The 115,343-nt window shown below is 63.4% G+C and carries 97 protein-coding genes, 1 pseudogene and 1 riboswitch (2 of these 99 cut by a window edge); of the genes and pseudogenes, 41 read left to right on the top strand and 57 right to left on the bottom strand.

Annotated elements, in window-relative coordinates:
• Window positions 1-1,474 carry the 3' portion of a S9 family peptidase gene (locus tag B0G83_RS17125; RefSeq protein ID WP_105508577.1) on the top strand. Its footprint begins 431 nt before the window's first position, so only the last 1,474 of its 1,905 coding nucleotides appear in the window; the start codon falls outside the window, past its left edge; it ends in the stop codon at window positions 1,472-1,474.
• A 40-nt stretch (window positions 1,475-1,514) separates the two neighbouring features.
• Window positions 1,515-2,546, top strand: a complete 1,032-nt coding sequence (locus B0G83_RS17130; protein WP_258167925.1) for a serine hydrolase — start codon at window positions 1,515-1,517, stop codon at window positions 2,544-2,546.
• 185 nt (window positions 2,547-2,731) lie between these two features.
• Here B0G83_RS17130 and B0G83_RS39165 read toward each other — a convergent pair.
• The 3 genes and pseudogenes from B0G83_RS39165 to B0G83_RS17145 form a co-directional block, all read right to left on the bottom strand.
• Window positions 2,732-2,881: pseudogene (locus tag B0G83_RS39165) on the bottom strand (PhzF family phenazine biosynthesis protein); the annotation flags it as partial.
• 51 nt (window positions 2,882-2,932) lie between these two features.
• Window positions 2,933-4,600, bottom strand: coding sequence for a cyclic nucleotide-binding domain-containing thioredoxin-disulfide reductase (locus B0G83_RS17140; RefSeq protein WP_105508578.1), 1,668 nt, complete (start codon window positions 4,598-4,600; stop codon window positions 2,933-2,935).
• 200 nt (window positions 4,601-4,800) lie between these two features.
• The gene (locus B0G83_RS17145) at window positions 4,801-5,667 is read right to left on the bottom strand and encodes an NmrA family NAD(P)-binding protein (protein ID WP_105508579.1); all 867 of its coding nucleotides are present in this window, start codon (window positions 5,665-5,667) and stop codon (window positions 4,801-4,803) included.
• Between the two features lie 208 nt (window positions 5,668-5,875).
• Between B0G83_RS17145 and B0G83_RS17150 the strand changes: the two genes are divergently transcribed.
• The gene (locus B0G83_RS17150) at window positions 5,876-6,790 is read left to right on the top strand and encodes a LysR family transcriptional regulator (RefSeq protein ID WP_105508580.1); all 915 of its coding nucleotides are present in this window, start codon (window positions 5,876-5,878) and stop codon (window positions 6,788-6,790) included.
• A gap of 30 nt (window positions 6,791-6,820) precedes the next feature.
• On the opposite strand, the gene B0G83_RS17155 is transcribed toward B0G83_RS17150, so the two are convergent.
• Together B0G83_RS17155 and B0G83_RS17160 are read right to left on the bottom strand one after the other, a co-directional pair.
• Window positions 6,821-7,354, bottom strand: a complete 534-nt coding sequence (locus tag B0G83_RS17155) for a cytochrome b (protein ID WP_105508581.1) — start codon at window positions 7,352-7,354, stop codon at window positions 6,821-6,823.
• Window positions 7,351-8,412, bottom strand: coding sequence for a catalase family peroxidase (locus B0G83_RS17160; RefSeq protein WP_105508582.1), 1,062 nt, complete (start codon window positions 8,410-8,412; stop codon window positions 7,351-7,353). Before B0G83_RS17160 ends, B0G83_RS17155 begins: the two co-directional genes overlap by 4 nt.
• Window positions 8,413-8,657: 245 nt before the next feature.
• Between B0G83_RS17160 and B0G83_RS17165 the strand changes: the two genes are divergently transcribed.
• Window positions 8,658-9,113 carry a lipoprotein gene (locus B0G83_RS17165; RefSeq protein WP_105508583.1) on the top strand — a complete coding sequence of 152 codons (456 nt, stop codon included), beginning with the start codon at window positions 8,658-8,660 and terminating at the stop codon, window positions 9,111-9,113.
• Window positions 9,114-9,146: 33 nt separating this feature from the next.
• On the opposite strand, the gene B0G83_RS17170 is transcribed toward B0G83_RS17165, so the two are convergent.
• The gene (locus B0G83_RS17170) at window positions 9,147-9,449 is read right to left on the bottom strand and encodes a putative quinol monooxygenase (protein ID WP_105508584.1); all 303 of its coding nucleotides are present in this window, start codon (window positions 9,447-9,449) and stop codon (window positions 9,147-9,149) included.
• A gap of 233 nt (window positions 9,450-9,682) precedes the next feature.
• Here B0G83_RS17170 and B0G83_RS17175 point away from each other — a divergent pair, with 233 nt between their 5' ends.
• Both B0G83_RS17175 and B0G83_RS17180 read left to right on the top strand, forming a co-directional pair.
• Window positions 9,683-9,868 carry a hypothetical protein gene (locus B0G83_RS17175; RefSeq protein ID WP_105508585.1) on the top strand — a complete coding sequence of 62 codons (186 nt, stop codon included), beginning with the start codon at window positions 9,683-9,685 and terminating at the stop codon, window positions 9,866-9,868.
• A 27-nt stretch (window positions 9,869-9,895) separates the two neighbouring features.
• A complete protein-coding gene (locus tag B0G83_RS17180) occupies window positions 9,896-12,010 on the top strand; it encodes a phosphocholine-specific phospholipase C (RefSeq protein WP_105508586.1) in 2,115 nt (704 codons plus the stop codon).
• 115 nt (window positions 12,011-12,125) lie between these two features.
• On the opposite strand, the gene B0G83_RS17185 is transcribed toward B0G83_RS17180, so the two are convergent.
• Together B0G83_RS17185 and metE are read right to left on the bottom strand one after the other, a co-directional pair.
• Entirely contained in the window at window positions 12,126-14,066 is a 1,941-nt protein-coding gene (locus B0G83_RS17185) for a TonB-dependent receptor domain-containing protein (protein WP_105508587.1), read from the bottom strand.
• Between the two features lie 166 nt (window positions 14,067-14,232).
• A riboswitch (cobalamin riboswitch) is annotated at window positions 14,233-14,431 on the bottom strand.
• Window positions 14,432-14,450: 19 nt separating this feature from the next.
• A complete protein-coding gene (gene metE / locus B0G83_RS17190; RefSeq protein WP_105508588.1) occupies window positions 14,451-16,739 on the bottom strand; it encodes a 5-methyltetrahydropteroyltriglutamate--homocysteine S-methyltransferase in 2,289 nt (762 codons plus the stop codon).
• A gap of 122 nt (window positions 16,740-16,861) precedes the next feature.
• Between metE and B0G83_RS17195 the strand changes: the two genes are divergently transcribed.
• From B0G83_RS17195 to B0G83_RS17205, 3 genes are all read left to right on the top strand, one after another.
• Entirely contained in the window at window positions 16,862-17,788 is a 927-nt protein-coding gene (locus B0G83_RS17195; protein WP_105508589.1) for a LysR family transcriptional regulator, read from the top strand.
• A gap of 15 nt (window positions 17,789-17,803) precedes the next feature.
• Window positions 17,804-18,580 (top strand): precorrin-6A synthase (deacetylating), encoded by a 777-nt coding sequence (gene cobF / locus B0G83_RS17200; RefSeq protein ID WP_105508590.1) that lies wholly within the window; start codon window positions 17,804-17,806, stop codon window positions 18,578-18,580.
• A gap of 330 nt (window positions 18,581-18,910) precedes the next feature.
• Entirely contained in the window at window positions 18,911-19,177 is a 267-nt protein-coding gene (locus B0G83_RS17205; RefSeq protein ID WP_105508591.1) for a hypothetical protein, read from the top strand.
• On the opposite strand, the gene B0G83_RS17210 is transcribed toward B0G83_RS17205, so the two are convergent.
• The 6 genes from B0G83_RS17210 to B0G83_RS17235 form a co-directional block, all read right to left on the bottom strand.
• Window positions 19,122-20,453 (bottom strand): ATP-binding protein, encoded by a 1,332-nt coding sequence (locus B0G83_RS17210; RefSeq protein ID WP_374954924.1) that lies wholly within the window; start codon window positions 20,451-20,453, stop codon window positions 19,122-19,124. The genes B0G83_RS17205 and B0G83_RS17210 overlap by 56 nt on opposite strands.
• A gap of 134 nt (window positions 20,454-20,587) precedes the next feature.
• Complete coding sequence (locus B0G83_RS17215) at window positions 20,588-21,301, bottom strand: response regulator (RefSeq protein ID WP_105508592.1); 714 nt, start codon at window positions 21,299-21,301, stop codon at window positions 20,588-20,590.
• 16 nt (window positions 21,302-21,317) lie between these two features.
• The gene (locus B0G83_RS17220) at window positions 21,318-24,449 is read right to left on the bottom strand and encodes an efflux RND transporter permease subunit (protein WP_105508593.1); all 3,132 of its coding nucleotides are present in this window, start codon (window positions 24,447-24,449) and stop codon (window positions 21,318-21,320) included.
• Window positions 24,446-25,564, bottom strand: coding sequence for an efflux RND transporter periplasmic adaptor subunit (locus B0G83_RS17225; protein WP_105508594.1), 1,119 nt, complete (start codon window positions 25,562-25,564; stop codon window positions 24,446-24,448). The genes B0G83_RS17220 and B0G83_RS17225 overlap by 4 nt, the downstream gene beginning before the upstream one ends.
• Window positions 25,565-25,616: 52 nt before the next feature.
• Window positions 25,617-27,188 carry an efflux transporter outer membrane subunit gene (locus tag B0G83_RS17230; protein WP_105508595.1) on the bottom strand — a complete coding sequence of 524 codons (1,572 nt, stop codon included), beginning with the start codon at window positions 27,186-27,188 and terminating at the stop codon, window positions 25,617-25,619.
• 98 nt (window positions 27,189-27,286) lie between these two features.
• Window positions 27,287-27,580 (bottom strand): hypothetical protein, encoded by a 294-nt coding sequence (locus tag B0G83_RS17235; RefSeq protein WP_105508596.1) that lies wholly within the window; start codon window positions 27,578-27,580, stop codon window positions 27,287-27,289.
• Between the two features lie 346 nt (window positions 27,581-27,926).
• On the opposite strand from B0G83_RS17235, the gene B0G83_RS17240 reads away from it, so the two are divergent.
• Window positions 27,927-28,199 carry a hypothetical protein gene (locus B0G83_RS17240; RefSeq protein ID WP_105508597.1) on the top strand — a complete coding sequence of 91 codons (273 nt, stop codon included), beginning with the start codon at window positions 27,927-27,929 and terminating at the stop codon, window positions 28,197-28,199.
• Window positions 28,200-28,297: 98 nt separating this feature from the next.
• Here B0G83_RS17240 and B0G83_RS17245 read toward each other — a convergent pair whose 3' ends face one another.
• Both B0G83_RS17245 and B0G83_RS17250 read right to left on the bottom strand, forming a co-directional pair.
• A complete protein-coding gene (locus B0G83_RS17245; protein ID WP_105508598.1) occupies window positions 28,298-29,548 on the bottom strand; it encodes an arsenic transporter in 1,251 nt (416 codons plus the stop codon).
• A 143-nt stretch (window positions 29,549-29,691) separates the two neighbouring features.
• Complete coding sequence (locus tag B0G83_RS17250; RefSeq protein WP_105508599.1) at window positions 29,692-30,708, bottom strand: sensor domain-containing diguanylate cyclase; 1,017 nt, start codon at window positions 30,706-30,708, stop codon at window positions 29,692-29,694.
• A 209-nt stretch (window positions 30,709-30,917) separates the two neighbouring features.
• Here B0G83_RS17250 and B0G83_RS17255 point away from each other — a divergent pair, with 209 nt between their 5' ends.
• From B0G83_RS17255 to B0G83_RS17270, 4 genes are all read left to right on the top strand, one after another.
• Window positions 30,918-31,472, top strand: coding sequence for a cytochrome b (locus B0G83_RS17255; protein WP_105508600.1), 555 nt, complete (start codon window positions 30,918-30,920; stop codon window positions 31,470-31,472).
• A 115-nt stretch (window positions 31,473-31,587) separates the two neighbouring features.
• Window positions 31,588-32,187, top strand: coding sequence for a YceI family protein (locus B0G83_RS17260; protein WP_258167926.1), 600 nt, complete (start codon window positions 31,588-31,590; stop codon window positions 32,185-32,187).
• 61 nt (window positions 32,188-32,248) lie between these two features.
• On the top strand, window positions 32,249-32,827 hold the full coding sequence (locus B0G83_RS17265; protein ID WP_105508601.1) for a YceI family protein: 579 nt from the start codon (window positions 32,249-32,251) through the stop codon (window positions 32,825-32,827).
• Window positions 32,828-33,163: 336 nt separating this feature from the next.
• Window positions 33,164-33,817, top strand: coding sequence for a hypothetical protein (locus B0G83_RS17270; protein ID WP_105508602.1), 654 nt, complete (start codon window positions 33,164-33,166; stop codon window positions 33,815-33,817).
• Here the strand turns inward: B0G83_RS17270 and B0G83_RS38665 are convergent.
• Window positions 33,814-33,969, bottom strand: coding sequence for a hypothetical protein (locus B0G83_RS38665; RefSeq protein WP_181156931.1), 156 nt, complete (start codon window positions 33,967-33,969; stop codon window positions 33,814-33,816). The two genes, B0G83_RS17270 and B0G83_RS38665, sit on opposite strands and share 4 nt — an antisense overlap.
• Before the next feature lie 144 nt (window positions 33,970-34,113).
• Here B0G83_RS38665 and dinB point away from each other — a divergent pair, with 144 nt between their 5' ends.
• Window positions 34,114-35,280: a DNA polymerase IV gene (dinB, locus tag B0G83_RS17275; RefSeq protein WP_105508603.1), complete on the top strand. Its 1,167-nt coding sequence runs from the start codon at window positions 34,114-34,116 to the stop codon at window positions 35,278-35,280.
• Here dinB and B0G83_RS17280 read toward each other — a convergent pair.
• The 6 genes from B0G83_RS17280 to B0G83_RS17305 all read right to left on the bottom strand — a co-directional run bounded on the left by B0G83_RS17280 (window position 35,247) and on the right by B0G83_RS17305 (window position 44,225).
• On the bottom strand, window positions 35,247-36,713 hold the full coding sequence (locus tag B0G83_RS17280; RefSeq protein WP_105508604.1) for a heavy metal sensor histidine kinase: 1,467 nt from the start codon (window positions 36,711-36,713) through the stop codon (window positions 35,247-35,249). The two genes, dinB and B0G83_RS17280, sit on opposite strands and share 34 nt — an antisense overlap.
• The gene (locus B0G83_RS17285; protein ID WP_091802526.1) at window positions 36,710-37,396 is read right to left on the bottom strand and encodes a heavy metal response regulator transcription factor; all 687 of its coding nucleotides are present in this window, start codon (window positions 37,394-37,396) and stop codon (window positions 36,710-36,712) included. The genes B0G83_RS17280 and B0G83_RS17285 overlap by 4 nt, the downstream gene beginning before the upstream one ends.
• A gap of 88 nt (window positions 37,397-37,484) precedes the next feature.
• Window positions 37,485-38,981, bottom strand: coding sequence for an efflux transporter outer membrane subunit (locus B0G83_RS17290; protein WP_105508605.1), 1,497 nt, complete (start codon window positions 38,979-38,981; stop codon window positions 37,485-37,487).
• Complete coding sequence (locus B0G83_RS17295; RefSeq protein WP_105508606.1) at window positions 38,978-40,201, bottom strand: efflux RND transporter periplasmic adaptor subunit; 1,224 nt, start codon at window positions 40,199-40,201, stop codon at window positions 38,978-38,980. Before B0G83_RS17295 ends, B0G83_RS17290 begins: the two co-directional genes overlap by 4 nt.
• A gap of 22 nt (window positions 40,202-40,223) precedes the next feature.
• Window positions 40,224-43,466 carry an efflux RND transporter permease subunit gene (locus tag B0G83_RS17300; protein WP_105508607.1) on the bottom strand — a complete coding sequence of 1,081 codons (3,243 nt, stop codon included), beginning with the start codon at window positions 43,464-43,466 and terminating at the stop codon, window positions 40,224-40,226.
• Between the two features lie 324 nt (window positions 43,467-43,790).
• Window positions 43,791-44,225: a VOC family protein gene (locus B0G83_RS17305; protein WP_105508608.1), complete on the bottom strand. Its 435-nt coding sequence runs from the start codon at window positions 44,223-44,225 to the stop codon at window positions 43,791-43,793.
• A gap of 108 nt (window positions 44,226-44,333) precedes the next feature.
• Here B0G83_RS17305 and B0G83_RS17310 point away from each other — a divergent pair, with 108 nt between their 5' ends.
• The 3 genes from B0G83_RS17310 (at window position 44,334) to B0G83_RS17320 (ending at window position 46,476) form a co-directional block, all read left to right on the top strand.
• Window positions 44,334-45,209, top strand: a complete 876-nt coding sequence (locus B0G83_RS17310; RefSeq protein WP_105508609.1) for a LysR family transcriptional regulator — start codon at window positions 44,334-44,336, stop codon at window positions 45,207-45,209.
• 190 nt (window positions 45,210-45,399) lie between these two features.
• Entirely contained in the window at window positions 45,400-46,038 is a 639-nt protein-coding gene (locus tag B0G83_RS17315; protein ID WP_105508610.1) for a LysE family translocator, read from the top strand.
• Window positions 46,039-46,116: 78 nt separating this feature from the next.
• The gene (locus tag B0G83_RS17320) at window positions 46,117-46,476 is read left to right on the top strand and encodes a hypothetical protein (RefSeq protein ID WP_105508611.1); all 360 of its coding nucleotides are present in this window, start codon (window positions 46,117-46,119) and stop codon (window positions 46,474-46,476) included.
• A gap of 8 nt (window positions 46,477-46,484) precedes the next feature.
• Here the strand turns inward: B0G83_RS17320 and B0G83_RS17325 are convergent, their stop codons facing one another.
• From B0G83_RS17325 to B0G83_RS17340, 4 genes are all read right to left on the bottom strand, one after another.
• On the bottom strand, window positions 46,485-48,197 hold the full coding sequence (locus tag B0G83_RS17325; RefSeq protein WP_181156933.1) for a SulP family inorganic anion transporter: 1,713 nt from the start codon (window positions 48,195-48,197) through the stop codon (window positions 46,485-46,487).
• A 439-nt stretch (window positions 48,198-48,636) separates the two neighbouring features.
• Window positions 48,637-49,959 (bottom strand): MFS transporter, encoded by a 1,323-nt coding sequence (locus B0G83_RS17330; protein WP_105508613.1) that lies wholly within the window; start codon window positions 49,957-49,959, stop codon window positions 48,637-48,639.
• A gap of 14 nt (window positions 49,960-49,973) precedes the next feature.
• Window positions 49,974-51,143, bottom strand: a complete 1,170-nt coding sequence (locus B0G83_RS17335; RefSeq protein ID WP_105508614.1) for a porin — start codon at window positions 51,141-51,143, stop codon at window positions 49,974-49,976.
• 98 nt (window positions 51,144-51,241) lie between these two features.
• A complete protein-coding gene (locus B0G83_RS17340) occupies window positions 51,242-52,432 on the bottom strand; it encodes a M20 aminoacylase family protein (protein WP_105508615.1) in 1,191 nt (396 codons plus the stop codon).
• Between B0G83_RS17340 and B0G83_RS17345 the strand changes: the two genes are divergently transcribed.
• The 4 genes from B0G83_RS17345 (at window position 52,382) to B0G83_RS17360 (ending at window position 56,315) form a co-directional block, all read left to right on the top strand.
• Complete coding sequence (locus B0G83_RS17345; RefSeq protein ID WP_258167927.1) at window positions 52,382-53,509, top strand: LysR family transcriptional regulator; 1,128 nt, start codon at window positions 52,382-52,384, stop codon at window positions 53,507-53,509. The genes B0G83_RS17340 and B0G83_RS17345 overlap by 51 nt on opposite strands.
• Window positions 53,510-53,661: 152 nt before the next feature.
• Entirely contained in the window at window positions 53,662-54,045 is a 384-nt protein-coding gene (locus B0G83_RS17350; RefSeq protein WP_105508617.1) for a helix-turn-helix domain-containing protein, read from the top strand.
• Window positions 54,032-55,288 carry a type II toxin-antitoxin system HipA family toxin gene (locus B0G83_RS17355; RefSeq protein ID WP_105508618.1) on the top strand — a complete coding sequence of 419 codons (1,257 nt, stop codon included), beginning with the start codon at window positions 54,032-54,034 and terminating at the stop codon, window positions 55,286-55,288. The genes B0G83_RS17350 and B0G83_RS17355 overlap by 14 nt, the downstream gene beginning before the upstream one ends.
• 169 nt (window positions 55,289-55,457) lie before the next feature.
• A complete protein-coding gene (locus B0G83_RS17360; RefSeq protein WP_105508619.1) occupies window positions 55,458-56,315 on the top strand; it encodes a PA4780 family RIO1-like protein kinase in 858 nt (285 codons plus the stop codon).
• Here B0G83_RS17360 and B0G83_RS17365 read toward each other — a convergent pair.
• The 9 genes from B0G83_RS17365 to B0G83_RS17405 all read right to left on the bottom strand — a co-directional run bounded on the left by B0G83_RS17365 (window position 56,279) and on the right by B0G83_RS17405 (window position 66,592).
• Entirely contained in the window at window positions 56,279-57,328 is a 1,050-nt protein-coding gene (locus B0G83_RS17365) for a substrate-binding domain-containing protein (RefSeq protein ID WP_105508925.1), read from the bottom strand. The genes B0G83_RS17360 and B0G83_RS17365 overlap by 37 nt on opposite strands.
• A 57-nt stretch (window positions 57,329-57,385) precedes the next feature.
• Window positions 57,386-58,549 (bottom strand): ABC transporter ATP-binding protein, encoded by a 1,164-nt coding sequence (locus B0G83_RS17370; RefSeq protein WP_105508620.1) that lies wholly within the window; start codon window positions 58,547-58,549, stop codon window positions 57,386-57,388.
• Between the two features lie 6 nt (window positions 58,550-58,555).
• Entirely contained in the window at window positions 58,556-59,485 is a 930-nt protein-coding gene (locus B0G83_RS17375; RefSeq protein ID WP_105508621.1) for a carbohydrate ABC transporter permease, read from the bottom strand.
• Complete coding sequence (locus B0G83_RS17380; RefSeq protein ID WP_105508622.1) at window positions 59,485-60,450, bottom strand: carbohydrate ABC transporter permease; 966 nt, start codon at window positions 60,448-60,450, stop codon at window positions 59,485-59,487. Before B0G83_RS17380 ends, B0G83_RS17375 begins: the two co-directional genes overlap by 1 nt.
• 8 nt (window positions 60,451-60,458) lie before the next feature.
• Complete coding sequence (locus tag B0G83_RS17385; RefSeq protein ID WP_105508623.1) at window positions 60,459-61,697, bottom strand: ABC transporter substrate-binding protein; 1,239 nt, start codon at window positions 61,695-61,697, stop codon at window positions 60,459-60,461.
• Window positions 61,698-61,828: 131 nt separating this feature from the next.
• A complete protein-coding gene (locus tag B0G83_RS17390; protein WP_105508624.1) occupies window positions 61,829-63,232 on the bottom strand; it encodes a GH1 family beta-glucosidase in 1,404 nt (467 codons plus the stop codon).
• A 195-nt stretch (window positions 63,233-63,427) separates the two neighbouring features.
• Window positions 63,428-64,642, bottom strand: coding sequence for a DUF2252 domain-containing protein (locus B0G83_RS17395; protein ID WP_105508926.1), 1,215 nt, complete (start codon window positions 64,640-64,642; stop codon window positions 63,428-63,430).
• Window positions 64,643-64,718: 76 nt separating this feature from the next.
• Window positions 64,719-65,486: a hypothetical protein gene (locus B0G83_RS17400; protein WP_105508625.1), complete on the bottom strand. Its 768-nt coding sequence runs from the start codon at window positions 65,484-65,486 to the stop codon at window positions 64,719-64,721.
• A gap of 149 nt (window positions 65,487-65,635) precedes the next feature.
• Window positions 65,636-66,592 (bottom strand): M48 family metallopeptidase, encoded by a 957-nt coding sequence (locus B0G83_RS17405; protein WP_146120252.1) that lies wholly within the window; start codon window positions 66,590-66,592, stop codon window positions 65,636-65,638.
• Window positions 66,593-66,914: 322 nt separating this feature from the next.
• Here B0G83_RS17405 and B0G83_RS17410 point away from each other — a divergent pair, with 322 nt between their 5' ends.
• From B0G83_RS17410 to B0G83_RS17430, 5 genes are all read left to right on the top strand, one after another.
• A complete protein-coding gene (locus B0G83_RS17410) occupies window positions 66,915-67,652 on the top strand; it encodes an SDR family NAD(P)-dependent oxidoreductase (protein ID WP_105508627.1) in 738 nt (245 codons plus the stop codon).
• A gap of 4 nt (window positions 67,653-67,656) precedes the next feature.
• Window positions 67,657-68,736 carry a nitronate monooxygenase family protein gene (locus B0G83_RS17415; protein WP_105508628.1) on the top strand — a complete coding sequence of 360 codons (1,080 nt, stop codon included), beginning with the start codon at window positions 67,657-67,659 and terminating at the stop codon, window positions 68,734-68,736.
• A gap of 172 nt (window positions 68,737-68,908) precedes the next feature.
• Complete coding sequence (locus tag B0G83_RS17420) at window positions 68,909-69,403, top strand: DUF305 domain-containing protein (RefSeq protein ID WP_374954918.1); 495 nt, start codon at window positions 68,909-68,911, stop codon at window positions 69,401-69,403.
• A 36-nt stretch (window positions 69,404-69,439) separates the two neighbouring features.
• The gene (locus B0G83_RS17425; RefSeq protein WP_181156935.1) at window positions 69,440-70,906 is read left to right on the top strand and encodes a YncE family protein; all 1,467 of its coding nucleotides are present in this window, start codon (window positions 69,440-69,442) and stop codon (window positions 70,904-70,906) included.
• Window positions 70,907-71,321: 415 nt separating this feature from the next.
• Window positions 71,322-76,436: an AAA family ATPase gene (locus tag B0G83_RS17430; protein ID WP_105508630.1), complete on the top strand. Its 5,115-nt coding sequence runs from the start codon at window positions 71,322-71,324 to the stop codon at window positions 76,434-76,436.
• Here the strand turns inward: B0G83_RS17430 and B0G83_RS17435 are convergent.
• The 4 genes from B0G83_RS17435 to B0G83_RS17450 all read right to left on the bottom strand — a co-directional run bounded on the left by B0G83_RS17435 (window position 76,433) and on the right by B0G83_RS17450 (window position 80,705).
• A complete protein-coding gene (locus B0G83_RS17435; protein ID WP_258167928.1) occupies window positions 76,433-77,686 on the bottom strand; it encodes an ABC transporter substrate-binding protein in 1,254 nt (417 codons plus the stop codon). The genes B0G83_RS17430 and B0G83_RS17435 overlap by 4 nt on opposite strands.
• Window positions 77,687-77,759: 73 nt before the next feature.
• On the bottom strand, window positions 77,760-78,746 hold the full coding sequence (locus B0G83_RS17440) for a zinc-dependent alcohol dehydrogenase family protein (RefSeq protein ID WP_105508631.1): 987 nt from the start codon (window positions 78,744-78,746) through the stop codon (window positions 77,760-77,762).
• 204 nt (window positions 78,747-78,950) lie between these two features.
• Window positions 78,951-80,174: a cytochrome P450 gene (locus tag B0G83_RS17445; protein ID WP_105508632.1), complete on the bottom strand. Its 1,224-nt coding sequence runs from the start codon at window positions 80,172-80,174 to the stop codon at window positions 78,951-78,953.
• 153 nt (window positions 80,175-80,327) lie between these two features.
• Window positions 80,328-80,705, bottom strand: a complete 378-nt coding sequence (locus B0G83_RS17450; protein ID WP_105508633.1) for a response regulator — start codon at window positions 80,703-80,705, stop codon at window positions 80,328-80,330.
• Between the two features lie 458 nt (window positions 80,706-81,163).
• On the opposite strand from B0G83_RS17450, the gene B0G83_RS17455 reads away from it, so the two are divergent.
• Complete coding sequence (locus B0G83_RS17455) at window positions 81,164-81,856, top strand: response regulator transcription factor (protein WP_105508634.1); 693 nt, start codon at window positions 81,164-81,166, stop codon at window positions 81,854-81,856.
• Between the two features lie 144 nt (window positions 81,857-82,000).
• Here the strand turns inward: B0G83_RS17455 and B0G83_RS17460 are convergent, their stop codons facing one another.
• From B0G83_RS17460 to B0G83_RS17470, 3 genes are all read right to left on the bottom strand, one after another.
• Entirely contained in the window at window positions 82,001-82,810 is an 810-nt protein-coding gene (locus B0G83_RS17460) for a transcriptional initiation protein Tat (RefSeq protein WP_146120253.1), read from the bottom strand.
• Between the two features lie 85 nt (window positions 82,811-82,895).
• Entirely contained in the window at window positions 82,896-84,485 is a 1,590-nt protein-coding gene (locus B0G83_RS17465; protein WP_219849028.1) for a serine hydrolase, read from the bottom strand.
• Between the two features lie 265 nt (window positions 84,486-84,750).
• Complete coding sequence (locus tag B0G83_RS17470) at window positions 84,751-85,623, bottom strand: LysR family transcriptional regulator (protein ID WP_105508636.1); 873 nt, start codon at window positions 85,621-85,623, stop codon at window positions 84,751-84,753.
• Window positions 85,624-85,779: 156 nt separating this feature from the next.
• Between B0G83_RS17470 and B0G83_RS17475 the strand changes: the two genes are divergently transcribed.
• From B0G83_RS17475 to B0G83_RS17490, 4 genes are all read left to right on the top strand, one after another.
• Window positions 85,780-86,754: an HPP family protein gene (locus tag B0G83_RS17475; RefSeq protein ID WP_146120254.1), complete on the top strand. Its 975-nt coding sequence runs from the start codon at window positions 85,780-85,782 to the stop codon at window positions 86,752-86,754.
• Window positions 86,755-87,165: 411 nt separating this feature from the next.
• Window positions 87,166-87,507 (top strand): DUF4148 domain-containing protein, encoded by a 342-nt coding sequence (locus B0G83_RS17480; RefSeq protein ID WP_105508638.1) that lies wholly within the window; start codon window positions 87,166-87,168, stop codon window positions 87,505-87,507.
• Window positions 87,508-87,706: 199 nt separating this feature from the next.
• The gene (locus tag B0G83_RS17485; RefSeq protein WP_105508639.1) at window positions 87,707-89,776 is read left to right on the top strand and encodes a bifunctional diguanylate cyclase/phosphodiesterase; all 2,070 of its coding nucleotides are present in this window, start codon (window positions 87,707-87,709) and stop codon (window positions 89,774-89,776) included.
• Window positions 89,777-89,872: 96 nt separating this feature from the next.
• Entirely contained in the window at window positions 89,873-90,679 is an 807-nt protein-coding gene (locus tag B0G83_RS17490; RefSeq protein WP_105508640.1) for a hypothetical protein, read from the top strand.
• Here the strand turns inward: B0G83_RS17490 and dapA are convergent.
• A complete protein-coding gene (gene dapA, locus B0G83_RS17495) occupies window positions 90,676-91,584 on the bottom strand; it encodes a 4-hydroxy-tetrahydrodipicolinate synthase (RefSeq protein WP_105508641.1) in 909 nt (302 codons plus the stop codon). The two genes, B0G83_RS17490 and dapA, sit on opposite strands and share 4 nt — an antisense overlap.
• Window positions 91,585-92,016: 432 nt before the next feature.
• Here dapA and B0G83_RS17500 point away from each other — a divergent pair, with 432 nt between their 5' ends.
• A complete protein-coding gene (locus tag B0G83_RS17500; RefSeq protein ID WP_105508642.1) occupies window positions 92,017-93,309 on the top strand; it encodes an aspartate carbamoyltransferase in 1,293 nt (430 codons plus the stop codon).
• Between the two features lie 48 nt (window positions 93,310-93,357).
• Here the strand turns inward: B0G83_RS17500 and B0G83_RS17505 are convergent, their stop codons facing one another.
• The gene (locus B0G83_RS17505; protein WP_105508643.1) at window positions 93,358-94,209 is read right to left on the bottom strand and encodes an alpha/beta hydrolase family protein; all 852 of its coding nucleotides are present in this window, start codon (window positions 94,207-94,209) and stop codon (window positions 93,358-93,360) included.
• A gap of 202 nt (window positions 94,210-94,411) precedes the next feature.
• Window positions 94,412-95,188 carry an NAD(P)H-dependent oxidoreductase gene (locus B0G83_RS17510; RefSeq protein WP_105508644.1) on the bottom strand — a complete coding sequence of 259 codons (777 nt, stop codon included), beginning with the start codon at window positions 95,186-95,188 and terminating at the stop codon, window positions 94,412-94,414.
• Between the two features lie 70 nt (window positions 95,189-95,258).
• Between B0G83_RS17510 and B0G83_RS17515 the strand changes: the two genes are divergently transcribed.
• Window positions 95,259-96,167 carry a LysR family transcriptional regulator gene (locus B0G83_RS17515; RefSeq protein ID WP_105508645.1) on the top strand — a complete coding sequence of 303 codons (909 nt, stop codon included), beginning with the start codon at window positions 95,259-95,261 and terminating at the stop codon, window positions 96,165-96,167.
• A 43-nt stretch (window positions 96,168-96,210) separates the two neighbouring features.
• On the opposite strand, the gene B0G83_RS17520 is transcribed toward B0G83_RS17515, so the two are convergent.
• A complete protein-coding gene (locus tag B0G83_RS17520; protein WP_105508646.1) occupies window positions 96,211-97,215 on the bottom strand; it encodes an aldo/keto reductase in 1,005 nt (334 codons plus the stop codon).
• 84 nt (window positions 97,216-97,299) lie between these two features.
• On the bottom strand, window positions 97,300-97,626 hold the full coding sequence (locus B0G83_RS17525; protein ID WP_105508647.1) for a carboxymuconolactone decarboxylase family protein: 327 nt from the start codon (window positions 97,624-97,626) through the stop codon (window positions 97,300-97,302).
• Window positions 97,627-97,786: 160 nt separating this feature from the next.
• On the opposite strand from B0G83_RS17525, the gene B0G83_RS17530 reads away from it, so the two are divergent.
• Window positions 97,787-98,680 (top strand): LysR family transcriptional regulator, encoded by an 894-nt coding sequence (locus B0G83_RS17530; protein WP_105508648.1) that lies wholly within the window; start codon window positions 97,787-97,789, stop codon window positions 98,678-98,680.
• Between the two features lie 46 nt (window positions 98,681-98,726).
• Here the strand turns inward: B0G83_RS17530 and B0G83_RS17535 are convergent, their stop codons facing one another.
• Both B0G83_RS17535 and B0G83_RS17540 read right to left on the bottom strand, forming a co-directional pair.
• Window positions 98,727-99,884: an acyltransferase gene (locus B0G83_RS17535; protein WP_105508649.1), complete on the bottom strand. Its 1,158-nt coding sequence runs from the start codon at window positions 99,882-99,884 to the stop codon at window positions 98,727-98,729.
• A 235-nt stretch (window positions 99,885-100,119) separates the two neighbouring features.
• Window positions 100,120-101,001 carry an aldo/keto reductase family oxidoreductase gene (locus B0G83_RS17540; protein ID WP_105508650.1) on the bottom strand — a complete coding sequence of 294 codons (882 nt, stop codon included), beginning with the start codon at window positions 100,999-101,001 and terminating at the stop codon, window positions 100,120-100,122.
• Between the two features lie 106 nt (window positions 101,002-101,107).
• On the opposite strand from B0G83_RS17540, the gene B0G83_RS17545 reads away from it, so the two are divergent.
• Entirely contained in the window at window positions 101,108-102,007 is a 900-nt protein-coding gene (locus B0G83_RS17545) for a LysR family transcriptional regulator (protein ID WP_105508651.1), read from the top strand.
• 59 nt (window positions 102,008-102,066) lie between these two features.
• Here B0G83_RS17545 and B0G83_RS17550 read toward each other — a convergent pair whose 3' ends face one another.
• Window positions 102,067-102,438, bottom strand: coding sequence for a response regulator (locus B0G83_RS17550; RefSeq protein ID WP_258167929.1), 372 nt, complete (start codon window positions 102,436-102,438; stop codon window positions 102,067-102,069).
• A 275-nt stretch (window positions 102,439-102,713) separates the two neighbouring features.
• On the opposite strand from B0G83_RS17550, the gene B0G83_RS17555 reads away from it, so the two are divergent.
• The 3 genes from B0G83_RS17555 (at window position 102,714) to B0G83_RS17565 (ending at window position 106,789) form a co-directional block, all read left to right on the top strand.
• Window positions 102,714-103,931 (top strand): sensor histidine kinase, encoded by a 1,218-nt coding sequence (locus B0G83_RS17555; protein ID WP_105508653.1) that lies wholly within the window; start codon window positions 102,714-102,716, stop codon window positions 103,929-103,931.
• Between the two features lie 559 nt (window positions 103,932-104,490).
• Entirely contained in the window at window positions 104,491-106,338 is a 1,848-nt protein-coding gene (locus B0G83_RS17560) for a peptidase S10 (protein WP_105508654.1), read from the top strand.
• 58 nt (window positions 106,339-106,396) lie between these two features.
• A complete protein-coding gene (locus tag B0G83_RS17565) occupies window positions 106,397-106,789 on the top strand; it encodes a 2-oxoglutarate dehydrogenase (protein WP_105508655.1) in 393 nt (130 codons plus the stop codon).
• 45 nt (window positions 106,790-106,834) lie between these two features.
• On the opposite strand, the gene B0G83_RS17570 is transcribed toward B0G83_RS17565, so the two are convergent.
• Both B0G83_RS17570 and B0G83_RS17575 read right to left on the bottom strand, forming a co-directional pair.
• Window positions 106,835-107,149 (bottom strand): hypothetical protein, encoded by a 315-nt coding sequence (locus B0G83_RS17570; RefSeq protein ID WP_258167930.1) that lies wholly within the window; start codon window positions 107,147-107,149, stop codon window positions 106,835-106,837.
• 11 nt (window positions 107,150-107,160) lie between these two features.
• Complete coding sequence (locus tag B0G83_RS17575; RefSeq protein ID WP_105508656.1) at window positions 107,161-108,189, bottom strand: hypothetical protein; 1,029 nt, start codon at window positions 108,187-108,189, stop codon at window positions 107,161-107,163.
• A 441-nt stretch (window positions 108,190-108,630) separates the two neighbouring features.
• Between B0G83_RS17575 and B0G83_RS17580 the strand changes: the two genes are divergently transcribed.
• Complete coding sequence (locus tag B0G83_RS17580; RefSeq protein ID WP_105508657.1) at window positions 108,631-110,970, top strand: patatin-like phospholipase family protein; 2,340 nt, start codon at window positions 108,631-108,633, stop codon at window positions 110,968-110,970.
• An 82-nt stretch (window positions 110,971-111,052) separates the two neighbouring features.
• Here the strand turns inward: B0G83_RS17580 and B0G83_RS17585 are convergent, their stop codons facing one another.
• From B0G83_RS17585 to B0G83_RS17595, 3 genes are all read right to left on the bottom strand, one after another.
• A complete protein-coding gene (locus B0G83_RS17585) occupies window positions 111,053-112,180 on the bottom strand; it encodes an ATP-binding protein (protein WP_105508658.1) in 1,128 nt (375 codons plus the stop codon).
• 13 nt (window positions 112,181-112,193) lie between these two features.
• A complete protein-coding gene (locus B0G83_RS17590) occupies window positions 112,194-112,994 on the bottom strand; it encodes a carboxylesterase (RefSeq protein ID WP_105508659.1) in 801 nt (266 codons plus the stop codon).
• Window positions 112,995-113,132: 138 nt separating this feature from the next.
• Window positions 113,133-113,837 (bottom strand): response regulator, encoded by a 705-nt coding sequence (locus B0G83_RS17595; RefSeq protein WP_105508660.1) that lies wholly within the window; start codon window positions 113,835-113,837, stop codon window positions 113,133-113,135.
• Between the two features lie 190 nt (window positions 113,838-114,027).
• Here B0G83_RS17595 and B0G83_RS17600 point away from each other — a divergent pair, with 190 nt between their 5' ends.
• Window positions 114,028-114,999 carry a DUF535 family protein gene (locus tag B0G83_RS17600; protein ID WP_105508661.1) on the top strand — a complete coding sequence of 324 codons (972 nt, stop codon included), beginning with the start codon at window positions 114,028-114,030 and terminating at the stop codon, window positions 114,997-114,999.
• A 57-nt stretch (window positions 115,000-115,056) separates the two neighbouring features.
• Here the strand turns inward: B0G83_RS17600 and B0G83_RS17605 are convergent, their stop codons facing one another.
• Window positions 115,057-115,343, bottom strand: partial view of a hypothetical protein gene (locus B0G83_RS17605; protein ID WP_105508662.1) — the end only. It continues 298 nt past the right edge of the window; only the last 287 of its 585 coding nucleotides appear in the window; the start codon falls outside the window, past its right edge; its stop codon occupies window positions 115,057-115,059.

Consider the following 115,343-nt stretch of genomic DNA (forward strand, 5'->3'; position numbering starts at 1 on the left):
CCAGCGCGATCCGCAGGTGTTCGACGTGTTTCGCGCCGATATCCGCACCGGCGAGCTGACGCAGATCGCCGAAAATCCCGGCAACATCATGGGCTGGATGACGGATCACGACGGGCGCCTGCGCGTCGCGGTCGCGTCGGACGGTGTCAACCAGACCCTGCTTTACCGCGACGTCGAGACAGAGCCTTTCCGGGCCATCGTTACGACCGACTTCCGTGAAACCCTCGCGCCGGTGTTCTTCACTTTCGACAATCAGGCGCTCTACGTCATGTCGAATCGTGGCCGCGACAAGGTCGCCGTTTTCGAGTTCGATCCGCAAACGGGCCAGGAAGGCACGTTGCTGTTCGAGACCGAACATGTCGATGTGACCAGTTTCACGTATTCCGAACATCGCCGCGTGCTGATCGCGGCGTCCTACGTGGACGACCGCACTCATCGTCATTTCTTCGACGACTGGGCGCGCAACGTGATCGCCGATCTCGAGCGCCAGTTGCCGGGCCAGGAAGTCGGTATCGCCAATTTGACGCGCGACGAGTCGCGCGCGATCGTGTCTGCCTCGAGCGACCGCTCGGCCGGCTCGACCTGGCTCTATGACGTCGAACGCCGGCATCTCGTCAAGCTGGCGGACCTGAAACCCTGGCTCGACCCGGCCGATATGGTGCCGATGTCGCCGATTCATTTCACCTCGCGCGACGGCTTGCAGATCAACGGCTATCTGACCTTGCCGGCGGGATACGAGCTGGGCCAACCCGTCGCGAAGCCGTTGCCGCTGATCGTCAATCCGCATGGCGGCCCGTGGGCAAGAGACACCTGGGGCTTCAACGTTGAAGCGCAGTTGCTGGCGAATCGCGGCTATGCGGTTGTGCAATTGAATTTCCGCGGCTCGGTCGGCTATGGCCGCGCGTTCTGGGAAGCGAGCTTCGGGCAATGGGGCCGCACGATGCAGAACGATATCGACGACGGCGTCGATTGGCTCGTGGCCCAAGGCATGGTCGACCCGGCGCGCGTGGGCATTTACGGGGCGAGTTACGGTGGGTACGCGACGCTGGCGGGCGTGGCGTTCACGCCGGATCGCTACGCGGCGGCCGTCGATTACGTCGGCGTGTCGAACCTCTTCACGTTGCTCGAATCGCTGCCGCCGTACTGGAAGCCGATGATTGACATGATGTACGAGATGATCGGCGATCCGCGCACCGAAGCAGGCAAGAAGGCCTTGCACGATGCGTCGCCGCTGTTCTTCGCCGACCGGATCGTGACGCCGCTGCTGGTCGCGCAAGGGGCGAACGACCCGCGCGTCAAACAGGCCGAGAGCGATCAGATCGTCGACGCTTTGCGGGCGCGCGGTGTGGACGTCAAGTACATGCTCAAGGAAAACGAAGGGCACGGCTTCCACAACGAAGAGAACCAGTACGAGTTCTATGAAGTCATGGAGGCGTTTCTGGCCGAGCATCTCGGTGGCGCGTCGAAGCGTTGAGGCGATGGTTGCCCGTCATGCCTTCACCACGGAGACGCATTTGAAATCAGAAAAGATTGTGGCGGACTTGAGCGCAGCGAGCGCGCCCATGGCGTTGTTCGTCACAGGCAACGGCTTGCCGGCACCGTTTGGCGCAGCAGCCGGCATGGCCGACGCATCGATCAACCGGCCGTTGACCGTCGATACGCCGCTGCGAATTGCCAGCAACACGAAAACGTTTGTCGCGGCGACCCTGCTGAAGCTGTGGGAGCAAGGCGAGATCGATCTCGATGCATCGATTGCCTCCGTCGCAACACCGAGACTGATCTCGCTGCTGCACGCCGGCGGCTATCGCACCGAGCGGATCACGGTGCGTCATCTCATGGAACATAGCGCCGGACTTTACGATCACGGCGACGATCCGCGTTTCATGCGGACCGTGCTCGCCGAGCCGCGGCATCGGTGGACGCGCGAAGAACAGGTCCGTTTGTCGACTCAATACGCCGGACCGCAAAGCGAACCCGGCACCCGGTTTCAGTACTCCGACACCGGCTATATCCTGCTGGGCGATATCGTTGAGCGCACAACGGGCGAAACGCTCGCGGCGGCAGTTCGAAAAGCATTGCGCTTTGAACAACGGGGACTACGCTCGACATGGTGGGAAGTACTCGAACAGCCGCCATCCGACATTGAGCCTCGCGCGCGGCAATTCCTCGACGACATAGACGTTACCGACATCGACGCCACCATGGATCTGTACGGTGGTGGAGGGCTGGTCACATCCGCGCGCGATCTCGCCACGTTGACGAAGGATCTGTTTGAAGGCCGCGTGTTCGACAAGCCGAAAACGCTGGTCGAGATGCTTCGGCAAGGCGAGCATGAAGGCGCCGAGACCTATCGGCTAGGCATCGCCGCCAGCGAGGTCGCCGGCACGGTATGTTATTCACACGCTGGATTCTGGGGAACAGTGGTCTATTACGTGCCTGAGCTGGCGTTTGCCGTATCGGGATTCACCACGGTTCGCAGCGCCCGACCCGAACTCGTGTCGATCATCGAGCGTGCAATCGGTGGCGCGGTGAAGAGCGATTGCTGACGCAAAATCAGCCTTCGCTCGCGAGTTCAAACGATCCTTCCATGGCGATGACGCACTTCCCGCCCACACGAATCTGTGACGCTCCGCCCCGCGAATCGATACTGGCGAAGAGCGTGCTGGGGCGCCCCATGTCCACGCCCTGAGCGACGCATAGCGACAGCGTCGCCCCCCTTCTCTCCGTCTTTCAACTGAGTGGCGAGCACGAAGGCCGTGCCGATGTTCGGATGCCCCGCGAAGGGAATCTCGCGAGTCGGTGTGAATAGTCGCACCCACGCGGTATTCGCGGCATCGCGCGGCGGCAACACGAAGGTCGTTTCGCTATATTTCGCGTTACGCCAAGCCAGCGCGTCGACACGCCGACGGCTGACCACCGCCCGCCACCGCCCTCAGCTGGCGAGATATTGATGAACGGCCTGAATCGCGGCCGCGCCCTCGCCCACCGCCGCCGCCACCCGCTTGACGGAGCCGCTGCGCACGTCGCCGGCCGCAAAGACGCCCGGCGTGCTGGTCTCCAGATCGTGCGGCGGCCGCTCCGCCTTCCATTCGCCGCCGGTCGCCGCGCCCGTCAGCACGAAACCCGCCTTGTCCAGCGCGACGCAACTGCCGAGCCACTTGGTACTGGGCTGAGCGCCCAGAAACAGAAACACATGCCGCACGGACTGGTGTTCGATTTGTCCCTGCCGGTCCCACTTGATCGCCTCGAGTTGCGACTCGCCGCACAACTCGACGATCGTTGTCTTCGCATGAATCGTGATGTTGGACGCGACGTTGATGCGTCGGATCAGGTAATCCGACATGCTTGCACTGAGTCCTTCGCCGCGAATCACCACATGCACGTGCTTTGCGAACTTCGCGAGAAATACGGCAGCCTGTCCGGCCGAATTCCCGCCACCCACCACGATCACCTCGTGGTTGGTGCAGAGCGCTGCCTCCATGAAGGTTGCGCTGTAGTAAATGCCTCGCCCTTCGAATTCCTCCAACCGGTTGATGTCCGGCTTCCGATAACGTGCGCCGGTCGCGATCACGACAGCACGCGCGTGAACCACCTCGTCATAGTTGAGCCCGATGTGAAAGGCCCGGCCGTCGTCGCAGTCGATCGTCAACGCCTCGATCGGCACGCCCACTTCGGCGCCGAACTTGCGGCATTGCGACAAGCCTCGGCCGGCCAACGCCTGGCCCGAGATGCCGGTCGGAAAGCCGAAATAATTTTCGATCTTCGAACTGGTGCCGGCCTGCCCGCCCGGCGCCTTGACATCCAGCACCGCGACCTTCAGTCCTTCCGATGCGGCATATACCGCGGCCGCGAGTCCGGCCGGCCCCGCGCCCACCACGACGAGGTCGAAGGACTCGCCGTTCAGGCGGTCAGGACTCAGACCGATTGCATCGGCGACAGCCCGGTTGCTGGGTTGTTTGAGCACCGTGCCTTGCGACGTGACCACAATGGGGATGTCGGCTGCCGTTACCTCATAACGCGCGAGCAGATCTTTCGTCTCGGCATGCTCGACGATATCGAAGTACGCCGACGGCTGACCATTGCGGCTCAGAAAGTGCCGCACATGATGCGTCGCGGCGGACGCCGTGCTGCCGATCACCATCACACCGGCATGCGTGCCCTGAATGAAAGCGACCCGGCGAAGGATATACGCGCGCATGATGGTTTCGCTCAGTTCGGCTTCGGCCACCACGAGCGTGCGCAGCGATTCCTCGTCGATCACCACGACCTCGCAATCGGTGATGGCGCGCGCATTGGCCGCGGCGGCGCGGCCGGCGAGCGTGCCGACCTCGCCCGTGAAATTGCCGGGACCATGCGTGCCCAGCACCTGAGTGCCCCGAACGGAGGTTCGACTTGCCTCGATCGTGCCGGACAGGATCACGAACATGGCCGTGTGCCGTTCGCCTTCGGCATAGAGAATGTCGTTCGCTTTCAGCTTGCGCCGCTCACCGTATCGCTCCAGGATCGCCAGTTGTCTGTCGCCGAGCGTGGGGTACACCTGGTGGTGTCGGCTACCGCCCAACGAAAAATCCCCCGGAGGGGCTGAAGAATCTTTGCTCATGCTCGGCTCCGTCAAGTCGGGTCACGGCAGGACGCGATCCCTGCCGTGGAAATGCTGCATCCAGTGACGGATAGGTTACCTCGGCTTGCGGCCTACGATAGAGCCGATATCGCTGATTTTCCGTAGGAACCGACCTCCTTGATCAAAAACGCATGCGGGGGCTGGAATCCCAGCCCCCGCATCGGGCGAAGCGCGCCGCCTTAGCCGGCTTGCGACACCAGTTCCCGCAATACCGTCTCCATCGTCACCCGGCCTTTAATCACGCTGGCTTCGTCGCCTTCGAAATCGATCCAGCCTTCGTTAAAACCGTCGAGCATGCGGATGCGCGGCATCGGCTCTTTCATACCCTGCCCTCTGAACAACGGCTCCCACGTGTCGCGTGCAACGGCCTCGGCATGAACCGGGCGTCCGAGAATCGCGGCGAACGCCGCGGCAAGATCGTTCGGACTCACGCGATGCGGTCCCTCCAGTTCCACCACGCGCTTGCCGCTCCACGTCTCTTGCAGCAGCTGCGCGGCGACGCGCCCCACGTCCGCCGTGGCGACCATGGGAACCGCTTTGTCGAGCGGTTGCAGAAAACTGTGCAGCACGCCTTCATCGCGCGCCGGAGCGACGTCCCAGGCGGCGTTTTCCAGGAACCAGCCGGGACGTAGAAACGTCACTGGCATCGGCAGTGTTTCGAGCGCCTGTTCCATCATCGTGCGCTGGGTCAGCAGATTCGATTGAAAGGCTTGTGCGCCGATCGTCGATAGACATACCACCTTGCCAGGACGCGCCGCGATAAGTGCCGTCTTCACGGCGTCGATAAAAACGCGCGCCTCGGGAAAGCCGGGCGACGGATCGAATTCCGAAGGCGGCAGGATGAACACGCCGGTAGCCCCTTCGAACGCTGCGGTGAGCGACTCGGCGTCGTCCAGATTGGCGACCGCCAGCTCGCACCCGCGCTCGGCCCATGCCTGGGCGCGCGCCGGATCACGCACGACGGCGCGCACGGGAAGATTGGCCGAAAGCAGCGTGTGTGCCAACGCGCCGCCGACTTTGCCGGTAATGCCAGTGATTGCGTACATGATGGGTTTCCTTGTCCGATTGAATGCCGGCGCAGGGGTGGTCCGCTCAGAAGGTCCGTCCGACTGACGCGCCCCGCGCTGCGACGTGTTACTCGACTGCATTGTCGGTAAAGGCGAGGAGAAACTAAATGACATGAATTACACTTGTGAGGTGACACAAAGTTACTAATTCGCGGTAGATCGCCTTAATGCCCGGAACGGAGCGCCGATGAGATCGTCCAGTGAAAATCTGTCCAGCGGGATCGGCGTGTTCGCCGCCGTGGTCGACGCGGGGACGTTCGCCGCCGCGGCGGATTCGATGGGGATGTCGCCGCCCGGCGTGAGCCGGGCTATCGCGCGACTCGAGAAGCGGCTGAAAATACGGCTCTTCAACCGAACGACCCGCTCCGTTTCGCTGACCGAAGAAGGCCGGCGGTTCTATGAACAGGTCATGCCGCACTTACGAGGCATCGAGGAAGCGGCCGCCTCCGCGACCGGCGGCGCCACGATCGTGCGCGGCAAACTGCGCATCAATCTCGACCCGGTCTCGTCGCGCATCATTCTCGGCACGAGGCTCGACGCATTCATGGATGCACACCCCGAACTCGAACTCGAATTCATTGCGCGCGATCAGCTTGGCGATCTGATCGTGGACGGTTTCGATCTGGCGTTGCGCTTCGGCGAGCCGCGTTCGTCCACGCTGGTCGCGCGGAAGCTGCTCGACACGCCGGTCGTGACGGTCGCGGCGCCCGCGTACCTCGCGCGTCGTGGGCGCCCCGTGGCGCCGCAAGAACTGGAGAACGGCACGCATCGATGCCTGGAGTTCCGCAACCCGGAAACGGGCAAGCCGTTTCCGTGGGAGTTTCATCGCAAGCGCAAGAAGCTGGTTGTCGAAACGAAGGGCCGGTTGACTGTCAACGATCCGAGCGCGCTCATCAACGCCTGCCTGGCCGGGTCCGGGATTGCGCAGATGCTGCTGCTCGGATCCGAACATCTGATTCAGGAGGGGCGGCTGGTCCAGCTTTTCGCGGACTGGCCGGACGAGCGCTTCCCGCTTTATGCGTACCACCCGTCGCGGCACCATACGCCGGCGAAGACGCGGGTGTTTCTGGATTTCATGGTTGGGTTGACGGGTGCGGGGTAGAGCAAAAACGCACTCAAGCCTCTCTGCCCCTCACCGCCAACGCGCCATCGTCTCAAACACCCCATCACGCCTGACCAGCGCATGCAACAGCGCCGCCGCCAGATGAAGCACGATCAGCGCGAAGAAGCACAGTGCGAGGATTCGGTGCGCATTCCACAGCAACGTATGCAGTCCATTGCTATGCGGCAGGATAGAAGGCAACTGAACCCCAAACACCACCACCGGATAATCCGCGGCGGACAACATGCCCCACCCCAGTAGCGGCAATGCAATCATCAGCACGTAAAACGCGAGATGCGACAGATGAGCGGCGAGTTTCATCGGCTCCGGCATCGACGCCGGCAACGGCGGTGCGCCGCGCGTCAATCTCACCACGATGCGAATCAGCGCCAGCACGAAAATCACCATGCCAAGCGGTTTGTGAATGGACACCAGCGACAGATAATCCGGACGCACGGTGGACACCATCCCGACACCGATGAACAGCATCGCCAGAATGCAAACGGCCATCAGCCAGTGAAGCGCGCGCTGCAGCGGTGTGAAGCGATCGTGGATCGGATTCATGGCGTGGTTCCTCCCGCCGGATGGTGCGGATAGTCCTTGTCTTCAGCGGTCCGCCGGTCGAACGAGACGGCATAGGCAGCCGAACGCGCGGCGGGAAACGGATCGTCCGAGACGTGCATGCCGGGCGGCAGCACCGTCGGATCGAAGTTGATATCGCGACACGGCCCGTCGGCCTCGGGTTCGATGGCATTGACCACCAGCGTACCCGCTTCCACTTTGCGCCGATCGTCCGGCCACGCCTTGGTCGGATCCGCGGTCGGATCGCCAGGATTGGCGAGCGTGAAGACCAACGTCCAGTGTTGCGGCGCGCTGTGCACCCGCTGCGTGATGTCCGCGGCAAGGAAGTCGGCGTCGCGCGCTTTCAACTGATCGTGCGGCACGGGCTCGGGCTGCGCGGCGGGGATGAAAGACCAGCGCACCGCCTGGTCCTGTCCCGCGGCATTCGTGAAGATGAAGCTATTGAGGCTGTTGTAGCGCTCCTCCGCGTACGACGCCGTCCACGGCGCACTACCCGCCCACGCGACGAACGCGCCGAACTCCGGATGCGCGCCGATGAAATGCTTCATGGCGTCCGGGTCTTTCTTGTTAGCCGAAGCCTGCAGCAGACCGTAGAACGCTTGCGGTGTGGAGACCGCAAAGAACGGCGCATCGATCATCGCGGTGCGCCATTCGCGGCCGCCCGGCGCGACGATGCGCAAGCTGAGGCCGCGCACGCGAACGGCGGCGTCCGGCGCCTTGGGGTCTGGCGTGGCAAGGTTGAAACGGCCGGTGACCGGGTACGAGCCGGCCGCTAGCATCGGCGCCGTCGACAACGTCGCGGCCCCGCCATTCGATTCGAAGCTGCCGGTAAAGCAGATGCCCTTCGCATGATTGCGCCGGAAGCCAAGCGTTGGACCGCCGGGAGGCGCCAGTCCGTTGACGATCCTGGCGGGCGTCAGACGACCCGGCGAGAGCCAGCCGGCCGTAAAGGCGAAGGCCGCCACCAGCGCGGCCACGATAACGGCAATCAGCACCAGCGAACGAACGGGGGACGCGCTGGAAGTCGGTCTGTCGGCCATCGATCTCTCCCGATCTGGGTTCGGCTGGGTGAAAGTCCGGCAAGGTGACGACAATAGTGCCATCGATCCGTGGACCGCGCTCATTCATTGCCGCTTGTTGGCGCACGTCGCAATTCGACGCCTCGCCGTCACGCCCCCGCGTCCGCGTCACGCTCGTTGCGTGGCCAGGCGTCCTGCCTGAATCCGCGAACGCCCACGGCGCACAGCTATAATCGCGCTCGACCATCGTCAGGGAAGTCTCGCTCGTGAAAAAGATCGCTACGTTTGCGCTTGCCGTGCTAGCTCTCACGGCTTGCTCGTCTGCTGAAAAGCAGGCTCGGCAAGCCCAGCAATTCCTCCACAACGAGGCAGGCCTGAGCGCTGCCCAACGCAACGCCACGGTCAATTGCACCGCAGCAAATTGCGACGCCGCGTGGGCGCTGACGCAACGCTATATCGAGCAGCATTCCGACACGTCCGTGACGCGCGCCGACGCCGTCGCGATCGAGACCGACGTGCCGTCCCGTTCAGGCAAGGTCGCCTTATCGGCGACCCGCGACGCGAAGGGCGCGGGCGCGACGCTCACCCTGTTCGCGCAGTGCCGCAACATGTACGGACCGGACAACGAGCAAGGTTCGGACTATGACGAATGCGCCGAGAAAATCATTAATGCCCAGAATGGGTATGTGGCGTTTCTCCGGACGCATGCGTCGGGTCAGTAAGCGTCTCGAGCCGCCCGCCGGTCTTCGCTGAACCTACGCTACGCTCGTCGCCCCAAGTTGCAACACCGTCGCGGGTCCGGCTCTGAACGTCGGACTGTGCGCGTCCGCCGCGATCATATGGGCGGCGATGTCGTGCGCCGCCAGTGCCTCTTTAGACGACCACTTTTCGAGCAGGACGAAACGATCCGCGTCGCCCGCAACTGGGTGCAAGTCATATTGCCTGCATCCCTCCTCGGCACGAACAATCGGCGCCAATTGACGGTACGCCGCGAGTTGTTCAGCGCCCCGGCCGGGTTTCGTTTGAATCAGAATCATCAGCATGACTTCTTCGGCCATCAACTTCTCCTTGGCATTCGAATAGTTTTAAAGAACATTGCTCTCACAACGGGATTGATGTTAACGGATCAGCAGGTCAGTTCATCAATCGCGAAGTCAAAAAGAACATCTCTCTTTTCACGAGACACTCGCACGTAATAATTGGAAATTATCTTCTCGGCATCGCGGACACCCATGAGCCGCGTTCGCCGGCGCGCGCTCGCGTCCCCTCAGTCACTTTCATGGAGACACTCATGCCGGGTTTGGCATTCCGTCCACTCGCGCTCGCCGGCCTGCTTGCCGTCACCGCGCTGCTCGGCGCGTGCGGCGATAGCGTGTCGCCCTCGGCGGCACCCGTGGCGAAATCCGCGTGCGGCAACACCCCCGTCGCCAATACGCACATGAGCTGTCCTCCGGGCACCGTCGCGCCCGCCTCCTGACATCGGCATTCCAATTAGGTCCTTCGCATGGCCCCCAAAACCCGTCGAGATTTTTTGAAGCTGTCCGCAGGACTTGCCGGCGCGACAGCCGCTACCACGCTGTTTCCCGAGTCGATTCGCAAGGCGCTGGCCATCGAACCGTCTTCGGTCACCGGCACGATTCAGGACGTGCAGCATATCGTCGTCTTCATGCAGGAGAACCGCTCGTTCGACCACTATCTCGGTCACCTGAGCGGCGTGCGCGGCTATAACGACCGCTTTCCCGTCACGCTGCCGAACGGTCAGCCGGTGTGGTTCCAGCCACGCCAGGAAGATCAGACCAAGGTGATCGCGCCGTTCCGCTACGACACCACCAATCCGGGCATCAACGCGCAATGTATCGGCGGCCTGCCGCATACGTGGGCCACGACGCACGGCGCGATCGACGGCGGCCGGGCCGACAAATGGGCGGTGCAGAAGACCAATATGACGATGGGCTACCACGAGCGCGCGGACATTCCGTTCCACTACGCGCTCGCCGATGCGTTCACGGTCTGCGACAACTACTTCTGCTCGATCCCCGGCAACACGCACCCGAACCGCATGTATCTGATGACGGGGATGGTCGATCCGCTGGCCACCGGCGGCGGCCCGCTGCTCGACAACACCGACTACATCGACAACCAGTTCGACGCCATCCAGTTGCAGCCTTTCAACTGGACCACCTACCCCGAGCGGCTCGAAACGGCCGGCATCTCGTGGCAGGTCTATCAGCAAGGCACCGGCTTCGACAATTTCACCGGCAATTACGGCACCAACATGCTGGCCGCTTTCAAGAACTTCGTGAACGCGCCGGCGGGGTCGTCGCTGGCGAATCGCGGCATGAGCACGCGCTCGCTGACGCAATTGAAGGCCGACGTGCAAGCCAACGCGTTGCCGCAAGTGTCGTGGCTGCTGCCGCCGGCCGCGTATTCGGAGCATCCGAAATTCACGCCGCTGTATGGCGCCAACTACATCTCGACGATCCTCGACGCGCTGACGTCGAACCCCGACGTGTGGAGCAAGACCGTCCTGTTCATCATGTACGACGAGAACGACGGCCTGTTCGATCACGTCGTGCCGCCGCAAGCGCCGACGGTGCCGGGCTCGGGCATGAGCACCGTGGACATTTCGCTCGAACGTCACAACGTCGTGACCGCGACCCAGGCCGGCACGTACACCGCCGACAACCTGCCGTACGGCCTCGGCCCGCGCGTGCCGATGACGGTCGTGTCGCCGTGGTCGAAGGGCGGTTTCGTCTGCTCGCAGGTGTTCGATCACACGTCGGTGCTGCAATTCATCGAGAAACGTTTCGGCGTGATGGAAACCAACATCTCGCCGTGGCGCCGCGCGATCTGCGGCGACCTGACCACCGCGCTCGACTTCTCGAAGTCGGACTCGACCGTGCCGTCCCTGCCGAACACGACGACCTACGTCTCGCAAGCCGACCTGCAGTGCGCGCGGCCGACGGCGCAAGCCGCCCCCGCCAGCACCGCGCAGCAACTGGTGACCGCGCAGGAACCCGGCACGCGACCGGCGCGCGCGCTGCCGTACGAATTGCACGTGAATGGCCAGTTGCAGGCGCAAGGCTACGCGTTGACGTTCGCCAACACCGGCACGCAGGGCGCGCATTTCTGGGTCTATACCGGCGACCCGACCGCCATGCCGCGTCGCTATACCGTCGAGGCCGGCAAGCAGTTGACCGACACGTGGACGCTGGATGCGAACGGCAACTACATGGTGAACGTGTACGGACCGAACGGCTACTTCCGGCGTTTTGGCGGGACGGCCGTCGCGGATGCCGCGGCGAAACCGGATGTGGTGACCTGCTACGACGTGGCGAACGGCAACGTCTACGTCACGCTCTCCAACGCGGGAACGACGCCGCTGACCGTCACCGCCACCGACATCGCGTACGGCACGCCGCCGCAAACGCTGACCGTGCCGGCGGGGAAAACGGCCGAGGCGCACTGGGATCTGTCGTGCAACAGCCAGTGGTATGACTTTCAGTTCGCGGTCGCGGGGAACGCGAACTGGGTGCGGCGCATTGCGGGCCACGTCGAAACCGGCAAGCCGAGTATGACGGACCCGGCCGCGGTCGCGCCGGTGACGACGGCGATCTGATTTAACGGCTAAGCCGCTGCTTTAGTTTCAATTGGAAACGTCCGCTACGCGAGGTGCGTAGCGGACGTTTCTTTTTTGCGGTGTTCAATTCAGGTTCGACACACCGCCAACACCATCAGAACGTATACGCCAGCTTGCCGAATGCCGTCCGACCCAACGTGTTGTAGCCATACGCGGTCGAGTACGTGTGATTGAACAGATTCGACAGCGACGCGGACAACGTCAGATGCGCATTGACCGTATAAGCGGCACGCAAACCGACCGTCGCGTATGAGGGCAAATACGTCGTATTCGCCGGATCGTCGTAAGTCGAGCCGCCGTAAAGCAGCGTCACGCCGGTGCTCAGCGCGTGCAGATGAAACTCGTCCCACGTGTGATCCACGCTCAGGCTAACCGTCTGACGCGGGCGACGATTGAGCCACGTGCGGTCGGTGACGTCCTGCGGATTCAGAAGACCGATCGCGAGGCTCACCGGCGTCGAGCGGCCAAGCGTGCCACGGTACGACAGATCGATACCCTGAATATGCGCGCGGCCTACGTTCACCGGAGCAAACGTCACCGGATCGTACGTGATGAGATCGTGCACCCGCGTGTCGTACAACGCGGCCGTGAACGTACCGATCGACGTGGTGGCATCGAGCGCCGCCTCGACCGTGTCGCTGCGTTCGGGCGACAGGTTCGGGTTGGAGAACCCAGGGTAATACAGATCGTTGAAGGTCGGCAGGCGGAACGCGTTGCCATACGAAACACGCGCGGTATAAACCGGCGAGATCGCATAAGCGAGCGCGACGTTGCCGGTATTGACCGCCTGCCCTTGCACGATCTCGTGACGACCCGCGAGGAACAGCGTGAACGCTCCGAGCACGACCGATTGATGCAGCGAAACCGCTGAATCGTTGCGAGTCGGCACGCCCGACGGAATATCGATCGGCAGGAAGGCCTGCTCGCGCGAGAAGTCGTAAGCGAGCTTCGTCTCGCCGGACAACGGCAGACTGAACAGCGTATGCCCATGCTCCTGATGCGTCAGCGAAGTCGAGGTGCTGAAACGCGTCGAGTCGATTTCATCGGTGGCGAGGGTCGGGTCGTTCGCGTAGAGGAACTGGCGGTCGTTCGCGTAGCCGACCGACTGGTCGAACTGCGTGTACGGCGTGATGTCGACGTGCAGCGCAATGCCCGTCGTCAGTTGATGATCGAGCTGCTGGTTGTCGCCGCCGGCGTTGTCGTAGGAGAACGTGGACTTGTGATACAGCGCGAAGGTCGAGATCGACCAGTTGTCGCGCGCATAGCCGAGCCGCGCGTCCACGTCTTGCGCATGGTATGGATTGCGGCCGTCCTCGTGCCCGTATGCGAAAGGTTGAGTCGCGTCGATCCCCGCGGTGTTGTAGTCGTGCAGGCCCAACGAATACGTCAACCCGGACAAGGCCGAGAGCGGACCCGTGGATGGAATGCTGCCCGACGTGCGGATTTGCGTGTCGAACGTCTTGTTCGAGCCGCCGCCTACCGAAATCGTGGTTCGGTTAGGCTGATTCGCCGCATGGTTCGTGAAGAGTTGCACGACGCCGCCCACCGCGTCCGCGCCGAACGAAGCAGCCGCCGGTCCCGAGATCACTTCGACGCGGTCGAAAGCGGAGGTCGGCAGATCGGCCCACGAAGCCTGGCCGGTCGTCGCGGACCCGACCCGGATCCCGTCGATAAACACCGCCACCTGGCTGCCGCTCGACCCGCGAATACTGACCGCCGCCGTGGCGCCCGGGCCGCCGTTTTGCGACACGGTGACGCCGGGCAGCGTAGCCAGCGCCTGCGTGATGCTCGGATCGCCCGGCGACAGGCGGTCGAGATCCGTCTTGTTCAGCACCTGCGTCGACGCATAGCGTTGATCGAACGATTGCGGCAGATGCTGCGTATCGCCCGTCACGAGAATATTCGGCAGCGTGCTTTGAGCCGGCTGTTGGGCGTCGGGCTGCAGCGACGCGTCATCCGCGGCATGAGCGGTTTGCCACGCGGACATGGCGGAAACCGTCAAGGCGGACGTCATGAGGAGATGACGGAGCTTCATAGTGAGCCAATGCCCGATGCGGAAAGGCGAAGGCACAACGCCCCCGCGAGTGGAGCGCTTTGAGAAATGCGGGTGGACATGACAGGTCCTGAGGTTAGGCTGTCCTTGCAACGAGCGACCGCATGAAGCGGTGCCGGCGCATCGGGACACCCCGCCCGATACGGCTGCGCAGACCTCGGTCGATGGCAGGTCTCCTGGCTCGCGAGTCGCCGTTGCGCGCCGACCTTCCCGGTGTCCCAGTGGTCATGAGTGGCGCGAACTCGTCGCTTACAGTTGCGGGGGCAGCCGCAGATTCGGCGCATGGCTGCGCGTCACTGCGTTCCCTTTTGATCCCGGTCAGGGGAACCATCAGGGCGCAAGCGTAACGACTCGCGGTGCCGTCCGTCAATTATTCGTGGTATCGGACGCCACCAGCCGCTGCCGCAAACCCTTCGCGGCTTGCACCATGTTGGTCAACGCGGCTTCCGTCTCGGGCCAGCCACGGGTTTTCAGGCCACAGTCGGGGTTGACCCACAGGCGCTCGGCGGGAATCACCTCGCAGGCACGCTCCAGCAGACGCTGCATTGCTTCGACGCTCGGCACGCGCGACGAATGCGTGTCGTACACGCCCGGGCCGATTCCGTTCGGATAGGCGAACTCGCCGAAGCCGTCGAGCAGTTCCATCGAGGAGCGCGATGTCTCGATCGTGATCACGTCCGCATCCAGCGCGGCGATCGACGGCAAAATGTCGTTGAACTCCGAATAGCACATATGGGTGTGAATCTGCGTCGCGTCCGACACCCCGCCCGCCGCGATCCGGAATGCGCGGGTCGCCCAGTCGAGATACGCGGGCCAGTCCGCCTGACGCAGCGGCAGCCCTTCGCGGAACGCCGGTTCGTCGATCTGGATGATGCGGATGCCGGCCTTCTCCAGATCCACCACTTCGTCGCGAATCACCAGCGCCAGCTGCAGCGCCGTGGTCTCGCGCGGCTGGTCGTCGCGCACGAACGACCATTCGAGCAGCGTGACCGGACCGGTCAACACGCCTTTCACCAACCTGTCGGTCAACGACTGCGCATGACAGGCGTTGTCCACGATCATCGGTTCGGGGCGGTAAACGTCGCCGTAAATGATCGGCGGCTTGACGCACTGCGAGCCGTAGTTCTGCACCCAGCCGCTTTCGGTGAGCGCGTAGCCCCACAGCTTGTCGGCGAAATGCTCGACCATGTCGTTGCGCTCCACTTCGCCATGCACCAGCACGTCGAGCCCGAGTTCTTCCTGTTTGCGCACGACGCTCGCCGTCTCCGCGCGCATCCGCTCGAGGTATTCGAGCGCGCGCAGTTCGCCGCGCCGGTACGCCGCGCGCGCTTGCCGGATGGCGGGCGTCTGCGGAAACGAGCCGATCGTCGTGGTGGGCAGCAACGGCAATTTCAACGCGTGACGCTGCACGCGGCTACGATCGGCGAACGGACTCTTGCGCTCCGCCATCGCGTCGGTAATGGTGGCGACGCGCCGTTGCACCAGCACGTTGAACACGCCGCCGAAACTGCGTCGCGAGTCGAGCGCGGCGTCCGCTGCCGCGAGTGCCGGTTCGGTCGCCGCTGGATCGCGCAGCGCCAGCGCCAGCGTGCCGATTTCGTCGAGCTTTTCGGTGGCGAAAGCGAGCCACGAGCGGAGTTCGGCGTCGAGCTTCTTCTCGGCGGCGAGCGTGACCGGAACATGCGCGAGCGAGCACGACGGCGCGATCCATAGCCGTTCGCCGCGCTCGGCATACACGCTTGCCAGCGAAGCCGCGATCTCGCCCAGATCGGCGCGCCAGACGTTGCGCCCGTCGATCACGCCGACCGACAACACCTTGTCCGCGGGCAGCGCCGAACGCCACGCGTCCAGTTGTTGCGGTGCGCGCACCAGATCGATATGCACGCCGTGAACCGGCAAACGCGCGACCAGCGGCGCATGGTCGGCGGCGGTGCCGAAGTACGTGGCCAGTAGCACCTTGACGCCCGCGTCGCCCAACACGTCGTAGACGGCCGCAAACGCTTCGAGCCAATCCGGGTCGAGGTCGAGGCACAGCACGGGTTCATCCAGCTGAACCCATTCGATCCCGCGCGCTTTCAACTGATCGAGAATGCGGATGTAACGGATCACCAGTCCCGGCAGCAGCGACAAGCGGTCGAAGCCGGCCACGCGACTCTTGGAGAGCCACAGGTAGGTGATCGGCCCGATCAACACCGGCTTGACCGCGAAATCGAGCGCCAGCGCTTCGTCGACTTCGTCGAAGAACCAGTCGACGCCGCCATTGAACGTCGTCTCGGGACCGAGCTCGGGCACGAGGTAGTGATAGTTGGTATCGAACCACTTGGTCATTTCCATCGCCGGTTGCGCCTTGTTGCCGCGCGCCAGCTCGTGATACTGCGCGAGCGACAACGTCGCCGGTTCGAAACCGAAGCGCTCCGGCAGCGCGCCGAGCAAGGTTGTCAAGTTCAGCATCGGGTCGTACCAGGCGAAATCGCCGACCGCGACGAAATCCAGCTTCGCATCGCGCTGCAACGCCCAGTGGCGCGCGCGCAATGCCTTGCCGACGCCGCGCAGATAGGCGTCGTCGGACTCGCCGCGCCAGAACGACTCCTGCGCGAACTTCAGTTCACGTTGCGCGCCGATGCGCGGAAAACCGGAAATGTGGGTGCGGGCCATGCGGAATCCTTGAGTGAATGCCGCGCAGTGTGCGAGTCGCGCTATGATTCATCAAGCGACATGTTTTCATCATCATATGAGCCACATTCATATCAAGATTTTTTCCGCCTCGGCGTCTCGCCATGCTTGAGCTGCGCCATCTTCGCTCGCTGATCGCGATCTCCGAGTCCGACAAGCTGGTCGCCGCCGCCGAGCGTGTCAATCTGAGCCAGTCCGCGTTGTCGCATCAAATCCGCGACATGGAAGCGCATTACGAGGTATCGCTATTCGAACGGACCCGCCACGGCCTGCGTTTCACGGCAGCCGGCGAGCGGCTACTCGCGCTCGCGCGCGACACGCTGGCCGCGGTGGCCACCGCCGAGCGCGATCTGGTTCGCCTCAAGGGCGACGTGCGCGGCGAGTTGCGTATCGTGCTGGAATGCCACACCTGCTTCGACTGGCTGATGCCGGTCATGGACGAATTCCGGCGCCGCTGGCCGGAGGTCGAAGTGGATCTGGTCGCAGGTTTTCACGCCGATCCGATGAAACTGCTGAACGGGCGCAAAGCCGACGTGGTGATCGGTTCGAAGCCCGCCGCCAAACGCGGCCTGCACGTCGCGCCGCTGTTCCGCTTCGAGATACAAGTGGTGATCGCCAACGAACACCGTCTGCGCAACAAGCGGCGCGTCGGTCCCGACGACCTGCAAGGCGAAACGCTGATCACCTACCCGGTGCCGGAAACGCGGATCGACCTGATCCGCGAGGTGCTCGAACCGGCCGGCATCAAGCTCGAACGGCGCACCGCCGAACTGACCATCGCGATCCTGCAACTCGTGGCGAGCCGGCGCGGCATTGCGGCGCTGCCGAACTGGGGCGTGAAGAATTACGTCGATCACGACTACGTGCTCGCGAAACGCGTCGGCGCCTCGGGGCTGTGGAGCGAACTGTATGCGGTCGCACCTAAAGACATCGCGGGGCGGCCCTACTTCGACGATTTCGTGAAGATCGTGCGCGACATTTGCGCGGCGCAGCTCGACAGCATCGAACTGATCTCCGCGCATCCTCATTAACCGGATCTCCCCTCAATGAAAAAAATCCTGATCATAGGCATCGGTGCAGGCGATCCGGACTACCTGACCGTTCAGGCCATCAACGCCCTCAACCAGGCCGACGTGTTCTTCGTGATGGACAAAGGCGTTGCCAAAGAGAAGCTGATCGCGCTGCGCAAGCAGATCATCGAGCGTTTCGTGGACGGCGAGCGTTACCGGATCGTCGAGGCGAGTAATCCCGAACGCCGCCCCGACGACGGCGACTATCGCACCGCGGTGGACGAGTTGAACCGCGACAAGCAGCGCATCTTCGAGCGCCTGATTGCCGAGGAACTGAACGACGGCGACGTCGGCGCTTTTCTGGTGTGGGGCGATCCGTCGCTGTACGACAGCACGATTCGCATCGTCGAGGCGATCGCCGGGTCGATCGCAGAAGGCGGCGGCGAGGCGCTCGACTACGAAGTGATTCCCGGCATCAGCAGCGTCCAGGCGTTGGCGGCACGGCACAAGGTTCCGCTGAACCTGATCGGCCGCTCGATCACGATCACCAACGGCCGCTCGATCGCCGAAGGTTTCCCGGACAACGTGGACAGCGTGGTGGTGATGCTCGACTCGCGGAATGCCTACCGGCATCTCGCGAACGACGATCTCGACATCTACTGGGGCGCCTACGTCGGTACGCCCGACGAAATCCTGATCGCCGGAAAACTGCGCGACGTGATGGACGAAATCGAACGCGTCAGGGCCGAGGCGCGCCGCACGCATGGCTGGATCATGGACACGTATCTGCTGCGCAAACGCGACCGTGCCTGACAAAACCCGAGCGCGCGACTGAGTTGGCCTAGGTTTGCCCGAGGCCGCCTGACGCGGGCGACGCCATGCCACGACGACGCGCGACGCCGCTGCGGCGAGGCTCCCGCGCCAGCCGGGTTATCTGCCGTAACCGCCCGTATTGTGCTTTTTATCCTCCTTGCGCCAATGCGGCTTATATTGGTGTTAGAGGTGTTGCCGCATCGACACGCCCGCTCTTTCGGCGTGACATGCGCGGCACACACGCGCCCGGGTATGATGCCGGTCGCACTCCCAGCGGAGTCCGGTTCGCCGTCGCTCCTCACGTCGCCTTTTCCAGCCACGAGAATCATCATGCCTGCCCAACACGACGAAGCCTCCACTGCCCACGCCACGCCGGGCAAGGCGAAACGCAAGGCGCTGCCGGTGCCGGCGCGCAATCTTCTGATGGTCGCCGTCGGCGTCGTGGTATTCGCGATCGTCGCGGGCGTCGTTCTTTACGGTCCCATTACGTATGGCGACGAGATTCCGAACTTCGGCATCATCCTGATGCTGACCGTGCCGGTTATCGCGGGCGTGGCGTTCCGGGTCGGGCTGGATGCCTGGCTGGATCGGGCGTAAGCGGATCCGGCACCGCAATCGGCAGCACCACCCACACCTCCAGCCCACCGCCGTCGCGCGCATGAAACTGCAGGCTGCCGTGGTGCAGCCGTGCGATCCGCTCGACGATCGCTAACCCCAGACCCGTGCCGCCGCTATGCGCACGCGCATTGCGGCCACGCTGAAACGGCGCCTTCAGTTGCTCCAGCTCCTGCGCCGACAACCCTTTGCCGCGATCGCCGACCGCCACGATCACCGCCTCCGGCGTCGTCCAGCTGCGTACGGCGAGCCCCGTTCCGCCATAGACGATCGCGTTTTGCATCAGGTTCATCAGCAGACGCATCATGCTGATCGGCCGGTATGCGATAGCCGGCAACGCCGCCAGCGACAACGCGAATTCATGCCCCAAGCCCGCGAAATCGCCCGCGAGGCGTTCGATCACCGCATTCAGATCGCCGGGTTCCGCAGCCTCGCGTTCGCCGCTGCCGGCGTAATCCATGAACTGCTGCAGGATCGTTTCGATTTGATCGAGGTACGACTCGGCGGCGACCACGAAACTGCTGTCGCTGCCGTGCGGCATCGCCATGGCCATGGAAAGGCGCAGTTTGGTGAGCGGCGTGCGGATGTCGTGCGAGATACCCGCCAGCATCAGCGCACGAGTTGCCTCGGCCTGCTGCAACGCCTGCGTCATCTGATTGAAAGCATGGCTCACCGTGGCGATTTCGGTCGGGCCGTCGGTGGGCAGCGGCGCGGGCGTTTCGCCGGCGCTCACGCGGCGCGCCGCGCGCGTGAGTTGTTGCAGCGGCTGGTTCAGGTGGCGCTGGATCAGGTAGCCCGTCAACGCCGCAAGCGCGCCCAGACCGAGCGACAACAGAATCGCCGCATCGAGTCCGTTGCCCTGCGCGTCTTCGGGAATCGGCAATGCGATCCAGTACGGCGCTTGCGGCGCATCGGCGGGCGCATGCATGCGAATCCACAAGCGCTGACCGCCGACCGACTGCCAGCGCGCCGGCATGTCGGCAGGTAGATGCGCGCGCAAGCTGTCGAGAAACACGTTGCGCTGATAGATGCGATAGGCGCGCAGCAGATTGGTCGGCTGCGTTTCGACGGCGTCAGCGGGCAGTTCCGTGCGAGCGTCGAGTCGCGCGGTCAATGTGGCGCGCGCTTGGGGCGGCGTGGCAGCAAGCAGGTTGTCGAGCGTCGTCACGTAGGTCGCGAAAACGGCGGCCGCGCGTTCGACCCGCGGCCGCTGCACGTAATGCAGCAGCACGCCGAGCGCACAGGCCTGGCTCAGCATCACCAGCACGATCAGCAAGACGATGTTGCGCGCGAGCAGCGTTCGGGGCAGCAGCGCTCGTAGCACGCCGCCTGGCACGACCCGGCCCTCGCTTCGCACGGCGTGTTTTTGCGTCGTGTCCGGCTCAGGGCGCGTCATGAGTCGACGTCCGCCGCGAGCATGTAACCGATGCCCCACACCGTCTTGATGAAACGCGGTTTGGACGGATCGTCCTCGACGATCTGCCGCAGCCGCAACACCTGCACGTCGATACTGCGATCGAGCGCGTCATGCTCGCGGCCGCGTGCGCGCGCCAGCAGATTGTCGCGGCTCACCGGCCGGTTCGGCGATGAAGCCAACGCGACCAGCAACAACATCTGCGCCGAATGAATCTCCAGCAAGGCACCCGCGCGCGACAGTTGCTGCTTGCCGACGTCGAGCGTGAAATCGCCGAAGCGCACCGATTGCGAGGTCACCGTAACGTCGCCGGACGCCATCTTCTGGCGCCGCAGGAGCGCGTTGATACGCGCCACCAGTTCGCGCGGCAGGAACGGTTTGGCGAGGTAGTCGTCGGCGCCGGTTTCGAGGCCCACCACGCGGTCGAGCGGATCGCCCTTCGCGGTCAGCATCAGGATCGGCAAGGTCTGCCCCTGTTCGCGCAGACGCGCGCAGATTTCGAGGCCGTCTTCAGCGCCTATCATCAGGTCGAGCACGAGTAGATCGAACGGTTCGCGCTCCAGATAGCGGTCGAGCCGCTTGCTGTCTTCCGCGACTCGCACGTCGAAACCGTGGCCGCGAAGAAAACGCTGCAGCATGTTGCGCAATTCGACTTCGTCGTCGAGCACGATGATTTTGGCGGGGCGTTCCATGAGAAAGCTCCTCGATTTAAGCGTCGGGCGGCGTCTGACGCGCCGCGTGCCGTTCGGCCAGCCGCTGCAACAGCACGTAGAACGACGGGATGAACAGCACGGCGATACAGGTGGACGCGAGCATGCCTGAAAATACCGCAATCCCGAGCGAACGGCGCGCGCTCGCACTCGCGCCGGTGGCGATCACGAGCGGCACCACGCCGAGAATGAACGCGAACGACGTCATCATGATCGGCCGGAACCGCAAACGCGCCGCTTCCACCGCGGCCTCGGCAATGCCCACGCCCTGCGCGCGCAAATGCCGCGCGAACTCCACGATCAGAATCGCGTTCTTGGCGGACAACGCGATCAGCAGCACGAGGCCGATCTGCGTGTACAGATTATTGGCGGCGCCGAGAAACGCCAGCGTGCCTGCCGTGCCGAGCAATGCCAGCGGTACGGCCAGCACCACCGCGACCGGCAGCAGCCAGCTTTCGTACTGCGCGGCAAGGACGCAGAACACCAGCAATACGCCCACGGCGAACACCCAGTAGGCCGAATTGCCGACCAGCTTCTCCTGATACGACATCGCCGTCCATTCGTAGCCGACGCCGGCCGGCAGAATGCGCGCGGCCTCCTGTTCGAACGCCGCGATCGCGTCGCCGGTGCTGTAACCGTTCGCCGGATTGCCGTTGATGGCCGCCGCCGGCGCGAGGTTGTACAACGTCGCGACAGCCGGCCCGACGCTGGTATGCGCATCGATAAACGTGCCCAGTTCGACCATATGGCCGCTGTTGCTGCGAATCTGCAAGCGGCGTATGTCGTCGGTATCACGACGAAATGCGCCGTCGGCCTGCACGAACACGGGGAACGTATGGTTGAAAGTCGTGAACTGGTTCACGTAGCTGGAGCCGACATAGTCCTCCAGCAGATCGAACACATTGCCGACCGGCACTTGCAGCGATTCAGCCTTGGCGCGATCCAGCGTGAGTTCGACGGTCGGCACCGACGCGCGAAACGGGCTGAACACGCGCTGCAATTCGGGTTGTTTCGAGACGCCGGCAATCAAGGCATCGGTAGCGTCCTGCAGGCGCCGATAGTTTTGCGAGCCGTCGGTCAGCATCACCTGCATCTGCACGCCGCCGCTATTGCCCAGGCCCTGGATCGGCGGCGGCACGATCACCACCGAACGCACGTCGGGCAGTTTCGCGAGTTCGCGGTTCATGCGCAGATACAGCGAGCGCAGGTCTTCGCCCTTGCCGCGTTTGCTCCAGTCGTCGAGCGTCACGTAGATCAGCGCGGAATTAGGCAGCGAAGCGTTATTGTCGAGCGGCGAGATACCGCCGATCGACACCACGTGACTCACACCGGGAATCGCGCCGATCAGTTTTTCGATCTGCGTGCTAGCCTCGCGAGTGCGTCCGAGCGACGCCGCGTCCGCGAGTTGCGCGGCGATCAGCATATAGCCCTGATCTTCGAGCGGAATGAAGCTGGTGGGAATGCGTGTGAGCAGGAACGCAGACGCCGCGCCGAGCGCCAGCGCGATCACGAGCGCGAGACGGCAACGCGCCACGAACCACGCGACCACTCGTACGTAGCCGCTTTCCACGCGCGCGTAGCCCTTGTCGAACACGCGATACACCACGTTCGGCTTGCCGGGCCGCGCGGGCCGCAACCACTTTGCGCTTTGCACCGGCTTGAGCGTCACCGCATTGATCGCGCTGATCACCGTGGTGGCGACGACCACCAACGCGAATTGCCGGTACATCTGCCCCGTCACGCCACCCAGAAACGCCGATGGCAAGAACACCGAGATCAGCACGAGCGTGATGCCGACAATCGGCCCCAGCAATTCGTGCATCGCGTCGATAGCCGCCTGTTTAGGCGTCTTACCCAGTTCGATGTGTTGCGTGATGCCTTCCACCACGACGATCGCGTCGTCCACCACGATCCCGATGGCCAGCACGATCGCGAATAGCGTCAGCAGGTTGATCGAAAAGCCGAGCAGATAGATCGCACCGAACGTGCCGATGATCGTCACGGGAATCGTCGTAGCGGGCACCAGCATGGCGCGCCAGTTCTGCAGAAACAGCAGGATCACCGCGAGAACCAGCAAGGCCGCTTCGAACAGCGTTTTGTAGACGTCGAGCACCGATTGCCGCACGAAGGTCGTCGTGTCGAACGGCAGTTGATAGCTGACGCCCTTCGGCATGTCTTTCGCGAGACGCGCCATGGTCGCCTTCACCGCATTGCCCACCTCCAGTGCATTGGCCTCGGGCAACTGATAAATCGCGATGCCGGCCGCCGGTTTGCCGTCGAGATTGAAGAACTGCCCGTAACTGGATGAACCGAGTTCGGTGTGCCCCACGTCGCGAATCCGCACGAAATGGCCGCCGTCGTTCGGATCGGCCTTGACGATGATGTCGTCGAATTCGTGCGGATCGGTGAGCGCGCCTTGCATCGTTACCGTCAGTTGGAACGCGGCTCCGCCCGCGTTCGGCTCGGCGCCGAGCTGACCCGCGCTCACGTCCTTGCTCTGGCTCTGGATCGCCTGCGTCACGTCGGCGGCGGTCAAACCGCGTTCGCTGAGCTTCTGCGGATCGAGCCACACGCGCATGCTGTATTGACCGGTGCCGAACACGGTCACGTCGCCGACGCCCGGCAAACGCGCGAGCGTGTCGCGCAGCGAAATCACCGCGTAGTTGCTGAGAAACAGCGAATCGTATTTTGGATCGGGCGATTGCAGCGTGTACAACTGCAAAATCGCGGTGGAACGCTTGCGCACGGTGACGCCCTGCTGCTGCACCGCCTGCGGCAATTGCGCGGTGGCGGCCGAGACACGGTTCTGCACCAGTACCTGCGCCTTGTCGACATCGGTGCCGACGGCGAAGGTCACGGTCAGCGTGTAGGTGCCGTCGTTGGTGCTGGTCGACTGCATGTACAGCGCGTTTTCCACGCCGTTCACCTGAGTTTCGATCGGCAGCGCCACGCGGTCGATCACCGTCGCCGCGCTTGCGCCGGGAAAACGCGCCACCACCTGCACGGTCGGCGGCGTGATGGGTGGATATTGCGCGATCGGCAGATTGATGAGTGCCACGCCGCCCAGCAGCATCACGATCAGCGCGATCACATTGGCAAAAACCGGCCGCTCGACGAAGAAGCGGATCATGACCGACCCTGCGCCGCGGCCGCGACCACCTGCACCCGGGTGCCGGGCGCGACGGCTAGCGCGCCGCCGGTCACCACCCGATCGTTCGCGTTCAGGCCCACGGTGACGGCTCGCAATGTGCCGTACAGTCCGCCGGTTTGCACCGCGCGCTTCTCGATCACGCCCGCGCCGTTCACGATCAGCACGGCAGCGCCGGCCTGCTCGCGCAGCAAGGCGGTATCGGGAATTAGCATGACGTTGCGCGGCGCGCCGGCGGGGATATGCACTTCGACCGACATGCCGGGAATCAGATGCGCGTCCTGATTGGCGATATCGGCACGCAGTTTGAGCGCACCGCTGGCCGAATCCACGCGGGTATCGACGAATTCGAGCGCGGCGTCTTCGCCCTGCGCGGCCGGCGCGCCGAGCACATTCACGCGCACGGTGCGTGGCGGTTTCGTGAACAGCCCGATACGATTCGCGTCGCGCTCGTTCAGCGTGAAATTCACGTACACCGGTTGAATGCGGTCCAAGGTGGCGAGCCTGGTGGAATCCGATGCGCCGACCAGATTGCCGACGTCGAATGAACGCGCGCCGATGCGGCCCGCGAATGGCGCGCGGATTTCCGTATAGCCGAGATTGATCCGCGACATGTCGCGTTTGGCGAGCGCCTGGTCGCGCGTGGTCTGCGCTTTCTGCAACGACGATTCGGAGGTCGCGTTGTCGGACGTGAGCTGCTTCTGGCGTGTCAGTTCCTGATCCGCGTTGACGAGCGCGGCCTGGTCGTAAGTGAGTTGCGCGCGATACGAATCCGGCTCGATGCGGAACAGCAACTGGCCTTGCTTGACGTACGCGCCATCGGCGAAACCGATCTGCTGCAGCACGCCCTGCACGCGGGCCACCAGCGTAACCGTGGCCGAAGGCGCGACGGTGCCGCTCAGGTCGAGTTGTTCGCGCACTTCGCGAGGCACGGGCCGGCTTACGCTGACTTGCGGTAGCGGTGCGTTCTGCGCGGCTTGGGAGCTGTTGTCGTGGCAGGCCGACAACGCGAGGATCGACGCGGCGAGAATAACCGGCGCGATGACTGCGAGCGGTGCAATGCGAAACGCGATGGCGGGTTTGATCCGGCTTTTCATACAGCCCTCAGCCGTGCTCCGCTCGTTGTCCACGCATCGATTCGCCATGTTCTTATTTCCCGTTCTCAGGCTGTGCCACATTCGCGCGCGCCAACGCGGAACCGGCCGGCGGATTCAACAAACGCCCCCAATCCGTGCGCTGCGCCATCTGCGTGGCAATCTGTTCGCTGACCACCTGCTGCCCCTGCGCGACCTCCCAGCCGCCGCCGAGCGCACGATACAGCGACACCGCCGCCAGCGCCGCCAGCCCCTGGTTCTGCGCGAGCGCGTCGCCGTCGCGCAGCGCCGAACGCGACGCGTCCAGCACCGGATCGTAGGTCACCGAGCCCGCGCGATACTGCGCGTTCGCGAGCCGCAGCGCGCGTTGCGATGCATCGGAGGCGCGCGCGGACGCGGCGAGCGCATCCAGCGACGTGCGCAACGCGGCGATCGCGTCTTCCACTTCTTTCTGCGCTTGCAATACGGTGTTCTGATAGTCGAGCACCGCTTCCTGAAACGTCGCGTCCTGCACTCGCACCGCGTTTTTCAACTGGCCGCGATCGAGGATAGGCAACGTGATGCCCGCGGAAAACAGCCCGATCGTCTTGCTGCCCCATTGCGTCAAACCAATGCCGTGCTGCTCGCCCGACGACAACCCGAACAGCCCCGTCAACGACAGCGACGGATACAGCTTCGCCTTCGCCGCGCCGATCAGCGCCGATTGAGCCGCCGCGTTGAGCGCGGCCTGACGCACGTCGGGACGGCGCCGCAGCAGGTCGGCGGGAATGCCGACGTCGATCTGCGTGGGCGGCACGGGAATCGCCGTGCCGCCTTTGAGTTGCGCCTCGACGGCGTCGGGCGGATCGGCGAGCAGCACCGCCAGCGTGTCGCGATCCTGTGCGCGCGCCTTGATGAGCGGCGGAATCTGCGCTTCGGTTTCGGCCACCAGGGTGGCGGCCTGTTCGACGTCGAGCTGGGTCGCCGCGCCGTGTTTGTAACGCGCCTGCGTCAGCGTGAGGCTCTGCTGCACCGACTTGAGATTCTGCTGCGCCACTGCAATGCGCTGATCGAGCGTACGCAAGTCGATATAGGCATTCGCGAGGTCGCCGAACAGGGACACCAGCGCGTTGTCATAAGCGGCTTCCGACACTCGCAATTGCGCGCGATCCGATTCGATCTGCCGGCGATACTTGCCCCAGAAATCGATTTCCCAGCCGGCATTCAAGCGTAAATGTTCGGCCCACAAATGGGTGGGCGGCAACGGGCCCACGCCGCTCGTGTTGATATGATCCGCGCCCGCCGACACGCTGCCCGACTGCGGCAGCAGATTTTCCGCGCTGGCCGCGAGTTGCGCGCGCGCCTTGAAGATATGCAGACCGGCCACTTGCAGCGACAGATTGCGCTGGTAAGCACGTTCTTCGAGCGCACTCAGCACCGGATCGTTGAACGCGGTCCACCAGGCGGCTTGCGCGGCAGGCGTGGCCTGCCCGTGGTCCGGCAAGCTTTCGAGCCAGCGGTTTTCGAGCGTCGCGTCCGGCTGTTTGAAATCGGGGCCGACGCTCTGGCAGGCGCTCAATGCCACGCTCATCGACACTAGCATCGACGTGCAGGCAAGGCGCAAACGGCGGGACGTGGCGGATTTCATCGCGCATGGTTGGTCGTCAACGGACAGCTGAGGGTTCGGCGGCGGAACGGCTCGCGCGCCGCGCCACGGCCCTACGATCCCGCCGATCCACGCGCGGCTCAGTGCGCTGCCCCGCGTTGCTGCATGAATGCCTCGATCTGCGGCAACGTGATGTAGCCCGCCTTCTGCGCGTCGATCTCGTCGAAGTGCTTGGCGACCATCGGCATGCCGGCCGCGGCCTGGTCTTTGGTGAGCTTGCCGTCGTGCGTGGTGTTGGCATTCGAGAAACGCGTCTGCAACTGCTGCTCCATGCGCTGCATACGCTGAGGATTACCGGCCTGCGGCGCGGCGGATTGAGCGAACGTAACGGTGGATGCGCAGCACAACAACACGATGGCGAACAACTTCTTCATGACCGACTCCTTGATGGGTCATCGAGCGTCGCCTGCTGGTGCCGCGATCCGTTCAATGACAGGCCGAATTCTTGGGCAAGCGCCGAGTGAACGCAATTTCAGAATCATGTCGAGTTATGTCATGACCGCCGCGACGCCCATTCGCGTGACATGGAATGAAATGACTTTGCGATGCCGTTCCTAACGCGCTTTGCGTATCTTTCGTCTGCCGGCCCGAGCGACGCAGCCAGCGCCGTGAGCGCCGCCGCGACCCGCGGAACGCCCCGGCTCTCAAGCAATCCGAACCACGCGACAGACTTTTTCACCGTAAGAAGCACGGCGCCGTTCACCGTCTCAGGAGTACTCCGTGACCATTCGCACCGTTTGCGTCTTCACCTTGACCGCCCTCGGCGTGGCCTGCTCGTCGCCGCCATTCGCCCGCACGTTCGCGTTGCCGCCCGCCACCGTGGTGTATGCGCCGCCGCCCCGGCCGGTCCATGGCGGCGTGCCGGTCAATCCGGTCTATGTGGCCGCGCCTCCGCTGACGCCCGTTCGCGTGACGCCGCGAATCGTCGCCACGGCGCCTCGGGCAGCCGCGGATCGGCGATCGATGACGAAAAAGGCCGTTGAATCAGCATAGGACATGCTGTCGGCAAGATTGCCTGGTGAATTCCCGTTGTACTGAGGAATAGAGCACGGGACGGGCGCGTGGAGCGCCGCAGCAAGTGAATCCGTGGTTCAGTTGATCAGAATCCGCGCGCCGAGCGCCAGCACGAGCGCCGGCAGCATCACCACCACGCCGACCTTCAGAAACTTCAGAAAGCCGACGTCCTCGCCTTCGCGGCGAATCGCGTTGAGCCAAAGGATCGTGGCGAGCGACCCCGTGATCGACAGGTTCGGCCCCAGGTCGACGCCGATCAGCAACGCGTCGATGACGCGCTCCGGGCTGTGCGCCTGCATCACGGTCGAACTGGCGATCAGCCCGGCCGGCAGGTTATTCATCAGATTGCTGCCAATCGCGATGGCGGCTCCAGCCCAGCCCGCAGTGCTCATTTCGTTGTGCAGCGCCGCGCGCCGCGTCAGGCCGGCGAGCGTCGTGATGACGCCGGTGTGATCGAGCATCTCGACCAGCACGAACAGCGCGGCGACCAGCGGCAGCACGCTCCATGAGATCTCGCGGATCATCGGCAGCGGCGATTTGCGCTCCTGGATCAGCACGACCAGCGCCGTCAGTGCGCCGAGAATCGCGGTGGGCAAGCCGAGCGGCAGATCGAACGCGGACACCGTCAGCAACGCGACGGCCGTCACCGCGATACCCGCGAGCGCGACGCGGCCGCTCGCCGACAGCGCGAGCGGTTCCAGATTCGCCTCGCAGGTGCCGGCCAGCGCGTCGCGCTGGCTCCAGCGCAGCATGACGTAAGTCGCGACGATCGACAGCAGCGAAGGCAGCGTGAAGCGCATCAGCCACGCGCCGAGCGCGGGCGTGTGATTGCCGTACAGCACGATGTTGGCCGGATTCGAGATCGGCAGCACGAAGCTCGCGGCGTTGGCGATGAAAGCGCAGACGAACAGCAACGGCAACGGGTGCGTCTTCGCCTTTTTGGCGGCGGCGAAGACGGCCGGGGTGAGCACGACCGCGGCGGCGTCGTTGGAAAGAAAGGCGGTGATCACCACGCCGACCAGATAGACGAGCAGGAACAGCTTGCGCGGCGAACCCTGGGCATGATTGACCGCCAGCACCGCGACCCAGTCGAACAGCCCTTCCCGGCGCCCCACTTCGGACAGCAGCATCATGCCGAACAGAAACAGGTAGACGTCGGTGCCTTTGCCGACTGCCGCGATCGCCAGATCGACCGGCAACAGCCCCAGCGACACCAGCAGCAACGCGCCGGCAACGGCCCAGACGGCCTCGGGCCATTTAAACGGCCGGGTGATGACACCGGCCGTGGCGGCCGCGGCGATACCCCAGGATAGCAAAACGGAATTCAAAACGTGAGCCTTGATGAGAGTTTGGGCCGCGCAGCGGCGCTCGCTACGCAGCAGCCGCCTTGGTGCGATCGCTGCCGGCGCTTGGTTAGCAAACCGTATGCCAGAGCGATGCCGCGCTGGCGCGGGTGCTGTGGCACCCGCCCTCAGCCCACCCGGTTCACCGCCGCGATGCAATCGCGCCCATTGTCTTTGGCAAGGTACAACTGCGAGTCCACCAGATTCACGAACGCCACCGGATCGGCGTCCGCCGCGGGAATCAGCGTGCCGACGCCGAAGCTCGCGGTGACCGTCTGGCGGAAAGGCGAACGTTCGTGCGCGATCTCTTCGGCGCTGAGCCGGTCGCGGCATCGCTCGACGACCTGCCGCGCGGCATCGGCGCCGGTATTCGGCAGGATCAGCACGAACTCCTCGCCGCCGAAGCGGCCGACGAAATCGCCGGGCCGCACTGCTTCACTCAGCACGGTGGCGACCCGCTTCAGGCACGCGTCCCCTTGCACGTGGCCGTAGTAGTCGTTGTACGACTTGAAGAAATCGATGTCGGCCATGATTAGCGAAAGCGGCGCCGCGTGCCGCTGCGCCGCGCTCCATTCGCGCTGCAATACGGCGTCGAATTCGCGACGATTGCCGACGCCCGTAAGGCCGTCCTTGAACGACAGCGCTTCGAGTTCGCGTTGCAATTCGGCCAGCTTCTCTTCGGTCTTCTTGCGCTCGCTGATGTCGAACATGAAGCCGACCAGGGCCTCGACCTCGCCGTCGGCGTTGCGCACCACATGCACCACGTCGCGCAGCCAGACGTATTCGCCGCGGCTCGTCAATGCGCGATAGTCCGCTTCGTGATCGGTGCCCGCCCGCGACTGCGCGACGCAGAATTCGACCACCTTGTCGCGGTCTTCCGGATGCATGCGCGCGGCCCAGTCCTGCACCGTCTTCCAGCTCAACGGCGCCCAGCCGAGCAGCGCTTCGATCTGCGGACCGATATAGGTGAATGCCATGGTCGCCCAATCGATCTTCCACGGAATCGCTTTCGTCGATTCGAGCAAGGTGCGGTAGACGGCGGCGTCGTGCTCCATGTATCCTTCCACGCCGGTTGCGGCCGGTGCGGAGTCATGCCGCAAAAAATCCGCGCCGAGCGGCGCGTTATGTTTGCCAGTGCTAGTCATCGATTCAATCCTTCCTCGCAGTCCAGACGCGCAAATTAACACAGCGCCGGCTGCAATCAGGCGTTTACGCAGCGCGCGGCCTTCAATTCCACGCCATTAGCGTCACCAATACAACGATCTGTTCTCTTCTCCCCGTCTATTCAGTTTTCATTGGCCTGCCTACTATCCGCATTCACCCGCGATACCGCATGCCCAACCCACAGCAAAAGATGAAATCGAGTCCTTCAGATCCCGACCGCTATCACGGCACCGCCATTGCATTGCATTGGCTGATCGCCGCGCTGATCGTCTGCGGTTTCTATATCGGCTGGATCATGACCGATATCCATGGCTTCACGCCGACCAAGCTCAAGTACTTCTCGTGGCACAAATGGATCGGCGTGACCGTCTTCGCGCTAGCCGTGGTCCGCGTGGTGTGGCGCGCCACCCACCGCGCGCCGGCGCTCGATAGCGCCACGCCCACGTGGCAGAAGGCCGCGGCGGATCTGGTGCATGGTCTGTTATATCTGTTGATGCTGGCTATTCCGCTGTCCGGCTACTTCTATAGTTCCGCCGCCGGTATTCAGGTGGTGTATCTCGGCATCGTGCCGCTGCCCACCTTCATCGGCCCGGACCAGGCACTCAAGGCAACGTTGCGCACGGTCCACGTGCTGCTCAATTACACGCTGCTGGCGCTGGTCGTCATGCACGTGCTGGCGGCGCTCAAGCATCAATTCGTCGACCGCGACGGCCTGCTCGGCAGGATGATTCCATTCCTCAAGTAACGTCGCTTAACCATCAGGTGACAGGCGTAGCCGGCGATTGGCCACGGCCTGTTGGCAATCTAATTCCCAGCGGTGCGTAATCAACGCACGCGGGTTCGATAGGATGCGTACCACTATGAAACCCAACCTTTATCACCTCGCCCTTCGCACGGCGGTTCGCCCCGCGATCCGACCGATCCTCGCCGGTATCGCGGCGCTTTCGCTGTTCGGCGCCGGGCTCGCGCACGCCGACGTCGACGTCAGCAAAAGCAGCGTGGTTGCCACCACGAAACAGATGAACGTGCCGGTCGACGGCAAGTTCAAAAAGTTCTCCGCGCAACTGAATTTCGATCCCGCCAAGCCGACCGCCGGCAGCGCCAACGTGTCGATCGACACCGGCAGCTACGACCTCGGCGCGGACGACTACAACAAGCAGGCGCAAGGCAAGGAATGGTTCGACAGCGCGACCTACCCGGCCGCGACCTTTGTTTCCAGCGCGATCGCGCCGGCCGGCGGCAACCAGTACAAGATCACCGGCAAGCTGACCATCAAGGGCAAATCGCAAACCGTGGTGGTGCCGGTCACCGTCACGGCGCAAGGTGCCACGCAAACCTTCGACGGCTCGCTGCCCATCAAGCGCTCGCAGTTCGACGTCGGCACGGGCGAATGGAAAGATACATCGGTGGTGGCCGACGAAGTCGTCATCAAATTTCACCTCGTCGCTTCGAAGAAGTAATTCGACACCCGAAGCGCCGCAGTCCTTTTAGACACCCTTTCTAGAAAACCTGGAGAACACCTTGAAGAAATCCTTTCTGCTCGCCGCCGGCGCGCTGGCCGCTGCCCTGTCGTTCAACGCCATGGCTGCCGACACGTATCAGCTCGATCCGACCCACACCTACCCGAGCTTCGAAACCGACCACTTCGGCGGCATCTCGACGTGGCGCGGCAAGTTCAAGAAGAGCAGCGGCACCGTCGTGCTGGATCGCGCGGCGAAGACCGGCACGGTCGACGTGACGATCGACATGAGCTCGGTGGATATCGGCAACGACAAGCTCGACGCGGAACTGGTCACGGAGAAGTTCTTCGACGCCGCCAAGTACCCGACCGCCACGTACAAGGGCACGCAGATCCGCTTCGACGGCGACAAGCCGGTTGAAGTGATCGGCTCGCTGACCATGCACGGCATCACCAAGCCGGTCAATCTCAAGATCGAATCGTTCAAGTGCTTCACGAACCCGATGCTCAAGCGTGAAGTGTGCGGCACCGAATCGACCGCCACGTTCAATCGTGACGACTTCGGTATCGACTTCGGCAAGGCTTACGGCTTCAAGATGCAGACCACGCTGCACATCCAGGCCGAAGGCATCAAGCAGTAAATACCGTTTTTGTTGAGTATCGAGGCGGTCGCGGTAGCGGGTCGGCAGATCCGCGCATTACCGCGACCGCTTTTTTTATCGGGCCAACAGACTGGATTTTTACGTGCCGCGCTTGTTCCGAAGCCGCGATGAGCCTCTGATTCCTCCTATGAATAGCCCTTTAAAACAGGCGTATTCCGTCATTTTCAGGTCATAAGTTCCGGTTCCGTCACGCCCGAAAACTTGAGCGTGAAGAGCCGCCACATCTGCCCGCTGTTCACCCATTTGAACCGCCCGCCTCAACCTTAAAGTCGCCAGCACGAAAATAATCTTGTTTGGAGAAGTTGGGTGAAACGGATGAAACTGGCGGCCTTCGCCGCAACGGTATTGGTGATGACGGCGGCGGCAACGCAAGCCGAGGCGCAGGAAATCTACGCGCATGGCGGCACGCTCGGCGCGGGTGTCGGCGCCGCGCTGCCGCTGAATTCGTGGGCGGGCGTACATGCGGAATTCGAAGGCTTCGGCCTGTCGCGCTCGTTCAACGTGGACGGCAACCAGTACGACGGCCATCTGAAGCTGCTGCAAGGCGGCCTCTACGCCGACCTGTTCCCGTTCAAGTCGAGCGGATTTCGCGTGACCGCCGGCGCGCTGATCAACGACGACAACGTCACGGCCCACGCCGTGCCGAACGCGCAAGGCAACTACAAGATCGGCGACACATTCGTGCCGGCCGTGGGCGCCGCGCCGTCCACCACGATCACGCTGCCGCGCGTGATGCCCTACCTCGGCATCGGCTACGGGCATAAGCCGGTTTCGAAGGGCTTCGGCCTGACGCTCGATCTCGGTGTCGCGTACGGACGGCCGCGCACCTCGTATAGCGTGCCGGCGGTCTATTCGATGCTCACCACCCAGGCCAATATCGACCAGGAAGAGCAGAACATCAGCAACAAGGTGGAGCGCTACAAGGTTTATCCGGTGGTACAGATTGGTGTGAGCTACCGGTTCAACTAACGCGAGGTCAGCCAGACCCCGAAGATAATCGCGCCCACGCCGCTCAAACGCATGAAGTCCGCTGGGCGCGCGGTCGCGCCCAGCGCGAGCGGACGTTTCCGGTAAGCCTCGAATGGGTGCTCGACTACCTCGGCGACAGCGACACACTGCATCGCGAACGGATCTCGTGATTGCGTGGCAAGGTACTATGACGGTTTGGCTTCCGCGCCGCAGCGCACTATCGCAACGCAACGCGGCGCGCACGTTGAACAACCAGGCTGCAGCTGTTATCCCCGTTATTGCCGCTAACACCCGTCATGAATTCTGCAAGCCGCCGCATCGCGCACCTCGACATGGACGCGTTTTACGCGTCCGTCGAGTTGTTGCGTTATCCGGAACTGCGCGGCCAGGCGGTGGTGATCGGCGGCGGCCGCAACGCCGCGCCGCAACACCTTGAAGACGGCACGCGCCGCTTTGCCAGGCTGCGCGATTACGCGGGCCGCGGCGTGGTCACCACGTCCACCTACGAAGCGCGCGCGCTCGGCGTGTTCTCGGCCATGGGCATGATGAAAGCCGCCGTGCTCGCGCCTGACGCGATTCTGCTGCCTACCGATTTCGATTCCTATCGCCACTACTCGCGTGTCTTCAAAGCGGCGGTCGCCACTTTCACGGACCGGATCGAGGATCGCGGCATCGACGAAATCTATATCGACCTCACCGAGCTGCCGGGCGAACCGCGCGAGATCGCCGCGCGCATCAAGAACGCGGTGAATGAAGCCACCGGCCTCACCTGCTCGATCTGCGTCGCGCCGAACAAGCTGCTGGCCAAGATCGGCTCCGAACTCGACAAACCCAACGGTCTCACGATCCTCACCCCGGCGGATGTGCCCTTGCGCGTCTGGCCGCTGCCGGTGCGCAAGGTCAACGGGATCGGTCCGAAGGCTGCGGAAAAACTCACGGCGCTAGGTCTCGCCACCGTCGGCGATCTGGCGGCGGCGGACGCGGGGCTCCTGCAGGATCACTTCGGGCGCAGCTATTCGGCGTGGCTGATGCAGATCGCGCAAGGCCACGACGAGCGGCCGGTGGTAGTCGAATCGGAGCCCAAGTCGATGAGCCGCGAGACCACCTTCGAGCGCGATCTCCACCCGAAACTTGACCGGCCCGCGCTGTCCAGTTCGTTTACAGGCTTGTGTGTGCGGGTTGCGGAAGATCTCGTACGCAAGGGTTACGTGGGCCGCACCGTGGGCATCAAACTGCGCTACGACGACTTCCGCACGGTCACGCGCGACCTCACGCTAGACGAGCCGACCGCCGACGCCGCCGAGATCCGGCGCGCGGCAACCGAATGTCTGCGCCGGGTCGAATTGAACCGCAAGCTGCGGTTGCTGGGGGTACGCGTGAGCGCGCTGACACCGGCCAACGCGCAAGCGGTCAAGCCGCGCCTGCCGGTTCAGGCGGACTTGCCCTTCACCAGCGACGAATAACCCGTCGCCTCGGCAGTTGCGCCCACGCTGGCGCCCGTATTCGGGCGCATGGTCGGCAACGCCGTATCGAACTGCGAGGCCGCGATCGAAAACGAAAACGTGTTGATGCCATTCGCGCTGTGCGCCGACACGGTGCCGCGATGCATCTCCGCGATCGCCTTCACGATCGCCAGACCGAGGCCATGGTTTTCGCGGCTGTTCGTGCGCGAGACTTCCGCGCGATAGAAGCGATCGAACAGATGCTCGAGCACGCCGGGCTCGATCGGCTCGCCGGGGTTGGCCACCGCCACCCGCACCTGGTCTTCGACGCGTGCGATCGTCACACTGATCGCCGCGCCGGGTTCGCAGTGCTGGATCGCGTTCATCAGCAGATTCGTGCAGGCACGACCGAACAGCGAGCGGTTCACGCGCGTCTGCGCGTCGCCGCGCAGCTCGGCATGCACGCGCGCTTCCTCGAGCGGAATCTCGAGAAACTCCAGCGTATGCGCCACTTCCGCCGCCAGCGACACCTCGATGAGACCCGTTGCGCGTTCACCCTGATCGGCGCGCGCGAGGAACAGCATGTCGTTGATGATGGCGCGCATGCGCTCGAATTCCTCGAGGTTCGATTGCAGCGTATGACGTAGATCGTCCACGGAACGATTGCGGGTCAACGCCACTTCGGTCTGGCCGATCAGAATCGTCACCGGGGTGCGCAGTTCGTGGGCCACGTCCGCATTGAACGATTCGAGGCGGCCATACGCGCCGTCCAGCCGTTCGAGCGCACCGTTGAATGAATTGGCGAGGTCGTTCAGTTCGAGCGGCAACGAGGCGGTGTTCAGGCGCTGCGAGCGATTGTTCGGACTGACGGCGGAAGCGTCGCGCGTGAGGCGCGTGAGCGGCGCGAGACCGAGACGCGTCACCGAATAGCTGAGCAGCAGCACCGCGAGACTGCCCAGCGCGGACAGCGCGGCGAGCGCCGAGCCGAACACGCGCATGGTGCGAATGTTCGGCGAATAGCTCGCGGCTACCTGCAATTGCAGCGGCGGGCGCGCGTCGTAAGAGGGGACCGTCACCGTGGAGGTCAGCATGTCCTGGCCGCCGCCGGCCGGCTTCACGCGAGCGTAACCGCCGGGCCAGCTCTTCACCACGCTGCCTTCGACCGGCTGGCCGTAATGGAAATACGGATCGGTACTCGATACGGAATACACCGTGCTGCCGTCGTGCGGCGTCATGTCCGTGAGTTTTTCACGGCACATGCGCCACTTTTCCGGCGTCACGGCGTGATAGACGATGATGCGCGCGATCTGCGTGCGATCGTCGAGCGACTCGCGCAGATGGTGTTCGAGTTGCGTGCGCAACACCACGAAGAGTCCCGTGCCGACCAGCGTGAACACGGAGAGCGCGACCAGCGCGAACATCAGCGCGAGGCGGCGGGCGATCGATCGGTTCATGACTGCTCGGCCTCCTCGCGTACTTCGAGCACATAGCCCATGCCGCGCACGGTATGCAGCAGCTTGGACGAAAACGGACCGTCGAGCTTCGCGCGCAGGCGTTTGATCGCGGTCTCCACCACGTTCGTGTGGCTGTCGAAATTGACGTCCCAGACAAGTTCGGTGATCGCGGTCTTCGACAGAATGTCGCCCTGCCGGCGAGCCAGCACGCTCAGCAGCTGAAACTCCTTGGCGGTCAGGTCGAGGCGTACGCCGTCGCGCGTTGCGCGGCGGCCGATCAGATCGACGAACAGATCGCCGACGGAGATCAGCGTCGATTCCTGCGAACGCGTGCGGCGTGCCAGCGCATGCAGCCGCTCGACCAGTTCGAGGAACGAAAACGGTTTGGTGAGGTAGTCGTCCGCGCCTTCGCGCAGGCCGCGCACGCGGTCGTTCACGTGGTCGCGCGCGGTCAGCATGATGACGGGCGTGGACTTGCGCATGCGCAGCGCCTTCAGCACGCTGAAGCCGTCGCGTTTGGGCAGCATCACGTCGAGCACGATCACGTCGTAGTCAAACTCGGTGGCGAGATGCATGCCCTCCTCGCCGTCTAGTGCGACGTCGACGACCCAGCCCTGCTCTGTCAAACCGGAGCGCAAATAATCGACCACCTTGTGCTCGTCTTCAACAATCAGCAATTTCATGCGCGTCCCCTTGTCTGTGCATTATACGAAACGCCTCGCATTGCCTGCGCATCCCTCTCCCACCCACGCCTGTTCATGATCGGCCGGCTCACCGCGCGGGAGCCATCGCCTCCTTCGCGTCGTTCGATTGTGCGTCTTGCGACGTAGCCGCCACCGCCGTGCCGGCCTCCCAGCCGCCGCCCAATGCCTTCACCAGCGCCACCGACAGCGTCATCTGCTGGCCGTGAATCTGCACGTCCTGGCGCTCGCTGGTGAGCAGCGACTGCTGCGCGGTGATCACGTCGAGATACGCGACGAGGCCGCCCGAATAGCGGTCGTTGGCGAGCGACAGCAGATGCTGCGCGTCCGTCACCGCTTCGTGCGACTGCTTCGCCGCGCCGTCCAGCACCGACAGACCGGTGATACCGTCCTGCACCTGCTGGAATGCGGTGAGCACGGTTTGCCGGTAGTTGGCCTCGTCGGCCTTGTAGCCTTCGCTCGCGAACTTCACGTTCGCGGCGCGGCGGCCACCGTCGAACAACACCTGGCCGACCGTCGCGCCGAGCGTCCACATCAGCGTCGGCGCGCTCAGCAGGCTGGCGAACTGCGTGGCTTCCCAGCCGATCCCCGGCGTCAACGTCAGACTCGGGAAAAACGCCGCCTTGGCCACCCCGATCTGCGCGTTCGCCGCGGCCATGGCGCGTTCGGCGGAAGCGATATCGGGCCGGCGCTGCAACACGTCGCTCGGCACGCCGAGCGGAATCGCCGGCACCTGCGTGTCGAGCACCTTGGGGGCGATGGCGAATTGCGGCGCGGGCACGCCGACCAGTGCGGCGATCGCATGTTCGAATTGCGCGCGCTGGTTCAGCAGGAGTTGCGCCTGCACCTTGGTCGAATCGAGCAGCGATTTTTGCTGCAACACGTCGAGCCCCGACACCGAACCGAGATCGTGCTCGGACGTCACGTAATCGAGCGCCTTCTGCTGCAGTTTCACCGACTGGTTCAGCACGTCGATCTCGGCGTCGAGCTCACGCAGCGAAAAATAATCGGTGGCGAGGTCGGTGGTCAGCACCAGCCGCGCGTTGGCGAGGTCGTCGGCCGATTGCTCCGCCGACGCCCTGGCGCCTTCCACCTGACGACGTATCCGGCCGAATAGATCGGTGTCGTAGTTGATCGTGGGGCCGAGCTGCAAATTGTTCTGCACCGTCGACGTGGTCGGCGTCGCGTAGTTGGTGACCGGGCGGTCTTTCGAAATACGGAAGCGTGAACCGGACGCCCCAAGGTCGACCTCGGGAATCTGCTGCGCGCGCGTGTTCGCGAGCGTCGCCGTGGCCTGCGCGTAGTGAGCGCTGGCGGCCGCCAGCGTCTGGTTCTGTGCGAGCGCCTGGGTTTCCAGCGCGGCCAGCGCCGGATCGCCGAAGCCGCTCCACCAGTCCAGCGCGATCGGCGCGTGCGACGGCTCGGCCACCCGCCAGTACGAATCGGTCTGCCACGTGGGCGGCACCTCGGCTTGCGGGCGCTGATAATCCGGACCGACCGTGCACGCCGCGAGCAAGGCCGCGCCCGCGAGTGTGGTGATCGCCCGGCCCGGGCCGACGAGCTTCACGACGCCCCCTTGCCGTTCTTCTGCGGCTGGGCGATCTGCACGTGGTCGCCGTCAGCGATCGAATCGCTCGGGTTGATGATTACCTTGTCGCCTGCCTCGATGCCGCTCTCGATTTCGAGCGTCTGCCCGAGATCCTGCGCGATCACGACCTTGTGCAACTCCACCTTGCCTTGCCCGTCCACGACCGCGAGCCGCGGACCCTCGGCGCGGAACAGCAGCGCGTTGCCCGGCACCATCAGTTGCGCGTGGGCTACCGTCGGTACCGCGACCTGGACATACGCGCCGGGGCGCAGCTTGTCGTCGGGGTTCGGCAGCGTCACTTCGATCTGCAGCGACCGGGTCGGCACGTCGATCGCGCCGGAAATGTGCGTGATCGTGCCGTGGAATTGCTGACCGGGCAGTTCCGCCTGCGTCACCACCACTTTCTGATCGACCGAAACGTTTTGCGCGTAAGCCTGCGGCAATTGCACATAGACGCGCAATGGGTCCGACTGCGCCAGCGCGAACAGCGCGCGGCTCGTGCCGCTGCCCGCGTCGATCAGGTCGCCGACGTCGACATTGCGTTGCGTGACCACGCCCGCGAACGGCGCGACGATGCGCTTGAACGATTCCAGTTGCTGCAGACGTTTGACGTTCGCATCCGCGGCGGCGAGGTTGGCAAGGTCTTGCGTGTACGTGCTCTGCCGTTCGTCGAGCTCCTGTTGCGAGACCGCGTCGCGCTGACGCAATTGCTGCCAGCGATCCAGCGAACTCTTCGCGAGGCCGAGGCTCGAGCTGGTTTGTTGGCGCTGCGCCAACGCCTGCGCCAACTCCTGATCGATTTCCGGCGTGTCCAGATCGGCAAGCAGTTGCCCCTGCTTCACCCGCGCGCCGATATCGGCGTACCAGTGCAGCAGATAACCGGTTGAGCGCGCATAGATCGGCGACTCCACGTTGCCGCGCAAGGTGCCCGGCAACAACGTATCGCCACCGCCCGCGGTCTGCGTCGGGCTCACCACGTTCACGTATTGCGTGGCGTTCTGTTGGGTCGTCTCCGCCACCGAACGGCTTTGCAGCACGTCCGCGACCACGGTGCGCAACGCGCCCACGGCAAGCAGCGCCAGCACGATCCAGATGGCGAGTTTGGCGCGCTTCCATTCGCGATGGCGTGGCGGCAATGCGTGCCCGCCTTCGGTCTCGCGCGCGGGGATCGCTAGCGATGCATGGGTTTTTTCGGTCATTTCAGTCAGCCATCATTTAACTTTACGCGGGCTTGGCAGCGCCGCCATGGTCCGGCGCGGGGCCGTCGTTGCCATTACCGTTACCGCCGTCGTGGCCGCCCGAGTGGTCCGCATCGTCGTCGTTGGCGTGGCGCCGTGCGAGCCGGGTATGAATACCCGCGAACACCAGCGGCACGAAAAACAGCGTGGACACCGTGGCAAACAGCAGACCGCCGATCACCGCGCGGCCGAGCGGCGCGTTCTGCTCGGCGCCTTCGCCGAGGCCGAGCGCCATGGGAATCATGCCGATAATCATGGCGAAGGCGGTCATCAGCACCGGCCGGATCCGGCTCGCTCCGGCTTCGAGCGCGGCGGTCAGCGGCGGTGCGCCGGCCGAAAGCCGCTGGCGCGCGAACGAGACCATCAGAATACTGTTGGCGGTGGCCACGCCCATCGTCATGATCGCGCCGGTCAGCGCCGGCACGCTCAGATGCGTGCCCGTCAGAAACAGCATCCACACAATGCCCGCAAGCGCCGCCGGCAACGCACTGACGATAATCAGCGGATCGACCCACGACTGGAAGTTCACCACGATCAACAGGTACACCAGCACGATCGCCATCGCCACGCCAATACCTAGCCCGAAGAACGAACTGCGCATGGTTTGCACCTGGCCACGCACGATAATCTGACTGCCGCGCGGCAGCGACGCGCGCGCGTCATTCACCAGCTTGTCGACCTGGCTCGCCACACTGCCCAGATCGCGGCTTTCCACGCTCACATACAGATCGATCACCGGCTTGATGTTGTAGTGCGTGACTTCCGCGAACTGGCTCTGCGGCGACACGCGCACCAGGTTGCCCAACAATTGCGTCGGCCCGTTGGCCGAACCCGACACGGGCGTGCGCAGCAATTCGTCGATCGACGAGATCTGGTACTGCGGCGTCTGCACCGCGACGCTGTATTCCACGCCATTGCGGTTGTTGAACCAGAAACCCGGCGACGTTTGCGAACTGCCCGACAACGAAATGAGCACGTTTTGCGCCACGTTGCTCGCACTCAGATTGAGCTGCTGCAAACGGGTGCGATCCATCTGAAGATTGATGGCCGGTTCATCCAGTTTCTGCTGGATGTGGGTATCTACCGTGCCGGGAATCATGCGCACCTGCTTCAGCAGTTTGCGCGCAATCTCGAAGTTGCCCTGCTGATCCGCGCCGGAAATCTGCACGTCCACCGCCGCCGGCAAACCGAAGTTCAGAATCTGCGTGACGATGTCGGCCGGCTGGAAGAAAAACTCCACGCCCGGAAAGCGCCGCGGCAGGATCGTGCGCAACTTGTCCATGTAGGTTTGCGTCGGCTTGTGGTCTTCGTTCAGCGCGACCTGGATCTCGCCGTCGAGCGTGCCGATCGTGCCGGCATTGCTGTACGAGAGATTGATACCGCTATACGGCAAGCCGAGGTTATCGAGGATCGTGCCCAGTTCCTTCGCGGGGACGACCTCGCGAATCGTCTTCTCGACTTCGTCGGCGAGACGCGCGGTTTCCTCGATCCGGGTACCGGTGGGCGCGCGCATATGCAGGCGGATGTCGCCCGCGTCGACACTCGGGAAGAAATCTTCGCCAAGCACGAAAATCAGCCCCATCGACACGATGCAGAAGCCGAGGAACAGGCTACCGAAACGTCCGCGCCGGACCAGCACGCTGCTCAGAATCATGATGTAACCGGCCCGCATGCGCTCGAAACCCTGATCGAAGCGGTGATAGATACGCATGAACGGATTGGGTTTCGCGCCCGCTTTCGGCTTGTGCGCGTGGCCCATCAGCAGCATCGCCAGGGTCGGCACCAGCGTGCGCGACAGAATGTACGAGGCGAGCATCGCGAACACCACCGCTTCCGCGAGCGGCACGAACAGGTAACGCGCCACGCCGGTCAGGAAGAACATCGGCACGAACACGATACAGATACACAACGTGGACACCAGCGCCGGAATGGCGATTTCGCCCGCGCCGTCGAGAATCGCGTCGTGCAGATTCGTGCCCATATGCAGATGCCGTTCGATATTCTCGATCGTCACCGTTGCATCGTCGACCAGAATCCCGACGGCGAGCGCGAGGCCGCCGAGCGTCATGATGTTGATGGTCTGCCCGAGCGCATGCAACGCAATCAGCGAAGACAGAATCGACAACGGAATCGAGATCGCGATGATGCAGGTGCTGCGCCAGTTGCCGAGAAACAGCAGAATCATCGCGGCGGTCAGCGCGGCGGCGACCAGCGCCTCACGCACCACGCCCTGCACGGCGGCTTTCACGAACACCGACTGATCGAACAGCGCCGTCACCTTCAGGTCGGGCGGCAACGACGCGCGCGCGGCCGGCAGCAGGTCGCGCAGCGTATTGACGATCGACAGCGTCGACGCACTGCCGTTCTTGAGCACCGAGATCAACACGCCGCGATGGCCGTCCTGACGCACCACGTTGGTCTGCGGCGAGAAACCGTCGCGTACGTGCGCGACCTCGCGCAGATAGGTGGTCGCACCGTTGAGCGTGCGCACCGGAATGTCGTTGAGCCCTTCCACCGTGGCGGGCGAGCCGTTCATGTTGATCGTGTATTCCTTCGGCCCGATCTTGGCCGTACCGGTCGGCAGAATCAGGTTTTGCGCGTTGAACGCATTGACCACGTCCGAAGGCGTCAGCCCCTTGGCGAGCAACGCGCGCGTATCGAGGTCCACTGAAATCAGCCGCGACTTGCCGCCGTACGGATATGGCACGGCCGCGCCGGGAATCGTCACGAGTTGCGGGCGCAGGAAGTTCAGCGCGGTGTCGTTGAGCGCCTGCTCCGAGAGTTTCGGGCTCGACAGGCCGAGCTGGATCACTGGAATGCTCGAGGCCGAATAGCTGATGACGAGCGGCGGCGTCGCGCCCGGCGGCATCTGCTTGAGCTGCGCCTGCTCCACCGCCACGGTCTGTGCGATCGCCGTCTGGATGTTCGCGGTGGGCTGCAGGAAAATCTTCAGGATCGCAATGCCCGCCAGCGACTGCGACTCGATGTGCTCGATGTCGTTGACCGTGGTGGTCAGGCTGCGCTCATTGACCGAGGTGATACGGTTGGCCATGTCTTCGGCCGACAAACCGGTGTAATTCCAGATGATGCTGACCACCGGAATATTGATTTCCGGCAACACGTCGACCGGCGTGGTGAACAGCACGAACGGCGTCGCCAGCAAGATCAGAAGGGCCATCACGATGAACGTGTATGGCCGTTTAAGCGCAACGTTGACAATCCACATGAAACGCGCCCGAGAGAATGCTGGTAAGGGATGGTTGAATCCAGCGCATATGCTAGATCGCTAGCACCAACACCTGCATGGCGTGAAAATGGCGATATTGTCAGGAAGGCTAATGTAAGGAAAAAAGTGCTGGAAACGCGGCCTCGTTTGGCGATGAGCAAACGTTTGTTAAATGAAAATAAGCGCGATTGGCGATACTTCCGACCGCCTGTCTCGCGCGGGAACGACGGGACAGGCGCTCAGAACAAATCACGACAGGTCAATACGTAATCTGGCTTTCGGAACGGCTTCGGTCGGCGGCCAAACCGCATTACGTCTGCAAAATCACTTCGCAAACAACGACGACATATCGGCGAACGCCTTGAATTCCAGCGCATTGCCCGACGGATCGAGGAAGAACATGGTCGCCTGTTCGCCGACTTCACCCTTGAAACGCACATGCGGTTCGATGATGAAGTCGATGCCGGCCTGTTGCAGCTTATCCGCGGCCGCCTGCCATTGCGCCATCGACAGCACGGCGCCGAAGTGACGGACCGGCACGGCGTCGCCGTCCACCTTGCTGGTGTGACGGTGGCCAAGTTCCTCCGGCGCGAGGTGCGCGACGATCTGATGGCCGTAGAAGTTGAAATCGACCCACGCCTCCGAACTGCGGCCTTCCGGACAACCCAGCAGGTCGCCGTAAAACTCGCGGGCGGCGGTGAGACTATGAACAGGAAACGCCAGATGGAACGGCGGCAAACGGGTTTCGGCAGCGCTCATGACGGGAAAGCTCGCGGTGGGTATGGAAAGCCCATTTTAACCATGACCAAAATTGCTTAAAAACGATATATATTTGATCTGACCAACACCAAAATCGATCAATCTATCATGCTGAGCGAACTCAAAACCTTCATTGCCGTCAGCCGGTACGGCACGTTCTCCGGCGCGGGCGCGCGCATCGGCCTGACGCAATCCGCCGTGAGCGCGCAGATGCAGCGGCTCGAGGAAGAACTCGGCTTCGCACTGTTCGACCGCACCGGGCGCTCCGCCACGTTGAACGACGCGGGCCGCGAAACGCTGGCGCTCGCCGAGGAAATGATGGCGCTGTACGCGCGGCTCTCGGAGCGCGGCGCGGTCGCGGCGGAAAGCGGCATGCTGCGCGTGGGCGCGATTGCGTCCGCGCAGGTGTCGTTTCTGGCCGACGCGCTGGCGCGCTTTCGCGACGACCGCCCCGGCTGGCGAATTCGCGTCGTGCCGGGCGTGTCGCTAGGCTTGCTGGGCCAGGTGGATTCCGGCGAACTCGATCTGGCTGTGCTCATCCGTCCGCCGTTCGCGCTGCCGTCCGAACTAGAATGGCGCACGCTCGCCACCGAGCCATTCGTGCTGCTCGCGCCGAAGGCGCTCGCGCGCAACCAGCCCGCCTGGCGCGAACTGCTCAGGGGCGCGCCGTTTATCCGCTACGACCGCGCGTCGTTCGGCGGGAGGCTGGTCGACCGGTTTCTGCGGCGCGCGCGGCTGAACGTGCAGGACGTGATCGAACTCGACGAGCTGCAGGGGATCGTGCAACTCGTCGCGCGCGGCATCGGCGTGGCGCTGATTCCGAATACGGCGGGGCTCGGCAAGTGGCCCGCGAACGTCGTCGCGCTCGAACTCGGCGACGCGACTTTTTACCGCGAAATCGGCCTTGTGCAGCGTCCGCGGCATAGCCGGCAAGCAGTGGCGGATGCGCTCGCCGACTGCATCGGTGCGGCGGCTGGCGCGTGAGCGAACGCACAACCACCCACGCCCACGCCCACGCCCGATTGTGCTGTTGCGGTCCGTACCAACTGTATCTGTGAGCAGGAAGCGTGAGCGCTCAGAATCGTTGCTCGCACATCGAGTCGTCTTCTGAGTCGCCGTTCTTCGCCGTGTTCGTGCCGAGCGGCACGGTTTGCCCGCCATCGAGGTTTAGCCCATGATTACCAGCACCTTCCTCACCGCCGACGTCCTGATCGCCTACGGCGCCTACTTCGTCGGCACCGCGAGCCCGGGGCCGAGCAACCTGGCGATCATGTCGCTGGCCATGAGCGGAGGCCGCCGCGCCGCCCTGACCTTCGCGCTAGGCGTGGTATCGGGTTCTTTCTTCTGGGCGCTGCTGGCGTCGCTGGGGTTGTCGGCGCTGCTGGCCTCTTACTCCGAAGGTCTGATCGCGATCAAGATTGCCGGCGGCCTCTATCTGCTGTGGCTCGGTTTCAAGTCCGCACGCTCCGCTTTTAGCGCGGGCGCGTTGCCGGCCAACGCGGCTCGCCAGAACGAGCCGCCGCAACGGCTCTATCTGCGCGGTCTGTTGATGCATCTCACCAATCCGAAGGCGATCCTCGTCTGGCTGTCGATCGTGTCGCTGGCTGTGTCCCCGGTTGGCGGCGCCTCGCATACCGTGCCGGTGGTGCTGGGTTGCATGTGCATCGGCGTATCGGTGTTCAGCAGCTACGCGGTGCTGTTCTCGACCGCATCGGCACGCCGCGTCTATCTGGCGATCCGGCGCTGGCTCGACGGTTCGCTGGCGATCATGTTCGGAATTGCCGGCCTCAAGATGCTGACGTCGAAAAACTAACCGCAGGCGCGGTTCATGAAGCGCACCGCCGCTCTGCGATACTGTCGCCACCCCAAGCCGAGCGGATCCACGAACACAATGAGCGGTACCGATCATTCAAACCCGGGCGCGCAACGTCCGTCGCCGCAAAAGCGGTTTTATCTGGCGGGCGCCGCGGTGCTGGTCGCCAGTCTGATCGCCGCGGTAATTCTCTATGTGACGGCCGCGGAGCCCGACAGCGCCGTCTCACAGTACGGCATTGCCGACCCGCGCTATCAGATCGAATTGCAACGTATCGGCGGCACGGCGGAAGTGCTGATGGCGCAGCTACACGACTGGTTCGACGGACTGTGGCACGGCACCGCGCTCGCTTATACGGTGGCCGTGCTGGGCGCTGCCGTTGCCGGTGCGTGCTTCTTTATCGGCCATTTCTTCTTCGACGACGAACCGCCGCGCTAAACCCGCGCCTAGGTGGCTTCCTTGACGTGCAAGTCCGGCTTCTCCACGCCGGCCGAGCGCAGCGCCTCATGCAAGGTGCTGAAAATGCAGCTCGTGTCGATCACTGGCGTGATGCCATGCCGGTCCATATCCGCGCGCAGATAACGGTTCACGCGGGCAAAGATCACCTCGATGCCGCCGGCCTTCAACGTCTCGCACAACTCCCCCACCGAACGCGCCGCCGAATAGTCGAGGTCGGTAATCGCGCTCGCGTCGACGACGAACCAGCGCACCTTGCTCGGCGCGTGATCGATCAGACGGCGCGAATCGTCGACGAAAAAGTGGTCGTTCGCGTAGAACAGGTCGGCGCCGAAGCGATAGACGATCAACCCCGGCGCGGTCTGCATGCCCGGAGCGGCGGGCACCGGCACCCAGACGCCGTCGTCGCCGGGCGCGAGAATCATCGTATGGGGCCGGTAACTGTGACGCACGTGACGCAGCAGCGAGAGCGCTACGGCCACCAGAATGCCGTGCTCGACGCCGATCAGCACGACCGCCAGCGCGGTGAACAACGCCAGCGTGAATTCGCCCGGACTTTCACGGCGAATCGCAAACAGCGCCTGCACGTTGATCAGCCCGACGGCGATCGTGAAGACGATGCTGGCAAGAATGCAATGCGGCAGATACTGCAGAAAACGGCTGAAAAACAGCAGCACGACCACCACCACCGCCGCGAACACGACCTGCGCGAACTGGCTGCGCGTGCCCGCGCGATCGCCCATGGCCGTTTGCGTCGGGCTGCCGTTGACCACGAAGGCGCCGGTGAACGCCGCCGCCGCGTTGGCTGCGGCGATGCCCAGCAGGTCGGCATTGGTGTCCACGGGTTCGTGATAACGCTCCGCGAACACGCGGCTCGCAGCGGCGCTCTGCGCGACGATCATCACGAAACACGAGGCGGCGACCGGCAACAGATCGAGCAGTTGCTGCCAGGTCACGGACGGCATGCGCAGCGGCGGCAAGCCACCCGCCACCGGCCCGAGCACGGAAATGCCGTGCGCCGCGAAGCCGTAAATATCGCTGGCGGCAATGCCCGCCACGACGGCGAACAGCGGCACCGGCGCGCGCGGCAAAAAGCGTTTGCAAACGAGAATGGCGACGACCACCAGCAGTGAAATGCCGAGCGTGGGCAGATGAATCCGCGCCGCCTCGCGCACCACCAGCGCCACCTGCGCGACGCTGCTCGCCGCATGGCCGGGCACGCCGAACATGTCGCCGAGCATGGCAATGCCGACCTGCACGCCGACGCCCGCGAGAAAGCCGACCAGCACGGTGCGCGACAGGAAGTCGGCCAGAAAACCCAGTTTGAAAATACGCGCGACGAGCAGTAACGCGGCGGTGAGCAACGCGACCATTGCGGCAAGCGACGCGTATTCGACACTCGACGCCGGCGCCATGGTGGAAAGCCGGCTTGCGAAGATCGTGGCGGTCGCGGAATCGGCGGCGACCACGAGGTGTCGCGAGGCGCCGAAAAACGCAAAGGCGAGCAACGGCAGGAAAACCGTGTAGAGCCCTGCCACGGCCGGCATGCCGGCGATACGCGCGTAGCCCAGCACTTGCGGAATATCCATCGACGCGAGTTGCACGCCGGCCAGCGCATCACGCGCGGCGCCACCGCGCGTCAAGGGAAGGACACCCTTCAGCACGCTCATGCGCGCCGTCATACTCGCCAGAAAATCTCGCATACGCGATGCTGCCCCATTCTTGATGGTAATCGCGCATCGTGCCGCGATTCAGCACTCAAAGGCAAGCCCTGGCGAGGAATCGGCGAAAGATAGCGGCGTCAGCCGGTAGCGGCCGGCATGACGCAGCGCGGCAATCCGGTGCCTGGATTCACCGCCTGAAGTGGCCCGTGACGGGATCCACGTGACGCGCGAAATTGAATAGCGCGACGATGCACAACGGACAGGCAATAAAGAATGCGGTCAACATCGCGAACCCCGTAACAGTTTGTTACCACTGAGTTTAAGGGAGCGAAAAACAAACCGCAGGAGGGGAAACGGCAAAACACTGTTGCAGAAGATTACGGGGCCGTTACGGCAGCGCGATAGCGGACCGTATCTGCCGGCTCAACGTGAAACGTCGGCGCCATAGAGCCCGCACGCGGCGCCGACTGAACCAGGCCTACGCGCCGTGACCGGCTTCCTTGAACAGCAGCACACCCGCGAAACTCACGAGACCGCAGACCAACATGTACCAGGCCGGCGCATAAAAACTGCCCGACAGGCGCCACAGCGCGCTGACGATCAATTGCGCGAAGCCTCCGAAGACCGTCACGCCCAGCGCGTAGATCACGCCGAGCGAGGTCGCGCGTACTTCCGGTTTGAACGCTTCGAGAATCAGCACGAAACCCGCCGGACTGGATGTCGTCATCAACGCGGTCAGCACAAACACGACCAGCACCACCGTGCCGATCGACGGCCAGCTTTTGATCGCGTAGAAAGCCGGCAGCAGAACTGCGAGCGATACCACCGACATCGCGTACAGCACGGTCTTGCGACGCGGCATCCGGTCGGCGAGACGGCCGGCGAACGGCGCGCCGACCAGCAGCACCAGACCCGCCGTGCAGCCGGCCAGCAGCGAGACGGCCGACGGCATGCCGGTCGTCAGCGTCAGGAAGGCGGGCAGAAAAAATACGATCACGTACATCGTCGAGGTACCGCCGATCACCAGCATCGTGCCCGCCACGATTTGCCGCCATTCGATACGCGGTTTCGGCGAGGCCGCACTGGAGCTTGCCAGGCCATGCGTTTCCTCCTGCCCGTTGCGCGCGGCCGGCAAGGTCTCGTCCAGATTGCGGCGCAGATAGAAACCGAGCGGGCCGATCAGCAGGCCGATCAGAAACGGGACGCGCCAGCCCCACGCCAGCAGCGCCTCGTGCGACAGGTAGCGCGACAGCGTCGCGGCAACCAGCGCGCCGGCGAGCGCCGCGCCGCCCTGCGAAGCCATTTGCCAGCTCACCAGCGAACCGCGCCGCCCCGCGCTGCCCGACTCCATCAACAGCGTGGTGGCCGCGCCCACTTCACCGCCCGCCGAAAAACCTTGCAGCAAGCGGCCCAGCACGATCAGCACGGGCGCCGCCAGACCGATCGACGCGTAGGTGGGCGCGAGGCCAATCATGCCGGTGCCGAGCGCCATCAACGACACGGTGAGCACGAGTGCCTGCTTGCGTCCCGCGCGGTCGGCGTACGCGCCGATCACGATGCTGCCGAGCGGCCGCACGACGAAGCCGACGCCGAACGTAGCGAGCGACATCATCAGCGCGGCGGCCTCGCTGCCGGTCGGAAAGAACAGCTTGCCGATCAGCGCCGCGAAAAAGCTGTAGACCGTGAAGTCGAAAAACTCCAGGCCGTTGCCGAGCGCCGCCGCGACGATGGTCCGGCGCGACGCCCGCTGTCCGGCCGCCTTGCCGGCGACTGCGCTTGCATTGGGTTGGATGGCATTCATGGTGAGCGTCGCGCCTAGAAGTTGTGATACATGCCGAGCGATACCGTCACCGGTGTCGTGCCGAGTTCCGGCGCGGTGCTGCCGGTTTGCGTCGGCAACGGGTTGTTGTTCAGCAAGACCGTCGACATGCCGTAATTGCGGATAAAGCCGGCGCGCGCATACAGGCCGGTTCGCCTCGACAGCGTGTAGTCGTAGCCGAGCATCACGCCGAGCGCGGAGTCTTTCGCGAGTTTGTTCGCCGAGTCGTGCACGCCGGACGTATCGCGATACACCACCGACGCGCGAAACGCGTTGCGCCCGATCGGCCAGATCGTGCCGAGCGTATAGACGCGTGCGATACCGTCGTTGACGAGCTTCGGCGCGTACTGATTGAAGGCGCCCGACAACACGATCTTGCCGGTGTCGACCACCACGCCGAGGCCGTACAGATCGTTGCGCACGGTGCTCGTGCCGTTCGCGCCCCACACCTGGTTGAAGTTGGCCGTCAGATAGGTCGTGCCGTTATACCACTGCAATAGCGCGCCCTGCGCCGCCGCGGTCGGCGCCTGGCCGGCCACGTTGCTGGGCGCGTACATCAGCTCGGTGCTGAAGCCCGCAAAGCTCGGCGACAGATAGGTGATCGCATTGTTCACGCGCGCGGCGAGTTGCGTGGCGCCGGCGCCGAGGTCGCTGTTGTAGCCGTAGCCCTTCGGCGTCTGCACGACCGCCGTGCCGAGCCACGTATAGGCGGAGTTGGTGCCCACCGTGCCGAACACGTCGACGAACAGCGGCAGGCCCGTGCCGATCTGCTTGCCGAAGCGCACGCGGCCATACGTGGACGAATCCAGGCCGACCCACGACTCGCGATTGAAGAACGACGTGCTGTCCTGCATCGTGCCGTTGTTGGCGAGAAAGCCGTTTTCCAGATTGAACTCCGCACGCAGGCCGCCGCCCAGATCTTCGCGTCCGAACAGCCCGAACTTCGACGTCCATTCGCCGCCGCTCTGCGTTTGCACCAGCGACTTGCCGCCCGCGCTCTGGTAGTTGATGCCCATATCGACCGAGCCGTACAGCGCCACGCCTTCGCGCAAGCTGCCGTTGAACTCCGGCAGCGCGGACAGCAAAGTCACCTGGTACGGTTCGGCGCCCGCCGTGCCGGTCCCGAGCGTCAGCAGTGCCGCGCTCATTGCGATGCATTTCTTCATGGGTCTCCCTCTTTCTCGCTTGCGATTTGTTGTGTGGAAAGTGACGTGCCGGGGGTGTCGCAAGGCCGATCAGCCGCAGCGTCGGCTAATCGATTCGCTCACGTCGGCGCGCTCAGATAGCGCTCGGTGAGCCCGACGAAATACGCGGCGCCCCAACTGAGCGCCGCGTCGTTGAAGTCGTAGTCCGGGTTGTGGACCGCGCAGCCGCCGTGAGAGTCGACGCCGTTGCCGAGCACCACGTAGCAGCCCGGCACCACCTCGGTCATCCACGAAAAGTCCTCGCTGCCCATCACGGCGTCGGGCATCAGCGTGTAGCCGTGCGGACCCGCGAGCGCTTCGATGGTGGCGATCGCGAGATCGGCCGCGCCGCGATGATTGATCAGCGGTCGCGAGATCTGCCGGTAGTCGACCTCGGCGCTGGCGCCGTAGGTTTGCGCCTGCATGTGCGCAATGCCGCGAATCCGCGCTTCGACCTTGTCGCGGGTTTCGGCGTCGAGCGCGCGGACCGAGAGTTGCAGCGTCGCCGTTTCGGGAATCACGTTCGGCGCCGTGCCCGCGTTGAACGCCCCGACGGTCACCACCGCCGCGCGGGTCGGCTCGATATTGCGCGCGACGATCGACTGCAAGGCCAGCACGATATTGGACGCCGCCACGATCGGATCGCAGCCGAGTTGCGGCATCGCGCCGTGCGTGCCTTTGCCGGTCACGGTGATCGTCACCGAATCGGACGACGCCATCATGCAGCCGTGGCGCAGCGCGAAATGACCGACCGGCAGACCCGGCGCGTTGTGCAGCGCGAACACCTGGTCGCACGGAAAGCGCGTGAAGAGACCGTCCGCGATCATCTTCGACGCGCCGCCCAGACCCTCTTCCGCTGGCTGGAAAATCAGGTTCAGCGTGCCGTCGAACTCGCCCTTCGTGGCGAGACGATGCGCCGCCGCCAGCAGCATCGCCGTGTGGCCGTCATGACCGCACGCATGCATGGTCCGCGCGACCGTGCTTGCGTAGGACAGACCGGTAGCCTCCTGGATCGGCAGCGCGTCCATATCGGCGCGCAGCCCGAGCGTACGGTCCGACGTGCCGCGTTTCAGCTGACCGACCACCCCCGTGCCGCCGACGCCCGCCGTCACCGCATAGCCCCATTCGGCAAGCTTGCCGGCGACCAGTCCGGCCGTGCGCGTTTCTGCGAAGCCGAGTTCCGGGTGCGCGTGAATGTCGTGGCGAATCGCAATGAATTCGTGCTCGGTCTCGCGCAGTTCGGCGAGAAGTTGGGGAAAAGACTGCGTCATTCATGGCTCCGGTCAAGACGGCTGCCGTGTCGCAACCGTTCGAAGCCAAGCGTAAAGATCCTTGTCCGAAACAAAAAAGCACAAATTTTGATACGCATAACCAGCAGTGTTATCTTCCGCATCATGAAAATTCATCATCTACGGGCGCTGGTCGCGATTGCGTCGACCGGCAGCATCAACGGCGCGGCGAAGGCGCTGTACGTGACGCAGCCGGCCATCACGAAAGCCGTGCGGGAACTGGAGACGGAGTTCGGCGTGCGTCTGCTGGAGCGCAACCAGTGGGGCGTCGTGCCGACCGCCGAAGGCGCGGCGCTGGTAAGTCGGGCGCGCACGGTGGTGCGCGAAATGGAGCGCGCCGAGGAAGACATGGCGCATCTGAAAGGCTTGCGCGACGGCAGCCTGGTGATCGGCGTGACGCCGATTGTCGGCACGACAGGGCTCACCGAGGCATTCGTCGAATTTCGTCAGCGCTGGCCGCAGGTCACGCTGGAATTTCGTGAACTGGGCTTCAACCAGTTGCAGGAGCAACTACGCAACCGCACGGTGGATCTGGCATTCGCCGCGTTCGCGCGGCCGGTCAGCGACTCGGGCAATGTCCGGCAGATGGTCGCGTTCGAGACTGCCTTCGTGGCGCGCGCGCAAAGTCCCTTTGCCAGTGCGACCTCGCTCGCGGCAGTACAGGAAGCGGAATGGATTCACACCGACGTGACGGACAACTACCCCAGCTTTATCCGCGCGATGTTCGAGCGCGCCGGACTCACTCCGCCGCGGCGGATAACCCGCTGCACGTCGTACGCGCTGTATTACAGCTTGATGGTCAGCACCGACGCCATCTTCGCGTGGACCACCCATTCGCTCGAGGAAACGTCGCTGGGCCAAAGCTTCGTGCGGCTCGCGTTGCCGGTCGTGCCGCCGCCTTTGCGGTTGTACCTGCTGGCGCCGCAGGAATCTCAATTAACGCGGCCGGCGGAGTATTTCCTGCACTGCATCGAGCGAGCGCTCGGGCCTTTGCTGACGGCGCCCGTTGATCGCGAAGGGGGTGACGGGCCGCTTTCGAGCACATCGGATGAGCCATAACGTCCGATACTTCAGTCACTTACGTCATATTTGCCTAAAGTATCAGACGCTATTTTCAACTCGCCATCCCTTCACTGCCTCCAAGGCATTGAAAAATAGACATTTGTCCGATACTTTTGACATATTCATTCTATTTGACTAATCTATCGGACATGTCCCGAACTCTTCAGCGCCCCTTTCCGTCCGTCGAGAAGCAGATACACGCGCTCGGCGAACGCCTGAAACTGGCACGCCTGCGCCGCGAACTCCCCGCTACCCTGTTCGCCGAACGGCTCGGCATTTCGCGCGATACCCTGCACCGTCTCGAGAAAGGCGATCCTGGCATCGCCCTCGGCACCTACATGCGAGCGCTACGGGTCCTGGGACTCGACAAGGACATGGACGTCGTCGCCCGCGACGACACACTCGGCCGGAAGCTGCAGGACCTCAAGCTGGCGGGTCAACGCAAGCCGCGTGCGAGCGCGCCAGGCGCCGCTCGCACCAAGGCCTCGCGGCCGGCCGGAAAACCCGCCCGGAAAACCGATGGCCAGCAATAAACCTCGCGACACATTCAAGGTGTTTCTCGACGACGTCACGGTAGGCAGCCTGCAGCAGGTCGGCACGCTGTATCGCCAGACCGTGCGCACCGACCTGCCCGCCGCGTTCGCCTACGAGCAGAACTGGGTGGACGGACACCACGCATTCATGCTCGACCCGCGCCTCGAGTTGTGGACCGACGAGCAATACCCGCCCGCGAAAGCCGTGGCGTTCGGCATCTTCATGGACTCGGCGCCGGACCGCTGGGGCCGCGTGTTGATGGAGCGCCGCGAAGCCGCCGCCGCGGATCGGGAAGACCGGCCCATGCGTCATTTGCAGGAAATCGATTTCCTGCTCGGCGTTCACGATCTGACGAGGGTCGGCGCGCTACGGTTTCAGAACACCGCCGGCGATTTTCTCGACAACAGCGCCGAGGCCGCGCCGCCGGTCACCGATCTCGCGACCCTCGCGTATATCAGCCTTCGCATCGAAGAGGCCGACATCGAAAAAATGCCGGAATACGAGCAATGGCTGGCCATGCTGATCGCGCCCGGCACGTCACTGGGCGGCGCGCGTCCTAAAGCCAATTTCACCAGCCTCGGCAACGACCTGTGGCTCGCCAAATTCCCGGCGAAAGAGGACCGCTACGACATTGGCGCATGGGAGTACATCGTTCATCGGCTGGCAAGCAAAGCGGGCATCTGGGTGCCGGCGTCCGAACTCAAATACGTGGGCGCGCGTTACGGCACCTTCTGCGTCGAACGATTCGATCGGCACGACAGCCGCCGGCGTATGTACGCGTCGGCCATGACCTTGCTCGAACGGCAGGACGGCGATTCGGACGCAAGCTATCTGGACCTCGCCGAATATCTGGCCAGCAACGGCGCGCAAGGCCATATCGACAGCGATCTCGCGCAGCTCTTCAAACGCGTCGTCTTCAACGTCGTGGTGGGCAATCGCGACGATCATCTGCGCAATCACGGTTTTATTCGTGAAGCTTCGGGCTGGCGTCTGTCGCCCGCATTCGACATGAATCCGAACCCGGGCAAACGCGAACATGCGTTGACGCTGGACTCCATGAGCGCCCTGCCCGATCTCGACGCCACGATCGAAACAGCCGAGTTCTATCGCGTCGACGCGGCCCATGCGCGGCAGATCGTCGGCGAGGTGCGGGACGCCGTCAAAACATGGCGGGACGAGGCCGCCGCACTCAACCTGTCACGGCCCGAAGTCCAGCGAATGGAAAGTGTCTTTCTGGTCTGATGCGACGTCGGCGCCCCCATTTGCGAGCGAAACGCGGCGCGTTGGCGCCTTCGTTCCGGTGGGGGCCGCCTAACCCTTTATAATCCGGCATGATCCGAATCCCGCTCGACACCCGCTCCCAACCGGCCGCACACGGCCGCCGCGCCGCCTTCCGCTTCAGGGGCGCCGCATGAAAACCCCGAAACGTCTGCTCCCGCTGGTCGAAGAAGGCCTGATCGACGAAGTCATCTCGCAGTTGATGAGCGGCAAGGAAGCCACCGTCTACGTGGTGCGCAGCGGCGACTCCATCCGCTGCGCGAAGGTCTACAAAGACGCCAAGCAGCGCAGTTTCCGCCAGGCCGCGTCGTATCGCGAAGGCCGCAAGGTCAAGAACAGCCGCGAGCAGCGCGCCATGGAAAAAGGCAGCCGCTACGGCCGCGAAGTGCAGGAACAGGCATGGCAGAACGCCGAAGTCGACGCGCTGTTCCAGCTCGCCAACGCGGGCGTGCGCGTGCCGCAGCCGTTTATCTGCACCGACGGCGTATTGCTGATGGAATTGGTCACCGACGCCGACGGTAATGTCGCGCCGCGTCTGAACGACGTGGAGATGAGCGAGGAACGCGCGCTCGAATTGCACGCCATGCTGCTCCAGCAAGTGGTGCGCATGCTGTGCGCCGGCATGATTCACGGCGACCTGTCGGAGTACAACATTCTGCTGGCCACCGACGGCCCCGTCATTATCGACCTGCCGCAAGCGGTGAATGCGGCCGGCAATCTCGAAGCGCCCGCCATGCTGGAACGCGACGTGAATAACCTCGCGACGTATTTCGGGCAGTTTGCCCCGGCCTTGCGCGAAGCCAGTTACGGCAAGGAAATCTGGGCGTTATACGAAGCGGGCGCGTTGCACGTGGAGAGTGCGTTGACCGGCCGCGTCGAACTCGACACCACGCCGATCGACCTGGAAGCGGTGCTGCAGGAACTCGAGGACACGCGGCTCGACGAAGAAGCGCGTCAGCGCCACGAAGCGTCGCTGCGCAGCGGCACCTGAACCCGGCCCGGCGCCGGGCCCACCGACTTGCGCATCGTCACGCTCACCGGAAATTCGCGGAACACTTCCCACGTGGTCCGGTAGCACTGATTGAGCAGCCACCGTACCGCGTTCTGCGTCAGTTCCGCGGTTGGAATATGCACCGACGTCAGTCCGGGCGACGCATAAGCCGCCGAGTAATCGTCGTCGTACCCAATCACCGACACTTCATCCGGCACGGCAACCCCGGCCTCGTGCAGATACGCGAGCGCGCTCACCGCCATCGTGTCGTTCGCGCAGAACAGCCCCGTGAAACGCGGCGTCGTATCGAGCAGCTGGCGGGTGGCGGCGTAACCGCCCTCTGGCGAGAAGTCCGATTCGATCAACGTGACGTCGTCGCGCGCAATGCCTGCACGCGCCAGTTCGGCGAAGAAACCCTCCAGCCGGGTCTGGTTGTCCGACGCGGTGAACGGCCCCGAAATCACCGCGATCTCGCGGTGCCCATGATCGAGCAGCGTGCGTGCGGCCAGCTCGCCACCGCGCCGGTGATCCGCGCAAAACGACGCCTCCGGCAACTGATCGAACGCGCGATTCAGAAACACCATTTTCGGATGCATCTTGTGCAGCATGATCAAGTCTTCGTCGTGCAGATCGTGGCTGATCACCACCACGCCGTCGCAATCGCGACCGATCAGAAAGCGCACCGCTTCCATGGCCTGCTCACGCGGCGACACTTCCCCGCAGCCGGTTGCCACCACCACGTGACGGCGCACCGCGCGCAGTTCGGTATCGGTCTGTTTGAGAATCGTGCCGTAATACGAGCCGAAGAAAGTCGGCACGAAAATGCCGACCATGCCGAGCGACTGCGTCGCCATGGCGCGCCCGATCGACGACGGGCGGAAGTTCAGCGCCTCGATGGCCGCCTTCACGCGGGCGGCGGCATCCGCTGAGATCGGCCCTTTGCCGGAAATGGCGCGCGACGCGGTCGACATGCCCACGCCGGCGAGTGCCGCGACATCTTTGAGTGTAGCCACGCGGATCTCCGTCAAGCCCTGTTGTATTCGGGAGCGCGGTTCGCGTCGCAAACCGCGCTATAACCGCTCGCCCCCCGCTTCGTCGAACAGCGAGACCTGTTCGCTATCGAACGAAAACGCAACCGTGTCCGCGAGCGCCACCGGTGTCTTCGTCTGATCGATCGAGGCGACCTGTACGCCATGATAGTCGAGCCAAATGACGCGGTGGTTGCCCATCGGCTCCACCAGCGAAACTTTTGCGCGCTCGCTCAGCCCCGCGCCGACCTTGACGTCTTCGGCCCGCACCCCGAGCACACAGGGCAACGCATGCGCGGGCGCCTGTTTGAACGGATACGCCGACACGTCGAGCCGCCATTGCGGCGTGCAGAAGTAGAGCGTGCCGTCACGCGTCTCCAGCGTGCCCTTGAGCAGGTTCATCGCGGGCGAACCCAGGAAGGTCGCCACAAACAGATTGTCGGGCCGCGCATAGACTTCGGCGGGCGTGCCGAACTGCTGGATCACGCCGCCGCGCATCACCGCCATGCGGGTGGCGAGCGTCATCGCCTCGACCTGATCGTGCGTCACGTAGATCATCGTCGCGCCCAGACGCTGATGCAACTGCTTGAGTTCGCGGCGCAGTTCGGTGCGCAATTTGGCGTCGAGATTCGACAGCGGTTCGTCGAACAGAAACACGTCCGCTTCGCGCACGATCGCGCGGCCGATCGCCACGCGCTGCCGTTGGCCGCCTGAAAGCTGCGCCGGTTTGCGCCTGAGCAGCGGGCCGAGTTGCAGCATGTCGGACGCACGCGCCACGCGCCGTGCGATCTCCGCCTTCGGCGTACCGTTGATGCGCAATGCGAACGAGAGATTACGCTCCACGCTCATGGTCGGATACAGCGCGTACGACTGAAACACCAGCGCGATGCGACGATCTTTCGGATCGGCCCACGTCATGTCTTCACCGGCAATTTCGATGCTGCCGTCGCTCACGTCGATCAGTCCGGCAATGCTGTGCAGCAACGTGGATTTGCCGCAACCCGAAGGGCCGAGCAACACCACGAACTCGCCAGCGCGCACGTCGAGATCGAGGTTTTCGATCACGGTGTTCGCGCCGAGACGGATGGTGAGATTGCGCACCGCCACGTTGGCCGGACTCGTGAGACCCGCCGCGTCGCTTCGGTCCGCCGTGCCGGTTGCGGCGGCGGCGTCCGCCATATCAACCGTATTCGCAAGATTTGTCATACCCGTCTACCCCTTCACCGCGCCGGACGCAATGCCGCGCACAAACCAGCGGCCCGACAGGAAGTACACCGCCAGCGGCACCATGGAAGTCAGAATGGTCGCCGCCATATTGACGTTATAGAGCCGCTCGCCGGTCGTCGTGTTGATGATGTTGTTGAGTTGCACGGTCATCGGCAGATTTTTAGTGCCGGCGAACACGAGGCCGAGAATGAAGTCGTTCCAGATACCCGTCACCTGCATGATGACCGCCACCACGATGATCGGCGTGGACATGGGCAGCATCAGTTGCATGAAGATACGCCAGAAGCCGCCGCCGTCGATGCGCGCGGCCTTGAACAGTTCCTGCGGAATCGACGCGTAGTAGTTGCGGAACAGCAGCGTCATGACCGGCATGCCGAAGATCGTGTGAATTACCACGATGCCCGGCAACGAGCTGAACAGATGCACGCTCGCCAGCACCCGCACGAGCGGATACACCATCACCTGCACCGGAATGAATGCGCCCATCAGCAGCACGCCGAACAGCAAACCGGCGCCGCGCGGCCGCCAGAACGACAACGCGTAGCCGTTCACCGCGCCGATCGCGATCGACAATATCGTGCTCGGCACGACAATGCGCACCGAGTTCCAGAAGCCGACCTGAATGCCGTTGCAATCGAGCCCGGTACACGCGGATTGCCACGCGGCGCTCCACGCGCTCAACGTGAAATGCGTGGGAAACGCCAGCAGATTGCCGAGACGGATCTCGCTCATCGGCTTGACGGACGTCACGAGCATCACATACAAGGGCAGCAGGAAAAACAGCGCGGCGGTGAGCAGAAATGCGTAGACGCCGAGGCGCGCCGGTGTGAATGCGGCACGGCGGCGGCGCGGGCGGACGGCGCTCGGTGTGCCGCGCGGCGTGCCGTTTTTCAGCGGAGAATCGAGCGTGTTCATTACGCCTCCTTGCGCAGCGCGGCGCGGCTGCGGGCATAGAAGAACGGCGCGAGAATCGCCAGCACGGTGGCCAGCAAAACGATCGACGCCGCCGACGCGAGGCCGATATTGGCGCGCCCGAACAGATAGTCCATGATGAACTTGGCCGGCACTTCGCTGGCGGTGCCGGGACCGCCTTGCGTCATCGCGACCACGGCGTCGTAGAGCTTCACGACCATCACGAACAGCAGCACGAAGGCGGTGGACAGCGACGGCCCGAGCATCGGCACCACGATGCTCGCATAGACGCGCCAACGCGGAATACCGTCGATACGCGCCGCTTTCCACAGTTCTTCGTCGATACCGCGCAAGCCGGCGAGCAGTAACGCCATCACCAGACCCGAAGCCTGCCACACGGTCGCGATCACGATCGTGTAGATCACCCAGTCCTGATCGACGATCCAGTCGAAGCGCGCATGCGCGAAGCCGAGTTTGTGCAACACGGCCTGCGCGCCGAGTTCCGGATTCAGAATCCACTGCCAGACGAGGCCGGTTGCGACGAACGACATCGCATACGGATAGAGAAAGATGGTACGCAGCGCGCCTTCCGCGACCACGCGCTGATCGATGAAAATTGCCAGCAGCAGACCGATCACCATGCACGCGACGATAAAGCACGCGCCGTAGATCACGATGTTTTGCAGCGACAGCAACCAGCGGTCGTTATTGAAGAGCCGCGCGTATTGCGTGAGGCCCGCGAAATCGCCGGAAGGAAAGGTGCGCGAATTGCTGAGTGACACGCGCGCGGTCCAGACCATCGTGCCGAGATACGCGAACACGACGGTCAGGACCATTGGCAGCAACGCCAGCCAGGCCGCGAACGGAAAGCGCTTTTTCAGCGGCTTGCTGCGGGGTCCGCTGCGTGGTGAATTGCGCAACGGCGCAGCGGATTTCGACCTGGCGGCGGGCACCTTGAGCGCGTGCATGCTGCCCCCTAGCTCTTCAATGCACTGGCAAAGGCTTTCTGCGCATCATCCACCGACTGGTTCTTGTTCCAGAAGTTGGTGATGACGTCGATCAACGCGCCCTGCGTGTCGGGCGACAGCAGCATTTCCGGATTCGGCAACTGACGCGACTTGTCCTTCATGATCGCCATGCCCTCTTTCGCGCAGATGTCGAGACTGCTCACGTCCACGTCGGGACGAATCGGAATCGAGCCTTTCTTCGCGCTGAACGCAACCTGCGCGGCCGGCGAGGTCATCACCGTGGCGAGCAGATTCTGCGCCTTGATCGTGGTCGGATTATCCGTCTTCGGGAACACGAACACGTCGCCCGCGACCAGATACGGCGAATGCGGACCGAAACCCGGGAAGCAGCCGAAGTCCTTGCCTGCGACCTGCCTGGCCGCCGAGAATTCGCCCTTGGCCCAGTCGCCCATGATCTGCACGCCCGCCTTGCCGGAAATCACCAGCGCGGTCGCGTCGTTCCAGTTACGGCCCGGCGAACCGGCATCGACGAAATCGTGCAGACGCTTGAACGAGGCCAGCACCTTCTTGAAGGCGTCGGACTTCACCGCGTTCGGGTCGCGATCGCGATACACCTTCAGATAGAGATCGGGGCCGCCGACGTCGGCGAAGACGGCGTCGAAGGTGATTTTTTCCTGCCACGGCTGGCCGCCGAGCGCGAGTGGAATCACGCCGGCGGTCTTCAGCTTGCCGAGATCGGCGAGGAATTCGTCATAGCTCTTCGGCTCGGCGGCAATGCCGGCCTTCTGGAACGCCGGCTTCGAATAGAAGAACCAGGCGGGCATGTGAATGTCGACGGGCGCGGCATAGTAATGCCCTTTCACCTTGATGCTGTCGATGATGGAAGGCGGGAATACGCCGTTCCAGTTTTCCTTCGCGGCGACGTCGTCGACGTTGTTCAGCAGGCCTTGATCGATCAGGTCGTGAAACTGCTTGGACGTATTGAACTGCGCGGCAGTGGGCGGATCGCCGCCGATGATACGGTTGATCGCCGTGGAGCGCGCCTGATCGGCGCCCGCAACCGCGTTGTCGACCCATTGTCCACCGGCCTTGTTATAGGCATCGGCGAACTGGCGAATCGCGGCCGACTCGCCGCCCGAGGTCCACCAGTGAATCACGTTGGCCTTCAAGGGGTCCGCCTGCGCGACGACGCCATACAACGCCAATGCCGCAACGATGCCTCGCAAGGCCATTTTTTTGCTGTTCATTCCGTCTCCTGTCGGTCGACGCCGGCGCGTTCGCGGCTTAGGGCGAAGCGCTGACGCCGGTCCCATGCAACATAGTCGCGCCAGGCCTGGCGCCCGTGTCTCAAGTCGACATGCAAACCAGCTTGACTGCTTTATACGCGTGCTTTCCGCTCCCGCAGAAATTTCGACACCAGCTCCGCACTGCGTTTGATCGTGCGTTTCTGGGTCGCGTAGTCCACATGCACGACGCCGAAACGCCGCTCGTAACCGAACGCCCACTCGAAGTTATCCATCAGCGACCACAGGAAATAACCGCGCACGTCGACACCCGCCTTGATCGCCTGATCGACCGCGGCCAGATGGCGTTTGAGAAACGCAATGCGCTGCGTGTCGTCCACCTGGCCGTCGGTCACCTTGTCGTCCGACGCCATGCCGTTTTCCGTGATGTAGATCGGCGGCAGGTTCGCATACGTATTCCTGAAGCCGATCAGCAGATCGCGCAAGCCATCCGGATACACCTCCCAGCCCATCTGCGTGCGCTCCACGCCTTCCGGCGGCACTTCCTTGAACCCGTGCGCGCCGTCGCTCGCGAGGTTCGTGCGGAAGTAGTAATTGACGCCGAGAAAATCGAGCGGCGCCGCAATGGTCTGCATGTCGCCGTCCAGCACCAGCGGTTCGGTGCCCGGCCACAACTCGAACAGATCGCGCGGATACGCGCCCTTGAGCAGCGGATCGAGAATCCACGCGTTGTGCTGCACTTCGAACAGATGCGCCGCGCGCTGGTCGGCGGCGCTGTCGCTATTCGCCGTGCCGCGCCCCATGTTGGCGACGATACCCTTCTGCGAGGCCGGATCGTTGGCGCGCAGCACGGGCACCGCGAGACCATGCGCCAGCAGCAGATGATGCATGGCTTGCGTGGCAAAACGCCCGTCGGCGAGACCTGGCGCGTGGTGCCCGTTGCCGTAGCCGAGATACGCGGAACACCAGGGTTCGTTGAGCGTGGCCCAGGCATCGACGCTGCCGGCCAGTTCGCGGCTCATCAGGTCGGCGTAATCGGCGAAACGGTACGCCGTATCGCGATTCAGCCAGCCGCCGCGATCTTCCAGATGCTGCGGCAGATCCCAGTGATACAGCGTGACGGAGGTGGCGATCCCCTTCTCTTTCAGGCGCGCCAGCAGGCGCTTATAAAAGTCGATGCCCTTACGATTCGGCACGCCGGACGCACCCATCACACGCGGCCAGGCGATCGACAGCCGATAGGCTTCAAGGCCAAGCCCCGCCAGCATGTCCACATCCTCTTGCCAGCGGTGATAGTGGTCGCAGGCCACCGCGCCGGTGTCGCCGGCGAGCACCTTGCCGGGCGTGGCCGAGAAGGTGTCCCAGATCGACGGCAGACGGCCGTCTTCGGCCACCGCGCCTTCGATCTGATACGAAGCCGTGGCCGCGCCGAGCAGGAAGTTCTGGTGCCAAAGCGACGAATCCGCCGGAGGTGTGAACGGATCGGCGAGCGATTGGTGGGAGCGTGCGTCGGATACAGCGGATGCGTCGTTTGCCACGGATTCTCCTGCGCTGAGGTCATTGAACCGGGTACGGCGGAAGGTGCGGCACCAGCGAGGCCAGTGCGCGAGTGGAAGCGCTTCCACATCAGTCCAGCGAACGATATCAGCGGGGCAATCCGCGCAGCAATCAGGGTTTGTCTGGAGCGAAGCTGGCATGCGCGGCGCCGTCATGCACGGCAGCACGCGCGAACCTCAATGGGCCACGGGCAGTTTGAATTCGCCGCGGTCGTAGGCTTCGCAATACGCTTTCCAGTCGGCGGCGAGCTGGGTCTCGCACTGCGTTGCCACGTCGATCAACGGCAATTGCCAATCCTTGCGATTGCCGAACGCGATCAGTTCGTCCGCAATCGACGAGTGCTGCCGGCCGCCGCTGCGCAGATGCGCCCACGCACTGAGTTGAGCCATGCTGTTGACCACTTCTTCGAGGCGCGGCAGCTTGCCGTTCCAATCGCTGAGCGCCACGCGATCCTCGGACGGCTGCAAACTGCGCAGCACGTAGGAACGCTGATTGAAGTCAACCGCGTGCAGAAACGCCTGCGAGACCGCCTGATTGCGTCGCTGCACTTCGACGACGCGTTGCGCTTCGCTCTGCCACGTCGGCTGCGGCGTTCGCACATGCGGCATGACCGAAGACGGCAGCGCTTCTTTCAGATCGATCAGGAAGTTGCTGTCCGGCGAGCCTTTGCCTTCGACCAGCATCACGTAGCGATCCACGCCGAGACTGCCGGTGCCGGCAATGCGCCGTGCGACGTCGAGAATGCGATAGAAGTCCGGATTGGGCTGGCTCGCGGCAAACTTGTTCATGAATTCCGTCACCGCCGCGCGCTGTTGGTCGCTGATCGGCAACGCCTTCTTACCGTCCACTTTCAGCACACGGGTCTTGCCCTTCAGCACGCTGCGGCGGTCCAGAAACGCGGCGCGCGGGCGGCTCGCCAGCGCGTCGAACAGATCGCGCACCATTCCGACCGAGGTCTCCGCCTCGATCCAGCGCGCCTTGCCGAACGCGAGCGCCGCGCCGTATGAATCGAGCGCGGTGTGGCAGAGCGCGAGCGCCTGCGCGCGGCTCAGCTTGAGGTCGCTGGCGCCGACCAGCACGCTCGTCAGAAGCCGCGCCAGTTCGTAGAGATTCGGCGCGAGACAGGCTTCGTCGAAGTCGTTGTTGTCGAAATAGATCAGGCGGTTGTCGCCCTTGTAGCTGCCGAAATTTTCCAGATGCATGTCGCCGCAAATCCAGACCGGCGGCGCTTCGTCGAGGATCTTTTCGCGCGGCAAACCCGCATAGAACAGATGACAGGTGCCGCGCAGAAACACGAACGGCGAACTGCGCATGGCCTGGTATTTCATGGCGAGCCGCTCGGGATCGCGGCCGGCGTTGAAATGGGTCAGGGTCTTGACGATATCGGACATCACATTCCTTTCGAATACAGTGCGGTTCGGCCCGAAACGGCCCAACACGTCTGGATAGCGCCGCTTCGTTGCACGTTCAAGGCGCGCGGAACGAATCAGCCAGCGCATGAAGATTGAGCGGCTTCACGCGAATCACGCCGCCGCGCGGACTGTCGATATCCGCGATCAGCGTGAACGCCAGCGACACCACCAGCGGCACGATCAGCAGCAAGCCGGCGCCCGATTTCAACGCGCGCGCGCCGTAGCCGACCAGCACATTCGCGCACACCGCCATCAGGGTCATCAGCGCCCACGCGGCATACGGTATGCGGTTCCACCACGCGGCCTGCGTGTAGCCCTGAGTGTTCAGCACGTCGTTCATCCCGGCCACGGTCAGCGCGGCAACCGGTGTGGGTTGCGCCACGGCGGCATTCTTCACGGTCGCCCACATGGCGTTTTGCAAACGCTCGGTCTCGCGATTCACCTTGGCGAGTTCCTGATCGTCACGCGTGGTGTAGTAAAGCACGCGCTCGTCGAGATACGCTTTCAGCAAGCCGCGCACGGTAGCCGCATCGGCGGCGGGCAGCAGGTCGGCGCGAACGTATTCGGTGCCGATCGCGTTCGCCTCTTCTTCTTCGTAGTTCTTGCGCTGATCGTAGCGTCCCACCGCCATCGAAAACGTAAAGCCGATGATCAACGCCAGCAGTGTGAGCGTCGCGGCCTGAATCACGCTGAAGTCTTCGCGGGCGTCGTCCTCGATTTTTCTGAAGCGCCGCAGCAGCGCCGCACCGATACGCGCCGACAGCCACATGGCGACAAACGCCACGATGAATACGAGTGCGGGATAGTCGAGAATGTTTTGCATGGGCGAGCGTTTTTCTCTGAGCGGTTGATCGGGAAACGCTTTCTGACTGCCATGACACCTGTGCTACCGCTGCATGATAAGCGCCGCCGCGCCGGCGTGGAAGACGCTCGCTGAATGGCGCGGCGCGCGGCGCCGAAGGACGCGGCCGCTCAGGAACCCGTCACCAGATAGTAGCGGCCGTCGGCGCTCACGTTGACGCCGAAGCCGCACTCCAGCACCGAACCGTGCGTGAGGACGTCGAGCGTTTCGGGCGCGGAGAGCCTGAACTCGAGCAGGCATTTGTCGTCGCGCTTGTCGTAGGGCGCGAGGTTGGCGATCTTTGCGGTGGCCTCCAGCGGCGCGTCGCCGCCGGTGTCGCTCACCGGCACGCGCGCCACGCCGTCGTAGAAGCGCACATAGGCCGACAGATTGCCGGTGCTCGCGCTCGGCCGGCCGTCTTCGCCAACGCTCGGATGCATGAAATCGCCATCGATCCGATACACGCCGTGGCGCCCTTTCACCGGCTTCAGCGCAATGCTGTTCCACGCGTCGAAGGTCACGTAGTGGATAAAGCGCGCGCCTTCCGGCGGCACGCCGTGCACCACCGCTTTGCCGGCGATCGCTTCGAGACGCTCGCGCGCCGCCGCCACGGCGCGGCCCAGCAGCGCGTCGCCGGGATAGTCGTCGCCGCGGCTCACCGCGGTGCGGTACGACGCGCGCGCGTCGGGCAACTCGCCCAGCCTCAGTTGCACGTCGCCCTGATGCACATACGCCATGGCGATGCGGGCGCGCGCCGAACTGCTGGCTTTCGGCGAGTTCTCTTCGTCGGCCTGCATCGCGGTGGCCTCGGCGAGCGCGCCTTCCATCGCGACCAGGGTTTGCGCCTCCTTGATGCGACCCGCATCGAGCGCGACGACCCCCAACGCCGCGCAGGACGCGTTGGTCCGGCACGGCACGTCTTTACCCGACAGCAGATTGCGGCGATACAGATCGGCGCGCGAGTCGCCGCGCGGCGTTTGAGCCGCGACAAAGCCGGACGCAAGCGCGGCACACGCGCCACAGGCAACGACGACAGCAGCGGCGAAGACGGTTTTGACGTTCATTGGAAGTGGCAGGAAGTTGGCCATGACGCTGTTCGAACAACGCGTTTCGAGAATCTGCTTCGCTGAGATGTATGCGCGGCACATGCAGCAGCTGACACTGCGCCGACACAGACGCTGGCCGTGATGCTGACAGAAAATCGGCGATTGTGCGAACCCGTTGCGATAGTCTCGCGCTGCGCGGCTTTGTGCTAATCCGTGCTCAAGCGGACGCGCCGGCTTATTTCAACATTTTGGTCAAGAGAGGGAATAAAGACGTGCCAATGTGTGTTCGGAACGGATAAGCGCTGCATGCGCCGACCTGGCGGCGTTATCGGCCGCGGGACGTTCACACCGACTGGAAGGGTTCATGAACACACACACTCGTACTGCGATTGTCACTGGTGCGTCCAGTGGCATTGGGTTTGCCATCGCCAAGGCCTTTGTGGCGCGCGGCTATAACGTGATCGGCAATGCGCGGACCATTCAACGTCTGGAAGCCGCTGCGGCGCAATGGGGCGACACCGCGACCTTCATCCCCGTCGCGGGCGACATTGGCAATGCTGCCGTTGCGCGTGAGTTATTCGACACGGCAATCGCGCGTTTCGGCGCCGTCGACATTCTGGTGAACTGCGCAGGCGCGTTCATCGCGAAGCCAGTAGATGCCTATACGGAAGACGACCTCAGCGCATTGATCGACACGAACCTGAAAGGGTTCTTCTTTCCGGCGCAACTCGCCGCCCGGCATATGTCGGCCAACGGCAAAGGGCACATCGTCAATATAACGGCCAGCATCGCGCTGCAGCCGAACGTTCGGGTTCCGTCCGTGATTCCCGCGCTCGTCAAGGGCGGCGTCAACGCCGCGACACGCTCGCTTGCGCTCGAATTAGCGGCGCACAACGTCAAGGTGAATGCCATCGCACCGGGCGTTATCGACACGCCGTTGCATGAGCCGGGTGCGGTCGAACAATACCGGGCGCTGGCGCCGACGGGTGCAGTGGGCACGACAAAAGACATCGTCGACGCGGTGCTGTACCTCGTCGATTCGAATTTCGTCACGGGCGTCGTCATGCCGATAGACGGCGGTTCGACCGCGGGTGTCTGGTGAAACTATGAAAACGTGGCGCGACGAGCGAATCCTGTCGCTCTTCGGCATTGATTTGCCGATTATTCAGGCTCCGATGGCAGGGGTCGGGAATGCCCAACTGGCCATTGCGGTTGCGCGTGCCGGCGGTCTGGGCTCGCTGCCGTGTGCATTGCTGAGTGTGGACAAGGCGCGCGAAGCGGTCACGCTGATCCGGACACAAACGGCGGCGCCCCTGAACCTGAATTTCTTTTGCCATGCGCCATCTCCGCGCGATGAGCAGCGCCTCGCCGCCTGGTCGGAGATCATCCGTCCACACGCGGTTTCGGCAGGCTTGCCGCTGGAGCCGACGCTGCCTGCCCACCCCGGCATCGATACGTTTAACGAAAGCTGGTGCGCGTTCTTGGAAAACGTCGCGCCGGAAGTCGTGAGCTTTCATTTTGGCCTGCCGGACGCCGCCCTGGTTGCGAGAGTTCGTGCCGCGGGGGCCAAGATCGTTTCCTCTGCAACGACCGTGGCTGAAGCGCGATGGCTTGCCGCTAACGGATGCGATGCGATTATCGCGATGGGTACGGAGGCCGGTGGCCACCGCGGCACCTTCCTGCCTGGGGAGCTCGATACCCAGGCGGGTACGCTCGCCCTGGTGCCGCAGATCGTCGATGCGGTCGACACGCCGGTCATCGCCGCCGGAGGTATCGCGGACGGGCGCGGCCTCGCGGCAGCACTCATGCTGGGTGCGTCCGCCGTGCAGATAGGTACGGCCTATCTGCTCGCCGATGAGATTGCGCTACCCCCTATTTATCGGCATGCATTGGAGCAAGCGGGAGATCAATCGACCGTGCTGACCAACATTTTCACGGGACGTCCCGCGCGTGCCATTGTCAACCGCGCGGTTCGCGAGTTGGGTCCGCTTTCCGCGCACGCTCCGCAGTTTCCGTTTGCCGGATTGGCCCTTGCGTCTTTGCGCGCCCACGCCGAGGCAGCCGGCTCCGACGACTTCACTCCACTGTGGAGCGGGCAGTCCGTGAGTCTTGCGCGGGCACTGCCGGCTGCGGAAATCACACGTCGAATTGCCGGACAGGCATTGGACGTGTTGCGTCAACAATAACGTTGGCGACGACCGGGGCGACAACATACTTTCGTATGGATGCGCTCGCCCAATGCGTCATGGTTGCGGCAAATTGCGACGCGCATACTGGCACCGCCATGTCGGCCGATTGTTCTGTCGGCCGGCTTCGTCGCCCGCCCTTCATTCTGTCTCGTCAACCCGGAGAGCTTAGATGACAACCGCAGTGCAACGCCACACGGTCCCGACTTCCCCACCCAGCTATTGCGGCCTGCTGGCCGTCTTGCTAGCCATGGCATTGACGCCAGTCCTCGCGCACGCGCAATCCAGCGCGCCAGATCCGCACGAGTCGTCGTTCATGGCGGAAAACGACCGTGCGATGACGACGATGATGAATCACATGAGCGTCAAGCCGAGCGGCGATATCGATCGCGACTTCGTCGCCATGATGCAACCGCATCACCAAGGCGCAATCGACATGGCCGAAGCAGAGTTGCGCTATGGCCACAACGAACAGCTTCGACGGATCGCGCAGGAAATCATCGTGGACCAGCAGCAGGAAATCACGGCAATGAGTGTCGCGATCCAGCAGACGTTACCACCGCAGGCGCCTGCACCAACGCAACCGTCGTCCGCCACGAACCTCCCCCCTTCATCGCTCGATACGCCTATGCCGGCGCATATGCAGATGTCGATGCATGCCCAGTAACTTCGCCATTCTTCAGAACGTTTCAAAGGAGACATCATGCAACTGCGCACACTATCCAGGCTGATCATTTCAATCGCGGCGGCAGTCGGCGGGCTGGCCGCACATGCCGGCCAGGCACCGGGTGCATCGTCCGATGCCAACGTGCCCATCACGAGCCACGACCGGGTCTATGCCGCGGAACAGTTTTCGAATACCGTCTCGGTCATCGATCCCAGCGCCAACCGCCTGTTGGGCGTCATCCGGCTCGGCGATCCGTCACCGGGCAATTTCAGTCCGCTCTACAAGGGCCAGGTACTCGTGCACGGCATGGGCTTTTCGCCGGATCATCACACCCTCGCCGTGGTCGCGATCGGCTCGAATTCGGTGAGCTTTATCGATACACAAACCAATCTGGTCAAGCACACCAGCTACGTCGGGCGCTCGCCGCACGAAGCGTTTTTTACGCCCGACGGCAGCGAAGTCTGGGTAACGGTGCGGGGAGAAAATTACGTCGACGTGATCGACGCCAAAACATACGAAGAGAAGCTGCACATCGCCACGCCGGCTGGACCCGGCATGACGATCTTCTCACCCGACGGCAAATATGGATATATCTGCTCGTCGTTCAATCCGGAAGTCGACGTGGTCGCGGTGGCGACACATCAGATTGTCGGCAAGGTGACGCAGGCGAGCCCGTTTTGCCCCAACATCGCCGCGACGCCGGACGGCAAGCAGGTCTGGTTCACGCTAAAAGACGTTGGCCAGACCGAGGTCTTCGACGCGCATCCGCCGTTCTCGCTGCTCAAGACGCTGCAGACCGGACCGATCACGAATCACGTCAATTTCGCCGCCAATGCGAACGGTACATTCGCCTATATCACCGTGGGTGGCCAGAACGCCGTCAAGGTCTATCGTACGACCGACTTTAAACAGGTGGCGACGATCGCCGTAGGGGATATGCCGCACGGCGTGTGGCCATCGGGTGACGGCAGCCGCATCTATGTCGGACTGGAAAACTCCGACACGATGACCGCCATCGATACCCTGCGCAACGAGGTTGTCGCTACCGTCCCGATCGGACAGGCGCCGCAGGCGATCGCGTATGTGACGAATGCCGTCTCCGACGGTGAAAGCACGGAAAACTTGCAACCGCTAGGCGCCGCGGGACAAGCCACCCATCTCACGTTGTCCACGGTTGGGGCGAAAACGGAAGCGAAGCGGCCGACGTCGGTGGTGCTGTACGACCAGGGCGTCGTGCAGGTGCTGCAGGCCTCGGTGACGGGACTCGAGCCGAAAAAGCCGTATGTGCTCGGCCTGAGCGATAACGCCGACGGCCACGGCCCGGTCGAACCGCTTGCGCGCTTTACGACCAACCCGGCGGGCTCGGCGATCGTCGATACGATCGGGCAGATCCGGCAGATCGTGTCGCCTTCGACGGCTGCCACTGCGGACAAACGGCGCTATCTGGTCATCACGCCGTCCGGCGACACGGATGCAATCGCCGTGCAGATCCAGACACTCTGACGCCGGTCAGCCGGCCCCCACCTTATTGGGGAGGCCGGGCAACGTTGCGGCCGCCGACTCTTCGGCGACGCAACGTTGATACAGCACTCGGACAGAAGCTGCCAATACTTCGTCCGCATTCGCTACAGCAAACGGCTGGCTATGAGATCGTCGAGGTCTTGAGCCTCGGCGAGAATGCCCTGTTTCAGAGGCATGAAAATCCCAGTCCGCCTTAAGTCCTCCCGACCACGTCGATAAGTGTTTGCAGCGTGCAGGCGAACACAGTCAATCACACATGCCGTGCCGAAGAATAATTTTGCAAGGCGGCCACGGCAATATACTGTCGGCATGAGAACGACAGGTCCGCAACGTTTGAACGGACAGGATCCTGCGGCTAACGATAAATCACGACGATTTCCTTTTTTCAACGGCGCCCATGACGGATTTGACCGACTACTCACTCGTCCTGCTTCGCGCTGCACCGCTGGTGCTGCAGCGCGGGACGAGTCCGACGGCGGCCCGCGCCCTTTTCGCGTCGATCGACAACCCAAACTCTGAACGTGACGCATCGCGCCGGCTGCATCACGAATACGATTTGCGCGCCGAGTTACTTTCACCGTGGGCGGCACGGCCAACCGACTTACTGCATCAGGGCGACAAGCTTGTGCTGATGCTGGACGATCCGGGCGGCGAGCTGCTGCGGGAACGGTGCCATGCACCCTTGCCCGTCGACGTTTTCCTGCGGCTGGCAAGCGGCATCAGTTCCGCGTTGAGCAGTGCGCACGAGCAAGGCCTCGTTCACTGCGACCTGAACCCCGACAATATTCTCGTGACCGCAGACGCCGGCGCGTGGCCGGCCGCGCGTCTGACAGGCTTCGGCTGCGCGTTTCGCAACGACCCGAAACATCGCGACAGCGATGTGCAGCATGCGAATCGGGGCGCGGTGGAATACATGGCCCCCGAAGTGTGCGGGCAGATGAACCGTCGCATCGATGCACGCGCTGATTTGTACTCGCTAGGCTGCACGTTTTATGAAATGTTGACGGGCACCTTACCTGTCGTCGGCGACGATCGGCTGGCGCTCGTGCATGCGCACCTCGCCCGGCGTCCCGCACTACCGTCCGAACTGGTCGCGGGACTGCCCCGACAGATCGAGATGATCGTCATGAAACTCCTCGCCAAAGGTCCCGAGGAGCGATATCAGTCGGCCGCGAGCCTCACCACCGATCTCGAACGCTGCGCGGCGATGTGGCGGGCCGGTGAGTGGATCACCCTGTTTCCGCTGGACATACCCGCTCTGTCCGGTCGCCAGCACGCCTCGCTACAACTATTCGGGCGCGAAGGTGAAATGAGCGTGCTGCGAAGCGCGTACGAGCGAACTGCCGTCGGCGAACCGTCGCGACTCATGTTGGTGAACGGCTATTCGGGTGCCGGCAAGACCTCCCTGGTGAGCCACTGGGTCAAGCAGCTCGGCGCGTCGTCGCATCTGTTCGCGGCCGGCACCTGCGAGCAGGTCAATAGCGCCACGCCTTACGTGGCGCTGATTCAGATCATCGAGCAACTTGTCCGTCCCATTCTCGGCGAAGATCAGGCTACGTTTCTCGTCTCGCAACGCCGCCTGCTCGACGCGCTCGGGACCAAGGCGCGCATGCTGTGGACCGTCATCCCCGATCTGCAACTGATCTTGGGCGACAAGTTCGCGGATGACGGCGCGGCCGTGCCCGTCGATCGGGAGCGATTCCTGACGGCCGCAGCCGATCTGATCAAGGTGTTCTGCAAACCCGAGCGCCCGCTGATTCTTTTCTTCGACGATCTTCAGTGGTCGGACGAAGGCACGATGAGTGCCCTGGGACACTTGAGCGAAAAGTCGTGCGCGCCCTATCTTCTTCTGATCGGCGCTTATCGCAGCAACGAGGTGGGCCCCGATCATCCGCTGCGGCAACTCATGGCGGCGGAGAACGCCAATCTGCAACATCTCGAACTGGCGCCGCTCAATCGCGACGACACCGCACGGTTGATCGCGAGTACCCTGCAATGCTCGCTCGAACAGGTCAACCCGGTGGTGGATCTTGTCGAGGAAAAAACCGGCGGCAATCCATTTTTTGCTACCCAGTTCGCGATCGAACTGGCGCAGGAAGGCCTGATCGAATTCGAACAGCAGTCCAGCCTGCATGTTCGCGACTTCGACCGGATTCGCGCCAAAGCCTACACGGATAATGTCGTCGATCTGATGCTGCGACGCCTGGAACGGCTGGGTGCCGCGACACGATCGACGCTGAAACACTTTTCCTGTCTGGGCAATTTTGCCCCGGTGGCGACACTCGCCATCGCCATGGACTGTTCCGAGGCCGACCTGCACGATTCGCTGATCGACGCCTTGCGCACCGATCTCGTGTATCTCGCCGGGGACGCGTATCACTTCAGACACGACCGCTTTCGCGAAGCCGCCTATGGTTCGATGACGGAACACGAACGCGTCGCCCTGCACCTCGAGATCGGTCGGCGCATGATCGCGCGCGTGACCGACGACCAGAACGTCGAAGACGTGTTCGACATTGTCAGCCAGATCAATTTCGGTATCGGCCACGTCGCGCCGGGCGACGAGCGGCGACGCTTCGCCGGCCTGAACATTATTGCGGGCCGGCGTGCCAAGGCCGCAACGGCCTACGCGTCGGCCTTGACCTATTTCGTCGCGGCGGCTGCGCTATTGAGCACGGAACCCGAAGACGAGACCACGCATTGGGTCGAGTTCTACCGCGCCGACTGCGAATGCCTGCTCGGCATGCTCGGGGCGGCCGAGGAACGGCTGCTGAGGCTGGGCACCCGCGAGATCCGCATGGCGTTGCGCGCCGAATTGACACGGTTGATAACGGGTCTGTACACCGCGCAGAGTCGAGCCGATCTGGGCATGGAGGCGGGCCTCGACTATCTGCGCCGCCTCGGACTGCATATCGAAGCAAGGCCGACGGACGCGCAAGTCGACGAGGCATTTGCCAGCCTGCAGCGCCGCATCGGCAACCGCACAGTGGCGGACCTCGCGCAGTTGCCCACCATTAGCGATCCGCTCTGGCACAGCGCCATCGAGGCGTTGGCGGACATGATCCCGCCCGCGCTGTTCATCGACGTCAACCTGCTCGACATCATCCTGCTGAATGTCGCCAACCTGAGCGTCGAGCATGGTCTGTGCGACGCATCGAGCTTTGGATTCGTCTTTCTGAATTTCGTGTACGGCGCGCGTTACGGCGACTATGCAAGCGGCTACGAATTTGGAAAGCTGGCCATCGAGGTGATCGACCGTTGCGGCCAGTCGCGCTACAAGTCGCGGGTCTACATGCGCTTCGGCAGTCTCGTGATTCCGTGGACCCGGCCGCTCGACGAGTGCATGCCGTTTGTCGAACAGGCTTACCGGATTTCGTCGGAAATCGGCAATCTGGTGTTCGATGTCTCCAGCGCGAGGAACGTGGCGAGTCTTCTGCTGCTCGCCGGCGCACCGCTCGAGGAGGTCCAGCGCGAGGCGGAAAAAGGCTTCTCGATTGCGAGCGCGTCACGTTTTGCCTTGTACCTCGGGCTATTGGGCGGCCAGCTCGAACTCGTGAAAGCCCTTCGCGAAACCGGCACCGAGAGTCACCACGATATCGACGCAGCCGCGCGGGACATGACAACGAGCGTGGCATTTTCCGAGTGGACGTACCGTTTGCAGGCCCGCTTCACGTTCGGACGGATCGAAGCGGCGCTCGAGGCCGAACAGATGGCCCAGCCGTCGCTGCGCGCCTCGACGACCATTCTCGAAGTGATCGACTATCACTTCTACGGCGCGCTCACGCGAGCCGACGCTTGTGCGTCGGCCGTCGACGAGGACACCCGACGCATTCATTGGACCGCGCTCGCCGCGCATTCCGCCCAACTGGCGGCCTGGGCGCAAACCTGCCCGGTCAACTTCGCGGGCCGCAGTGCCCTCGTCACCGCGCGCATCGCCCAACTGGACAGGCAGGAGCACTCGTCGGCCCGCGCCGAACAGCTCTACGACGAAGCGATCCGACATTCCAAAGCGAACCGGTTCTTGCCGATCGAGGCAGTGGCCAATGAACTCGCGGCTGCGTTTTACCTGACGCGCGGACTGACGGAGCACGCACGCACCTATCTGCGCGACGCGCGTCGCGCTTACGCGCAATGGGGTGCCAAGGCCAAGACCGCCGAACTGGATCGCCGCTACGGGTTACCGCGCGAAACGGATCTCGCCGCCGTGGCGCCACCACGGGAAGATCCGGCCTTTCAGCAACTCGATATCGCCGCCGTCATCAAGGCGTCGAACGCGCTTGCCAGCGAAATCGTTCTGGCCCGGCTGATCGAAACCCTGGTCACGACCGCGCTGCAACATGCGGGCGCGAGGCGCTGCGTGCTGGCACTGGCGCACGGCACCGAGATGCGGATCGAGGCACAGGCGCGGGTACGGCCGGACCGCATCGAGGTTAGCGTCGCCACCTCGCCGATTTCGCCTGCCGACGTCGCGACCTCGGTGGTGCATGCGGTCGTTCGTACGGGCAAGCATGTGGTGCTGGACAATGCCTGCGAAATCGGTGCATTCGTTCGCGACGAGTACGTGCAGCGTAATCGCTCCCGCTCGATTGTCTGCACGCCGCTCCTCAAACAGGCGAACCTGATCGGCGTGCTCTATGTGGAAAACGAGCTGGCCGTCGGCGCGTTTACAGCCGACAAAACCGCGGTGTTGTCCGTACTCGGGAGTCAGGCCGCCATTGCCGTGGACAACGCGCGACTCTACGAAGACCTGATCGAACAGAACCGGGCGCGAGCGAAAGCCGAAGAGGCACTGAGCAGCGCGCTGGCCAACCTGGCGCGAATGACGCGGGTGACGACGATGGGCGAACTGGTGGTGTCGATCGTCCACGAGGTCAGCCAGCCGCTCATGGCTATTCAGACGTCGATCGGGGCAGCGTTGCGCTGGCTTGACCGGCCAACGCCCGAGGTCGCCGAGGCGAGGATCATGCTCACCAACGTCGCCGAAGACAGTCAGCGAGCGTCCCAGGTGATCAAAGGCCTGCGGGCCATGGCGAAGCAATCGGAGCCGACTTTCAGCGTGTTCGATCTCGGCGATGCCGTTTTCGAAGTACTGACGATGTTGCGCGGCCAGATACAGGACCATCATGTCGAAGTCGTTCACCGACCGCCGGACGAAGTACGGGTGAATGGCGATCGTATTCAGGTACAGCAGGTCGTGCTGAACCTGATCATGAACGCGACCGAAGCCATGAGTGGCGTGAACGAACGCCCTCGCGTCCTGACCTTGGCCTGCGAAGCGCTGCAGGGGCAACGCGCCCTCGTGCGGGTCGAGGACACGGGGCCCGGGCTCGCCCCCCAGGTGGCCGAGCGGCTCTTCGAGCCGTTCGTGACAACCAAGCAGTCGGGCATGGGCATGGGGCTATCGATATGCAGGTCGATCGCGGAAGTTCATGGCGGCGAACTGACGGTGGCGCCGGGCGATCCTCATGGCGCCGTGTTCAGCCTCATCCTGCCGGCCGCCCCCCTTCGCTAGGGTTTTTTGACGAGTGGGCAGGTGCTTTCGGCGAGCGGCCGGAACGCCTGGTCAGCGGGTATCACCGCTTTGATGCTGTAGTAATCCCACGGATAGTGGGATTGCGCCGGACTCTTGACCTGCACCAGATACATGTCGTGCACCATCCGGCCGTCTTCGCGAATCCGGCCGTTCGTGGCAAAGAAGTCGTTGATCGGCAGTTCCCTCATTTTCTTCATCACGGCGGCCGTCTCGTCCGTGCCCGCCGCCTTGACGGCCTCCAGATAGTGCATGGTCGATGAATAGTCGCCGGCCTGCGCCTGGGTTGGCATGACGTTCATCTTGTCGTAAAAGCGCTTCGACCACTTGCGGGACGCGTCATTCCGATCCCAGTAGAAACCGGTAGCGAACTGGAGGCCTTGCGCGGTTTGCAGGCCAAGCGCGTGAATGTCGGAAAGGAACACCAGCAAGCCCGCGATCTGCTGTTTGCCGGATCGGGCAATGCCGAATTCGTTCGCGCTTTTCACTGCATTGACGAAATCGCCGCCCGCGTTCGCGAGCCCGATCACCTTGGCGCCGGACGACTGCGCCTGCAGCATGTACGACGAAAAATCGGCCGTGTTGAGCGGTGCGCGCACGGTGCCGAGCACCTTGCCGCCGTCCGCCTTGATGGCTTCGGTCGTGTCTTTGACGAGTGCCGCGCCGAACGCGTAGTCGGCCGCGATAAAGTACCAGCTGTCGGCGCCGCGTTTTGCCATGGCGTCTCCCGCACCGTGAGCCAGCGCGTAAGTGTCGTAGACGTAATGCACGCTAACCGGCGTGCACTTCGTACCCGTCAAATCCGAGGTGGACGGCCCGGTGGCAATCGCAATGCGGTTTTTCTGGCGAGCCACGTCGACCACGGCAAGGCCCGCACCCGACGAAGCCAGATCGGTAATCATGTCGACCTGTTGCGTATCGAACCATTCGCGTGCCTTGCTCGCCGCGATATCCGCCTTGTTCTGATGATCCGCGTAGATGACGTCGACCTTGATGCCGGGATTGGTCTTCATGAAATCGTCCGCCGCCATTCTCACGGCTTCGACGGCGCCCTGCCCGCCCACCGCCGAATAAACGCCGGACAGGTCGGTCAACACGCCAATCTTGACGATCCCGTCTGACAAGCGAAGCGGCTGCGCGGTGGCATGGCCGGGGCCAAGCAATGCGGCCGCCGCGCCGCTGAATAAAACGATCCGACCAACTCGCGCCTTGAACGGCATCTTGAATGGCATCTGTCCCGCCTCCTTTCTTTTATTTGAGAAGTTACGCGGTCCTGCGACAGGCCAACAAGTTGGCGCACCGGTTTCACGCGATATCCACCACGATCTTACCTTGCGCCGTGCCGTCGGTGAGCGCCTCGTAGGCCTGGTCGGCGGAACCCAGATCGAAACGGCGTGGATCGACGCGCGGAACCAGCTTGCCGGTCTGCGCGAGGCGCGTGGCTTCGCGCATCATCTCGCCGTGGTGTGCACGGCCAGTGCCGCTCAGCAGCGCGTGCAGCGTGAAAACACCGGAGTAGGTCGCTTCGCGGAACGATAGCGGTGCAAGCGCATGGGTGCCCCAACCGAGCGCGCTCACCACATGGCCAAAGTGCTTCACGGCCGCGAACGACGCGTCGAGCGTCGCGCCGCCCACCGTGTCAACCACGAGATCGAAGCCCGCGCCGTCCGTACACGAGCCAACGTATTGTTCAACCGTCTGCGCCGCGTAGTCGATGGGCGTCGCGCCAAACTGTGCGAGCACGGCCTGGTTGCCGGCGCTCGCCGTAGCGAACACCTTGGCGCCGAGCGCCCGCGCGAGTTGCACCGACACATGGCCCACACCGCCGGCGCCGCCTTGCACTAGCACCGTTTGACCGGGCTGCAGGTTGGCACGATCGACAATGCCCGAGTAAGACGTAATAAAAGCGAGGGGCAGCGCGGCGGCTTCGCGCATCGACAGACTGGATGGCTTGAGTGCCAGCAGGTCGGCGTCGACCGCGGCGTACTGCGCGAGCGACCCTTGAATGCCGCCTACGCCGCCGGTCATTCCATAGACCTCGTCACCTGGCTTGAACACGCTCACGCCAGGACCGACCGACTCCACCACGCCCGCCATGTCGATACCGAGCACGAGAGGCAGTGGATGCTTCGCATGGGCCGCGCTACCGGCACGGATCTTCGTGTCGAGCGGGTTCAATCCGCTCGCCGCGATGCGAACCAGCACCTCGCCTCGCGCCGGTTCGGGACGCGCGAGGCGGGTGAGTTCGAGTGGACCGTTATAACGGTCGAGTACAAGCGCTTGCATGGACATGATGAGGTCCTTTGAGTGACCGGCTGGTCGTAAAGAGGCTGGAGAACGCGCGATGGCGGCGTAACGTAGCGTCGCGTCATGTCATGAACAATCGGCGACGCTACAACGGTTCCACATTAATGGGCCGGGGTTGGGCGAACAAGTGGCCATCGGTAGCGTCGTCCCATACCTTGGTCCATATCGCAATGGCTCAATTTATCTGGCTTAACGAACCGCGGCGGTGTTGGCATAGGTGCGTGCAGTCAGCGAATGGACGCCGCGCAGGTTATTTCGCCGGTGCCATTGCAAACGATCGGGTTCGACGATTTGCAGATCGGGGAAATAGCGGAACAACGTCTTCAACGCGACCTCGATTTCCAGCAACGCGACGCGTGCGCCAAGGCAGTAGTGAATGCCCGCCCCAAACGACAGAAACCGGGTATTTCCGGCGCGCTCGAAGTCGATCTGATCGGGCTGCGCATATAAGTCGGGATCGCGATTGGCCGCGCCGATCAGCATGAAAACGATCGTTCCCGGCGCCAGCGTCACCTCATCGACCACCACTTCTTCCAGCGCGGTACGCACCACCATGTGCACCGAACTGTCGTAACGCATGCATTCCAGTACCGCCTTCGGCATGAGCGCCGGCTCTCGCTTCAGCTCCGCGAGTTTTTCCGGCTGACGATGCAGCGAGATCAGCGCATTGCCGATCATGTTGGAGGTGGTCTCGTGCCCGGCGATGAACAGCAGAATCACGTTGGAGATGACTTCGTCGTCGGTCAGCGGCACGCCACCTTCCGCGACGCTCAGCAGCGACGACACAATGTCGTCTCCCGGCGTGGCCCGCCGTTGCGCAACGACAATCCGGAAGTACGCCTCCAGCGACAACGCTGCCTGGTTCGCTTCCGCGAGCGCGGCGTCGTTCAGCGGCGCCAGGTCGAAGGCCGCGACCAGCCGGCTGGCATCGGCCCCGAGGTTCTCACCGTGCTCGCGCGGAATATCGAGCAGGCGGCAAATGATTTCCACCGGCAGCGGCAGCGCGTAGTCGCGCATCACATCGAACTCCTGCTGTGCGGCCAGACGTTCAGCGAGCCGGCTCGCCGTCGACTCGACGATGTCCCGCAACTTGTCCACCTGACGGGCGTTGAAAGCCTGCATCAGATTGGCGCGCAACGAGGTATGCACAGGCGGGTTCAGCAACAGGAACGTGCGGCTCAACGCCTTGAACACGGGCTGCGACGGCGCGCTTTCGCCGTATCGCGCGATCACGCTCTGCAGGTAGGTCTTGCCCATGGCCCGGTGACGCAGCAGCGCTTCGATCACGGAGGCCCGGCCCGTGACGACCGCATTTGGACCGACGGGCACGATCGCGCCGGCGCGTCGTATCTTTTCGTAGAACGGATAGGGATTTTCGAAAAATTCTGGCGAGGCAAAATCGTGGAAGTTCATCTTTCAATCCGGTCGTGGAGATGAGTTGTCGTCGGGCATGCATGCCGTTGATTCAACCTCAGCTTAGACGGACCGTTAAGCCGCGCGAAGACTCGAACGACTCAAAAACCTGCTCATTCGTCTCAAACGATCGGCGCGGCGCGCGCCCCGGCGTCAAGGCAACCCTAACGCACGCGTGAGGCAATCGGCCATCGCTGCGGCATCGATCGGTTTTTCCAGAATGGCCACCACGCCCGGCTCCTGAAGCTTGGCGTTGAGCGCCGGCGTGGAGAACGCCGTGATGAAAATGGTGGTCAGCGAGTAGCCGGCCTGCACAAGCCGGTTGTGCATTTCGATGCCGGACATGTTCGGCATCCGCACGTCCGAAATCAGACAGTCCGTTTCCGCGATGCCGGACGACTGCAGAAATGCACTGGCCGAATCGAACAGGCGCACGCTCCATCCGAGCGAGCGGACGAGGCCGGCCGTGGCGTTCCTGATGGCCTCGTCATCTTCCACGACGGCGACAATCTTGATGGGTTCGGTGCGCAATCAGTGCTCGATAGAGAATGCCTGTCGAGGCCGGGACGGCACTGGACGTGGGCACAACCTGAGCCTATCCATTGCGTTGCCTGAGGAAAAGCATACTAAAGTATGGGACGCCGACCGCTTTTTTCCGCCAGCATCGCGCAATGCCGGTCGATACCGGGACGGCGCGTCGCACACCCCTACACCAACGGATAGTGGCATGCGCTGTTTGCCCGGCCGCCACGCCGACTCACAGGTTCATGCCGCTTACGTTCCGAAAGCATGGCACGACGCTGGCGCGGCACGGTCAAGCTGGCCTAAAATGGCCCAGCGCGGCGTATAGCCCCTCGATTCAGTCCGCTGCTAGCCGTGAGAATCGGCTGATTCCGTCAAGCCTAATAACAATCAACCAGGCGCGCGCCGACTGCCGGTCCGGTCAAGCAAGCCCGTGCGTTGCACCGAAGGACGAAGGAGCACTCCAGATGATTCCCCAGCGACATCCCGCCGCGAACAAATCCAACCCAACTATGGAGACATCGATCGTCTATGTCGTCGACGACGACGAATCCGTGCGGCGGGCGTTGGTCGGCCTGCTGCGCTCAGTGGGACTGTCGGTCGAGACGTTCGCGTCGTCGCAAGAATTTCTCGATTATTCGAAACAGAACATGCCGAGTTGCCTGATTCTCGACGTCCGCTTACGCGGCGAGAACGGACTGCAGTTTCAGGACGCGATGGCGAGCCGCAATCTGCGCATGCCGGTCATCTTCCTGACCGGTTACGGCGACATTGCCATGACAGTCAAAGCCATGAAAGCCGGCGCGCAGGATTTCCTCGCGAAGCCGTTTCGTGATCAGGACATGCTCGACGCCGTGTCGAACGCGCTGGAGAAAGACCGCGAAAGAATGGTGGCCGAGCACGCCGTGCTGTCGTTACGCGCGTCTTACGATTCGCTCACGCCTCGCGAACGCGAAGTGGTGAGTTTCGTACTTGCCGGCCTGCTCAATAAACAGATCGCTTCGGAAATGAGTGTCAGCGAAGTCACGGTGAAGATGCACCGCGGACAGGCCATGCGGAAGATGGCGGCGCGCTCGGTGGCCGATCTGGTTCGCAAGGTGCAGACGTTAGGTGTCGAACCAGGCGTCAAAAGCGAAGCGCTGCCCCGTAGTCAGGCTTGATTCGGGCCGCGCTGTCCGCTACGGGCGCTGGAACCGCCTGAGACCGAGCCGCCGCGTGCGAGCGGCGAAGAACGACAAGAACGACAACATCGCCGATGGAGCGCGCCGCGCTCCATCGCTTGCATCTACCGCCTACCGAGACATTCAACCGCCTTTCGAATAGGTGAAGCCCCTGCTTTGGAGGTCGACCATAAACGACACCACGCTCGGTACCAGCACGACATCGGGAATCAGATTGTTCGTTAGATCAGCGGCAATCCTGTCGGCCGATGCGGCAGGCCGCCCCGCCGAACTCTGAAGCGCACGCGAGATGGCGTGAATGGAATCGTGACAGGCGATAAAGACCGCCCCACGGCGTTGCAGCGAAATCACGTTGTTATTCGACGGCCCATAAAACCCGGCCACGTCTTCCACGCTGTCCGATCGCGAAGCCCCTGCTTTTTCGACGATCAGCGTGTTCGCCGTGAACTTCGGCCCCGCGAGCGCGGCGAGGTTGTACGTGTCCCACATCGGTTGCGCGAACAGCGCCAGATGCGCAAGACCGTGAGTCGCGGAAACCGCCAGAAAATCCGCGTTGCCGTTGGCAAAGACCTGGCCGTTCATCGCCTCGCGCATCAGCCCGGGCCATGGCCCCGCGAGATCGGTGTTTTCCCAGACCTGGCGGGCTTTGGGCCGATACTGCAACACCTGCTCGGCGGCGTCGAAATCCCAATACTGGCGATCCGTCAGCATGAACGGCACCGATTCGAAATTACGACGACGCGGCGCTGCGGCGAGGCGCTTGCCGAGTTGCGCGAGCGTCGTCGCACCGTTGAGATCCGACAGCATCCCGATGTCATGCGCTTCGTTGGCTTCCGCCCGCCGTTGCGGCAGAAAGGCAGTGACGGAGAGCGCGGCGAAACCCATTGTTCGAAGAACGTCCCGGCGTTTTGAACCTTGCAAAGTAGTCGACATGTCAAACCTCATTAATGGTATTTGTGTGTCTGTCAGACGGTGGTTATAAGGCGGCGCGGTGCGCACGCCAGATAACCAGCCCGGTTCAATACGCGCTGCTCGACTTGCGCACGAGTTCAGCAACGCCGGCCTTCATGGCAGCGATAGTCTTGGCGTCGTGAATGCCGTAGCGCTCCGCGATCCGGTCGAAGTTGGTATAGCTCACCCACGTTCTGCCACGCTCGTCTTCCCACACCGCGACACGCAACGGCAACTCGCTGGCGATACCCGGTTGCGCCTGCATCAACCGGGTGCCGGCTGCCGGATTGCCGAACACGATTACTTCGGTCGGGCGCATGGTGAGTCCCGCCTGCTGCGCGTTCATCTGATGATCGAAGTGCGCGAAGATCTGGCCATTCGCCGCTTTGATGTTCTTTTCGAGGCGTGCCACGGTTTCCTTCACGCCGAATACGCTTTCATACGTGGACGTTTGCGCGGGATCGTTACCCGAGCCCAGACGCGCGTCATAGGCCGAGGCGATGCGTCGCGCGAGATCCGTCAGATCGACGCCCTCCGTATTCGCCAGCAACGTCACGCACACCAGCTCGTCGGGATCGGTGAAGCGGCTCAGGTAAGCGCTATAGCCCGGCGCATTGCCCTTGATATCCATGAAGCCCTTATGCCTGGTGAACTGCCAGCCGGCCATGGCCGGGACCACCGTGCCATTGTCGAGCCGGGTCGGTTTGTAGATGAGGTCACGGTGGGCCGCCTCCTTGATGACCTCGTTGCCGGCCAGGCCAATGTCCCAGGTACTGACATCCTCCGCCGAGGCCCACAGCGAACCGAATGCAAACGAACTCGACGACGTCGCGGGCGGCGCGTCGGTCAGCTTGCCGTCGACCAGCCGGTAGCCGGCGGCCGGCTCGACGGGATTGATATAGTGACCGTCGGTGGTGAACATGTGGTGGCGCATTCCGGTCTTCTCGACCGGATCGATAGCGGCATGCGCGGGAAAGTCTTCGATGAACATGGTGTGCGTCAAATTCAACGGCTTGATCTGACCGTTCCAGATGAAGTCGTGATAGCTCATGCCGCTAGTCGCCTCGATTGCCATGCCCAGCAGCAGAAAATTCGTCGCGCTTTGCGCCACGGCGGTCCCTGGCTTGAACGTCAGCTTGTCGTCTTTCACCAGATCGAGAAGCTGTTGCGGCTGATATTCGCGGGTCGCGTCATAAGCCGGCGCTTGTCGATAGTCGGCGAGACCCGTGGCGTGTTGTAGCAATTGCATCACCGTGAGCTTCGACCACGCAGACGGCAGGCCCTTGACATAGTTCGAGATCGGCGCGTGGAGATCCATCTTCCCGGCTTCGACCAGTTGCATCACCGCGGCTGCCGTATAGCCCTGTGTGATCGGTCCGATATTCCAGAGTGTTCCTTGAGACGCCAGCAGTTTCTTCGTGGTGTCGCTTTCACCGTAGCCTGCGACGCGGGGAATATAAGGTGCCTCGACGATAGCCATGGTCATGCCGGAAATGTGCTTTTCCTGCATGAAATCGGCAATCATCGTGTCGATGCTTTGTCCGTAATATTCCAGACGGGCGTCGCCTCGTGCCGCGTAGATTGAGGGCGATGCGAACGACAATGCCATGCCGAGGGACACAACCGCGGCGGCCAGGCTGATGCTGGATGTCTTCATTTGATCTGCTCCGCAAATAGAACGTTTTTATTCGGGGGGATGCGCTTTTCAGGCGTTGTCGCCGATGCGCGGCGTCCCAACCGGAAGCCGGGTTCATCTGTACCCGGATGTGAGTAGCGTAGATTTGGCGGAGGCTGACGACCATCGTACCTTCGGCATCCGGAAGGTAGTCTTACCAGTACTCAAGGTATCCGTTGGTATTGGATACGGTGGTTTTTCAATTCGCGCGCGGCGGTTGATTGGGGGCTACCGCCAACGCGCTTTTTCAATCGCTTGCCTTAAAGGCAGGATTGTCCGCGATGATTTTTAGTAGAAAGTCCATGACCGCCCGCACCTGGGGCAATCGGCGCAGATCTCGATGCACGGCCATCCAGATATCTCGTGCAAATCGTTCGCCGTCGTAGGCGACTCGCCGCAGAGTCGGGTCCCTCTCTGCCAGGAAGCACGGTAGGCCCGCCACGCCGACGCCGGCTCGAGCCGCTGCGACATGACCCGTGATGTCGCCGATTTCGCAGGCAATCGGTCGCCCTGCTGCCACGTTCATCAACCAGGTCAGCTGGGGAATATCCACGACTCCGGCATCGTAAGAAATGAACTCCCAGGCAGCCGGATCGTGCAGATGCGGATAGTCCTTGCTGGCGTAAAGATCGAACGACATGCGCCCAAGCTTTCGTACCACCGTGGTCGCTTCCGTTGGCCGAACCAGCCTGAGGGCGATGTCCGCTTCGCGTCGGCTCAAAGAGACTTGCCGGGGTTCGCCCGACAGAGACAGCTGCACACCGGGATTGGCAATCCGGAAGTCCGCCAGATGCTTCACCAGATAACTCGCCACCAGCACAGGCGGCGCGCTAAGTGAGACCTTGTGCCTCGGCGGGGAAAGGCTGACATCCAGGAATCGTTCGATCGAATAGGCATGGTCTTCCATGCCCTGCGCGAGTTCGAACACCCGCTGGCCGGCATGAGTGAGCTTGCACGATCGGGGGAGACGCTCGACCAGACGGGTCTTCATCTCGTCCTCCAATGCGCTCAGGCGTCGGCTCACCGTCGCGTGATCGACCTTCAGGCTGCGTGCGGCCCCCGAAAACGTGCCGATGCGGGCGAGCGCGAGGAAATGACGCATGTTTTCCCAATCGAACATCGGTGCATTTTCTCAAGGATGGTGTGCAGTTATGGGGAATATTCGCACAAAGCCAATGCCCCTACCATGGGGACGACTTCAGCCGCCAAGGTCTGCGGCAAGGTCTATTCCCCGCCTGACCTGCCGATGGCGCTCCGCACAACATAGGTCTGTTACATGAGAACTTCCGAATCTCGCCGCATCTTGTCGGCCGTGCTTATCTCGCTCTGCTTCATGGGCGGGATCGCGGGAGCCGCCTCGGCGGCCGGTATCGCCTTGCTTCTTTTTCCCGAGTCAGCCGCACTGTCCTACGACGTGTTCGTGCGGCCGCGCGGCACCTGGGCCCGGGCGCCCTGGATGCTCGCGCTCTCTCCAGCCGTCACCGCCGTGCTGGGTGTGCTCGTCACGCGTTATCTGCCGTACTCCGCCATCTCCATGGCGATCTGCATCGTGGGGGCGATAGTGATGCTCAAGTTAATGCGCTCGCCCATTGCGCCCGCCATCTCGGCCTGCGTTCTAGCGCTCTCGCTCGGCGAGAAAAGCTGGCTGTATCCGCTGGCGATTCTGCTTGGCACGGGTACGCTTGCCGTCCTGTCCTCGGCATACCGGCGGTTCGTCGACACAGAAGCCGCGCACGCTGCACCGAGCACGGCCGATCGGGTCAATGACGAAATCGAATCGCTGCCCCGGCAGTTCCGGTGGGCGCCTTTCTACGTAGTGTTTCTGGGTGCCGCGTACCTGCTTTCGATAGCGACCGGAATGAGAATGGTATTTTTCCCGCCGCTCGTCGTACTTGCCTTCGAAATGTTTGCGCATGCTGACGTATGTCCCTGGGCCCAGCGGCCTGTGTTGTTGCCGGCGCTATGCACGCTCGCGGCGGCAGTCGGCGTCGCTGCGCTGGCGACGTTTGGTCCAGGCGTGACCTCAACCGTTCTGGCCATGCTGTTCGGCATCGTCATGCTGCGCGCGACTCGCGTGCATGCGATCCCCGCACTTGCCATAGGGCTCCTTCCGCAAATCATGCCTCGTGCCGACTGGCATTTCCCGCTCGCGGTCGGCATGGGCAGCACGCTCCTGACCGTGAGTTTCCTGCTCTTCCAGAAAACCTCGGGAGCCCGGCGTCAGGTCGCGGCGGTAGGCACGCCCACGTAGACATTCTTTAAATTTCCTCTCGACGACTGACGCCTGTCCTCTTCGACGGGACAGGGCCGCCTGAACGAAAGTATGGGGTTGCGGCCACGCACGACCGGCATTGCATGCCTCGTCATGCTGGCCAGCAAGGGTCTACCTCCACGTAGGTATGGGTGACCCCGCCGAAGGATCGTGCAGCGCTACACGTTCGCAGAATGGCCCGGACAGGCGGCCTCTTCTACGCTTCTTACAGCACGGTCGAACACGAACGCGAACAACCCGAATCGCGGAAGCGATGGTCATGCGCTTCGTTCGTATCCGACCGGCTCGACGTTCGTGCATCGCTTGGCCGACAACCCACCAGGGCGGCAAGCGTCGATCTCGTCGGTCTTGCCTACATTCATTCGCCACCAGGCGTTCAAAGGAGTTGCCATGAAATCCTTCGCTTCCCTCGTCGTTGCAACGAGCTTTCTCGTCCTCCCGTTGTGCGGATTCGCCCAGCAAACCAGCGCTCCGCTCACTCGCGCCGAAGTTCGCGCCGATCTGGTTCAGATAGAAAAGGCTGGCTATTCGCCGGCAACCGGTGAAGACCAGGCGTATCCCAAAGACATCCAGGCGGCCGAAGCTAAATTGAGCGCCGCGGGAGCAACGGTCGCGACAAGCAGCGTAGGCGGTTCGACGAATCGCACCGAATCCGGGCGGCGTCCAAGCCATGCGATGAACAACCCGTGCGTGGGTCCGAACAGCTACTGCATGCCTTATTTCGGAAGCTGAGAAACGACAGCAACCAGACCGGTTCGCCTGCACCGCCCGACGTCCGGCCAGTCCATGGCGAGCCGCCCCGCCCCTGCAACCAGAGCGCATCGGCGAAATTGTCGAAACGAATGGCTAACATATTGAAAATCAATTAAATAAACGCCGCGAACTGTCGATAACAAGTTCAGCCGCTTCCTTCGCAGCGGTTGGACTTAACATGCAGAGCTCATACAATTTTTGGCTGGTTGGCATTTCGTTCGTCGTTGCGACATTGGCGGCGTACACGGCGCTCGATCTGACCGGCCGCATTTTCCTGCTGGCGTCAGCGCGCCTGCGGCACACGTGGCGCCTGGGCGGCGCGGCGGCGCTAGGCGTCGGCATCTGGTCGATGCACTTCGTCGCCATGCTCGCGTTTTCGCTGCCGATTCCGCTCGGTTACGATCTGGCCACCACCGCGTGCTCGCTCGGGCTCGCGATCGGCGCGTCGTATCTGGCGCTCTATGTGACAACCCTCGAACGACTCACCGCGGGCCGCCTGCTGGCCGGTGGCGTGCTGATGGGCTGCGGCATCGCGGGCATGCATTACACCGGCATGGCCGCCATGCAGATGTCGCCGGGCATCGACTACCAGCCGGCCTGGTTCGCGGGCTCGCTCGCGATCGCGGTCGGCGCCGCGACCGCCGCGCTGTGGATGGCGCGCGCGCTCAGCAACGAGAACGCCGGCCACGTGGTGCTCAAGCGGCTGGGCGCGGCGCTCGTGATGGGCGTCGCGATCAGCGGCATGCACTACGCCGGCATGGCCGCCGCCGAGATTCCGCTGGGCGCGGTGTGCGGCGCGGCCAACGGCCTGAACGCGCCGTGGCTCACCAGTTCGGTGATTCTGCTCACCTTCGCGATTCTGATCGTCACGCTGATCCTGTCGCGCTTCGATGCGCGCACCACTTTCCTGGTCGGCGCGGTGTCGAACCTGAACGGCCAGATCGTGCGGCTCGCCACCATCGACACGCTGACCGGCCTACCGAACCGCAGCACGCTGACCGACCGCATCGAGCGCGCGATTCTGAATTCGCGCCGGCAGCGTACGGTGTTCGCGATCCTGTTCATGGATCTCGACGGCTTCAAGACGATCAACGATTCGCTCGGCCACTCGGCCGGCGACCAGGTACTGACCGCCTTCGCGCAGCGCCTCCTGCAGTGTGTCCGTTCGACCGATACCGTGGCCCGGCTGGGCGGCGACGAATTCGTGGTGTTGTCCGAGAACCTGAACTCTCGCGAAGACGCCGGCACGCTGGCCGAAGGCGTGCTCGAACGGATGCGCCACGGCGATTGGGCCGACTCGCAGCGTCTGCAGGTCATGCCGAGCATCGGCATCGCGCTTTATCCGTACGACGGCGACACGGTCGACGAACTGCTCAAACACGCCGACGCGGCGATGTACGAAGCCAAGCGCGCGGGCCGCAGCACCTACCGCTTCTTCGAGCAGAGCATGAACGAAGCCGTCACGCGCACGCTGCAAATCCAGAATGCGTTGCACGACGCGCTCGCCGCCGGCCATTTCTCGCTGCACTTCCAGCCGAAGTTCGACGGCGGCAGCGACGCGCTGGTCGGTGCCGAAGCGCTGATCCGCCTGCACGATCCGCAACTCGGCGCGCTGGCGCCGCTCGAATTCATTCCGATCGCCGAGCGCTCGGGCCAGATCGTGCAGATCGGCTACTGGGTGGTGCGCGAGGCTTGCCGGCAGATTCGCCTGTGGGTCGCGCAAGGCCTGCCGTCGATGAAAGTGGCGATCAACCTGTCGCCGCGCCAGTTGATGCAACCGAATCTGGTGGCCAGCATGCTCGAGATCGTCGAGGCCGAAGGCGTGGCCTGCGATCAGATCATGTTCGAGATCACCGAAACGGTGGCCATGCAGGACGCGCCCAAAACGATCGAAATGATCCGTGAATTCCAGGCGAGCGGCTTCGAGATCGCGATCGACGATTTCGGCACCGGCTATTCGAGCCTCGCCTATCTGCAGCGCTTTCGCGTCAAGCAGTTGAAGATCGACCGCTTCTTCACCAACGGGCTCGACGAACACGGCCCGGAAGGCAGTGCGATCGTATCGGCGATCATCGCGCTCGCCCACTCGCTGGAAATGGACGTGGTGGCCGAAGGCGTCGAAACCGAATCGCAACTGGACATGCTCAAGGCGATGATGTGCGACGAGATGCAAGGCTTCCTGCTCGGCAAACCGCTCACCGCCGACGACTTCGGCGATCTGCTCAAGAACCGGATGGTGACGGCATGAGCCTGTCACTCTTCTGAAATACGTTGCGTTGCGGCCAGTCACAAACCATCGTTCGACGAATGAAGAACAACAAGCAACTCAGGTGCTGGAGATTTCATGAAATTCGATGTAGCGACGTTCACCTCGCTGTGGTTGATCACGTTCCTGTGCTGCGCGCTCATCACGACCGCCCTGTCACGCATGTTCACGCGGGTCGGCGCATTCCGCTTCTGGGCCATCGGTTTCTATCTGCTCGCCGCGTCGTCGGCGTGCTTCGCGTTGCATCTCACGTGGCGTAGCGATCTGCTGCTGGTCGCCACCGCGACGCTCGCGCTGCAAAGCCGCCTGCTGATCTGGGCCGGTACGCGCGACCTGTTCGGCAGCGCCGCGTTCTGGCGCACCGGGCTCGCCATCTCGGCCGTGTTCTGCGTGCTGTACGGCAGCGCGTTGACGTTCAAGGCGCCCATGGTGCTGCGCGCCTTGCTGCTCACGCTGTTTTTCCTGCCCTGCCGCGCCGCGACGCTGTATGAAGTGTGCCGCCGGCAACGCCCGGAACTCGGGCCGGCACGCCTGATCGTGGTGATCGGCAGCGTGATCGCGATGCTCAACGCGATCGTGCCGCTCACGCTCGTGCTGCTCGATCGCGCCAACCTGTCGCTGCTGCTCGGCAATCCGCAAACCACCTCGGCGCTGTACGCGGTGGTGTTCGCCGGTGACCTGCTGCTGGCGGCTGGCCTGATCGTGCTGGCGTTCAAACTGCTGGTGGTCGAACGGGACATGCTCGCCACACTCGACCGCGGCGCTATCGACCGCCTCGCGCACGGCCGGTTGTTGCGCGCCGAACGTGAATCGCTCGGCGCCCGCAGCGAGGCGCTGGGTCATGACGGGTCGACGCAACGGCAGTCGCTGCCGGGAACGATTTAAACTGCCAGCTCCGCATCCAGCGCCCTGAGCCGCTCGGCGAGCGCTGCGCCGGCGCGTGTCATCGGCATGCGCAGTTCGTCGCGGATTAATCCCTGCGCGGCCAGCAGCGCCTTCACCGGTGCGGGATTCGGTTCGACGAACAGCGCCTGGATCAGCGGCGCGAGTGCGTGAAACATCCGCCGGCCTTCCGCGAGTCGGCCCGCCGCCAAGGCGTCGTACAACGCGACGAAGCGCTCCGGCCGCACATGTGCCGACGCCGCGATCGCCCCGCTGCCTCCCAGACACAAGGTGTTGAAGATCTGCATGTCTTCGCCGGTGAGCACCTGCAGGCGGCCGTCGCGAATCAGCGCGAGCGTGGTGGCGAGCGAACCCGCGCAATCCTTCACCGCCTGGATTTGCGGATGCGCGGCGAGCGTCAGCAAGGTGTCCAGTTCGAGCCGCACGCCGGTGCGATACGGAATGTCATATAGCACGACCGGCTTTTCGCTCGCATCGGCCAAGGCGGTGAAATGCCCGACGATGCCCGCCTGCGACGGCCGGATGTAATACGGCGCGGCCATCAACACACCGGCGATAGGCAGCGGATTCAATTGCTCGATGCGTTCGAGCATGCTGGCGGTGTGGTTGCCCGACACGCCGACCAGCACAGGAAGCGGTTGCGGCTGCGCGGCGGCCTGAACGCGCGCGGCAGCGTACGCCCGCGTCTCGTCGAGAATCGTCGCCAGTACGGCGTCCTGTTCCGCGGCGCCAAGCGTGGCCGGTTCGCCGGTCGTGCCGAGCGCGCACAACCCGGCAACTCCGGCATCGGCATAACGACGCACCAGCGCGCGCAACGCGACGTGATCGACCGCGCCCTCGGCAAACGGTGTGATCAGCGGAACCCAGATACCCGAAAAAATAGACATGTCTTTACCTCGATGACGACCGTATCGATTCCGTACAGCGGTGCGAAGGAGGAAAAACAGGGAGGGGCCGAGGTGGCTTGATCGCTGTTCCGTCGCACATCTGACGGAACAGCGTGCTCCGGTCAGATGAGCGGCTGTTTTTTGGCTTTGGCGCTAACGGTCGGAATACGACCCGACGCGCGGCCCGAAAGGCAATCCGCCTGACGGCCCAAACGACGCGCACGTGCACCGGCGACGTTCGCGAAAGCGAAACGGGCGACGGTCGACGAACCGGGTCGGAGCGTTAGGGCGGCAGGCATGAAGCGCAGTGTAACCGCGTACGGCGCGGCTTGGCAAAACCCATCGCAAAATTGCTTGACTTCTGCAGCAGGGAAACTAATATACGCAACGCGTACACCCACCCCATCCTCTCTTCCCCCGACAGGTGCCCTCATGAGCGTCCCGCAGCAAGCCTTCCTCCGCGATGCGATGCGTCGTCTGAACATGACCCGCGATACCTTCGCCAGCCGTATCGGCGTGTCGAAACGGGCGTTGGACACGTGGCTGCTGCCGGACGACTCGCAGGAATCGCGCGCCATGCCGGAGATCGTCGAGCGTTTCGTGTCGGAAATCGTCGTGCACGGCGAGCCCGGCGACAAATATACGCAAAGCGTAGATTCGCAGTCGCTCGCCAGCCAGATGCTGTTCGAGGGCAAGGCGCAGTTGCTGTCGGTGGATCAGTTCTCGCGCGACTCGGTGGAAGCGCTGTTTCGGGTGGCCGACATCATGCAGCCTATCGCGCGGCGCCGCAAAATCTCACGCGTGCTGGAAGGCGCGGTGCTTGGCAATCTGTTCTTCGAGGCCAGCACGCGGACCCGCGTGAGCTTTGGCGCGGCCTTCTGCCGGCTGGGCGGCTCGGTGTGCGATACCACGGGTTTCACGTTTTCGTCGATGGCCAAGGGCGAGTCGATCTACGACACCAGCCGCGTGATGAGCGGCTACGTGGACGCGCTGGTGATCCGTCACCCGGAACAAGGCTCGGTGGCCGAATTCGCGCGCGCCACCAACGTGCCGGTCATCAACGGCGGCGACGGTCCCGGCGAACACCCTAGCCAGGCGCTGCTCGATCTCTACACGATCCAGCGCGAGTTTTCGCGGCTGGGCAAGATCGTCGACGGCGCGCATATCGCGCTGGTCGGCGACCTGAAATACGGGCGGACGGTGCACTCGCTGGTCAAGCTGCTGGCGCTGTACAGCGGTATCAAGTTCACGCTGATCTCGCCGCCCATGCTGGAAATGCCGAGCTACATCATCGAGCAGATTTCGCGCAACGGCCACGTGATCGAACAAACCAGCGACCTGCGCACCGGGTTGCGCGGCGCCGACGTGGTGTACGCCACACGGATTCAGAAAGAGCGCTTCACCGACGAATCGTTCGAAGGCTACACGCCCGACTTCCAGATCAATCAGGCGCTGATGGACAGCGTGTGTGGCCCGGACACGCTAATCATGCATCCGCTGCCACGCGACAGCCGGCCGGGTGCGAACGATCTGAGCGTGGATTTGAATCACGATTCGCGGCTGGCGATTTTCCGCCAGACCGACAACGGCATTCCGGTGCGGATGGCGATTTTCGCGGTGCTGCTGGGCGTCGAAAAACTGGTCCAGCATTCCATGCGCGACGCCGCGTGGCGCCCGCCGGTTTATCTCGGTCCGGACGATGCGGTGTTTCACGGTATCGATTGAGATGCCTGCGCGGCGCCTGCGCGATGCCGGCGCCGCAACCGTTCGACATCAGGCCGCGGTGCTGCCCGCGGCGCTTCCGTTCCGTTTGAACGTCCCGGCGAAGAACAGCACCTGATATTGCACCGCGTTGGCCCAATACGTCCACGTATGACCACCGGGCCGCTCGGCGTAATCGTGCGGCACGCCGAGTTCGACGAGCCGCGCGTGCAACATCCGATTCGATTGCACGAGCGAGTCGTTCACGCCGCAATCGATCGTCAGCGCGATATGCGCGTTGCCGAACGTCCGCGCATTCGCGACGATCGCCTCGTTGTTCCAGAAGTCCGCGTGCCGGGCGGGATCGCCGAACACATCGTCGATACCGGGCTCGTCCTCGCAGCCGCGCGGATCCACCGCGCCGCTGATACTGCCCGCCGCGCCGAATTCGTCCGGCCGGTCGAGCGCGATATGCAGGGCACCGAACCCGCCCATGCTCAACCCGGTAATCGCCCGCGCCTGGCGTGTCGCGATGGTGCGGAAATGGGCGTCGATATAGCCGACCACTTCGGTGCCCACATAGGTTTCGTAACGGCTGCGCGGATCGACCGGGCTGTCGATGTACCAGCTCTCGTGACCGCCGTCGGGCATCACGAGAATCACGTGGTAGCGGTCGGCGAGTTTGCCGATGTGGGAATTGCTGGTCCAGTCCGTGTAGTCGCCGCCCGAGCCGTGCAGCAGATAAACGACGGGGAAACGGTCGGCCGCTTTACCGCGCCGGTATTGGTCGGGCAGCACGACCGTCGCTTCGAGCGACTTGTGCATCGCGGCACTCGGAATGGTCACGACCCTCGACTGGAACGCCCATGCCGGGGTCGTGACGAGCAGCATCAGAATGAGCCAGAACGCACGCGCTTGAATCATGGTTTGTCGCTCTCGTGTCGACCGGCGCAAGCGCTTTTTAGCGCTGACTCCGGTCCCATGCAAGGAAGTTGCCCGAGGTGTTCGAGGAACACCGTCTGTCTGGCATCCGGCGGCAATATTCTGTCGCCGACTCTAGCAAGGAGGACTTACAACCATATTTCAGCCAACCCTACGGCCCGTCAGCCTGGGTTCCGGCAGCAACCTATTCCACATGCGCCGCGAATCCAACCCGATCCGGCGCAATGTCCGCCCGCAAGGTGAGATCCGGAATCGTATAAGCGCCGTCGTTCTGCGGCCGGAACGGAATCGGTGCGGTCGTCCACAGCGCGTCCAGACGTTGCCCGAGCGCGTCGCTCACCTCGGCGTATTTCGCCGCGTCGATCCGGCTCGTGCGATGAATCACGAACGGCGGCAGCACGTCGAAACCGGGGTAATACAGAATGCCGTGCTGAATCGGAAACAACACGTCGTTCATCGGACCGTTGATACCGCGCGCACTGTAGTGCGATTCCCAGCCGCCGGTGCTGACGACCAGCATCGCGCGTTTGCCGGCGAACATGCCCTCGCCATAGCGTTCACCCCAGCGCGCGTCGGAATGCTCGCCGACGCCATACGCGAAACCGTACGCATAGACGCGCTCCACCCAGCCTTTGAGAATCGCCGGCATCGAGAACCACCAGAGCGGAAACTGCAGGATGACGGCATCGGCCCACTTCAGCTTCTCCTGCTCGCGTTCGATATCCTTGCTCTGCAATCCATTGGCATACGCATGCTTCGACTCGCGCGACGCATCGAAACGTTCGCCCACTTGTCGTTCGAGACTGTCGTGCGCGTCGAGCGGCGCTTTCCAGTTCATCGCATAGAGATCGGAGACCTGGACGGTGTGCCCCGCCGCTTCGAGACGTTTGACGGAAAAATCCTTCAGCGACCCATTCAACGATTGGGGTTCCGGGTGAGCGTAGACAATTAGAACGTTCATGATCGTGCCTTCGTGACTAAAGGAGACCACGATAGATTCCACTACGGTATATTGGAAATGAATTCCCAATATATTAGGTATAGTCTTGGTTAATTTAAGAAGGCTGGATCTGAACCTGCTGGTCACGCTCGACGTGCTGCTGTCCGAGCACAACGTGACGCGCGCGGCCGAACGCCTGAACTTCTCGCAGCCGTCGGTCAGCGTGCATCTCGCGAAACTGCGCGATCTGTTCGGCGACCCGCTGTTGCTGCCGGGACCGCGCGGCATGCGTCCCACCGCCCGGGCCGAAGCATTGCGCGAACCATTGCGCGAGGCGCTAGAAGCACTCGAACGCGCGGTCGCGCCGGCGAGCCCGTTCGATCCGGCCGAAGCGACGCACAGTTGGCGGATCGCCGCCACCGACTACGCCGAATCGACCATCATCCTCCCCACGCTGGCCACGTTGAGAGCAGCCGCGCCGGGCACGCGCCTGGCGATCGTCGAAGCCGTGCCGCCGCGACTGATGCGCCAGGCGGAACAGGGAGAAATCGATCTGGGCTTCCATACCAGCGAAGGCGCGCCGGACGGTTTGCGCCGTCGCGTGCTGTTCGCCGAGCGTTACGTGCTAGTGGGCCGCGCCGGCCACCCGCGTCTGAAGCGCCGACCGACGCTCGCGCAATTCTGCAAACTCGAACAGGTGATCGTGTCGCCGGACGGCGGCGGATTCTTCGGCGTCACCGATGAATCGCTCGCGAGGATCGGCCTCACGCGCCGCGTGGTGCTGTCCGTGCCGCATTTTCTGTTCATGGTGTCGGCGCTCGCGAGCACCGATCTGGTCGGCATGGTGCCGGCACGGCTGGTGCGCGAAAACAGCGCGCTGCGCATGGTAGAGCCGCCCGTCGAGGTGCCGGGCTACGAGATGGCAATGCTGTGGCACGAGCGCGTGCATCGCGACCCCGCGCATCGGTGGTTACGGGACACGATCGCGGCGTCGGTGTGAGGCGCCCGTTTTCGCAGGCGCCTCGCGCGGTCACACAGCACCGTCATGCAACGCGCCGTCCTTCGATCGGATAGCCGGGGTCCGTATAACCCGGCGTCGACGCATGGCCGGGCGGAACGAGGCTATTCACGAGCGCTTCGTCGTCGGGGCCGAGTTGCAGTTTCAGGGCGTCCATGTAGCCGTCCCAGTGCGCTTCGGTACGCGGACCGGCGATCGTGCTGCTGACCATCTGGTTCTTTAGCACCCAGGCAAGCGCGAATGCGATCGACGTCGTCCCGCGTTGCTTCGCGTGGTCGGCGATAGTCCGCGCAATGTGCAGCGATTCGGCACGCCACTCGGTCTGCTGAATCCGCTTGTCGCCACGGCCCGCGCGCGAGTCGGCCGGCGGCGGCGCGTCTACCGTGTATTTGCCGCTGAGCACGCCGCGCGCGAGCGGGCTGTACGGCACCACGCCCAAACCGTAGTGATGCGCGGCGGGCAGTTGCTCGACTTCCGCGGTACGGTCCACGAGGTTGTACAACGGCTCGCTCGCGACCGGCCGGTCAATGCCGAGTTGATCGGCAAGTCGAACGATTTCGGCAATACGCCAGCCACGAAAATTCGACACGCCGAAGTAGCGGATCTTGCCCTGGCGGATCAGATCGCCGATCGCGCGCACCGCCTCTTCTAGCGGCGCATCGGTCAGCGCGCGATGAAAGTACAGAATATCGATGTAGTCGGTGCCGAGCCGTTTCAGGCTCGCGTCGACCGACTGCATGATCCACTTGCGCGACTGCCCCTGTTCGTTCGGACCTTGCGCGGTCGGATAGCCGAACTTGGTGGCCACCACCCAGTTATCGCGGCGCGGCGCGATCGCCCGTCCGACGATTTCCTCCGAACGACCCGCGTGATACACATCGGCGGTGTCGATGAAGTTGACGCCCTGATCGAACGCCTTGTCGATGATGCGCGCCGACGTCGCTTCGTCGGTCTCGCCGCCGAACATCATCGCGCCGAGACATAACGGCGAAACCTTGAGGGCACTACGGCCCAGATACCGGTAATCCATTCCTTGTTCTCCTGTCACGCCGTGCCTTGCACGGGCACGGCTCGATACGCTGTGAAGTACTCCGCCCGATCGGCGACCCGGCGCTCAGGCGTCGCGACCCGCAAAAACCTGTCGCGCGATGCCGAGCGCCGTGCTGGCGGTCGGCCAACCCGAATAGAACGCGAGGTGCGTGATCAACTCGATCAGCTCGTCACGCGACACGCCGTTGTCGAGCGCCTTGCCGAGATGAAACGGCAATTCGTTGCCGCGGTACATCGCCACGAGGCTGGCGACCGTGACGAGACTGCGATCACGGGGCGACAGACCCGGCCGTTGCCAGACCTCGCCGAACAGCACGTTGTCCGTATAGTCCGCCAGCGCGGGAGCGATATCGCCGAACGCGTTGCGCGCGGTGTGGGGTTCGTTCGCCATGCAAGATTCTCCAGTTCGGTTCGAAAGCGGCGTCGGCATCGAGGCGTGGGGCGAGCAGCGCCTCACGTCGGTCCGATTGCATCAGGCCTTCAATTTAAGCGCTGCGGCGCCCCGCGACTAGACGGTAGAATCGGCAAACACCCATGAGTGAGATTCATGAATGGCACGCGACAATCTGAACGACCTGCTGGCTTTTATCGCGGTCGCCCGCGAACGCAGCTTCACCAAAGCGGCGGCGAAGCTGGGCGTATCGCAATCGGCGTTGAGCCACACGATTCGCGGTCTCGAAACGCGGCTCGGCCTGCGTCTGCTCACTCGCACGACCCGCAGCGTGTCGCCCACGCCGGCTGGTGAGCGACTGCTGACCACGGTAGGCCCGCGCTTCGACGAAATCGACGAGGAACTCGCGGCGCTAGGCGAATTGCGCGACAAACCGGCCGGCACGATCCGCATCACGACCGACGAGCACGCGGCGACCACGATTCTGCAACCGAAGCTCGCCCTGCTGCTGCCCGACTATCCGGACCTCAAGATCGAACTGGTGGTGGATTTCGGGCTGACCGACATCGTCGCGCAACGTTACGACGTGGGCATCCGTCTCGGCGACCAGGTGGCGAAAGACATGATCGCGGTCCGCATTGCACCGGACATGCGCATGGCGGTAGTCGCCGCGCCCACCTACTTTGCGAAGCGCGCGCGGCCGAAGACACCGCAGGATCTGACCGAACACAACTGCATCAACCTGCGGCTGCCGACCTACGGCGGTTTGTATGCGTGGGAATTCGAAAAGGCCGGGCACGAACTGAAGGTGCGCGTCGAGGGCCAACTGACTTGCAACGGCACGCAGCAGATGCTCGACGCGGCGTTGATGGGTTGCGGTCTGGCGTACGTGCCCGAGGCGTTGACGCGTCCGCACGTCGCCGAGGGGCGGCTGAAAGCGGTGCTGAAGGACTGGTGCCCGACGTTCCCCGGCTATCACCTGTACTACCCAAGCCGCCGACAATCGTCACGCGCGCTCGCGGTGTTGATCGACGCGTTGCGTTACCGGTCTTGAGCCGTTTCACGTGAGGCGTGGCGTGGCCACACTGACCACCCCGCGCTTAAACCGCGGTCTGCCCCGGCTCCGCCGCGGGCAATCGCGCGATCTTCTGACTGGCGAAGCGTGCCTTGATCTTCCGACGCATTGGCTCCTCATAAAACCGGAAGCACAGCAGACTAAGCAGCACGCTCACGGGAATCATGATCCAGCCGTTCGACGGTCCGAAACCCAGCATCACCGACCAGAGCGCAAGCGGCAAATGCGTGAGATACAGCGAATAACTCGCCTCCCCCAATCGCACTAGCGGCCGCCAGCTCAACAAGCCCAACACGGGACGTTCCAGCAACGCGAGGCCCAGGATCAACGCGGCGTAAAACGGCGACTCCAGATAATAGGCCGGCCAGATCGGCCGCCACACGCTGAGTATGAAAATCGCGGTCACCGCCACGCCGATCAGCACGATGCCTTTGACCTGCTGCGAACTTCCGCTCGCTCTGAGACGCAGGTAGTAGATCGCTACCGCGATACCCATCATGAACTCGGCAAGCCGCGTTACCGGCATCGAGTAAATCATCGCGGCGCTGCGCGACAACGGTACGAAGCTTTGCAGCAACGCTATCCCTACGCCGGTCGCGAGCCACGCCGCGACGGCGATCAATGCGATCCGCGCGACGCTCATCGTCGTCATACGGCGCAATAGAAACGGAAACAGAAGATAGAAAAACGCCTCGCAGGAAACGCTATCCGAGGGTCCGTTCCATGGCTGATTGATGGCCGAAAACGGCAACCAGCCGTTGAGCAACAGCAACTGGGCGATCAGGCTGACGAACAGCGCCGGATAGATCGCGCCTTTCAGCGCAAACCACTCCAGCATTCGTTGCGGGTTGTCATTAAGCACGAGGTACATCACGACCGGCACGCACATCAGCAGGCCGAGCAGGATCATCGGATAGATGCGCGCAACACGTGCCTCGTAAAACGAGCGCACGCCGCCATGGGCCAGTTTGTCGCGATACGTGAAGGTCAGAATGAAACCGGACAGCACGAAGAACAGCGACACGGCCGAGCGGCCGCCGTCGATGAAATTGAACAACGCAGCCGGCAATGACAGCAGGTTGCGTTCCGAGAAATGGGAGATGACGACCGCGAAAGCGGCAATGAACCGGATACTGGTCAACGCGGGAAACCCACCGCCCGACTGGTTTGAGCCCACCGCCATAGAGTTTGCCCCCGATTAAGCGCGGACCAATCTACCATTCCAGAATCGCAGGAATGCGCATGGGGCCGGGTCGATCTGCCGCAATGGCGGGTGTGAGCGGGCGATTGGCGCGATGCGGCTAGCAGGCGTGGCGCCCGAGCCAGAAGCTCGATGCGATTTGAAGTGTGTGCGGGTGCGGTAAGGACCGCGTGAGGCGCAGCGGAGGCCTATCTCCGCCGCGCCTCTATGACTACGCTTACGCTGCGCCGTTAGCGCGGCCGATCGCGTCGAGCTCGGCGCGAACCTCGTCGCTCAGCGTCAAATGCGCGGCCTGCAGGTTCTCGCGCAAATGCTGAAGCCCCGACGTACCCGGAATCAGCAGAATGTTGGGCGAACGCTGCAGCAGCCAGGCCAGCGCGACCTGCATCGGCGTCGCGCCCAACCCGCTCGCGAGATCCGACAGCGCCGACGACTGAATCGGCGTGAAACCGCCCAGCGGGAAAAACGGCACATACGCGATGCCCTGCGCCGCCAACTCGTCGATCAAGGCGTCGTCTTCGCGATGCACCAGGTTGTAGTGGTTCTGCACGCACACCACCTCCGTAATGCGCTGCGCCTCGGCAATCTGCGCCGACGTCACGTTGCTCAAGCCGATATGGCGAACCAGTCCGCGCTGCTTCAGTTCGGCCAGCGCCGTGACCTCTTTCTCGATCGAGCCTTCGGAGGGCGCGTGGATGCTACCCATGATGCGCAGGTTGACCACTTCCATCGCGTCGAGCCCGAGATTGCGCAGGTTGTCGTGCAGACCGCGTTCGATCGCTTGCGGCTCCATTGCCGGCAGCCAGCCGCCCTTATCGTCGCGCACCGCGCCGAGCTTGGTGACGATCAGCAGATCGTCCGGATAAGGATGCAGCGCTTCGCGAATAATCTGATTGGTGACGTGCGGCCCATAAAAGTCGCTCGTATCGATGTGATTGACGCCTGCCGCCAGCGCCTCGCGCAACACCGCGACAGCCGCCTCGCGATCCTTCGGCGGTCCGAATACGCCGGGGCCGGCCAGTTGCATCGCGCCGTAGCCCATGCGCCGCACGGAGTGTCCGGCGAGTGGGAAAGTGTCGGTGGTCTTGAGATCGGACATGGTGCGCTCCTTGAATGGGTGAGGTTGAGTCGAAGTATCACCGCGTTGCGTTGTCGAATAAATAGGCATAACGTGCACGGGTTGTTCAAAAATGTGCACATTGACCATGGAATTAAACGATCTTTCCGCCTTCGTTTCCGTCGCGCGAGCCGGCGGCTTTCGCGACGCGGCGCGCATCGGCGGGGTGTCCGCGTCGAGCCTCAGCATGGCCGTGCGCCGTCTCGAAGCGAAACTCGGCTTGCGCCTGCTCAACCGCACCACGCGCAGCGTGGCGCCGACCGAAGCCGGTTTGCGTCTGATCGAAAAGCTGACACCGCTATTCACCGAAATGGAAGCCGCGCTCGACGTGCTGAACGGCTTTCGCGACAAGCCGACCGGCACGCTCAAGCTGAACGTGCCGTCCAGCGCCGCACGCATCACGCTGCCCACGGTCATCGTGCCCTTCCTCAAGGCGTACCCCGACATTCGCGTCGAGGTCGTGGTGGAAGACGGTTTCGTCGACCTGCTGTCGATTGGTTGCGACGCGGGCATTCGCTACGACGAGCGACTCGAACAGGACATGATTGCCGTGCCGATCGGGCCGCGCGTGCAGCGCTTCGCGACCGCCGCCGCGCCCGCCTATCTCGACGAACACGGCCGCCCCGAGCACCCGCGCGAGTTGCTCGCGCATGCGTGCCTGCGCGGCCAGTTTGCCGGCGGCGCGATTCCGTTGTGGCATTTCGAGCGCGACGGTGAAGCGTTGCAGTTGAATCCGACCGGGCCGCTGCTCGTGCGTCCCGGGGCTGCGCTCGATCTGGCGATCAGCGCAGCGGTCGCCGGCGTGGGCGTGATCCATCTATTCGAAGACTGGCTGCGGCCGCAGCTTGACAGCGGGGCGTTGGAGCCGATCCTGGAGTCGTGGTGGCCGAGCTTTTCGGGGCCGTTTCTCTACTATCCGGGGCACCGGCATGTCCCCGCGCCGCTACGCGTGTTCGTCGATTTTGTGAAGGCGGGTCATGGGGAGTGAACGGACTTGAACGACGCGGCAAACGGCAAGGCGCCGACTCCGCAGCAAGCCCCGTTCCTTCAATGCCGCTGCTTGCAAAGTTGCGCCACGGTGGTCAAAAAAAGATCCGCACCGACCGGCTTTCTCAGGCACGCGTCCCAGTGCTTTTCGCGGCCGTCGGACGAAGGCGGCACGGCCGTGTGGATGAGAATCGGCACGTCGGCGAGCTCCGGCATCGCGCGCAGACGGCGGCAGAGTTCCGCGCCGTCCATCAGCGGCATCATCCAGTCGGTAATGATCAGATCGGGCGTGACGGGCATCGCCGATGCCACCCGCGCGACCGCCTCCACCCCGTTGCTCGCGCAACCGACTTCGTAACCTTCGTTTTCAAGAATCAGGCGCCACGCGGCCAGAATTTCCGGCTCGTCGTCCACCAAAAGGATTGAATGCATCAGGGATCGCCGGTTTGAAGTCCTTTGTCATCTGCCCACCGTTACGCAAGGGCTGTTCCACGAACCGCGATTGCGGTGATAATGAGGCGGATTATCGGCCGTGGCAGCGGGCTTTCGGCGGTTTCGGAAAGCACGGCGCCCGCCGGTCAAGCCTCGCATTCATTCCTGCCGACAGCGTGCTTTCTCGCGCGGCGTGGGCGCCGTTTTCCGGTTCGACGCGTCTGGAGTGGTTCGAACCTTTGTAGGTTGTAGAAACTTCATCCTGAAACGTCGCCATGGCCGAAATCCTCGTTAGCCCGCTGCATAATTTCGCCGACTTCGTTCGCGGCGAACGAACCCGCCTCACCGAGCAATGGATGAAAGCCGTATTCGGCGACGTCGAACTCGTCGAAGCAGACAAGCTCACTTACCAGCAACTCGCCGACCATCTGCCGGAAATTCTCGACGGACTCTGCATCGCGCTCGACATCGAAGACCTCGAACTGGTCGAATCGAGCATTGAGAGCGACGCGAGAAAACACGGCATGGTCCGTTGGCGCCAGGGTTATCGGATCGAAGAACTGGTGCGCGAACTCGATCTGTTTCACCAGGTGCTCGCCGACGCGCTAGACGAATTCGCCGAACGCGACAGCGCCTTCACGCGCCGCCACGAACGCCGCGCGCGGCGTCTGATCGCCGAGGCGCTCAGCATGGTCACGCTCACGTCGATCAAGCAGGTGGTCAGCGAACGCGACCGCAAGATCGACGAGTACACCGGCAGGCTCGAACGCGCCAATCACGAACTCACGCTGAAACAGCGGCTCGTGAGCGATCTGTACGAATCGCGGATGCAGATCACTCGCAGCGTGGTACACGACCTGCGCAACTTTCTGAACGCGTTTTCCATTGCGCTGCAATTGATCGCGCGCGCACCCGCCAGAGCCGACACTGCATTGACGCTGGCGAACCGGCAAGCCGCCGACATGAAACAACTGGTCGACCAGATGATCGAATATTCGGTCGTACTCGGCGACGGTGCGCCGCTCACGCTCGAAACGGTCGAACTGCGCGCGCTCTTCGACGAACTCGAAGCCGCGTCGCGTCCGTCGATCGAAGCCAAAGGGCTGAAGCTGCGCACCGCATTCGACCCGGCGTTGCCCGCCATCACCTCCAATCGGCTCAAGCTGAAGCAGATCGCGGTCAATCTGTTGTCCAACGCGACCAAGTACACGAAGTCGGGCGAAATCGAATTCCGGCTCGCCATGGCCGATGCGGACCATTGGTCGATCCGCGTCTCGGATACCGGCGAAGGCATTGCGCCGGAGGACGCGGACCGCGTGTTCGACGAATTCGAACGCGCCGCGGGAGACGATATTCCCGGCACGGGTCTCGGCCTCGCGATCGTCAAGGAACTGTGCCGCGTGCTGAATGGGCAGATCGATTTCGTCTCGCGCGAAGGGGTGGGCACCACGTTCAACATCCGCTTTCCGCTGGTGCTCGAAGAACCGCAATAGCGGGGCATGGAGCGCCATGGATACGTTAATGGATTTCGTGGCGATTCCGGCTTGCGTATTCAATTCCATTGCCGGCACGATTTTTATGAAATGTGATTTGACGCAATGCGGCAATTAATAATTACATTTTGCAAACGATTATATTTACATTCGTAATAAACAAATCCGCGCACTCCATCACGCCCGCCTGAACCCTACAGGCCTTTAAATTAAGGCCACCAATATTCGATTTACGTAATTTCGCTAAGTGCTTGACAAGGCCCTAGCGCGTCGCCTATTTTTCTTCTGCCGCAGATATTACGAATTCTTACCTAACGGAACTCACGGAAAAAATTCCCGAAAAGAACCGGCGCATCTAATTCAGAGTGTTAGTCATTTTTATTCAATAAGCATGGACATTTTTTAATGCCCATGGGTATTGACGCGTGTTGCTGTTCGAGTCTGTCGTTGTTCACTATTACACGTCGGCGATGCATTAAAAATAATTCCAGACAATGCATATTCATCCGCGAAGAGACCTTTGTGAAACGGTAGCTGAACCCATCCACCAAGGAATGAGATGAAACGACACGAGCGTCTTAGAGGCAACTCCCCTCTACGCCAGCGCAAGCTGCCGGCCCTAGGGACTTTAGCGGTTGCGATCACGTTGCTCGGCGGCTGCGGCGGCGGCGACGGCAGTTCGTCGAACGGCGCGGCGGTGAGCATGCAGCAAACCCCCGCAAGTCAGCAACTCGATGCCAAGGCCGCCGCGCAGGCGCAAGCGTCGGCGGCCAATCAGACCTATATCGATCCGGTCGCCTATTCGTTGAACGCCACGGACGGTCTCACACCCTCGCAGGTGTCGGAAAAAGCCGCGGTGATGCATTACCAGTGGACCCAGGGCAAGGCGCCGGTCAACTACACGACGACCACCGGTCACCTGACCGCCGCCGACGCGAACGGCAACCCCGAAGCCTCCATGTCCTATGTGGCCTATACCGTGCCGAGCACGAACGGTACGCCGCGCCCGGTCACGTTCGTCTATAACGGCGGCCCGGGGTCGTCGTCGATCTGGTTGCGGCTCGGCTCGTTTGCGCCGACGCGCGTGTCCACGCCCGATCCCGTATTCGGCAACTGGCCGAACTATCCGCTCGTCGATAACAAGGACAGCCTGATCGACACGACGGATATGGTCTTCATCGACCCACCGGGCACCGGGCTCTCCGAAGCGGTGTTGCCGAATACGAACCAGAAGTACTGGACGACCGACACCGACGTCGACATCATGCGCGACTTCATTCAGCGCTATCTGACGGTCAACAATCGCAGCAGCTCGCCGATCTATCTGTACGGCGAATCGTATGGCACGCCGCGTACCGACATGCTGGCGCTCGCGCTGGAATCGTCGGGCGTTCATCTGACCGGCATCGTGCTGCAATCCGCGATTCTCAACTATTTCGCGGACGCGATCGAAGCCGTCGCCATTACCAATTCGACCAGCGCGCTCGCACTGGATACGGATACGCTGGCGGGCTATTTCCCGGGCTACGCGGCGGTGGCGGCGTACTACAACCAGGCGTCGCCGGCGCCGCTCAACCCGGGCCTTTACGCGTTGCAGACCAGCCTGTTCGTGACGGCCGAGTACAGCAAGCTCAGGCGCTATTCGCAGACCTGGGTGCTCAGTCAGCTCGGCATACCGAATGCGCTCGGCAAGCCCGTGGTGCCGAACGACAAGACGGTGCAGGGCTGGACCATTCCGTCCGGTTTGACGACGCAGGCGCTGCAAGGCTACTTCAGCGTCAACAGCTTCTCGACGAGCCTGATTCCGGGCACGACGATCGGCCGGTATGACGGACGCGTGTCGTTGCCGAACTCGGATCCGCGTCTGGCGAGCGACGGCGACCCGTCCGACATTCTGATCTCGCAGCCGTTCACCAACGCGCTGGCGACCCAGATGCCGGACTACCTGGGCTACACCGCGCCGAACGCGACGTATATGCCGCTGAACGACGCCATCATCCAGGTGTGGAATTTCTCGCACGACGGCCAGGCGATGCCCGACACGATCCCCGATCTGCTCGGCGCGCTGACGCTCAATCCGAAGCTGAGGGTGTTGTCGGAAAACGGCTTCCACGATCTGGCCACGCCGTTCTTCAATACCGAGAAACAGTTGGCGCGACTGCAAACCGTGCCGGGTATCAATCCGGACTTGCAGGTCAACTTCTTCCCGGGCGGCCACATGATTTATCTGGACGACACCGCTCGTCCGGCGATGAAGCGCGATCTGGTGCGCTTCTATCGCGGCACGCCGATGCCTGACGCGCTCGCGTTGTGGACGCTGCCGGCCCCGTGGCGCGACGAAAGTCCCGCCAGCGAGCCGACCGCCACCGCCACCGCTTCCGCCTCCACGCAATTGCCGTCGCCTTGAACGGGCTGACGATCCGCGCGGTTCGCGATACCCTATTAATCAATTCAGGTGAGTCATCATGTCTCTTTTCACAAAGTTGCGACGTCTCTCCCCGTTGCTCGCGATCGCCGGTTTGATCGGCAGCGCGCATGCGTTACCGCCGCAAGCGGTTGCGCCTGCTACGCCGCCGAGCGGCGCGCGTGGCGTCGACGGTCCGTTCTTTCCGCAGAACCGCCCGGCGCCGGTCGCACCGTCGACCGGGACCGCGCTGCAGCAACAGGCCCAGCAGCGGCTCGATGCGCGCCTCGGCGCCAATGCGGCGTTGAGCAATGGCGCGGCAGTCACGAAGGCGCAGGCGCAAACCCAGGGCCTGGGCTTTGTCGCCAAGCACTTCGATCAGATCGACAGCAGCCATAAAGGCAGCGTGACGCTGAGCGATGTGAAGCAGTATCTGCAGCAGCAGGGACGTTAAGCCAAGGTCTGACAGGAAGTGGTCGTGCGAGCGCTCCGGGTTCCGTCAGGAATCGGGAGCGCTTTTTTTGGTGAGGTCGGCGCGGTGGCCTGGGTGGCTGGCGCGGACGGTCGGCAGACACGCGCTCATCGCGCCCGCGCGGTCGCTCAGTCCGCGCACCACGACCTCGGACGATTTGCCGTCCCGTCGGGCCAGTTCGGCAAGATCGAGCAACGCCGCGTAGCGCGCCGAACAATCTTGCGATGTTTGCAGTTCCCGCTGCTCGCGAGGGGTATCCGCGTGAGCGGCCACGTAGCGGCGCGCCGCAAGCGCGAGGCTCGCCGCGACGACGATCGTTGCCAACGCACTTCGGACTCGCATGACCGGCCTCCTCACGACCAGTGCGCCGGCACCCAGACATTCCCCACCCAATGGCCCGGCACCCATACGACCGGGCGCGGCGCCGGCGCGACATACACGACACGCGGCGCGACATAAACAGCCCGCGGCGGAGGCGGCGGCACGTAGACGACCGGCGGCGGCGGCGCATAGACGACCGGCGGCGCCACAACCACCGCCTTGGGCGGCACATAAACCACCGGCGGCGGCGGCGCATAAACCACCGGCGGCGCGACCACCACCGGCTTGGGCGCCACCACCACCGTGGCGCCACCCGTCGTCACGACCCCACCCGTTGTCACCACGCCACCGGTCGCGACCACCGCCCCGCTCGACGTCACCGTATTGCCGTGCGTGCCGGTCACGCTCGTCGAGGTCGTCACGACGCCCGGGGCAATCCGCGTGGCCGTGCCGGCATGGTTGACGGTGCCACCGTCCGCCCCGGTCACCGTACCGGATCGCGAACACGTCGAGCCGGCGCAATTCGTCGACGCCGAATGATCGACCGTGTTGCCGTTCGCCCCCGTCACCGAGCCGGACGACGAGTACTGACCCGACGCGGTCTTCGTCACGGAGCCGGACGTGGTGGCGGTTTTACCGTCCGGCCCGGTCAGGGAGCCGGTATGCGCACAGGTGCCGCTGGCGCAACTGGTGTCGCCGGCATGCTGGACGGAGTTGCCGTAGCGCCCGGTCGCCGTACCCGAGTTCGAGAATTGCCCCGGTGCATTGCGCGTCACCGTACCGGTGTTGGTGGCCAGACCGCCGTACGGACCGACGACGCCGCCCGCATGCGAGCAACTGCCGCCGCCGCACGAGCCGTAACGCGCGCCGTTGTAGGTGCCGCGCGAGGTGTAAGCGGTGCCGTGCTGCGACCACGCGAACGCTGACGCGCTGCCGAACGCGAACACGGCAACCGCGGCGCCGAGCACCAGCTTGCGCAGCGCATGGCGGGTGGAGGAAAACGATGTGGCCGAGACGACGCAGGCGGCAGTGGCTGGGGTAGCAAACGAACGGTTTTTCACGGTATGTCCTTCTGGGGTTCGGGCCACTGCGGTCACTTCGGCGTGGCGACGAACGGACTATAGAAGGATGGCCCCGGTTAATCAGCAAGGAACCTATGTCACCCTGTTACACCACGAAGGAAGCCCGTGCGACAAGGGTTTGCGGGCGTTTTAACGCGACCGTGACATATCCCGACACACATCGCCGCGGCGCGGTGAGCGGCCGTCGGAGCGAAGCTGGCGATAGTCGCGCCGCCCGGCGCCGCAACGCGCCGCGCTATCACGCAAACACTCGCTCGACCCCACGAATTGAGCGCTATTCGCGCAAGTCGCGGGTCGCCACGGGTTGCATCGGCCGCGCCAACCTTACGTTTTTTCGTAAACGCCCGTTTCCACGAAATAGGCTGTTTTTACCGATGCAAAACCATGTAATCTCTCGGTTTTCTCTCTCCCCCGAATTAGATGAACCGAGTGTTGGCCCGCCACCGACGACGACCACAAGCAGCGCCTGATCCGCGTCACCGGCCTATCGCTCTTCATTTACGCTGCACCGCCGCCGTGTTGCTGGCGTGCGGCATCGCCGCTTTCAGCCAACGCGTGCAGGCCGCCGACTCCGGCTGCCAGGCCGAAGCCGGGCCGTCCGGCCGCCCGTCGGTCGGACTCGTGCTGTCCGGCGGCGGCGCGCGCGGCTACGCGCATCTCGGCGTCCTGAAGGTGCTGGAAGAAAATCGCATTCCGGTCGACTGCATCGCCGCGACCAGCATGGGCTCGGTTGTCGGCGGCCTGTACGCGAGCGGCATGACCGCGCAGGACATGCAAAACCGCCTCGCGGGTATCAACCTCGCGGACATCGCATTCGACGTCACCGATCGCGCCGATCTTCCGCAATCGCGTCGCGAGGACGAACGGCTGTATGTGAATAGCCTCGCGCTCGGCTACGGCGCGAACGGCTTCCGCCTGCCGGTCGGGCTCGTGCAAGGCAACCGGCTGCAAGCGCTGTTGCAGGACTGGACCTCGGCGGTGCCGGGCAATGTCTCGTTCGACCGTCTGCCGATCCCCTATCGCGCAATTGCCACCGACCTGCGCACCGGCGAGAAAGTCGTGCTCGACCACGGTTCGCTACCGCAGGCGATTCGCGCCAGCATGGCGCTGCCCGGTCTGTTCGCCCCCGCCGATATCGACGGGCGAACGCTGGTGGACGGCGGCATCGTCAGCAATCTGCCGATCGAAACGGCGCGCGACATGGGCGCGAATGTGGTGATCGCGGTCGATATCGGCTCGCCGTTGCGCCCGCTCGACGCGCTGGCGTCGCCCGCCGACGTGATGCAGCAGATGATAGGCATTCTGATTCACCAGAACGTCGCTCGGCAGCGCGAGCAGTTGCAGCCTGAAGACGTCTTGATCCAGCCGGCGCTGGGTTCGCTGAGCTTCACCGATTTCGCCAACGCGAGCCAGGCGATCGCGGCGGGCGCCGCCGCCACGCGCGCAATGCTGCCGCAGCTGCAGCACCTCGCGCTGTCGCCGGCCGACTACGCCGCGTGGCGAGCCCGCCATGGCACGCCCATCGTGCACCCGGTGCGAATCACGCAGATTCAGATCGACTCGCACGGCGCAGTGCCGCAGTCACGCATTCGCAACGCGCTTCACGTCAATCCCGGCGACGTGTACGACCCCGTCGCGCTCAACCGGAATCTGCTCGCGCTCACCACCGCCGGCGACTTCGACAGCGTGAGCCAGCAACTGGTCGACGACGGCGACCAGCACACCCTCGTGGTCAACGCGCACGAGAAAATGTGGGGGCCGAATTTCCTGCTGTTCGGGCTAGGCCTGTCGAGCAGTTCGACGGACGAAGGCGGCTTCCGGCTGCATCTGGGTTATCGCCGTCCGTGGCTGACGGAGTCCGGGCTCGAAGGACGCGTGGACAGCACCCTCGGCAGCGATCTGCTCAACTTTCATGCGGAGCTGCGCCAGCCGCTGTCGAGTTCGTTCGGTTACTACGTCGCGCCGTACGTGGAATTTCAGCGCCGCTACGCGAACCTCTACGACGACCCGGGCGACGTCAAGATCACGCAATACCGCTTGCAAACCGAGCGCGCGGGTCTCGACTTCGGTTTGCCGCTCGCGCGTCTGGGCGACTTCCGGATCGGCGTGGCGTACGCGCACGGCTATGCCACGCCTGAATACAATCTGCCGCTCGACGATAGTGTCTCCAATTCGCCGCTGCTGTTCCCCGACATCTACGGCAGGCAGCTCAGCGTACGGGCGCGCCTCGTGATCGATCAGCTCGACGATCCGTTGTTCGCGCGCAAGGGCTATTTCGGCGAATTGCGCGCCGAGCGCTCGCTGTTCGCGGGCGACAACAGTTTCACCGAGGTGTACGGCAAGACCATCGTCGCGGCGAGCTATGGACGCCACAGCATCAACGCGAGTATCGAGGCGGGCAACGATTTCGGCGGCACCAATCTGACCAACCCGTTCGGCTTCACGTTGGGTGGCTTCCAGCATTTGTCGGCCTATGCCGCGGATCAACTGTCCGGCAACTCGATGGCGTACGGCCAGATCACCTACATGAACCAGCTCGCCACCTTCAATGCGTCGCCGATTCGCGGCCTGTTCGCGGGATTGAGCATCGAGGCCGGCAACGTGTGGAATCGCGACTCCGATTTCGGCAGCGGCTCGCTGAAGCGCAGCGTGACGATTTTCACCGCGCTGACCAGCTCATTCGGACCGATCTATCTGGGCGTCGCGTTCGCGCCGGGTGGCCGCAGCAACTTCTATTTCCAGCTAGGCCATACGTATTGACGAGGTGTTGAGCGTGGCCGGCACGGCGTTCGCGTCGACCGGGCCACGCCACGTTTTTTCGCCCCGCCCCGCACCGCAGGGCTCACACCGTGCCGACCGGCCAGCTCAGTTCGAAGCGCGCGCCGCTCAGGGTGGCCGGATCCGTCACGGCGATGCGGCCATGATGCGCGCGCAGCACCTGTTGCGTGATCGCGAGCCCCAGGCCATAGCCGCCGGTCTGGCGATCGAGTCGCACGAACGCATTGAAAATACGCGCGCGCTGCTCGGGCGGGATGCCGGCGCCGTCGTCTTCCACATAGATTTCCACGTTGCCGTGCCGCGCGCTCAGACCGACCATGATGCGCGACTGCGCGTATTTGCTCGCGTTGCGCAGCAGATTGCGCATGGCGTACGACATCAGCCGCTTGTCCATCACCACCCTCAACGCGACGTCGATATCCTTGTGCGGGACGATTTGCTTGTCCGCATAGAGCAGGGTCGCGTCGGTGATCTGACTGTCGAACCAGGCGGCCAGCGAGGTCGCTTCGAGGTTCGATTGCAATGAGCTGTATTCGAGGCGCGCGTAGGTCAGGCTCATGTCGATCAGTTCGTCGAGCTCGGTGACGTCCTGGTCGATGCTCGTCAACGCACCGTGATATTCGGCTGCGGAGGCCGGTTCGCGCAGGCTCTCCAGCGCAAAACGCACGCGCGCCAGCGGTGTGCGCAGTTCGTGGGAGATGCCGTTGGTGAGTTCGCGCTGCGCGGCGATCAGGCGTTCCATGCGTTCGGCCAGCGCGTTCAGCGTGCGCGCCAGCGGACCGATGATCACGCTATACGATTCGCGCGCACGCGTGTTGAAGCGCCCGCCGGTGAAGTCGATGGCGCGTTCGCGGACCATCACCAGATCCAGCCAGACGGGACGCATCCAGCGGTAGGCGGTAATGGCCGGCAGCACCAGCGTCACGATCAGGATAGGCAGCAACACCCTGCTATTCGTCAAGGTTTGCCAGAGCGAGGGCGTGCTATCCAGCGCCAGCCCGAGTGTCGTGATCGCGAACGTCAGCACGAGCACCGTGAGTGTCAGCAGCCGCGTATAGACCCGCACATAGAGACGCGACCAGCTCGGAATCCGATCGGCCCGGGTGTCGGTCCATGAACGGCGGAAACGAAGCAAACGCCACTTGCAGTAGCGGTACGGATTGAGTTTTTTTGGCTCCGCTCGGTGTGGCATCTTTCTCTCTGTGCTACGGCGCCAGCATGGGCGCCCTTTGAACGAACGCCATGGTTTGCCGGGCTACCGTATCGCGTTCGTTATCCAGTGTGATCATGTGGTAGCTGTCGGTCAAGCGCACCAGCGTCACCGAACGGCTGGCGAGATTGTCGCAGACGAATTCGGCCGAGCGGATGCTCGTCACTTCGTCTTCTTCCGAATGCATCACCAGCGTTTCGCAGGTGACGCGCCGCATCGCGCGCTTCGCCGCGAAACGCATCCAGTCGACCTGTTCGATCGCCGACAGCGGCACGTACGGGTAATGAACGCCACTGCCCTTTTGCAGGTGCCGGCGGATCAGGTTGCGAATCCGCGCGTTCTTGATGCCGAACGGCTCGCCTTCCGGCACGCGAATCAGATGCCGCAATCCGGGCACGCAATACAGCAGATAGCGCAGCGGCTGCAGACGCGAGCCGCCCCAGCCGTCGAGGAACACCGGCGGCGACAACAGGATCAAACGCCCGTTCGTCATCCGTTCGCGCGCGCTCAGCATCAACGCGAGCAACGCGCCCATCGAAATACCGGCAACGTCGACACGTTCATAGCGCGTCAGCAGTTCGCGGTATGTGCGGCTCAGCAGCTTCATGTAGTCGTTCAGCGTCACGCCGCTCAACGCGTCGGGATTCGAGCCGTGCCCCGGCAGCGACGGCAGATGCACGTCGCAGCCAATCTGCTCGAACTTGCGATCGAGCGTGCCGAAATCATGACGTGTACCGCCCAGGCCGTGAATCATCAGCACGGCATGTCGGGAAAGAGGAGAGACGGATGCAGACATCGCGAAACCGGTCGTAGGACAAGTCTGCGATCCTAGTCGCGCGAGCCTTGCACGACTGTCGATTTGCTCATGCGACTGTGGATATTTGTCGCGCCAAATTTCGGTGAGTTACGAGATGGCGCTATCCGCGCCGCTTCGTTAGTCCCACGCCAGCTTACTGAATTGATAGCCTTTGCCGCGCACGGTTTTGATGCGTTGCGGGGTGCTGGCGTCGTCATGCAGCTTGCGACGCAGTTTGGAAATGCCGCCGTCGATCGTACGGTCCAGACCGTCGAATTCGATGCCGCGCAACTGCCGCATCAGCTCGTCGCGGCTGACCACCTCACCCGCGCAACTGACCAGCGCCCACAACAGATCGAATTCCGCCGACGTCAGATCGGGCAGACTGCCGTCCGGCAGTTTGACGGTGCGGCTCGCGCGATTGATCTCGAACTTGCCGAACACGTAGCCCTCGGGCTGAGCCGACTCCGGCGTGCGCACGGTGACACGGCGCAGCTGTGCCTTGATACGCGCGAGCAGTACGCGCGGTTCGACCGGTTTGTGCACGTAATCGTCGGCGCCGAATTCGAGGCCCAGCACTTCGTCGAACTGCTCGTCGCGCGCGGTCACCATGATGATGACGCCGTCGAATTGCTCGCGCGCCTCGCGGCAAATCTGGAAACCGTCCTTGCCCGGCAGATTGACGTCGAGAATCACCAGGTCCGGGCGGCGTTTGAGAATGGCCGGTACGGCGTCGTTGCCGTGCAGCACGGTTTCGACTTCGTACTCGTGTTTGCGGAGGTAGGCGGCGACCAGTTCGGACAGGCGGTCATCGTCTTCGACTAGCAGTATCCGGAAGGGCATGGGGCGAATCGTTCAGGGCTGACGGGATGAATGGCGGCGTCGGAGGCCGCGTCCGACGCACAGCATAGCTGATGCGCCCTACATCATGCGACACACGCTACAAAACTCGACAATTGCGTAAGCAATTCAACAAGGCCGCCTGAAACGCGCCGCTAGCATCGCCCCGGTTGAAATAGGCCAAGGAGTTGCCATGACGACCGTTTCCAACCAGACCGCCCGCTCGCCGTGGTTCGCGCGAGTCCAGGCTTCCTTTGCGGCGATTCAGCAGGCTGCCCACGCGCTCTACCCCGGCACCAGTCTGTTTCACCGTTGGCGGCGCGCGCGCCTGTGGCTGCGCTCGCTGGTGTCGTGGCGCGCCACCCAGGTCTGGCTGAAGCGCTGCGCGATTTCGCCGTTGCGCGATCTGGTGCAACGTCATCCTACCGCGCTCGAACGGATGCACCGGCCGTTCCTGCACAGCCGCTTCAGTCCGCGCGAGCGTCTGGCGGCCAGCCTCGATCACCAGGCGCTGACCCAGCAGCGGGTGCCGCTACTCGCCGCGCGAATCGCCGCGACCGGTTCGGCGGAGATCGCGTCGTTCACGATCGGCGCGGAACGCTGGTATGTGTCGCTGGAGTCGATCGAGCAGTTCCAGAAGGAAGGCGACTGGACCTTGTGCATTCGCGACGGACGCGACCAGCGCGTCGTGTCCTGCACGTTCAGCCTCGCGTATCTCGGTGGCAAGGTGCGGCGGCCGCGCTTGTGCATCGGCTCGGTGCAGGGTCCGGACCGCTCGGTCAACGGCCGCGAGCTGTTTCGCGCGCTGACCAAACGTTGGCATGGACTGCGGCCCAAGGTGCTGGTGATCTATCTGGCTCAATGCGTCGCGGCGTCGCTCAACGCGGGCGGCACGTTCATCGTCTCGAAGCAGGCGCACATCTACGCGAACTGGCGCTACTGCCTGCGCAAACGTCGTGTGGCCGCGGACTATGACGGCCTGTCGATGGAATGCGGCGCGCTCGCGCGCTGGAACGGCTGGTTCGTGCTGGCGCCGCCGTTGCGCTATCTGGCCGAGCATCAAGGCGCCGATACCGGCAACGCATTGAAGCGCAAACGCTATGCATTGCGAACCGCCCTCACCGCGCAGATTCGCATGAGCGTCGCGACCAGCAGGGCGCGCTGAGATGCGCGGTGAGCGGCGCGTTTGTTGCGCCGCTCACCGCGCCGCCGATTGCACCGCTCACTGCGTCACGTCTTGCGGCGTCACCTGCACAGCCGCCGCCGACACGAATACGGCGTGGATCGTATCGCCCACCTTGACGCCTTTCAGATCGACGTCCGGACCGACCTCGAGCGTTTGCGTCTGATACGCGCCGCGCAATGTGACGAGGCGGTTCTTGCGATCGACCTTCTGCACGGTGGCGAGCACTTCGATCTGACGCGCCGATTCGAAGCCACCGGAGGCCGGCGCGTAGACCTGCGTATCGACGCGCTTGCGAATCCCGCTGTCTTTACCGGTGACCTTGT

The organism is Paraburkholderia sp. BL21I4N1 (assembly GCF_002973525.1).
GTDB lineage: Bacteria > Pseudomonadota > Gammaproteobacteria > Burkholderiales > Burkholderiaceae > Paraburkholderia.

What these genes read in the sequence shown, in the direction of transcription:
- dapA (WP_105508641.1), bottom strand. Translation starts at nt 91,584, where the DNA reads ATGTCTATTTTTTCGGGTATCTGGGTTCCGCTGATCACACCGTTTGCC.
- cobF (WP_105508590.1), top strand. Translation starts at nt 17,804, where the DNA reads ATGAAAAAAATCCTGATCATAGGCATCGGTGCAGGCGATCCGGACTAC.
- B0G83_RS17520 (WP_105508646.1), bottom strand. Translation starts at nt 97,215, where the DNA reads ATGGATTACCGGTATCTGGGCCGTAGTGCCCTCAAGGTTTCGCCGTTA.
- B0G83_RS17250 (WP_105508599.1), bottom strand. Translation starts at nt 30,708, where the DNA reads ATGACTAGCACTGGCAAACATAACGCGCCGCTCGGCGCGGATTTTTTG.
- B0G83_RS17400 (WP_105508625.1), bottom strand. Translation starts at nt 65,486, where the DNA reads ATGCAAAACATTCTCGACTATCCCGCACTCGTATTCATCGTGGCGTTT.
- B0G83_RS17235 (WP_105508596.1), bottom strand. Translation starts at nt 27,580, where the DNA reads ATGAAGAAGTTGTTCGCCATCGTGTTGTTGTGCTGCGCATCCACCGTT.
- B0G83_RS17150 (WP_105508580.1), top strand. Translation starts at nt 5,876, where the DNA reads ATGAGATCGTCCAGTGAAAATCTGTCCAGCGGGATCGGCGTGTTCGCC.
- B0G83_RS17170 (WP_105508584.1), bottom strand. Translation starts at nt 9,449, where the DNA reads ATGGCCGAAGAAGTCATGCTGATGATTCTGATTCAAACGAAACCCGGC.
- B0G83_RS17415 (WP_105508628.1), top strand. Translation starts at nt 67,657, where the DNA reads ATGAAAACGTGGCGCGACGAGCGAATCCTGTCGCTCTTCGGCATTGAT.
- B0G83_RS17405 (WP_146120252.1), bottom strand. Translation starts at nt 66,592, where the DNA reads ATGGCCAACTTCCTGCCACTTCCAATGAACGTCAAAACCGTCTTCGCC.
- B0G83_RS17465 (WP_219849028.1), bottom strand. Translation starts at nt 84,485, where the DNA reads ATGAAGACATCCAGCATCAGCCTGGCCGCCGCGGTTGTGTCCCTCGGC.
- B0G83_RS17550 (WP_258167929.1), bottom strand. Translation starts at nt 102,438, where the DNA reads ATGCATTCAATCCTTTTGGTGGACGACGAGCCGGAAATTCTGGCCGCG.
- B0G83_RS17475 (WP_146120254.1), top strand. Translation starts at nt 85,780, where the DNA reads ATGAGAACTTCCGAATCTCGCCGCATCTTGTCGGCCGTGCTTATCTCG.
- B0G83_RS17490 (WP_105508640.1), top strand. Translation starts at nt 89,873, where the DNA reads ATGAAATTCGATGTAGCGACGTTCACCTCGCTGTGGTTGATCACGTTC.
- B0G83_RS17590 (WP_105508659.1), bottom strand. Translation starts at nt 112,994, where the DNA reads ATGTCTGCATCCGTCTCTCCTCTTTCCCGACATGCCGTGCTGATGATT.
- B0G83_RS17555 (WP_105508653.1), top strand. Translation starts at nt 102,714, where the DNA reads ATGGCCGAAATCCTCGTTAGCCCGCTGCATAATTTCGCCGACTTCGTT.
- B0G83_RS17320 (WP_105508611.1), top strand. Translation starts at nt 46,117, where the DNA reads ATGAGCGGTACCGATCATTCAAACCCGGGCGCGCAACGTCCGTCGCCG.
- dinB (WP_105508603.1), top strand. Translation starts at nt 34,114, where the DNA reads ATGAATTCTGCAAGCCGCCGCATCGCGCACCTCGACATGGACGCGTTT.
- B0G83_RS17335 (WP_105508614.1), bottom strand. Translation starts at nt 51,143, where the DNA reads ATGAAGAAATGCATCGCAATGAGCGCGGCACTGCTGACGCTCGGGACC.
- B0G83_RS17280 (WP_105508604.1), bottom strand. Translation starts at nt 36,713, where the DNA reads ATGAACCGATCGATCGCCCGCCGCCTCGCGCTGATGTTCGCGCTGGTC.
- B0G83_RS17300 (WP_105508607.1), bottom strand. Translation starts at nt 43,466, where the DNA reads ATGTGGATTGTCAACGTTGCGCTTAAACGGCCATACACGTTCATCGTG.
- B0G83_RS17375 (WP_105508621.1), bottom strand. Translation starts at nt 59,485, where the DNA reads ATGAACACGCTCGATTCTCCGCTGAAAAACGGCACGCCGCGCGGCACA.
- B0G83_RS17350 (WP_105508617.1), top strand. Translation starts at nt 53,662, where the DNA reads ATGTCCCGAACTCTTCAGCGCCCCTTTCCGTCCGTCGAGAAGCAGATA.
- B0G83_RS17460 (WP_146120253.1), bottom strand. Translation starts at nt 82,810, where the DNA reads ATGTCGACTACTTTGCAAGGTTCAAAACGCCGGGACGTTCTTCGAACA.
- B0G83_RS17445 (WP_105508632.1), bottom strand. Translation starts at nt 80,174, where the DNA reads ATGAACTTCCACGATTTTGCCTCGCCAGAATTTTTCGAAAATCCCTAT.
- B0G83_RS17215 (WP_105508592.1), bottom strand. Translation starts at nt 21,301, where the DNA reads ATGGAACGCCCCGCCAAAATCATCGTGCTCGACGACGAAGTCGAATTG.
- B0G83_RS17425 (WP_181156935.1), top strand. Translation starts at nt 69,440, where the DNA reads ATGCAACTGCGCACACTATCCAGGCTGATCATTTCAATCGCGGCGGCA.
- B0G83_RS17565 (WP_105508655.1), top strand. Translation starts at nt 106,397, where the DNA reads ATGTCTCTTTTCACAAAGTTGCGACGTCTCTCCCCGTTGCTCGCGATC.
- B0G83_RS17455 (WP_105508634.1), top strand. Translation starts at nt 81,164, where the DNA reads ATGATTCCCCAGCGACATCCCGCCGCGAACAAATCCAACCCAACTATG.
- B0G83_RS17470 (WP_105508636.1), bottom strand. Translation starts at nt 85,623, where the DNA reads ATGTTCGATTGGGAAAACATGCGTCATTTCCTCGCGCTCGCCCGCATC.
- B0G83_RS17600 (WP_105508661.1), top strand. Translation starts at nt 114,028, where the DNA reads ATGACGACCGTTTCCAACCAGACCGCCCGCTCGCCGTGGTTCGCGCGA.
- B0G83_RS17395 (WP_105508926.1), bottom strand. Translation starts at nt 64,642, where the DNA reads ATGTCCGATATCGTCAAGACCCTGACCCATTTCAACGCCGGCCGCGAT.
- B0G83_RS17230 (WP_105508595.1), bottom strand. Translation starts at nt 27,188, where the DNA reads ATGAAATCCGCCACGTCCCGCCGTTTGCGCCTTGCCTGCACGTCGATG.
- B0G83_RS17210 (WP_374954924.1), bottom strand. Translation starts at nt 20,453, where the DNA reads ATGCTGAGCCAGGCCTGTGCGCTCGGCGTGCTGCTGCATTACGTGCAG.
- B0G83_RS17185 (WP_105508587.1), bottom strand. Translation starts at nt 14,066, where the DNA reads ATGAAGCTCCGTCATCTCCTCATGACGTCCGCCTTGACGGTTTCCGCC.
- B0G83_RS17595 (WP_105508660.1), bottom strand. Translation starts at nt 113,837, where the DNA reads ATGCCCTTCCGGATACTGCTAGTCGAAGACGATGACCGCCTGTCCGAA.
- B0G83_RS17295 (WP_105508606.1), bottom strand. Translation starts at nt 40,201, where the DNA reads ATGACCGAAAAAACCCATGCATCGCTAGCGATCCCCGCGCGCGAGACC.
- B0G83_RS17480 (WP_105508638.1), top strand. Translation starts at nt 87,166, where the DNA reads ATGAAATCCTTCGCTTCCCTCGTCGTTGCAACGAGCTTTCTCGTCCTC.
- B0G83_RS17505 (WP_105508643.1), bottom strand. Translation starts at nt 94,209, where the DNA reads ATGATTCAAGCGCGTGCGTTCTGGCTCATTCTGATGCTGCTCGTCACG.
- B0G83_RS17270 (WP_105508602.1), top strand. Translation starts at nt 33,164, where the DNA reads ATGAAACTGGCGGCCTTCGCCGCAACGGTATTGGTGATGACGGCGGCG.
- B0G83_RS17530 (WP_105508648.1), top strand. Translation starts at nt 97,787, where the DNA reads ATGGCACGCGACAATCTGAACGACCTGCTGGCTTTTATCGCGGTCGCC.
- B0G83_RS17140 (WP_105508578.1), bottom strand. Translation starts at nt 4,600, where the DNA reads ATGAGCAAAGATTCTTCAGCCCCTCCGGGGGATTTTTCGTTGGGCGGT.
- B0G83_RS17360 (WP_105508619.1), top strand. Translation starts at nt 55,458, where the DNA reads ATGAAAACCCCGAAACGTCTGCTCCCGCTGGTCGAAGAAGGCCTGATC.
- B0G83_RS17380 (WP_105508622.1), bottom strand. Translation starts at nt 60,450, where the DNA reads ATGCACGCGCTCAAGGTGCCCGCCGCCAGGTCGAAATCCGCTGCGCCG.
- B0G83_RS17385 (WP_105508623.1), bottom strand. Translation starts at nt 61,697, where the DNA reads ATGAACAGCAAAAAAATGGCCTTGCGAGGCATCGTTGCGGCATTGGCG.
- B0G83_RS17540 (WP_105508650.1), bottom strand. Translation starts at nt 101,001, where the DNA reads ATGTCCGATCTCAAGACCACCGACACTTTCCCACTCGCCGGACACTCC.
- B0G83_RS38665 (WP_181156931.1), bottom strand. Translation starts at nt 33,969, where the DNA reads ATGCAGTGTGTCGCTGTCGCCGAGGTAGTCGAGCACCCATTCGAGGCT.
- B0G83_RS17225 (WP_105508594.1), bottom strand. Translation starts at nt 25,564, where the DNA reads ATGAAAAGCCGGATCAAACCCGCCATCGCGTTTCGCATTGCACCGCTC.
- B0G83_RS17510 (WP_105508644.1), bottom strand. Translation starts at nt 95,188, where the DNA reads ATGAACGTTCTAATTGTCTACGCTCACCCGGAACCCCAATCGTTGAAT.
- B0G83_RS17325 (WP_181156933.1), bottom strand. Translation starts at nt 48,197, where the DNA reads ATGCGAGATTTTCTGGCGAGTATGACGGCGCGCATGAGCGTGCTGAAG.
- B0G83_RS17255 (WP_105508600.1), top strand. Translation starts at nt 30,918, where the DNA reads ATGAAATCGAGTCCTTCAGATCCCGACCGCTATCACGGCACCGCCATT.
- B0G83_RS17585 (WP_105508658.1), bottom strand. Translation starts at nt 112,180, where the DNA reads ATGCCACACCGAGCGGAGCCAAAAAAACTCAATCCGTACCGCTACTGC.
- B0G83_RS17330 (WP_105508613.1), bottom strand. Translation starts at nt 49,959, where the DNA reads ATGAATGCCATCCAACCCAATGCAAGCGCAGTCGCCGGCAAGGCGGCC.
- B0G83_RS17435 (WP_258167928.1), bottom strand. Translation starts at nt 77,686, where the DNA reads ATGCCATTCAAGATGCCGTTCAAGGCGCGAGTTGGTCGGATCGTTTTA.
- B0G83_RS17220 (WP_105508593.1), bottom strand. Translation starts at nt 24,449, where the DNA reads ATGATCCGCTTCTTCGTCGAGCGGCCGGTTTTTGCCAATGTGATCGCG.
- B0G83_RS17285 (WP_091802526.1), bottom strand. Translation starts at nt 37,396, where the DNA reads ATGAAATTGCTGATTGTTGAAGACGAGCACAAGGTGGTCGATTATTTG.
- B0G83_RS17195 (WP_105508589.1), top strand. Translation starts at nt 16,862, where the DNA reads ATGCTTGAGCTGCGCCATCTTCGCTCGCTGATCGCGATCTCCGAGTCC.
- B0G83_RS17580 (WP_105508657.1), top strand. Translation starts at nt 108,631, where the DNA reads ATGAACCGAGTGTTGGCCCGCCACCGACGACGACCACAAGCAGCGCCT.
- B0G83_RS17340 (WP_105508615.1), bottom strand. Translation starts at nt 52,432, where the DNA reads ATGACGCAGTCTTTTCCCCAACTTCTCGCCGAACTGCGCGAGACCGAG.
- B0G83_RS17205 (WP_105508591.1), top strand. Translation starts at nt 18,911, where the DNA reads ATGCCTGCCCAACACGACGAAGCCTCCACTGCCCACGCCACGCCGGGC.
- B0G83_RS17180 (WP_105508586.1), top strand. Translation starts at nt 9,896, where the DNA reads ATGGCCCCCAAAACCCGTCGAGATTTTTTGAAGCTGTCCGCAGGACTT.
- B0G83_RS17440 (WP_105508631.1), bottom strand. Translation starts at nt 78,746, where the DNA reads ATGTCCATGCAAGCGCTTGTACTCGACCGTTATAACGGTCCACTCGAA.
- B0G83_RS17370 (WP_105508620.1), bottom strand. Translation starts at nt 58,549, where the DNA reads ATGACAAATCTTGCGAATACGGTTGATATGGCGGACGCCGCCGCCGCA.
- metE (WP_105508588.1), bottom strand. Translation starts at nt 16,739, where the DNA reads ATGGCCCGCACCCACATTTCCGGTTTTCCGCGCATCGGCGCGCAACGT.
- B0G83_RS17525 (WP_105508647.1), bottom strand. Translation starts at nt 97,626, where the DNA reads ATGGCGAACGAACCCCACACCGCGCGCAACGCGTTCGGCGATATCGCT.
- B0G83_RS17560 (WP_105508654.1), top strand. Translation starts at nt 104,491, where the DNA reads ATGAAACGACACGAGCGTCTTAGAGGCAACTCCCCTCTACGCCAGCGC.
- B0G83_RS17430 (WP_105508630.1), top strand. Translation starts at nt 71,322, where the DNA reads ATGACGGATTTGACCGACTACTCACTCGTCCTGCTTCGCGCTGCACCG.
- B0G83_RS17355 (WP_105508618.1), top strand. Translation starts at nt 54,032, where the DNA reads ATGGCCAGCAATAAACCTCGCGACACATTCAAGGTGTTTCTCGACGAC.
- B0G83_RS17420 (WP_374954918.1), top strand. Translation starts at nt 68,909, where the DNA reads ATGACAACCGCAGTGCAACGCCACACGGTCCCGACTTCCCCACCCAGC.
- B0G83_RS17485 (WP_105508639.1), top strand. Translation starts at nt 87,707, where the DNA reads ATGCAGAGCTCATACAATTTTTGGCTGGTTGGCATTTCGTTCGTCGTT.
- B0G83_RS17260 (WP_258167926.1), top strand. Translation starts at nt 31,588, where the DNA reads ATGAAACCCAACCTTTATCACCTCGCCCTTCGCACGGCGGTTCGCCCC.
- B0G83_RS17500 (WP_105508642.1), top strand. Translation starts at nt 92,017, where the DNA reads ATGAGCGTCCCGCAGCAAGCCTTCCTCCGCGATGCGATGCGTCGTCTG.
- B0G83_RS17570 (WP_258167930.1), bottom strand. Translation starts at nt 107,149, where the DNA reads ATGCGAGTCCGAAGTGCGTTGGCAACGATCGTCGTCGCGGCGAGCCTC.
- B0G83_RS17160 (WP_105508582.1), bottom strand. Translation starts at nt 8,412, where the DNA reads ATGGCCGACAGACCGACTTCCAGCGCGTCCCCCGTTCGTTCGCTGGTG.
- B0G83_RS17175 (WP_105508585.1), top strand. Translation starts at nt 9,683, where the DNA reads ATGCCGGGTTTGGCATTCCGTCCACTCGCGCTCGCCGGCCTGCTTGCC.
- B0G83_RS17545 (WP_105508651.1), top strand. Translation starts at nt 101,108, where the DNA reads ATGGAATTAAACGATCTTTCCGCCTTCGTTTCCGTCGCGCGAGCCGGC.
- B0G83_RS17155 (WP_105508581.1), bottom strand. Translation starts at nt 7,354, where the DNA reads ATGAATCCGATCCACGATCGCTTCACACCGCTGCAGCGCGCGCTTCAC.
- B0G83_RS17145 (WP_105508579.1), bottom strand. Translation starts at nt 5,667, where the DNA reads ATGTACGCAATCACTGGCATTACCGGCAAAGTCGGCGGCGCGTTGGCA.
- B0G83_RS17410 (WP_105508627.1), top strand. Translation starts at nt 66,915, where the DNA reads ATGAACACACACACTCGTACTGCGATTGTCACTGGTGCGTCCAGTGGC.
- B0G83_RS17305 (WP_105508608.1), bottom strand. Translation starts at nt 44,225, where the DNA reads ATGAGCGCTGCCGAAACCCGTTTGCCGCCGTTCCATCTGGCGTTTCCT.
- B0G83_RS17535 (WP_105508649.1), bottom strand. Translation starts at nt 99,884, where the DNA reads ATGGCGGTGGGCTCAAACCAGTCGGGCGGTGGGTTTCCCGCGTTGACC.
- B0G83_RS17310 (WP_105508609.1), top strand. Translation starts at nt 44,334, where the DNA reads ATGCTGAGCGAACTCAAAACCTTCATTGCCGTCAGCCGGTACGGCACG.
- B0G83_RS17315 (WP_105508610.1), top strand. Translation starts at nt 45,400, where the DNA reads ATGATTACCAGCACCTTCCTCACCGCCGACGTCCTGATCGCCTACGGC.